General features: G+C 29.8%; 88 protein-coding genes, 1 tRNA gene and 1 pseudogene (1 of these 90 running past the window's edge). 60 read left to right on the top strand and 30 right to left on the bottom strand.

Annotated features, from left to right (window positions below; translation table 11 throughout):
* The 3 genes in view from CRV02_RS00440 to CRV02_RS00430 are tightly spaced (each overlapping or abutting the next) and all read right to left on the bottom strand, a layout consistent with a single transcriptional unit that may run on beyond the window.
* Positions 1-1256 carry the 5' portion of an ABC transporter permease gene (locus CRV02_RS00440; RefSeq protein ID WP_129088678.1) on the bottom strand. Its footprint begins 1213 nt before the window's first position, so the window shows 1256 of its 2469 coding nt (coding positions 1-1256); the start codon lies at positions 1254-1256; its stop codon lies off the left edge, out of view.
* Positions 1250-1912 (bottom strand): ABC transporter ATP-binding protein, encoded by a 663-nt coding sequence (locus CRV02_RS00435; protein ID WP_258239194.1) that lies wholly within the window; start codon positions 1910-1912, stop codon positions 1250-1252. The genes CRV02_RS00440 and CRV02_RS00435 overlap by 7 nt, the downstream gene beginning before the upstream one ends.
* Positions 1912-2520, bottom strand: a complete 609-nt coding sequence (locus tag CRV02_RS00430; RefSeq protein WP_129088676.1) for an arylesterase — start codon at positions 2518-2520, stop codon at positions 1912-1914. The genes CRV02_RS00435 and CRV02_RS00430 overlap by 1 nt, the downstream gene beginning before the upstream one ends.
* An 88-nt stretch (positions 2521-2608) precedes the next feature.
* On the opposite strand from CRV02_RS00430, the gene CRV02_RS00425 reads away from it, so the two are divergent.
* Together CRV02_RS00425 and CRV02_RS00420 are read left to right on the top strand one after the other, a co-directional pair.
* Positions 2609-3418 carry a DnaJ domain-containing protein gene (locus CRV02_RS00425; protein WP_129088675.1) on the top strand — a complete coding sequence of 270 codons (810 nt, stop codon included), beginning with the start codon at positions 2609-2611 and terminating at the stop codon, positions 3416-3418.
* Between the two features lie 9 nt (positions 3419-3427).
* On the top strand, positions 3428-4030 hold the full coding sequence (locus CRV02_RS00420; protein ID WP_129088674.1) for an RraA family protein: 603 nt from the start codon (positions 3428-3430) through the stop codon (positions 4028-4030).
* A 36-nt stretch (positions 4031-4066) separates the two neighbouring features.
* On the opposite strand, the gene CRV02_RS00415 is transcribed toward CRV02_RS00420, so the two are convergent.
* The gene (locus CRV02_RS00415) at positions 4067-6334 is read right to left on the bottom strand and encodes a glutamine--tRNA ligase/YqeY domain fusion protein (protein WP_129088673.1); all 2268 of its coding nucleotides are present in this window, start codon (positions 6332-6334) and stop codon (positions 4067-4069) included.
* Between the two features lie 186 nt (positions 6335-6520).
* Here CRV02_RS00415 and CRV02_RS00410 point away from each other — a divergent pair, with 186 nt between their 5' ends.
* Both CRV02_RS00410 and CRV02_RS00405 read left to right on the top strand, forming a co-directional pair.
* Positions 6521-7015 (top strand): protein disulfide oxidoreductase, encoded by a 495-nt coding sequence (locus CRV02_RS00410; protein WP_129088672.1) that lies wholly within the window; start codon positions 6521-6523, stop codon positions 7013-7015.
* A 132-nt stretch (positions 7016-7147) separates the two neighbouring features.
* Positions 7148-9700 carry a methyl-accepting chemotaxis protein gene (locus tag CRV02_RS00405; RefSeq protein WP_129088671.1) on the top strand — a complete coding sequence of 851 codons (2553 nt, stop codon included), beginning with the start codon at positions 7148-7150 and terminating at the stop codon, positions 9698-9700.
* 23 nt (positions 9701-9723) lie between these two features.
* On the opposite strand, the gene CRV02_RS00400 is transcribed toward CRV02_RS00405, so the two are convergent.
* Positions 9724-13092, bottom strand: a complete 3369-nt coding sequence (locus CRV02_RS00400; RefSeq protein ID WP_129088670.1) for a diguanylate cyclase — start codon at positions 13090-13092, stop codon at positions 9724-9726.
* 158 nt (positions 13093-13250) lie between these two features.
* Between CRV02_RS00400 and CRV02_RS00395 the strand changes: the two genes are divergently transcribed.
* A complete protein-coding gene (locus tag CRV02_RS00395) occupies positions 13251-14039 on the top strand; it encodes an ABC transporter substrate-binding protein (RefSeq protein ID WP_129088669.1) in 789 nt (262 codons plus the stop codon).
* A 13-nt stretch (positions 14040-14052) separates the two neighbouring features.
* The gene (locus CRV02_RS00390; protein WP_129088668.1) at positions 14053-16488 is read left to right on the top strand and encodes a PAS domain-containing sensor histidine kinase; all 2436 of its coding nucleotides are present in this window, start codon (positions 14053-14055) and stop codon (positions 16486-16488) included.
* A 2-nt stretch (positions 16489-16490) separates the two neighbouring features.
* Here CRV02_RS00390 and CRV02_RS00385 read toward each other — a convergent pair whose 3' ends face one another.
* Positions 16491-17066, bottom strand: a complete 576-nt coding sequence (locus CRV02_RS00385) for a methyltransferase domain-containing protein (protein ID WP_129088667.1) — start codon at positions 17064-17066, stop codon at positions 16491-16493.
* A gap of 143 nt (positions 17067-17209) precedes the next feature.
* Here CRV02_RS00385 and CRV02_RS00380 point away from each other — a divergent pair, with 143 nt between their 5' ends.
* Entirely contained in the window at positions 17210-20029 is a 2820-nt protein-coding gene (locus CRV02_RS00380) for a PAS domain S-box protein (RefSeq protein ID WP_129088666.1), read from the top strand.
* A gap of 89 nt (positions 20030-20118) precedes the next feature.
* The gene (locus CRV02_RS00375; protein ID WP_129088665.1) at positions 20119-20475 is read left to right on the top strand and encodes a hypothetical protein; all 357 of its coding nucleotides are present in this window, start codon (positions 20119-20121) and stop codon (positions 20473-20475) included.
* Between the two features lie 18 nt (positions 20476-20493).
* On the opposite strand, the gene CRV02_RS00370 is transcribed toward CRV02_RS00375, so the two are convergent.
* From CRV02_RS00370 to CRV02_RS00340, 7 genes are all read right to left on the bottom strand, one after another.
* Positions 20494-22338 carry a GGDEF domain-containing protein gene (locus tag CRV02_RS00370; RefSeq protein WP_129088664.1) on the bottom strand — a complete coding sequence of 615 codons (1845 nt, stop codon included), beginning with the start codon at positions 22336-22338 and terminating at the stop codon, positions 20494-20496.
* Between the two features lie 121 nt (positions 22339-22459).
* Complete coding sequence (locus CRV02_RS00365) at positions 22460-23761, bottom strand: murein hydrolase activator EnvC (protein ID WP_129088663.1); 1302 nt, start codon at positions 23759-23761, stop codon at positions 22460-22462.
* Positions 23754-24572, bottom strand: coding sequence for a cell division protein FtsX (locus CRV02_RS00360; RefSeq protein ID WP_129083660.1), 819 nt, complete (start codon positions 24570-24572; stop codon positions 23754-23756). The genes CRV02_RS00365 and CRV02_RS00360 overlap by 8 nt, the downstream gene beginning before the upstream one ends.
* Positions 24559-25221, bottom strand: a complete 663-nt coding sequence (locus CRV02_RS00355; protein ID WP_129083659.1) for a cell division ATP-binding protein FtsE — start codon at positions 25219-25221, stop codon at positions 24559-24561. The genes CRV02_RS00360 and CRV02_RS00355 overlap by 14 nt, the downstream gene beginning before the upstream one ends.
* A complete protein-coding gene (gene trmB / locus CRV02_RS00350) occupies positions 25221-26414 on the bottom strand; it encodes a tRNA (guanosine(46)-N7)-methyltransferase TrmB (protein WP_129088662.1) in 1194 nt (397 codons plus the stop codon). Before trmB ends, CRV02_RS00355 begins: the two co-directional genes overlap by 1 nt.
* 4 nt (positions 26415-26418) lie before the next feature.
* Positions 26419-27693, bottom strand: a complete 1275-nt coding sequence (locus tag CRV02_RS00345) for a fibronectin type III domain-containing protein (RefSeq protein ID WP_129088661.1) — start codon at positions 27691-27693, stop codon at positions 26419-26421.
* Positions 27641-28627, bottom strand: coding sequence for an RluA family pseudouridine synthase (locus CRV02_RS00340; protein ID WP_129088660.1), 987 nt, complete (start codon positions 28625-28627; stop codon positions 27641-27643). The genes CRV02_RS00345 and CRV02_RS00340 overlap by 53 nt, the downstream gene beginning before the upstream one ends.
* 19 nt (positions 28628-28646) lie before the next feature.
* Here CRV02_RS00340 and CRV02_RS00335 point away from each other — a divergent pair, with 19 nt between their 5' ends.
* Positions 28647-29753: an FtsW/RodA/SpoVE family cell cycle protein gene (locus CRV02_RS00335; protein ID WP_129083655.1), complete on the top strand. Its 1107-nt coding sequence runs from the start codon at positions 28647-28649 to the stop codon at positions 29751-29753.
* Position 29754: 1 nt separating this feature from the next.
* Entirely contained in the window at positions 29755-30606 is an 852-nt protein-coding gene (speB, locus tag CRV02_RS00330) for an agmatinase (protein WP_129088659.1), read from the top strand.
* A 14-nt stretch (positions 30607-30620) separates the two neighbouring features.
* On the opposite strand, the gene CRV02_RS00325 is transcribed toward speB, so the two are convergent.
* Genes CRV02_RS00325 through CRV02_RS00315 form a run of 3 tightly spaced genes read right to left on the bottom strand, consistent with a single transcriptional unit; the run spans position 30621 to position 33115 of the window.
* Positions 30621-31307, bottom strand: coding sequence for an SOS response-associated peptidase (locus tag CRV02_RS00325; protein WP_129088658.1), 687 nt, complete (start codon positions 31305-31307; stop codon positions 30621-30623).
* Between the two features lie 42 nt (positions 31308-31349).
* Positions 31350-32273: a methylenetetrahydrofolate reductase gene (locus CRV02_RS00320; RefSeq protein ID WP_129088657.1), complete on the bottom strand. Its 924-nt coding sequence runs from the start codon at positions 32271-32273 to the stop codon at positions 31350-31352.
* 50 nt (positions 32274-32323) lie between these two features.
* Complete coding sequence (locus CRV02_RS00315; protein ID WP_129088656.1) at positions 32324-33115, bottom strand: energy transducer TonB; 792 nt, start codon at positions 33113-33115, stop codon at positions 32324-32326.
* 61 nt (positions 33116-33176) lie between these two features.
* Here CRV02_RS00315 and hemL point away from each other — a divergent pair, with 61 nt between their 5' ends.
* From hemL to CRV02_RS00295, 4 genes are read left to right on the top strand one after another with little or no spacing between them, the layout of a single operon-like run.
* A complete protein-coding gene (gene hemL / locus CRV02_RS00310) occupies positions 33177-34460 on the top strand; it encodes a glutamate-1-semialdehyde 2,1-aminomutase (protein ID WP_129088655.1) in 1284 nt (427 codons plus the stop codon).
* A 14-nt stretch (positions 34461-34474) separates the two neighbouring features.
* The gene (locus CRV02_RS00305) at positions 34475-34789 is read left to right on the top strand and encodes a pyrimidine/purine nucleoside phosphorylase (protein WP_129088654.1); all 315 of its coding nucleotides are present in this window, start codon (positions 34475-34477) and stop codon (positions 34787-34789) included.
* Between the two features lie 8 nt (positions 34790-34797).
* Positions 34798-35109: an AtpZ/AtpI family protein gene (locus CRV02_RS00300; protein WP_129083648.1), complete on the top strand. Its 312-nt coding sequence runs from the start codon at positions 34798-34800 to the stop codon at positions 35107-35109.
* Positions 35099-35665, top strand: coding sequence for a hypothetical protein (locus CRV02_RS00295; RefSeq protein ID WP_129088653.1), 567 nt, complete (start codon positions 35099-35101; stop codon positions 35663-35665). Before CRV02_RS00300 ends, CRV02_RS00295 begins: the two co-directional genes overlap by 11 nt.
* Positions 35666-35679: 14 nt before the next feature.
* Here the strand turns inward: CRV02_RS00295 and CRV02_RS00290 are convergent, their stop codons facing one another.
* Positions 35680-36366: a hypothetical protein gene (locus tag CRV02_RS00290; RefSeq protein WP_129083646.1), complete on the bottom strand. Its 687-nt coding sequence runs from the start codon at positions 36364-36366 to the stop codon at positions 35680-35682.
* Between the two features lie 4 nt (positions 36367-36370).
* Positions 36371-38227: an RNA polymerase sigma factor RpoD gene (gene rpoD, locus CRV02_RS00285; RefSeq protein ID WP_129088652.1), complete on the bottom strand. Its 1857-nt coding sequence runs from the start codon at positions 38225-38227 to the stop codon at positions 36371-36373.
* Positions 38228-38408: 181 nt separating this feature from the next.
* Here rpoD and CRV02_RS00280 point away from each other — a divergent pair, with 181 nt between their 5' ends.
* The 3 genes from CRV02_RS00280 to CRV02_RS00270 are packed head-to-tail and all read left to right on the top strand — an operon-like array spanning position 38409 to position 40918.
* Positions 38409-38909 (top strand): 3-isopropylmalate dehydratase small subunit, encoded by a 501-nt coding sequence (locus CRV02_RS00280; protein WP_129088651.1) that lies wholly within the window; start codon positions 38409-38411, stop codon positions 38907-38909.
* The gene (gene leuB / locus CRV02_RS00275) at positions 38909-39973 is read left to right on the top strand and encodes a 3-isopropylmalate dehydrogenase (protein WP_129088650.1); all 1065 of its coding nucleotides are present in this window, start codon (positions 38909-38911) and stop codon (positions 39971-39973) included. The genes CRV02_RS00280 and leuB overlap by 1 nt, the downstream gene beginning before the upstream one ends.
* An 18-nt stretch (positions 39974-39991) precedes the next feature.
* A complete protein-coding gene (locus CRV02_RS00270; protein WP_258239193.1) occupies positions 39992-40918 on the top strand; it encodes a DHHA1 domain-containing protein in 927 nt (308 codons plus the stop codon).
* A 34-nt stretch (positions 40919-40952) separates the two neighbouring features.
* On the opposite strand, the gene CRV02_RS00265 is transcribed toward CRV02_RS00270, so the two are convergent.
* Both CRV02_RS00265 and CRV02_RS00260 read right to left on the bottom strand, forming a co-directional pair.
* Positions 40953-43004, bottom strand: a complete 2052-nt coding sequence (locus CRV02_RS00265; protein WP_129088648.1) for a BCCT family transporter — start codon at positions 43002-43004, stop codon at positions 40953-40955.
* Between the two features lie 46 nt (positions 43005-43050).
* Entirely contained in the window at positions 43051-43413 is a 363-nt protein-coding gene (locus CRV02_RS00260; protein ID WP_129088647.1) for an HIT family protein, read from the bottom strand.
* Between the two features lie 342 nt (positions 43414-43755).
* Here CRV02_RS00260 and rpmJ point away from each other — a divergent pair, with 342 nt between their 5' ends.
* The 11 genes from rpmJ to CRV02_RS00205 all read left to right on the top strand — a co-directional run bounded on the left by rpmJ (position 43756) and on the right by CRV02_RS00205 (position 51445).
* Complete coding sequence (gene rpmJ / locus CRV02_RS00255) at positions 43756-43869, top strand: 50S ribosomal protein L36 (RefSeq protein WP_114838802.1); 114 nt, start codon at positions 43756-43758, stop codon at positions 43867-43869.
* Between the two features lie 3 nt (positions 43870-43872).
* Complete coding sequence (rpsM, locus tag CRV02_RS00250) at positions 43873-44241, top strand: 30S ribosomal protein S13 (protein ID WP_129088646.1); 369 nt, start codon at positions 43873-43875, stop codon at positions 44239-44241.
* Between the two features lie 9 nt (positions 44242-44250).
* A complete protein-coding gene (gene rpsK, locus CRV02_RS00245; RefSeq protein ID WP_129088645.1) occupies positions 44251-44643 on the top strand; it encodes a 30S ribosomal protein S11 in 393 nt (130 codons plus the stop codon).
* An 11-nt stretch (positions 44644-44654) separates the two neighbouring features.
* Positions 44655-45281 carry a 30S ribosomal protein S4 gene (rpsD, locus tag CRV02_RS00240; protein ID WP_129088644.1) on the top strand — a complete coding sequence of 209 codons (627 nt, stop codon included), beginning with the start codon at positions 44655-44657 and terminating at the stop codon, positions 45279-45281.
* 15 nt (positions 45282-45296) lie between these two features.
* Positions 45297-46295 (top strand): DNA-directed RNA polymerase subunit alpha, encoded by a 999-nt coding sequence (locus CRV02_RS00235; protein WP_129007297.1) that lies wholly within the window; start codon positions 45297-45299, stop codon positions 46293-46295.
* A 14-nt stretch (positions 46296-46309) separates the two neighbouring features.
* Positions 46310-46660 carry a 50S ribosomal protein L17 gene (gene rplQ / locus CRV02_RS00230; RefSeq protein WP_129083638.1) on the top strand — a complete coding sequence of 117 codons (351 nt, stop codon included), beginning with the start codon at positions 46310-46312 and terminating at the stop codon, positions 46658-46660.
* Between the two features lie 174 nt (positions 46661-46834).
* Complete coding sequence (gatA, locus tag CRV02_RS00225; protein ID WP_164968940.1) at positions 46835-48196, top strand: Asp-tRNA(Asn)/Glu-tRNA(Gln) amidotransferase subunit GatA; 1362 nt, start codon at positions 46835-46837, stop codon at positions 48194-48196.
* A gap of 21 nt (positions 48197-48217) precedes the next feature.
* Entirely contained in the window at positions 48218-49663 is a 1446-nt protein-coding gene (guaB, locus tag CRV02_RS00220; protein WP_129083637.1) for an IMP dehydrogenase, read from the top strand.
* 252 nt (positions 49664-49915) lie between these two features.
* Positions 49916-50290, top strand: a complete 375-nt coding sequence (locus CRV02_RS00215) for a hypothetical protein (RefSeq protein ID WP_129088643.1) — start codon at positions 49916-49918, stop codon at positions 50288-50290.
* A gap of 185 nt (positions 50291-50475) precedes the next feature.
* Positions 50476-50823 carry a rhodanese-like domain-containing protein gene (locus tag CRV02_RS00210; protein WP_129088642.1) on the top strand — a complete coding sequence of 116 codons (348 nt, stop codon included), beginning with the start codon at positions 50476-50478 and terminating at the stop codon, positions 50821-50823.
* A 10-nt stretch (positions 50824-50833) separates the two neighbouring features.
* Entirely contained in the window at positions 50834-51445 is a 612-nt protein-coding gene (locus CRV02_RS00205) for a DsbA family protein (RefSeq protein ID WP_258239192.1), read from the top strand.
* Here the strand turns inward: CRV02_RS00205 and CRV02_RS00200 are convergent.
* Positions 51428-51715: a DUF3144 domain-containing protein gene (locus tag CRV02_RS00200; protein ID WP_129088641.1), complete on the bottom strand. Its 288-nt coding sequence runs from the start codon at positions 51713-51715 to the stop codon at positions 51428-51430. The two genes, CRV02_RS00205 and CRV02_RS00200, sit on opposite strands and share 18 nt — an antisense overlap.
* A gap of 145 nt (positions 51716-51860) precedes the next feature.
* On the opposite strand from CRV02_RS00200, the gene CRV02_RS00195 reads away from it, so the two are divergent.
* Positions 51861-52067, top strand: a complete 207-nt coding sequence (locus tag CRV02_RS00195) for a hypothetical protein (RefSeq protein WP_129088640.1) — start codon at positions 51861-51863, stop codon at positions 52065-52067.
* Positions 52068-52079: 12 nt separating this feature from the next.
* On the opposite strand, the gene CRV02_RS00190 is transcribed toward CRV02_RS00195, so the two are convergent.
* A complete protein-coding gene (locus CRV02_RS00190) occupies positions 52080-52391 on the bottom strand; it encodes a hypothetical protein (RefSeq protein ID WP_129088639.1) in 312 nt (103 codons plus the stop codon).
* 143 nt (positions 52392-52534) lie between these two features.
* On the opposite strand from CRV02_RS00190, the gene CRV02_RS00185 reads away from it, so the two are divergent.
* The 4 genes from CRV02_RS00185 to CRV02_RS00170 all read left to right on the top strand — a co-directional run bounded on the left by CRV02_RS00185 (position 52535) and on the right by CRV02_RS00170 (position 54423).
* Positions 52535-52960: a hypothetical protein gene (locus tag CRV02_RS00185; protein WP_129088638.1), complete on the top strand. Its 426-nt coding sequence runs from the start codon at positions 52535-52537 to the stop codon at positions 52958-52960.
* A gap of 109 nt (positions 52961-53069) precedes the next feature.
* Positions 53070-53399 carry a hypothetical protein gene (locus tag CRV02_RS00180; RefSeq protein WP_129088637.1) on the top strand — a complete coding sequence of 110 codons (330 nt, stop codon included), beginning with the start codon at positions 53070-53072 and terminating at the stop codon, positions 53397-53399.
* A 29-nt stretch (positions 53400-53428) separates the two neighbouring features.
* A complete protein-coding gene (locus CRV02_RS00175; protein WP_129088636.1) occupies positions 53429-53677 on the top strand; it encodes a GIY-YIG nuclease family protein in 249 nt (82 codons plus the stop codon).
* A gap of 101 nt (positions 53678-53778) precedes the next feature.
* Positions 53779-54423 (top strand): adenylate kinase, encoded by a 645-nt coding sequence (locus tag CRV02_RS00170; RefSeq protein ID WP_129088635.1) that lies wholly within the window; start codon positions 53779-53781, stop codon positions 54421-54423.
* A 25-nt stretch (positions 54424-54448) separates the two neighbouring features.
* Here CRV02_RS00170 and CRV02_RS00165 read toward each other — a convergent pair whose 3' ends face one another.
* Positions 54449-54829 (bottom strand): hypothetical protein, encoded by a 381-nt coding sequence (locus CRV02_RS00165; protein WP_129088634.1) that lies wholly within the window; start codon positions 54827-54829, stop codon positions 54449-54451.
* Between the two features lie 99 nt (positions 54830-54928).
* Between CRV02_RS00165 and CRV02_RS15000 the strand changes: the two genes are divergently transcribed.
* Positions 54929-55051: a hypothetical protein gene (locus CRV02_RS15000; protein WP_258238987.1), complete on the top strand. Its 123-nt coding sequence runs from the start codon at positions 54929-54931 to the stop codon at positions 55049-55051.
* A gap of 45 nt (positions 55052-55096) precedes the next feature.
* Here CRV02_RS15000 and CRV02_RS14780 read toward each other — a convergent pair whose 3' ends face one another.
* The gene (locus tag CRV02_RS14780; protein ID WP_164968939.1) at positions 55097-55543 is read right to left on the bottom strand and encodes a hypothetical protein; all 447 of its coding nucleotides are present in this window, start codon (positions 55541-55543) and stop codon (positions 55097-55099) included.
* Between the two features lie 82 nt (positions 55544-55625).
* Here CRV02_RS14780 and CRV02_RS00155 point away from each other — a divergent pair, with 82 nt between their 5' ends.
* A complete protein-coding gene (locus CRV02_RS00155; protein WP_129088633.1) occupies positions 55626-55943 on the top strand; it encodes a cupin domain-containing protein in 318 nt (105 codons plus the stop codon).
* A 40-nt stretch (positions 55944-55983) separates the two neighbouring features.
* Here CRV02_RS00155 and CRV02_RS00150 read toward each other — a convergent pair whose 3' ends face one another.
* Positions 55984-56403: a peptidylprolyl isomerase gene (locus CRV02_RS00150; protein WP_129083621.1), complete on the bottom strand. Its 420-nt coding sequence runs from the start codon at positions 56401-56403 to the stop codon at positions 55984-55986.
* A gap of 148 nt (positions 56404-56551) precedes the next feature.
* Between CRV02_RS00150 and CRV02_RS00145 the strand changes: the two genes are divergently transcribed.
* Entirely contained in the window at positions 56552-57112 is a 561-nt protein-coding gene (locus CRV02_RS00145) for a TIGR00730 family Rossman fold protein (protein ID WP_129083620.1), read from the top strand.
* Between the two features lie 14 nt (positions 57113-57126).
* Here the strand turns inward: CRV02_RS00145 and CRV02_RS00140 are convergent, their stop codons facing one another.
* Both CRV02_RS00140 and CRV02_RS00135 read right to left on the bottom strand, forming a co-directional pair.
* Complete coding sequence (locus CRV02_RS00140) at positions 57127-57621, bottom strand: flavodoxin (protein ID WP_129083619.1); 495 nt, start codon at positions 57619-57621, stop codon at positions 57127-57129.
* Positions 57622-57694: 73 nt separating this feature from the next.
* Positions 57695-58306, bottom strand: coding sequence for an ACP phosphodiesterase (locus tag CRV02_RS00135; protein WP_129088632.1), 612 nt, complete (start codon positions 58304-58306; stop codon positions 57695-57697).
* A gap of 48 nt (positions 58307-58354) precedes the next feature.
* On the opposite strand from CRV02_RS00135, the gene CRV02_RS00130 reads away from it, so the two are divergent.
* Positions 58355-58711 (top strand): DCC1-like thiol-disulfide oxidoreductase family protein, encoded by a 357-nt coding sequence (locus CRV02_RS00130; protein WP_129083617.1) that lies wholly within the window; start codon positions 58355-58357, stop codon positions 58709-58711.
* Between the two features lie 28 nt (positions 58712-58739).
* On the opposite strand, the gene CRV02_RS00125 is transcribed toward CRV02_RS00130, so the two are convergent.
* The 3 genes from CRV02_RS00125 to CRV02_RS00115 all read right to left on the bottom strand — a co-directional run bounded on the left by CRV02_RS00125 (position 58740) and on the right by CRV02_RS00115 (position 60740).
* Positions 58740-59162, bottom strand: coding sequence for a peptidylprolyl isomerase (locus tag CRV02_RS00125; RefSeq protein WP_129088631.1), 423 nt, complete (start codon positions 59160-59162; stop codon positions 58740-58742).
* Positions 59163-59258: 96 nt separating this feature from the next.
* Positions 59259-60350, bottom strand: coding sequence for a YeeE/YedE family protein (locus CRV02_RS00120; protein ID WP_129088630.1), 1092 nt, complete (start codon positions 60348-60350; stop codon positions 59259-59261).
* Between the two features lie 129 nt (positions 60351-60479).
* Positions 60480-60740 (bottom strand): hypothetical protein, encoded by a 261-nt coding sequence (locus CRV02_RS00115; protein ID WP_129083614.1) that lies wholly within the window; start codon positions 60738-60740, stop codon positions 60480-60482.
* Between the two features lie 97 nt (positions 60741-60837).
* Here CRV02_RS00115 and CRV02_RS00110 point away from each other — a divergent pair, with 97 nt between their 5' ends.
* The 23 genes and pseudogenes from CRV02_RS00110 to CRV02_RS00005 form a co-directional block, all read left to right on the top strand.
* Positions 60838-61854 (top strand): adenosine deaminase, encoded by a 1017-nt coding sequence (locus tag CRV02_RS00110; protein ID WP_129088629.1) that lies wholly within the window; start codon positions 60838-60840, stop codon positions 61852-61854.
* Complete coding sequence (locus CRV02_RS00105; protein ID WP_129088628.1) at positions 61847-62296, top strand: protein tyrosine phosphatase family protein; 450 nt, start codon at positions 61847-61849, stop codon at positions 62294-62296. The genes CRV02_RS00110 and CRV02_RS00105 overlap by 8 nt, the downstream gene beginning before the upstream one ends.
* A 74-nt stretch (positions 62297-62370) precedes the next feature.
* Positions 62371-63477, top strand: coding sequence for a homoserine O-acetyltransferase (locus CRV02_RS00100; RefSeq protein WP_129088627.1), 1107 nt, complete (start codon positions 62371-62373; stop codon positions 63475-63477).
* The gene (gene xseB, locus CRV02_RS00095) at positions 63477-63698 is read left to right on the top strand and encodes an exodeoxyribonuclease VII small subunit (protein WP_129088626.1); all 222 of its coding nucleotides are present in this window, start codon (positions 63477-63479) and stop codon (positions 63696-63698) included. Before CRV02_RS00100 ends, xseB begins: the two co-directional genes overlap by 1 nt.
* 141 nt (positions 63699-63839) lie before the next feature.
* Entirely contained in the window at positions 63840-64520 is a 681-nt protein-coding gene (locus CRV02_RS00090) for a ThiF family adenylyltransferase (protein ID WP_258239190.1), read from the top strand.
* Between the two features lie 96 nt (positions 64521-64616).
* Entirely contained in the window at positions 64617-67856 is a 3240-nt protein-coding gene (gene carB, locus CRV02_RS00085) for a carbamoyl-phosphate synthase large subunit (RefSeq protein ID WP_129088625.1), read from the top strand.
* The gene (locus CRV02_RS00080; RefSeq protein ID WP_129088624.1) at positions 67856-68299 is read left to right on the top strand and encodes a Sua5 YciO YrdC YwlC family protein; all 444 of its coding nucleotides are present in this window, start codon (positions 67856-67858) and stop codon (positions 68297-68299) included. Before carB ends, CRV02_RS00080 begins: the two co-directional genes overlap by 1 nt.
* Before the next feature lie 3 nt (positions 68300-68302).
* Positions 68303-69616, top strand: coding sequence for an ATP-binding protein (locus CRV02_RS00075; protein ID WP_129088623.1), 1314 nt, complete (start codon positions 68303-68305; stop codon positions 69614-69616).
* A 175-nt stretch (positions 69617-69791) separates the two neighbouring features.
* Positions 69792-96887, top strand: a complete 27096-nt coding sequence (locus CRV02_RS00070; protein WP_129088622.1) for a calcium-binding protein — start codon at positions 69792-69794, stop codon at positions 96885-96887.
* 11 nt (positions 96888-96898) lie between these two features.
* On the top strand, positions 96899-98695 hold the full coding sequence (locus CRV02_RS00065; RefSeq protein WP_129088621.1) for a tetratricopeptide repeat protein: 1797 nt from the start codon (positions 96899-96901) through the stop codon (positions 98693-98695).
* A 12-nt stretch (positions 98696-98707) separates the two neighbouring features.
* Positions 98708-100795: a type I secretion system permease/ATPase gene (locus CRV02_RS00060; RefSeq protein ID WP_129088620.1), complete on the top strand. Its 2088-nt coding sequence runs from the start codon at positions 98708-98710 to the stop codon at positions 100793-100795.
* A 3-nt stretch (positions 100796-100798) separates the two neighbouring features.
* Positions 100799-102073, top strand: a complete 1275-nt coding sequence (locus tag CRV02_RS00055) for an HlyD family type I secretion periplasmic adaptor subunit (protein ID WP_129088619.1) — start codon at positions 100799-100801, stop codon at positions 102071-102073.
* A 125-nt stretch (positions 102074-102198) separates the two neighbouring features.
* A complete protein-coding gene (locus CRV02_RS00050; protein ID WP_129088618.1) occupies positions 102199-103152 on the top strand; it encodes a hypothetical protein in 954 nt (317 codons plus the stop codon).
* A 13-nt stretch (positions 103153-103165) separates the two neighbouring features.
* The gene (locus CRV02_RS00045) at positions 103166-104311 is read left to right on the top strand and encodes a hypothetical protein (protein ID WP_129088617.1); all 1146 of its coding nucleotides are present in this window, start codon (positions 103166-103168) and stop codon (positions 104309-104311) included.
* Positions 104312-104326: 15 nt separating this feature from the next.
* Entirely contained in the window at positions 104327-105061 is a 735-nt protein-coding gene (locus CRV02_RS00040) for a hypothetical protein (protein WP_129088616.1), read from the top strand.
* Positions 105061-108708, top strand: coding sequence for a TolC family protein (locus tag CRV02_RS00035; protein WP_129088615.1), 3648 nt, complete (start codon positions 105061-105063; stop codon positions 108706-108708). The genes CRV02_RS00040 and CRV02_RS00035 overlap by 1 nt, the downstream gene beginning before the upstream one ends.
* Complete coding sequence (locus CRV02_RS00030) at positions 108705-110924, top strand: EAL domain-containing protein (protein ID WP_129088614.1); 2220 nt, start codon at positions 108705-108707, stop codon at positions 110922-110924. Before CRV02_RS00035 ends, CRV02_RS00030 begins: the two co-directional genes overlap by 4 nt.
* A gap of 8 nt (positions 110925-110932) precedes the next feature.
* Positions 110933-111733 carry a hypothetical protein gene (locus CRV02_RS00025; protein WP_129088613.1) on the top strand — a complete coding sequence of 267 codons (801 nt, stop codon included), beginning with the start codon at positions 110933-110935 and terminating at the stop codon, positions 111731-111733.
* Positions 111717-112658, top strand: coding sequence for an SEL1-like repeat protein (locus CRV02_RS00020; RefSeq protein ID WP_129088612.1), 942 nt, complete (start codon positions 111717-111719; stop codon positions 112656-112658). Before CRV02_RS00025 ends, CRV02_RS00020 begins: the two co-directional genes overlap by 17 nt.
* A 46-nt stretch (positions 112659-112704) precedes the next feature.
* A tRNA-Glu gene (locus tag CRV02_RS14775) sits at positions 112705-112780 on the top strand.
* A 241-nt stretch (positions 112781-113021) separates the two neighbouring features.
* Positions 113022-113615, top strand: coding sequence for an FmdE family protein (locus CRV02_RS00015; protein WP_129088611.1), 594 nt, complete (start codon positions 113022-113024; stop codon positions 113613-113615).
* Positions 113616-113657: 42 nt separating this feature from the next.
* Complete coding sequence (locus tag CRV02_RS00010) at positions 113658-115067, top strand: methyl-accepting chemotaxis protein (RefSeq protein ID WP_129088610.1); 1410 nt, start codon at positions 113658-113660, stop codon at positions 115065-115067.
* A gap of 82 nt (positions 115068-115149) precedes the next feature.
* Positions 115150-115343 (top strand): annotated as a pseudogene (locus CRV02_RS00005) (cytochrome C oxidase Cbb3); the annotation flags it as partial.

The raw sequence follows: 115343 nt of genomic DNA, 5'->3' as shown, positions 1-115343 counted from the left end.
ACACTAAGAGCAAAGAAAAAACCTATATATTTAGAAGGCGTAACAAAGTGTGAAAGTACAAGTAAAAAGCCTACAAAGGGAAGAAAACTCAAAATAACTTTTGAAAGTTTTCTTTTTTGTCTTTGAACTAATGGCAAGATTAGAGGAAGTCCAATAGATAAACTCAATACAAAAAGTACAATAGCAGATTTTACAAAGAACATATAATCTAAAGAAAAATCAAAACTAAAGTCAATATACTTTTGAATAAGTGGTCCTATAAACTGAGATGATGCAGTTATAAAAGTAAATACTAAAACTGTAGCGATACTTATAAGCACAAAAAGATGAAGTAAATAAGTCATAATAAGATTTCTCTTGCTAACTCCAATATCATTTAATACATAAATATCATCTTGATGTTTTCGTAAAAAACCTGAGTAAAGATATATAAGTCCAACAAGACCTAAGAAAAATGAGATTAAAGATACAAGAGACAAGAAGTTTGTCAAGAAGTTTAATACTGCTATTAGTCTATCTCTTCCATCATTTGGTGATAAAACCCTAAGTGTTCTATCTAGTTGTGATTCTATTTGCTCTTCTAATACTTCTAGTTTTTCATTACTTAGGTTTTCTTCAAAGAGGTAGTTTAATTTATATCTTGCAGTTGAGCCAAACTTTAGAAGCTCACTTCTTTTTAAAGCTTCAGGGCTTAAATAGATTTTTGGCATAAAACCACTAAAGCTAATATTCTTTAAGCTATCTTCTTTAATAACTTTTCCTATAGTATAGTTTTTACTTCCTATTTTTAAAGTATCATTTGCTTTTAGTTCAAGTAGGTCTAAAACCTCTTGATATACCCAAACTTCATTCTCTTTTGGTAAGGTTTGTTCTTTTGGATAAGTTGAATTATCATTAAAGGTTAAACCACCATAATATGGAAAACCTTCGTTTATTTGAACAAGTTCCATTAGTCTTGCTCTTTTGGAAGAAGCGACCATACTTACTGTTGATATACCTTCATCATAAGCTTTGATTTGAGGAAGTTTGTTTTTTATTTGCTCTTTTTGTATGTCACTGATTGGAAATCTTGAAGATACAACTAAATCAGCTCCAAGTAGACTTTTTGCTTTTTCATCAAGGGATGTATCTATACTTGTTTTAAAAAACTGTAAATAAGACAGCGATGCAATAGCTAAACAAAAGTTTAGTATAAATATAAAACTAAAAGATTTAGACCTTTTTAAAGCCTTTGAAACTAGTTCAACAACTAACATCTTTTTAGGTTTCCTGCAATTAACTCATAAGTCTCTTCACATCTTGCAGCTACATCTTTAGAGTGAGTTACTAAAACCAAAGTAGTATTATTCTTTTTGATTAGTTCAAAAAGTTTATCCATAACAGCTATTCCTGTCTCTTCATCTAAGTTTCCACTTGGTTCGTCTGCAAGTATTACCTTTGGATTGTGGATTAAAGCTCTAGCTATAGCAACACGCTGTTTTTCTCCACCACTTAACTGTGATGGTAAGTGGTCAACTCTATGACCTAAGCCTACACTTTCTAATAATTCAATAGCTTTTTCTTTTGCATTTTTTATTCCACAAACCTTTGCAGGAAGCATTACATTTTCTAGGGCATTTAAGTATGAAACTAAATGAAAGTTTTGAAAAACAAAACCTATATTTGTTGCTCTAAAATCATTTATATCTTCTTCTTTCATATTTTTATATGAAACATTATCAAGTAAAATATCTCCATCATTTGGTTTGATAATACCAGAGATTAGTGAAAGCAAGGTTGATTTACCACTTCCAGATTTTCCCATGATAGCAACTCTTTGTGCCTTTTTTACATGGAAGTTTAAATTATCATATATCTTAACTTCTTGTGCTCCTTGAGTATATGATTTTTTTAGTGCTTTAATTTGTAACATTATAGTTCTTCCTTTAGAAACTTGAATACTTCTTTTGCCATGATTTCATGACCTTTTGCATTTGGATGTATTCCATCTGCTTGATTTAGTCCTTGAACTCCTGCTACATCTTTTAATAAAAATGGCATAAATTTAAGCTTGTACTTCTCTTTTAGTTTTAAATACATATTTGCAAACTCTTTTGAATAAGCAGGTCCATAGTTTGGTGGAATAAGCATACCAGCTAATAATACTTTTGCATTTGCTTTTTTTGCATGGGAGATTATTTCTTCTAGGTTTTGTTGACTTTGTGTAAGGTTTAAGCCTCTAAGTCCATCATTTGCTCCAAGGGCAATAAAAACAATATCAGGCTTTCTTTTTAGATACCATTTTAGCTTAGATAGAGCATCACTAGTAGTAGAACCGCTTACTCCACCATTTATAGCTTTGATATTTTTATTTAGATTAGTTTTTGCTAATTCTTGTACTAAACTTGGATAAGCTTCACTTTTTGATACTCCCAAGCCTTCTGTTAATGAGTCTCCTAAAAACAAAATTGTTTTAGTACTATTATTTGCAAATAAAACTTGTAGCGTAATTATAAATAGGATAAAAATTGTCTTTTTCATGCTGAATACTAGCAAAAGATAATGGGCAAGTCAATTAAGTTTAAGTAGATATAATTTCTTTTCAATTAACTATAATAAAGGTATCTCTTTGAATATAAAATTAAAAAAATGGATTTTTATAGCACTGTTACTTGTGATATTGTATTACACTTTTATAGTAAATACATTTTTAACTCTATCAGTTATTTTTGGTTTAATTGTTGCCGTTAAACTTTATAAACTTTATTCAAAAAAGAAATTAAATAAATTAGTAGCTTCTAAAGAGCTTTTTAGAGAAAGCTATTTAGGTCACTTTATTGCTCTAGTTGCAAAGGTAGCAAAAGCAGATGGAAGAGTAGATGAATTAGAAGCTCAACTTATTGGAATGATGTTTGATGATATCACAAAAGTTTTTGATGAAAAAGACAAAGCTAGAAGTATCATGAAAGAGATTTTCAATAAAGAAAAAGAAACAATAGCTGATACACAACAAATAGCAAACTCTTTAAATAAACTTCTTGGAAAAAGTATTTTAAAAAGAAGACAATTTATTAGCTTTTTAATTCAACTTGCCTTTATAGACAATGGCATTAGTAGTGATGAAGATAAGATTTTAAGAGTTATTGCAAAAGAGTTACAAATCTCAGATGAGGTATATAACTCTATAGTTAGTACTTTAGAGCAAAAAATGCAAAACAACAAAGACTCTATGACTCCTAATAAAGCTTATGAGATTTTAGGTGTGAAAGAGAGTGATGATATGAATACTATTAAAAAAGCCTACAGAAAACTTGTAAGAGAGTATCACCCTGATATTATTAGTTCACAAGATAAAGATGAGTCATATATGGAAGAAGCAACAGCTAAAACCCAAGAGATAAATCAGGCTTATCAAGTTATTAAAAATTTACGTTCTTAAGGAGTATTAATGGATTATGAAAAGTTTGCCCAGTTTAGCCCTTGTGATTATGCAGGACCAATAAAAAGAGAAAGTTTTATGGATGCTGGTATGAAGCAACTTTGGTTAGATATACCAAGAATTTCAGGACCTGCATTTACTGTAAATATGGTTCCAGGAGATAACTTAGCACTTCACAGAGCTATTTATGAAGCACCAAAGGGCTCAATTATTGTAGCTCAAACTAACTCAATGGATTATGCAGTTTCTGGTGGAAATGTTTGTGCTATTGCTCAAGGCCTTGGAATAAAAGGTTTTGTAATTGATGGTGTGGTTAGAGATATAGGAGAAGTAAAAGAGATTAAGTTTCCTATTTTTGGTAGGGGAGTTCATCCTATGCCTGGAACTAAAAAAGCTGTTTTACCCCTAAATACTCCAATCGTAGCTGGTGGCATTGCTGTAAATCCTGGTGATATTATAGTTGCTGATGAAGAAGGAATTGCTGTTATTCCTAAAGAAAAAGCTGAAGAAGTTTATAATCAAACTAAGAAAAATGTAGAAGCTGAAAAAGAGATGGGCTTTGAAAAATGGGCAGAAAATCATAGAAAGAAGATTGACTCTTTTTATGAGTAAGATTTATTTAAAGGCTAGTTTTTAACTAGCCTTTTTTTATGCATTTAAAGCTTTTGCTACAAGTTCATTTACAACTTTAGGATTTGCTTTTCCACCTGTTGCTTTTAATACTTGTCCTACAAAGAAACCTGATAGTTTTGTATTTCCATTTTTAAACTTCACTAGGTTATCTGGATTTTTTGCAATAACTTCATCAATGATAGGTGAAATTACAGCAGGGTCACTGATTTGAATTAAACCTTTGTCTTCAACTATTTGTTTTGGACTTTCTCCTGATTCACTCATTTCTTCAAATACTTGTTTTGCAATCTTTGTTGAGATAGTTTCATCATCAACCATTTTAATAAGCTCAGCGATATCTGAAGCATTAAATTTAAGTTCTAAAATAGATTTCTCTTTTAATTGTTTAGCTACATCATTTGCAACAATATTAGCTAAAGCTACAGGACTATCTAAATGTTTTAGAGTCTCTTCATAAAAAGAAGAAAGCTTTTCATCTCTACATAAAATATTTGATACTTCTGAGTTTAGTTTTAACTCTTTAGTATACTTTTCAAATAATGCTTCTTGCTCTTTTGTTAAAGGAGTTGCTTCCCCATCTATTTGAACTTTTTTAGGTTCTTGTTTTTGAGTAGGTTTTGGTTTATCATCTTCTTTTTTACTCTTTTTAGCCCAAGAGTCTTTTAATGATACAATCTTATTAAATACAGGAGCTTCATCTGTATAATCAATTGGATCTTTGTAGAAATAACCTTGTCTCTCAAACTGGAATCTTTCATCTACATCATCTTCAATTACAGCAGGTTCTACAAGTGCATCTTTGATAATAGAAAGAGAATTAGGGTTTAAATCCTCTAATCCTTCTGGAGCTTCATTTTTGTAAAGTCTATCATAAAGTCTAACTTCTATGTTTTTAGCTTTACTTGCATTTACCCATTGAATAGCACTTTTTACTTTGATACCACTTGTATCGCTTCCACTTTTTGAGTCTTTATAGTATTGCGCTTTAATTTCAATGATTTTCCCATTTTCATCTTTAATAACTTCTTTACAAGAAATGATATAACCATGTCTTAATCTTACAGGTTGAGTAGGAGTAAGTCTATAATATCCTTTTGGAGGATTTTCATTAAAGTCTTCTCTTTCTATGAAAAGCTCTTTTGTAAATGGTATTTTTCTAGAACCTTCTTTAGGAACATCATGGGGATAATATGAAGCATCAATCTCTTCCCCTTCACCCTCGTAGTTTTCTATAGTTACTTTAAGTGGGTCTAACACACACATAACTCTTGGAACTTTTTGGTTTAAATCATTTCTAATACAATACTCTAATTGTGCAACATCAACCATAGAGTTTGCTTTTGCAATACCAATTTGGTCACAGAAATTTAAAATAGACTCAGGTGTATATCCTCTTCTTTTATATCCTGCAATAGTTGGCATTCTTGGGTCATCCCAACCACTTACATAGTTTCCTTCAACTAGCTCAAGAAGTTTTCTTTTACTCATAACTGTATAGTTGATTCCAAGTCTTGCAAACTCATGTTGATATGGTCTTGGTGGTTGTAACTCTAAAGTGTCTAAAACCCAGTCATAGATATCTCTATTGTTTTCAAACTCTAAAGTACAAATAGAGTGCGTAACACCTTCAATATAATCAGATAAACAGTGAGCAAAATCATACATAGGGTAAATACACCATTTATCACCAGCTCTAAAGTGGTGGGCATGTCTAATTCTGTATAAAAGAGGATCTCTCATTTTCATATTAGCTGCGCTCATGTCAATCTTTGCTCTTAATACATGTTCACCATCTTTGAACTCACCATTTTTCATCTTTTCAAATAGTTCAAGGTTTTCTTCTACTGTTCTATTTGCATATTGGCTTCTTTTACCAGCTTGTGTAACAGTACCTCTTAGTTCTCTCATCTCTTCTTCGTTTATACTATCAACATATGCTTTTTCTTTTTTGATAAGTTCTACAGCATAGTCGTATAGTTTTTGGAAATAATCAGATGTAAAATATACTTCTTCACCCCAGTCAAAACCAAGCCATTGAACAGCATCTTTTAAGGCTTCTACATATTTTGTATCTTCTTTTGTAGGGTTTGTATCATCCATTCTAAGGTTACAGTGACCATTATAATCACGTGCAATACCAAAATTTATACAGATAGATTTAGCGTGTCCAATATGAGGAAAACCGTTTGGTTCAGGAGGGAATCTTGTAATTACCTCATTATATTTGTTTGATTTTAGGTCTTCTTCTACTATAACACGTAAAAAATCTTTGCTTTCATTCATTATTATTAAACCTTTGATTTTGTAACTTTTAAGGTAGATATTTTATCTAATTAGTGCTTATATATGATTATATTGAAGTTTGTTTTACTAAATAGAATAAATGTAATGAGAATATGAAGACTTTTTCTCTATATATTAAGTACACAAAAAAACTGTATAATCTTTTTAAAACGAATAAGGCAACTAATGAAAGAAAAATTAAAAAAATATTTAAAAGAGATTATTGTTTTTGTTGTTGTGTTAACTATTGCTGCAAATGCTTTTAGTTATTATCGTTCACAAGATTTAAATAAAGAAAAATTAGATTTACAAACTGTTACATTATTAGATGGAAGCCTATATACTCTTCCTAGTGATAAACCTGTACTTCTTCACTTTTGGGCAACTTGGTGTCCAACTTGTAAATTTGAAGCTTCAAATATAGAAAAAATGTCAAAAGATTATGAAGTAATCACAGTAGCTGTTCAGTCTGGAACAAAAGAGCAAATACAAAATTATTTAGATGAGTATAAACTTAGCTTTAAAGTTATCAATGATGAAGATGGCTTTTATTCAAGAAAATTTAATATTCAAGCTTTTCCTACAACCTTTATATATGATAGTAAAAAGAGTCTAAAGTTTAGTGAAGTAGGTTATACATCAACCTTTGGATTATATGCAAGAATGGCACTTCTTAAATAAGTTGTATAATTATCCCTTAATATAATTATTACCTATAATTATAACATGAAAGTAAGATTATAATTACTTATATAATTTAAATCTAAAATAAACATTATTGTCCTATAATACGCCCACGCAAGGAGAATAATAATGTTTAAAAATATGAGTATACAAAAGAAATTTTCTTTTGTGACTGTTCTTATAATATTTGTTGCATTAGTAATTAGTTTTTTGGTTTTTAATTACTATAAAAATATTACAGAAGAGGAAGTTTATCAAAGTACATTAGATGAGTTAACTACTCATGTCACAGAGAATGTACAAGCAAAAAAAGATGTTGGTATTTCAAATGCTCTATCAATAGCAAATGATGGAAGAATAAAAAAAGCATTAAGAGAAAACAATAGAGAGTTAGCAATTCTTAGTTTAAAGTCAATCTCAAAAGAGATGAAAGACCATACACCTTTTAAAAACATCAAAGTTCATGTGCATACAAAAGATAATAAATCTTTTTTAAGGGCATGGAAAGCAGAAAAATATGGTGATGATTTAAGCTCATTTAGACATAGTGTTGTAAAAGTAAATAGTTCAAATGAACCAGTTAATACAATGGAACTAGGAAAAGCTGGGCTTAGTTTAAGAACAGTAGTTCCTATTAAAGATGACAATGGAGAGCATTTAGGTTCTTTAGAGTTTATTCAAGGTTTAAACTCCGTTGCAAAGAAGTTTGATAAAGACAAAGATGCTTTTTTACTTCTTATGGACTTAAATGTAAAAAAAGTTGAACTATTTAATGATACAAATAAGTTAAAAAACTATCTTATTTCTCAAAAGTTTATAAATAAAGATTTCTTAGCAGATGCAAGAACTATTGACTTAGAGTTTTTAAAAGCAAATGGTTCTTATAGAAGTGATAAATACTTTTACACAAGTAGTGAGGTAAAAGATTTTAGAGGTGAAACTTTAGGAATCTATCTTGTAGCTAGACCTTTAGCAATAGTTGAAAGTGCTATTATTAGTGCTGAAAAGTTTATTAATACTGCTATTATGATTTTAGTAATCTTTGGTTTAGTTGTTTTAGTTGCAATCTTATCTAATCTAAAAAATACTGTTATTAATCCATTAAGTATTTTATCTGATGCAATTGTTGATTTAACAAAAAGTAATGACCCAAGCCAAAAAATCAAGCTAGATAGAAATGATGAATTAGGGCTTTTAGCAAATAACTTTAATAAATATCTTTCAAATATAGAAGAGGGTTTAAAACAAGATGCAAAAGTTATTGATGAAGCAATTGATATTGTAGAAAAAGCTAAAGATGGATTCTATACATATAAGATTGATTCAACGGCATCAAATAAACAAGTTGAATTACTAAAAGAGAATATTAACCAAATGTTAGAAGTGACAAGGGATAATATTGTTATGGTAATTAACGCACTAATTGAGTTTGGAAATGCCCACTATGATTATAAAATTTCTAGTGATAAAAGTGGTAATATAGGTTCTTTAGTAAAAGGAGCAAATGCTTTAGGTGACTCTATTTCAGAGGTTTTATCTATGATTGATAAAACAGGAAGAAGCTTATCTATAAACTCAAATGAACTTGCAGCTACATCAGAACAATTATCTGCTTCTGCAACTGAACAAGCAGCTAGTTTAGAAGAGACAGCAGCAGCAGTTGAAGAGATTACTTCAACTATTATTTCAACTGGACAAAGAGCAAAAGAGATGTCTACAATTGCAGAAGATTTAAAAGTTACAAGTGCAAAAGATGATAAGTTAGCTCATAAAACTGGTAAATCAATGGAAGAGATTAATACTGCAACAAATGATATTGTTGAAGCTATTACTGTAATTGACCAAATTGCTTTCCAAACAAATATCCTTTCACTTAATGCAGCAGTAGAAGCAGCAACTGCTGGTGAAGCAGGAAAAGGTTTTGCTGTTGTTGCAGGGGAAGTTAGAAATTTAGCAAATAGATCTGCTGAAGCTGCAAAAGAGATTAAAGATTTAGTAATTTATGCTCAAGAAAAAACAAAAGAGGGTAAAGAAACAGCAGACCAAATGGTTGAAAGTTTTAAATACTTAAATGAAAAAGTTTCTCAAGTTACAACAAATGTAAATGAAGTAAGTTCTGCTACAAATGAGCAAACAAGAGCAATGGAGCAAATCAACTCTGTAATCACTCAGTTAGATAAAGCAACACAAGAGAATGCAAATGCTTCAGAGATAGTTTCTCAAAAAGCAATGACTTTAAGTGAGATTGCTTCAAATTTAATGTCAGTAATTAGTAGAACACAATTTGATACTTCAAAATCAAACCAAGTATGTGATGTGGATTTAGTATTTGATACAACAAAATTAAAACTTGACCATATCTCATTTAAAGAGACAAACTTTAAAGAGCTTGGAAATGGTAAAACAGCAAAAGTTAAAACTCATACAGAGTGTGCTTTAGGTAAGTGGATAGAGCAACATTCAAATGAGTCATATACTAATAACAAAGATTGGGATGAGTTTTTAATTGCCCATGAAAAAGTTCATAGCAATGTTCAAAAGTATATAGATATTGATGCAAAAGATAAGACTGATAAACAATTATTTTCTTTAGCAAGAGATATTGAAGATAACACAACTAAAGTATTTAATTATATTGATAAAATTAAAGAACATAGGTGTGAAGATTTAAAAAACTCATAAAAAGTAAAAGGACCTAGTTCCTTTTACTTCTTTTCATATAAAACAAACTTGTTTCTACCACTCTCTTTTGCTTTGTATAGAGCATCATCTGTATGATTATAAATAGATTCTGCATCTTCTATTTTGTCCCCATTTTCACTATATAAACCAATTGAAACTGTTATGTAATTACTAGCTTTATTAAATTCATGTTCTATTTGTAAGTTCTGAATTCCTTCTCTTATCATCTCTGCAAAATTGACAGCTGTTTCTTTAACATGTGGAGTAAAGATTATTGCAAACTCTTCACCACCAATTCTAAAGGCATAATCAGAAGATCTTTTTGCTAAAGTTTTAATAACTCTACCAATCTCTTTTAGTACAATATCTCCTTTAGGGTGACCATAGTTATCATTGTATTGTTTGAAGCAGTCTACATCAAAAATTATTAGTGCTAAGTTATTGTCATCTCTTTTTGCTCTATTTATTTCTTTTTCAAAAACTTTATTAAAATGTCTTCTATTATAAAGCCCTGTTAACTCATCTGTTATTGATAATTCTTCAACTCTTTTTTTATCAGTTATATCATGTCTTATCGATGTATATCCTGTTATCTGCTTTTTTTCATTAAAAATAGGAGAAATATTTGCTTCTACCCAATAGAAGTTTCCATCTTTTGTTTTGTTTTTAATTTCACCTTTCCAAGTTTGACCTTTAGAAATAGTTTTCCACATTTGCTTAAAAATCTCTTTTGGCATTTCTTCATGTCTTATAATATTGTGGTTTTGCCCTAATAGTTCTTTTTTATCATAGCCACTTATTTTACAAAATGCTTTTGAAGCTTGAGTTATAATACCTTTTTTATTAGTTGATGAAGTAAGTACATGTTCATCAATAATCTTGATATATTTTTTCATATTTTGATTTAGAATATTGATTTGCCTATTTTTATATATAACAATCCCAATAACGATTAAAAAGAAAGATATAAGATAAAAAATTTTCTTTAAATCAATACTTTCTTCATAGGTAACAGAACTGTATTTATTAAATAAAGATTCTTTCTTTTTTTCAGAAATTGAGTCTAGAACTTTTTTCATAATATTAGTTAATAGTTCATTGTCTTTTTTTATAGCTAGAGAAAGGGGCCAATCATCTTGTACCTCTCCTGCTATTTTTAAGCTATTAGAAAAATTTTTTTGTATTTGATATCCAATTGTAGGAAGTAAGCCTATGTGAGCATATACTTGATTTTTTTGTACCATATTTAGTCCTTCATGTATTGAAGATACTTCAATAAAATCTATTAGAGGATAACTATCTTTTAATACTTCTTCATAAGCATAATCTTTTACATATGAGACTTTTCTTTTTCTTAAGGTTTTTAAATCTCCAATAAAAGGTTCTTTCATTTTAGTTGCAACAACTAAAGGAAAAGATAAATATGCTTTAGAAATATTTAATATATTTTCACGTTCTTTTGTTTTATATATGAAGGGTATAAGCTCACAGTTTTCATTTTTTATACTTTCTAGTGAACTAGTCCAATTATTTGTTTTTATCAGGTTGAAAGTTACTCCAAGTTTTTCTTCAAATATTTTTATATACTCAGAACTTAAACCAATATGTTTATTTTCTTCTATTTTATCTAAAGGCATCCAGTTTGGGTCAATACAATAGTTTATATTTTTTTTACTTCTTAAATATTCGTACTCATTTTTATTAAGATTTACATGCTCACCTAGATTTTTGATAAGCCACTCTGATTTTAATTTTGTTACTTCATTTGGTTTTACATAGGCATTTGCTTTTTCTAATATTGATTTTAAATACTTATTGCCTTTTTTTACTCCCATATAAAGAGGAATATTTACTAATAGTCCACTATCTTTATTTAGTTTTATTGTCTTTAAGTTACTTAACCAGTAGTTGTTTATATGATACTCTAATGTGGATAGATTTTCTATTGTTGCATGTGCTGTTCCATTTGATACGGCATCAATTGCTTCTTTAACTGTTTTTGTTGTCAAGAGTCTTATTTTTGGATACTTTTTTCTGATAATTTCTTCAAAAAAAGTATTATCTAGTATTGATAGTGTTTTTCCATTTAAATCTTCTAAAGAATTAATCTTAGAACTTTTATTAACTGCAAGTGCAATTGAAAAATTAATGTGCGTAAAATTTGTATAATCAATATATTTTTTTCTTTCCTCATTTATAGCAATGTGTGGAATGATATCAAGGCTACCTTCTTTTATCATATCTAAAGACTTAGCCCAAGACTCAATTGTTTTAAACTCTAGTTTTATATTAAGAATATTTGCTAAAAGTTTCATATACTCTATTGAATAGCCCTTTGCTTGATTAGAAATATTAAAGTTATAAGGAGCAAAAGCTTTCATATTTAATACAGATATTGTAGGATTATCAACTAAATACTGTTTTTCTTCATTTGTTAGATTAATTCCTTTACTATTTACGTACTCTTCAAAAATAAAGTCATTTATATCAAGTTTTGAATTCATAAGACCATATTTAATATATAGATTATTTATATATTGAACTCGACCTTTATCTATACTTCCTAAGGGAATTAAATCTTTAGAAATTAGACTTTCTATTGCTTTTGCTTCATATTTTAGGTGCTCAATTGATTTTTTACTATTATATTTTTCAAGAATTAATTGGATTGTTTCTTCTTTATTCTCTAAAGCATATTTCCAGCCTTTTAAAGAAGCTTCTTTAAAATTTTTTACTCTATTAGGGTAATTTAATGCTTCATTTTTATTTGTAAAAAGCATATCTCCATAAATATCTAAACCATAATTCATAGGGTTTATAATATCGATGTCAACACCAGCTTCTTTAAAAAGAAAAGGTTCATTTGTTAAATAGGCAGGCATTAAGTCAGCTTGTTTATTTATAATCTTTTTGTAGTCACCTTTTTCTCTGTTTCTTATTAATTCGGCATCTACATTGAATTTTTTTAATAAAGCTAAAAGAGAAAAACCATCGGCATCATTTGGATAAAATATCACTTTTTTATTATTTAGGTCTTCAATAGTTTGAATATTTTTATCTTTTCTACTTATTAATATGTTTGCAGAATGTTGAAAAATAGGAGCAATTGTAATTATAGGTTCATTTCTAGCTTTGTAAAGAAAAAGTACTGAATCTGCTACTCCATATTGGGCTTTATTATTGATTACTTCTTCAATATTATTGTATTTTAAATCTCTTTCTTTGATAGTTACATCAAGACCTACATCTTTATAATAACCTTTTTCTTTAGCAACATAATATCCAGCAAATTGAAATTGGTGAAACCATTTTAATTGTAAAGTAACCTTTTGAATTGCAAAAGAGTTTATTGCTGTTAGTAGAATAATTATTGATAAAAAGATTTTATTCATATTATACCTTCCAGTAATATTTATTTACTTTGTATTATTGTATCACACTTGTATTACTTTATTGAAAACAAACTTATTTTATAATAAATATTAAAAATTATGATAATATAAAAAGTATAGACTGATAGTAATTTATAATATTATTTTAGGGAAACGATATGTATAAAAAACTTAAGATTTTAATAATCTTTATATTTCTAGCAACTTATTTACATGCACAAGAAAGTAGGCTAGATAAAATTTTAGAAACAAAGCAATTAAGAGTTTGTATTTGGCCTCAGTATTACAGTATTACTTATATTGACCCAAGAACACAAGAGTTAACAGGTATAGATAGTGATTTATCTAAAGAGTTAGCAAAAGATTTGGGAGTTGAATTAAAACTAGTTAAAAGTTCTTTTCCTACATTAATCAAAGATGTAACATCTAATAAGTGTGATATTGCAATGTTTGGAATTGGAAAAACTAAAAAAAGAATGGAAAAACTTAGATTTACAACTCCTCATCTTAAAAGTGATATTTATGCTATAACAACTAAATCAAATAAAAAAATACAAAACTTGGAAGATATAGATAAAAGAGGTGTTGTAGTTGCTGTTGCTAAGGGAACTTATCATGAACCAATTATGAAAAAAAAACTTAAACATGCAAAGCTTGTTGTAATAAAAGGGTTTAAACAAAGAGAAGATGAAGTTCAATCAGGTAGGGCAGATGTTTTTATAACTGATTATCCTTATGGTAAAAAAATGTTAGAAAAAACTCAATGGGCAAGACTTGTTTCTCCCAAAGAAGAGTATTTTTTAACTTCTTATGCTTGGGTAACTGCTTATGGAGATAATAAGTTCTATGATGAAGTTGAAAAGTTTATAGAGAATATTAAAAAAGATGGAAGATTAAAAAAATTAGCAAAGAAAAATGCTTTAGAACCAATTATCAATTTAAAATAAATAGAGTTTAATTATGACTAATAGTTTAAAATTAGTAGTTGGATTGTTTTTTGCTTTCTTTATTATTATTTTTAGTATTATGACATCCTTGTCAATATTAAAAGATGAAGCAGTTGATAATTATCTTACTATCTCAAAATTAAATGCAAAATCTTTTTCAAAAGAATTAAATCAAGATTTATCTAATATGGAGCAAACTATATTAAATCTTGAAAACTTTTTAAAAATTACTAAAGAGTATAATATAGAGAATAAACTCTTTGAGATAATTCAAAATTATCCTCAAATTAGATCTATAAATATTTTAAATAATAATAGAATAATCTATAGTTCAAATAACTATAACTCAGGTTTATATCTTCCTAATCAAAACTTTTATCCAAAACCTATATTTGATGATAATATTTTAAAAGTATCAACACCTTGGGTAGGAAAAGATTTTGTTTCAGGAAGTGATGTTTATGAAAATGAAGAGAAAATAAAACCTAATGAACAATCTTTTATTCCAATTTCTAAAAACATAGAAATAGATAATAAAGTGCATCAAGTTATCATAAATCTAAATACTGATTACTTTAAAGATAGATTTTTTAGTAATATTACTTCTGGTGAGATTATCTTTGAAATTCTAAGATTAGATGGTATTTTACTTTTGTCTACAAATGAAAATCATAAAATTGGAAAAAGAATAAAAAAGAGTGATTTACTCAAAGCAGCAATAGAAAAAAATCAATATACAGGTATAGAAATAATAGATAATAATAAGTATATTGTAACTTATATTTTGACAAATGACTATCCTATAAGTCTACTTGTAAAACTTGATTATGAAAAGAGTTTATCAAGTTGGAATAAAAGACAATATAACTTTTTTGTAGTAACTACAATTATTGTTGTACTAAGTATTTTAATTGCGCTATTTTTCTTCTATTTATATACTAGAAAAAAAGAAGAAGAGATTAAGCAGGGAAGAGTACAGGTTCAAGAGCAAGAGAAGTTTAAACTACTTTTTCAAGATTCACATTTCTTAGCAATGGTTATTGATAGTAATGGACGGATTTTAGAGGTGAATAATATTGCTTTAGGCTTTCTAGGGGAAAATGTAAAGAGTATTCATAAGAAAAAATTTTGGGATTTGAAGTGTTGGATAGATTCTGATAAAAGTGCAATTAAAAATAAAATAAAAAACTTCACTGAGAGAAAGTACCAAGATGAACTTATTGTTTTAAATAAAGATAAAGAAGAGAGAGTTATAGAGTTTACTCTTTCTTCAATAAACAATGCAGAAGAAACACTTTTAGTTGCAATTGGTTTAGATATAACCTTGAAAAAAGAGAAAGAAAATAAACTAAAACAAGCATATACAGTATTTAGTAATACAAGAGATGGAATTATGATTACAAATAGTGATACTGTTATTTTAGATGTTAATAGAGCTTTTGAAAAGATTACAGGATATAAGAAAGAGGATATTTTAAATAAAAAAGTAAATGTATTAAAATCAAATACCCACACAAATGAGTTTTACTCAAAAATGTGGGAAAGTATTTTAGCTAAAGGCTTCTGGGAAGGTGAGATAACAAATAAAAAAAGTGATGGAACAAACTTTATTGAGTGGCTGACAATAAATGCAATTAGAAATGAAAACAATAAAGTAGTAAATTATATTGGTGTATTTAGTGATATCACAGAACAAAAGCTTAGGGAAAAACTTTTAAAAGAGAAAGACTACGCACTCTTCCAGCAATCTAAAATGGCTGCAATGGGTGAAATGATAGGAAATATTGCCCACCAATGGAGACAACCACTATCTGTAATCTCAACTGCAGCAACTGGAATAATGTTGCAAAAGAATATTGGTGTCAGTGTAGAAGAAGATGAAATTAAATCTTTAAATGCAATTAATGATTCAGCTCAATTTTTATCTCAAACAATTGAAGACTTTAGAAGTTTTTTAAAGCTTGATAAAGAGGTTCAATTATTTAATATAAATAAAACAATCCATGATGCTCTAGATTTATCAAGTATAAATAGAAAAAATAAGAGTATATCAATTGTTTGTGAGATAGAAGAAAACTTGGAAGTTTATGGTGTTAAAAATGAGTTTATTCAAGTTATGATGAATATCTTAAAAAATGCAGTAGATGCCTTAGATAAGCAAGAGTCTGAAAAGTTAATTTTAATTAACTCTTATTTAGATGGACAAAATGTGATTATCAAGATTATGGATAATGCAGGGGGAATTGATTCTAAGATTATATCTCGAATATTTGAACCATATTTTACAACTAAACATCAGTCTCAAGGAACAGGAATAGGTCTTTATATGAGCCAAGAGATTATAAGAAACCATATGAAAGGTAAACTATATGTTGAAAACTATTCATATACTTATAAAGATACAAGTTATGTAGGAGCTTGTTTTATAATAGAGTTACCTTTTAAGTAACTCTATTTTTTTCTTATTGCAATTGCTTGTTTTCTCATCTTGTATCGTTCAAAGCTTTCATTAAAAAACTCATCATACTCTAAAATCTCTACTTCTTTTTCATCAAAGAAAGATTTTAGTTCCCCTTCTTTTAATAAAAAATCAGGGTTTGAAGGTGGTTTTTCGTTCTCTTGGTGGAACATATAGGTTTCTATAAATAAAACACCTTCTTTTTTTAAAGCTTTAACTAGTTTAGGAATAGCTTTCCTATCTAAGAAATTTGTCATTATTATTAAATCATATCTATTTTCATCAAATTTATGTGTATCTAAATCTACAAGTTGTGTTTTTATCTTTGGATTGTTTTTTTCATTTAAAGAATTAAGTGCAATCTCTGAAATATCAACTGAAGTTACATTAAAACCACTATTTGCAAGAAAAATTGAATTTCTACCTGAGCCACAAGCTACATCAAGTGCATCTAAACCCTTTGAATAGTTTATTATATTTGATAGTTTATAACTTTGGGGTCTACTTGCTAAAAGTTCAGGTGTATTTTTATACTTTTTATTCCATTTTTCTTTATCTTCTATTGCCATATTAACTCTTTTGTTTTTTTCATTATACAAATTTTTAATTAAAATATTAAATCTAATAAAAAAAAGTTAAAGTAAAAGTAAAGGTATTTTTAAAATAATAGATTTGTTATAATTGCAAAAATCTGTAAAGATGAGGTTGCGTTATGGTTGAGTCTATATTAAAATTAGCCTGTTCAGAGGAAAAGTTTAAAATATTATTTGAGCTTTCTCCTATTGGAATAGCAATGATTGAACAAGAAACAGGAAAGTTTATAGAGGTTAACCAAGCTTTATTGGATTATACAGGTTATTCAAAAAATGAATTTTTATCTTTATCTTTTTGGGACATTACTCCAAAAGGTTATGAAGAGCAAGAAAAAAAGCAGTTTGAAGATTTGGATAAGTATAAGCGGTTTGGACCAAATGAAAAAGAGTATATAAAAAAAGATGGAACGAGATTTCCTATTAGAATCAGTGGTTTTAGTTTAGAAGATAACAACGGTAAAAAAGTTGTTTGGGGATTAGTTGAAGATATAACCACAACAAAACACTATGAAATTATTTATAAAGATAATAAAGAGTTGTTAGAGTATGTAGCAATAGAAACTTCCCTTGAAAAGATTTTAGAAAGAATTATACTTCTTGCTGAAAAAAGATGTTATCCTTTAAAGTGTTCAATTCTTTTATTAGATGAATCAAAAAATAGATTAATTAAAGGTTTTGCTCCTTCTTTACCAAAATTTTATAATGATGCAATTGAAGGTATAGAAATTGGGGAAAAAATAGGTTCTTGTGGTGCAGCTGCTTTTTTAAAAGAAAGAGTTATTGTAGAAAATATAAATAATCATGAAAACTGGCAAAACTTTGTAGAACTTACGCAAAAAGCAAATCTTCATTCTTGTTGGTCTGAACCTATTGTTTCTTCAAGTAATGAGGTTTTAGGTACTTTTGCAATATATAATGAAAAGCCATCTTCCCCAAATGTATATGATTTAAAATATATAGAGACATATGCAAATATTGCTGCAAAAGCTATCGAAAAACATGAATATACTGCAACTTTAAAAAATAGAGAAAAGAATTTAAAACTTTTATTTGATAACTCTCACTCAGGAATTGTTTATGTTTCAAAAGAGGGTGAAATACTTAATGCAAACTATAGGTTTGCACAAATAATGGGCTATGAGTCTGCAAAAGAGTTTATAGGACTTCATACTACAATATTTCATATAAGTGAAAAAAAGAGGAAAGATTTTTATAAAAAGTCTCATCCTAGTTTAATAGAAGATAGAACTTTTGATATAGAGTATAAACTAAAGCGAAAAGATAATGTTTCTGTGTGGTGTAGAATGTCAGGAAAGGCTTTAGATGAAAATAGACCAGCAGATTTGTCTAAGGGTATTTTATGGACAATAAATGATATCTCTTTAAGAAAAAAATATGAAGAACAGTTAAATCAAAAACAAATATTACTTAAAAATATTTTACTTACAATTCCTGATATGGTATGGCTAAAAGATCAAGATGGTGTGTATTTAGCTTGTAATTCAGAATTTGAAAAATTCTTTGGTGATAAAGAGGGAAATATAGTTGGTAAAACTGATTATGACTATGTCGATAAACCACTTGCTGACTTTTTTAGAATGAATGATAAAAAAGCAATGAAAGCAAAGGGTGTAAATAAAAATGAAGAAAAAGTAACCTATGCTTCAGATGGAAGAGAGGTTTTATTACATACTTCAAAAAAGGCAATGAAAGATAAAGATGATAATATCATTGGAGTTTTAGGAATAGGACATGATATAACAGAATTAAAAAGAAGAGAAGACGAACTAAAAGAGTTAAATATACTTGCTAACTCTTTAACAAAGTCTCAACAAATATTATTATCCTTATTTGATAAAGGTGATTCCGTATTACTAAAATGGAAAAATGATGAGATTTGGACTATTGAATATGCTTCATTAAGTATTAAAAAACTTTTAGGGTACTCAAAAAAAGAGTTTTTAAACAATGAAATTGACTACTTTAATTGTATTCACAAAGATGATTTAATAAGAGTAAAAAGTGAATATAAAAAATCATTAAATAAGAAGAAAGACTATTTTAAACATGAACCTTATCGAATAATCACAAAAAGTGGTCAAGAAAAGTGGGTACTTGATTATACTGCAACTGAAATAGATAATGAAAATTGTGTTGTGAATTTTATTGGATATATCATTGATATAACAGAGCAAATAAAAAATCAAGAGATGATGTATCAGCAATCAAAAATTGCATCTTTAGGAGAGATGTTAGGTAATATCTCACATCAATGGAGACAACCTTTATCTGTAATTGCAAGTGTAGCAACTGGTACAAAACTAAAAAAAGAGATGGGAATATTAGAAGATGAGGAGTTAATGCTAAATTTAGATAATATCAATAAATATGCCCAATATCTTTCATCTACAATTGATGATTTTAGAAACTTCTTTCTTTCTGATTCTCAAATTAAAAAGAGTATTAATTTAAAAGAGGCTATTTTTAAAGTAATTGCATTAGTAAAGGATTCATACAAAACAAAAGATATAACTTTAATACTAAATCTTGAAGATGATTTATTTTTTGAATGCAATGAGAATCTATTTATTCAAGCTTTAATCAATCTATTAAATAATGCAAATGATGCTTTAAGTAATCTTGACGATAGTGAATTTAACAGATATGTATTTATTGATTTATTTAAGAAAAAAGAGAATTTTATAATCACCATAAAAGACAATGCAATGGGAATAAAAAAAGAGTATGTTAATAAAATTTTTGAACCGTATTTTACAACTAAACATCAGTCACAGGGTACAGGAATAGGTCTTTATATGACAAATCAAATTGTTACTAAACATTTAGGTGGGGAAATTTCTGTGGCAAATCATGAGTATTCATATTTAGACCAAGAGTATAAAGGTGCAGAGTTTACTATAAAACTTTTGCGGAAGTAATCTTAATTTAAGTAATTAATTTTTTTATTACTTTTATTATTAAGAGTGCTAGTTATAGAATTAATTATATAATAATTAAGGAGTTTATTATGAAACTTCAAGGAATTACAATCGACTTTTACGATAAGCGAACATGTGGCCTTTTACCAGACCTTTGTGCCCAATGGGATATTCGTTATGATGAGTTAGAAGATAACGAAGAGTTAATCTCTTATTGGGAAGAGAGTCTTAAAAATGTTTTATCTAAAACTGATAAGGTAGTTAGCGGAAATGTAGAAGGTAAATCTATTTTGTATTCTGCTGATGAAGAGGCTATAAAAATAATACAAGATGAGTTTAAAGAGTTAGAATTATCAACTATTAATTATGATGATATTATTCGATGTGAACACTGTATTAAACATGATTATATAGCTGATGAGAATCAACTAGTAGAAGCTAATTAATTTTAATTAGCTTCTATATTAAAACAAGTCAACACTAGATACTTGTTCTTCTTTAAACCTAACAACCTTATCTCTACCACTATTTTTTGCTTCATATAAAGCAATATCAGCATTTTTGATAACAGTTTCAAATGATGTAGAGTCTTCTGGATACATAGAAAGACCTAAGCTAACAGTTTTCTTTAGTTTATTCCCTGCATAAACATCAATTTCATTTTCTCTAACTTTGTCACCAATTTTTCTTGCTACACTTAAGGCATCCTCATCACTGTTTACACCCATAAGTAAAATCATAAACTCTTCACCACCATATCTAATGATGATATCTGACTCTCTTACTGTCTCATTTAAAATTCTAGCAAGCTCTTTAAGTACTTTATCACCAATATCATGACCATACTCATCATTTACAGCTTTGAAGTGGTCCATATCAAGCATTAGAAGTGCAATATTAGTTCCATCTCTTTTTACTTGAGGAAGCATTTTCTTAGTATACTCTTCTAGGAATTTTCTATTATAAAGACCAGTTAATCCATCTGTAAATGCAGACTCTTGTAAGGCATTCATAAGAAGTTTAACTTCAATAGAAGGTACAGACTCTTTTAGATAACTTTTGATAAATACAGTCTTCTCTTTTAGTTCTTCAAGCTCTTCTTGTGTATCGCAAACACAGTTAATGATTAAATATAAACTTTGAGTAATATCTACATTGAAACAGTAGTATAGTTTATCACTTTCAAAGTGTGGGCAAGTGTTATGGAACTGAACTGACATTACATCACTTTTTGTTCTTGCTGCTCTACAAACTTCTGGGTTGTTTTTTAAAGTTTCATCACAATATAAAGATTCCCCACACTGTTTCATTGTAGTCATTTTATGTTTTTTCATATCGATTTCTACAAATGAAAAATTCTTTAGGTTAAACTTATTTCTTAATACTTCTGCTAATCTATCGTAGATTTCTTCTTTTGTATTATCTAACTCAATTTGTTTTTTAAATTGGTATAGATTTGATAGATTATCAATAATCTCTTTTGAGTCTTTAAGTGGATTTCTATTTTTATTTGAAGCTTTAAACCCAACAAACCCTTGAAGTTTTTTATCAATATCAACAGCAGTGTCTTTAAATGATTGAATTAAGTTATTATAATCTTCTGTAATGTGAATCATCTCAGCAGATAATCCACTTGGTGGAACAATTCCTTTAAATCTACCATGTGTTGCTTGATTGATATTTATTTTAAACTTGTCAAATAGTCTTAAATATGGACTTATTAATCTTCTACTAACTAAGATAAATAAAATAATTGTTGTTAAAATCAAAACAGTAATTACATAAATAGATTCAATACCTATTTCTTTGATAGTACTAATATCTAAGACAATAGAAACAGCACCTAAAGTTGTGCCTTGTTCTACTTGGTGACATTTTAAACAGTCAATTCCTTTTTCGGCAACTGCATTGTATGGAATAGTAACCCTTACTGTTGTACTTGTAATCTCTTCTTCAATTTTATATTGCATTTTTCCTGTTGCAAGTGCTTTTTTATCAAAGTCATCTCTAGGAGGGTTTTTTAAGTGAGAGGAAGCAAACTGTTCATTAACAAATTTACTTCTTACTAGCCATAATTGTTCTACGTTTTTAATATTAGATGCAGAGTTTATGAATGTATCAACGTCTTGCATATTACCATTAATCATATGTGCAGTTAGTCCACTTTTAACAACCTCTGAAATAGATTGTGCATTGTGAATTGCAGATTTAATCCCAGTTTTTCTTAGATTATAAAGACTGAATATGGAAATAGTAACTGAAAGCATAATAATCATAACTATTGTATAAAGCGTAATATTTTTTCTCATTGCATACCTTTTATTAAGGTAGCTATTCTATAAAAAATAGGCTTAATATATTAAAAAAATATAAGAAAAAATATATAAAAGTTTAATTTTATTTTTATTTAATAATTTATAATGATTTTTATTATATTTTGAAAAGATCTTTAGGATTTATGTGCATCTCATTCTTGGTAGCTTGGAAGGTAAGGGTGTTATTAACTCTTCCAACAACATAACCTTTTTTTATCCATCTTCCTACTTTTAAAGATGGTGAAATCTGGTCTAAGTGAGAATATATTGTGTGTAAACCATTTCTATGTTGTATAATTACAACATTTTCAAGCATACCTGCATCTTTCTTTGCATAAACAATCTTTCCATTAAAAATTGATTTTACTTTTGCTTGAGGTTTTTTTGTTTTTAGTACAATTGATTCATTAAATAGTTTGATTTTATAAACTGGATCATAATATTTTCCAAACTTTTTTACAACCTGAAATGAATCAAGGGGAGCAATAGTTTTTCTTCCTCTATATTTTGAAATCTTAATTCCAGAAGTAGAAGAACCAATCATTCTAACATCTATATCAAGATTTTTTGCATAGCTGTTATTTCTATCTTCATCACTAACTTCATACTTAGTTGATTTTTCTTGTGTTTTTCTTCTTTTCTTTTGTGCTGCAAGTCTTTTGGCTTTTGCAATTGCAGCTTTTCTTTGTTTTTCTATCTCTTCTTTTTTAAGAATATTTAGTTTTCCAAGAAGTTGTTTTAAAGAGTCTTGCTTTTGTACAGTCTTTTTTAACTCTACTTGATACTCTTTGTGTTTTCTTTCAAGTGATATTAAAGATTTAGAGTGAGTCTTTTTTAGAATATTTAACTCTTTTTTCTTTTTAATTCTATCTTCAATATAGGTACTAATTTGGTTGATTTTTCTTTTATTCTCTTTTCTATTTTGAGTTAATAGTTCATAGCTATTGTTTATTTTGATAATCTCATCTTTAGAGCTTTGAGAAAGTAGGGTATAAACTTCTGAGTCAATAAGTTCTTGAAGACTTCTTTCTCCTGCAAGTTTTAATGCAATAGAAGATGAAAACTCATTTATGATTGTATCAACAATCTTTTCTTCACTATCTTTTTTTTCTTTTATTAAATCACTTGAATCTTTCTGTAGACTCTTAAGTGCTTTTTTTGCATCAACTAATTGACCTTGATGTTTTTTAATATCAGCATTAATAATAGTAATTGCTTTTTCTAATCTTCTTAGTTCACTATTTTGATTATTGATTTGTTTTGCAAGAATTTTGATTTGTAAATCTTTTTGTTCTTGGGCTTTTTTATTTTTTTGTAAAATTAGTTTATTGTTTTGAATTTTTTTATCAATACTTTTAGTAGAGGCTCCAAATAAAGTGATTGATACTAAAAATAGTAAAGCTAATCTTTTAATCATATTTTATTTTATACTTTAATAATACACCAATAATTGTTAGTATTGAAATACCAAATGATAAAAGAAAAATCTTAGAAAGTGACTCATTTAAAGATAGAGTTACTTGTACAATATTCTCTAAGTCATTAGGTAATAATACACCAATATTATCTACTAAGTAAATAAACATTGCAGATACAATAAAGAATGAAATAAATGAACTTATAATTGCATATTTTAAAATAGTTGAAGAACTATATAAAATAGATGCCCCGTGTAGTTTTAAAATAGTGATTTTTTCATGGTGTTCGTAGAACCATATTCTAATCTGTTTAGAAATCATAATTATTGCAAATATTGTAATGATACTAAAAAGTATAAAAGATATTTGACTAAGTAAAAGCATCAATAGATATACACTATTATGATTTTTAGAAAAAATTTCTACTTTTCTAACATTTTTATTTGCATATAGCTTATCTTTTATAGTTTGTAGTTGGCTAGTTGTAGGAAATGCCTCTAGATTTATTTTATAAAAGTGTGGCAATTTCTTTTTTAATAAATTAATAGAAGAGCTTGATAGGTCCGATTTAATATTATCAATAATAGACTTTTTTTCTAAAGTAATTATCTTCTCAACATTGATACCAGCAAGTTCTGTAATCTCTTCTTTTATTAAAGGTGTATTTGTAATAACTACAATAGAGTAATCATTTGCTATTTTTATTTTATAGTTCTCTAAAATATTAGAAGAAAATAGATAGATAATAAAAGATATTAACATTGCTGTTAATGGAATAACAAAAGCAAATGTATTTTTAAGAAACTTCATAAATTATCCCATCTTCAATAGATAACTGTCTAAATCTAATACCAAAGTTCTTTGGAACTCTGTGTGTTACAACAACAACTGTAATACCTAGTTGTTCATTTGCACCTTTTAAAAGATTCCATACAACTTCAGCTGAGTAATCATCAAGGTTACCTGTTGGTTCATCTGCGATGATTATTTTAGGATTATGTGCAAGTGCACGTGCCACTGCAACTCTTTGTTGCTCACCACCACTTAACTCATTTGGATAATACCCAGCTCTATGTGATAGCTTTACATGATTTAAAAGTTTTGTTGCTTGTTCCCTTGAAATATCATTTGAGTAACCATTAATTTTAAGAGGAATCATAATATTCTCTTCAATAGTCCACTCTTCAATTAGTTTATAGTCTTGAAAGATAATTCCAATATCTTTTCTAAGACTTCTTAGGGATTTTCCCTTTATTCCAAAAACATTTTGACCTGCAATCTTTAGTTCTCCATGTTTTAAAGGAATCTCACCATAAAATGATTTTAGTAAAGTAGATTTTCCACTACCACTAGTTCCACCAATAAATATAAACTCTTTCTCTTTTATAGAGAAGTTACCTTTTTTGATAACATACTTGTTTTCATCATAAGAAAGATATATATTTTTGGCTTGTATCATTATTTTAATATCTCTTTTATTTTATTGTGTGCTTTTATATTTGAGCTTGTAGGAAGAGGTAAGTCTTGAAAATATGAAGCTTTACCATCTTTTACAATAATATATTTACTTAATGGTCTATCAAAATTACCAAAGGTAACTTGAAGAAGTCCAGAATTAGTCTCATTTTCTATAACAAAAACATCTTCTACATGTACGAAATAGTCTTTTTCAACTAAAGTTTTAGTAGGGATATTTTTAATAGTTTCTTCAAAGTTAATTTCATCATTGAAGTTGAAATCAAAGTCATGGTTTATCTCTTCATCTTCTTGCTCACATAATAAAACTACATCATAGATATGTTTACCTTGTTTTTTCCATCTATCTTCATATTTACTTGATACAGGAAGGTCTTTATTTATATCTATTGTAATTTTACCCTTTGGAAGGTTTGTAAGTAACTCTGTACAGTAGTCAAAATATTTTCTACTATCTGTTCTTAACTCTAAAGTACCGTTTACTTTTAATACTCTTAATGCTTCATTGATAAAATCAGTTGAATAAACTCTTCTGTGAGGTTTTTTATCCCAAGGAACAGGGAAGTGAACAAAGATTCTACCAACTTTGTTAGATCTAATAAATTCCATAAAAAGTCTAGCATCGTAGTTTACAACTAAGATATTATCTAATTCTTGGATTTTCACTTGTTTTAAAAGTTGCTCAATAGAAGGAGTATGAATCTCTAATCCAATAAATTGAACGTCTGGGTTCTCTTTCGCTTGATGTAAAAGATGTCTTCCACTACCAAAACCAATCTCAATTTGAATCTCTTTATCTGTATCAAAATCATTTAAAAAATAGTTAATATCTTTTAAATACTCTTGTGTTGGTTCAATTTTTTGATTTACATTTTGTGTATTTGCAAAAAGAATTTCTGACTCAGTAATTTTTGCATAAGAGTTTAAAGAGTCTTTGATTAATTGAACAGGACTTACTCTAGTAACCTTATCTGGCTTTAGAAGTAAATTATCGTCTTTTTGTCTTAATGTTAATAAAAACTCTTTATTATCTCTTGTTGTAGAGATTTTATACTCTGTTTTTCTAGGTTTGTCTGTAAAATTATATGATTTTGCAACAAAGTTAAAGTTTGTACCATCAATTGTTGATGGTACCTTTAACTCTTTATTTGATTTATTAAATACTATGTGAGGCATTTATTTACTTCATCTCCACTAACTTCGGTAAAATAAGCTCTGTTTCTTTTGTAATCTCAGAGTGAATTCCATTTTTATCAACTGCTTGAATAGCATAGCTATACTGCACACCTCTTACAATATCTTTATCTTCAAATCTAAGTGCTGTAATATCTTGGTATTTGATAGTTTTATCTTTGAAGAAACCTTCTTTAATAGTTTTATAAACAGTATATGAAACTGCTCTATCATCACCTGCTTGCCAGTTTAAAATAGCTTTAGCACCTTGAATTTGAGCAAGAGTCATTACAGGTTTTCTTAATTTATTTAAAGTAACACCCATTACAGAATTAACATTTAAATTACTTTCTAAACCATCTTTATCAATAGAGCTTACTTTGTAGAAATATACTTTTCCATCTTCATTAACAAAATCTTCATAGTTTAAAGTTTTAGCATTAACTGTTTTTATAACATCAAAACCTCTTTGGTCATCTGTACTTCTGTAAACATTATATTTAACTACATCATTAGATTTTGAAGGTTCCCAAGTTAAAGCAATCTTTCTTGGAAGGTTCGTTGTTGCTTTTAAACTTAAAATCCCTGCTGGTAAAGGTTTTGTTTGAGCTTTTACTAAAGCACTTGGCATAGTCTCTAAACCATCAAATGTTTTACCAATAACTCTATAGTGATAAACAACATTATCTTCTAAATTTAAATCAATGTATTCAGCTTGTAATCTACCATCTAAAGTCTCAATCTCTTCCCACTTGCTTGTTGCAGGAGTTTTTCTTTGAACTTCATAACTTTCAATTCTTTCACTACTATGAGGTCTCCATACAATTTTAATCTGTCTTGGAAGATTTGAAATAGCTTGGATAAAACTTACTCCTTCCATAAGTGGAAGAGTTGAAACCACATAGTCATTTGTAGTTCTTGATTCAAACTCTGTAGCAGTTGCAGAAGAAATTTTATAAACATATTTTGTACTAGGTTCTACATTTTCATCTACATAGTGAGTTGTATATCTATTTTCAACTGTATCAATTAGTGTTAGTTTTGCGCCATCTTTTTGAAGATTCGCTCTATAAAAGTGGTATCCAGTAACTCTAGGATCATCAACCTTTCTCCATTCAAAAGCAATAGCATTTATATCAGGAAGAGTTCTAATAGAAGCAGAGTCAACTACCTCAAGAGTCTCATTTATTTTTGGTTTTGTATTATCAAAGTTTTTTAAACTACATCCACTAAGAAGTAAAATTAAAGCACTTAATGATGTTAGCTTCATCAATTTTGTCATTTACAAGCTCCATATTAAAATTGTTTGTTAAAAAGTCATGCATATCGTCTGAAAGTTTTGCAGTAAAACTCATTTTTTCTTTTGTAATTGGATGAATTAAGTAAAGATTGTATGCATGCAAATAAAATCTATTTATTTTATTTAATTCGCCCTTAAATCCATATAAATTATCACCTAAGATATGCCTATTCATAGAGCCCAAGTGTACCCTTATCTGGTGTGTTCTACCTGTGAAAAGTTTACACGCTATTAAATCATATTTGTCATTATTTGAAGTACATAGTTTACTAAAAGCAGATTTTGCATTTTTACCATTTTCTTCAATTGACATTTTAAGTCTATTATTTGGGTTTCTAGCTATTGGTTTTTCTATAATTACATCATCTTTTAGGGGTAAATCAATGATTGCCAAATAGTATCTTCCCATACTTTTATCTTCAAGTTGTTTTGAAAGTCCTGTATGAGCCTCATTTGTTTTAGCAATAACCATTACACCACTGGTACCCTTATCTAATCTATGAACAATACCATGTCTTTCTTCTCCACTTATAGTTGAAAGTGAGAAGTTATTTAGTTTTAACCAATCAACTAGTGTGGCATCTTTTACACTTGGAGCATCATGAACTGTTAAGTTATAGGGTTTATTTACTACTAAGATATACTCATCTTCATAGATTATTTCAATATTTTTACCCTCTAAAGATTCCTTTACAAAGCTTTCATCTTTTACGGGATTTATTTCTGCCTCAGGGAAGTGAACTTCTACTTCTTGATTCTGCTTTAATTTTAAACCTCTTTTTGTACAGGTTTTACCATCTACTTTTACGTACTCTTTATTTACAAGCTGTTCTATTTGATTTCTTGAAGCATCAATTTTAGAACTTAAAAATTTATCCAATCTATTTGTCTCTTGAACAATAAAAAATTTATCCATATTTGGGTACTCTTTCACTATGCGTTTATTTGATAAAAGAATTATTTCACATTTTGATTATTTAATAGTTATATTTGTATTGCCGTTAATATTGTTATCGTACAATCTTATAAGTGAAACAAATCGTATATTAGCGAATAAACAATTAATTTATTTTACGATTTCATTAATTGTTTTCTTTATAATATTTATCTTGCCAATTAGAAGAAATATTAGACTAATTCCTATTTTGTATTGGCTTGGGATATTTTTGCTTTTAGCGGTTGAGTTTTGGGGTGTTACAAAATTAGGTGCAAAAAGATGGCTTAGTTTACCATTTTTAAATATGACAATTCAGCCAAGTGAGTTGTTTAAACCTGTATTTATACTTATGCTTGGACATTTAATACATAGTAAGCCACCAGAAGATAGAGGATATAGTTTTAAAGACTTTATATATTTCTCTTTTTATATTTTACTTCCTTTTGTTTTAATAGCAAAAGAGCCTGATTTGGGGACTGCTTTAGTATTATTATTAGTTGGTTATGGAATTTTATTTATAGTTGGAGTAAACTGGAAAATATGGGCTACTATTTTTGTAACCATTGCTTTAGCTTCACCTTTTATTTATACTAATTTGATTAAAGATTATCAGAAAAAAAGGATTAAAGATTTCCTTTCTGAGAAGCCTAGTTATCAAGTACAACAATCTATTATTGCAATTGGAAATGGTGGTTTAGTTGGAAAAGAAGCCGAAGAAGCTACACAAACACAATTAAAGTTTTTACCTATTGCAACAAGTGATTTTATTTTTGCATATTTTGTAGAAAGATATGGATTTTTAGGGGCTATTGGACTTATATTTATTTATGGTTTATTGATTTATCATCTACTGTCCTTTAATTACTATTTCCATGATGATTATGTAATTCGTTCCTTCGCCTCCGGACTTGGACTTCTCATATTTTTAAATATGAGTATTAATATTTTGATGGTTATTGGTTATGCACCTGTTGTTGGACTTCCTTTACCTCTATTTTCATATGGTGGGAGTTCCTTTATTAACTTTATTGCACTATTTGCTATATTAGAAAATCTATTAGCATTTAGGTATATGGATATGTATAATTTTGAAAGGCGATTATAAAATGGAAGCACAAAGCTCTACTTTTATAGGATTTGAAGACTCTTTTGAAGAGTCAAAGGCAGTATTATTTGGAGTTCCCTTTGATGGAACAACATCTTTTAAACCAGGAACAAGATTTGCACCAAGTGCAATGAGAGAAGACTCTTGGGGACTAGAAAGTTATAGTCCATATTTAGACAAAGATTTAGAAGATTTAAAACTTTTTGACTATGGAAATTTAGAAGTTCCTTTTGGAGATAAAAAAACTGCTCTTAGAATGATTCAAGAGAAGACTCAAGAAATCATAGATGCTGACAAGATTCCAGTTATGATTGGTGGAGAACATTTAGTATCTCTTGGACCTGTAAAAGCATTATCAAAAAAGTATGAAGATTTACATATTATTCATTTTGATGCTCACACAGATTTAAGAAATGATTATTTAGGTGAAGCTTTAAGTCATGCAACTGTTCTTAGAAGAATTTATGACCAAATTGGTGATGGTAGATTAAATCAGTTCTGTATTAGAAGTGGGTTAAAAGAAGAGTTTGAGTGGGCAAAAGAGCACTCTCACTTAGAAAAGTTTACTTACAATACTTTAGAAGAAAGAGTTGAGCTTTTAGTTAATAAACCAGTTTATATCACTATTGACTTAGATGTTTTAGACCCTTCAGTATTTCCTGGAACTGGAACACCAGAACCAGGTGGAATTGATTTCCATGATATGATGAAAATTATTTCTATTCTTTCAAGACTTGAAAATGTAGTAGGGCTTGATGTAGTAGAACTTAGTCCTAAGTTTGATGCAAGTGGTGTTTCAACTGCTGTGGCATGTAAGACTTTAAGAGAGTTAGTTCTAGCAACTATAAAATAAGTTTTAAAAAGAATCTAAAAAAGAGAAAGTTGACCAAGTTTATCTTGTTCAACTTTTTTTATACATGAACTTTCATCAAATAAAACTTTGTTTACATTTGAAGAGACTTCATAAAGTTCTAGTTTTTCATTTTCATAGATATTAAATAAAGAGTTTATCTCTTTTAAGTTTTGGCTATAAAGCCATCTTTGAAAATCTTTTTTCTCTAAAACTACTGGCATACGGTGATGAATTTCTCCTAGTTTTTCATTTGCATCACAAGTAATTAATGCAACAGTTACTATTTTCATATTTAACTCAATATCAAAATATTCATCCCAAATACCTGCAAGAGCTAAATAGTCATTTTTTATATCTTTTACAAAATAGGGTGTTTTCTCTTTATCTTCTATTTTCCACTCATAAAAACCATTTATAGGAATAATACATCTTCTAAATCTAAATGAATCTCTAAATGTCTGTTTTTCAAAGATAGATTCACTTCTTGCATTTATATTCATTCCTTTTTTATCTTTTGCCCAAGAAGGCAAATATCCAAAGTGAGTATATAAATAGTTTCCATTGTTTAAAAGTGCAGGTATGGGAAGGGTTGGAGGAAGGTTATATCTTGGATTCAAGGTTTGAATCATATCATTTTTTATAAGAAGCTTTGCATCTTCTTTAAAAGATATATCATCATAAATAGCTAAACGACCAGGCATGAATTTTCTTAAGAAAGAGGTAGTAAAACTACCTTTTATTTCTTATTTATTATCTTTAATTATTTGTCTAATTTCTTCTAGTAGCTCAACTGAAGCATCAATTTCAGCTTTTCTAATAGCTACACTCTCAATATTACAACCAACTGGAATACCTCTTTTTTTACCATATTTAAATAGGTCTTCAAAGATATCCCTTGAAAGTTTTACTGAGTCAGATAAAATATCACCAGACTCTTTTAAATCCTCTTCTAAATAGTTTGGAATATTGATTCCTAACCACTTCATAAAATCAAGTGTTTTAGAACTACCACAAGGAGTTAAAGTAAAAATAATTGGCACAGGCTCAATATTATTTTCTTTTGCATATTTTGCATAGTCTGTTAAAAATGTTTTTGCAGCATGTACATCATAAACACACTGAGTAATAAAATACTCACACGAACTATTTTGTTTAGAAAATACTCTTAAGTGTTCATCATGTTTTTTCATATGTCTTTCTGGAATTGCAATTCCACCAAGGCAAAGATTATCATTTACCTCTTTTTTTATACCATATGCTTCTTTTAATGTGATATTTGTTTGTTGCTCATGACTTGCTGCTCCAACAAATACAGAGTGTACTTGAGTTGCCTTTGTACTTTCAAGCCAAGTTGCAAACTGCTTTGCTGTATAATTTCCAACTGCTCTATAAACAATTCTTGGAGTTTTTAAATCTTGTAAATAGTTTTTTGAGTACTCACAAGGATTAATTGTTTTAATAAAAGGAAAAGGTCTTTTTTCATCTGTTCTATCTGATTCATCTTGAATATCATAAAGAACTAAACCATCAACATTTAGACTTGAAATTCTTTCAACATGTTTTTTAGCAATCTCTTTTATCTCTTCTTCTGTATGTTTTACTTTTGGCGGTGTAATTCCGTATAATAATATTCCATTCTCTTTATTTCTAATCTTATCTGTAAGCATTTAAAACCTTGATTTTAATTATATAAATTATAAATTTTTCGTATTATACATTAATACAACTTGTAGTAAACGTATATTTTTATTTTTGTAGCTGTTTTTGGTCTTGGATAATCTTTGTATGCATACTCAATTGTTTCCACCGTATTTTCATCTAAACTTGAGTACCCAGAAGTATTGCTAATTCTTAAATCCGTAATATCACCATTTGGATGAAGAGTAAACTCAACTATATTCATTCCTTGTTGACCAGTACGCACTGCAATATGTGGATACCTTAAGTAGCTTTGAGTAATTCTTCCTATATCTTTAAGATTTTTTTGTAAAAATACTTTTTGAACCTTTGTAAAAGAGTTGTACTCTTCCCCATAAAGATTGATGTAGCTTTTAGTTATATCATCAAGCATCTCTTTATCTAAAGGAACTGGTTCTGCAAGTAAAAAGTTCTCTAATGACCTTTTTTCTATATCTTTTTCCCTTTGTGTTTTTTTAGGAATATCCTTTGTAAATGTAGGTTTTGCCTCTACCTTTGGTCTTGGTCTTTTTTGAACCTTTTTTGGTTGTTTTACAACCTCTCTTTTAGTTATTTCTTTTTTAGGTAGTTTTACTTCTTTATATTTTTTTGGTCTATCTTGTTTTTTAGGTTCTACTTTCTCTTGTTTTGGTTTTGTTTGTTTTTTAGGCTGCGCTTTTGGTTGTAGTTTTACAAAGTGCACAGAAGATTTATCAATTTTTTTTGAGCTTGCTGGTTTGTCAGACATCTGCTCTTTAGGTGTTTCGATTTTAGTCAAAAATAAAAAGTGAAGAGTTATTGATAAAATAAACGCTAGTATAATAAGTTTCATAACGCAATTATAGTAGAATGTTGCTTTTAATTATAAAAAATAATGATAAATAGGATACATAATGTTTGAAAAATCAATTGAAGCTTATGAAGAAGCTTGCCAAGTAATCCCTGGGGGTGTTGACTCACCAGTTAGAGCTTTTAAAAGCGTAGGGGGAACACCACCATTTATTGAAAAAGGTGAGGGTGCTTATTTAGTAGATGTAGATGGTAACAAATACTTAGACTTTGTTCAAAGTTGGGGACCACTAATATTCGGACATTGTGATGAAGAGATTGAAGAAGCAGTAATTGAAACAGTTAAAAAAGGTCTTTCTTTTGGTGCACCAACAATTTTAGAAACTGAATTAGCAAGTGAAATTGTTGAAATGTATGAGAATATTGACAAAGTAAGATTTGTAAGTTCTGGTACTGAAGCTACTATGTCTGCAATTAGATTAGCAAGAGGTGTAACGGGAAGAAATGATATTGTTAAATTTGAGGGGTGTTACCATGGACACTCTGATTCTTTATTAGTTCAAGCAGGTTCAGGTATGGCTACATTTGGAAGCCCAAGCTCTCCTGGAGTTCCAGCAGATTTAACAAAACATACACTTCTTTGTGAATATAACAACATCGAAAGCTTAAGAAAATGTTTTGAAGAATCAAGTGATATTGCTTGTATTATTATTGAACCAATTGCAGGAAACATGGGATTAGTTCCAGCAAGTGAAGAGTTTTTAATTGAGTGTAGAGCACTTTGTGATAAACATGGAGCTTTACTGATTTTTGATGAAGTTATGACTGGATTTAGAGCTTCATTAACAGGGGCTAGTGGAATAGTTGAACCTGATGCTGATATTATTACTTTCGGTAAAGTAATTGGAGCAGGTATGCCTGTTGGTGCATTTGCTGCTTCTAAAGAAATCATGGGACATTTAAGTCCAGATGGTGCAGTTTACCAAGCAGGAACTTTAAGTGGAAACCCAGTTGCTATGGCAGCAGGACTTACAAGTTTAAGAAAATTAAAATCAATTCCAAACTTACATACAGAGTTAAATAGAAAAGCTGTTAAGTTAGTAGAGGGTTTAAAAGAAGTAGCAAGTAAAAACAATATTGGTCTTCAAGTTGATACAAGAGGTTCAATGTTTGGATTCTTCTTTGCTGATAAAATGCCAACAAACTTTAAAGAAGTAAGTGCACTTTGTGATTTTGAAAGATTTGGTAAGTTCCACCATGAGATGATTAAAAAAGGTTTCTATTTTGCTTGTTCTCAATATGAAGCTGGATTTATCTCAACTGTAATGTCTGATTCTATGATTGATGAGTGTATTGCTGCAGCTGATGAAGTAATGCAAAACTTATAAAAAGGAAAATATAAATGTCAACTTTTAAAAATGTTGAATTAACAAAAAAAGCAAATGTATATTTCGATGGAAATGTTACAAGTAGATCATTTATTGATGAAAATGGTGAAAGTAAATCTTTAGGTATTATGATGCCTGGAGAGTATACATTTGGTACAAATCAAGCAGAGCTAATGGAAATTCTTGCTGGAGAAGTAGAAGTTAAATTAAAAGATTCTGATACATGGAATACATATATAGCTGATACTTCTTTTGATGTTCCTGCAAACTCAAGCTTTGATATTAAAGTAAAAACAATAACTGATTATTGTTGTTCATATATTAAATAGGTAAATAAATGGAAAATAATAAAAATGTTGAAGAAACACCAAAACACCAAAATAAACTTAGAGCTTTAGATAATCTATCTTTAGGTATTTCACTTGTTGCAGCAGTTGCAATAGGTTTTGGTATTGGATATGGTCTTAAAACTTGGACAGGTTATGAATGGACTTTATGGCTAGGTATTTTTTGGGGTATAGCAGCAGCTGGACTTAATATTCAAAAAGCATACAAAAGAGCTAAAAAAGAGTATGAAGGTTTAGAAAATGACCCTAGATATGCTCACAGAGCAAAATATGGCGATAAATCAGAAGTAGATGACAAATAATAAATATATAATCAATTTTGCAAAGGTATTTTTAGTACTTGATGCAATATTAATAATTTACTCTTTAATCTTTCAAAGTGCAACTTGGGCTTTAAATACTCAAGTTGCTTTTTTAGGTTCTTTATTTGTAACACTTGCCTCATTTCTAGCTTATAGAAGAAATGTAAACAATCGACTATCAACATTTGAAGAAAAAAGTGAACATCAATCTTTAGAAGATAGAGACAAAGTAGATGAAATAGATGATCCCTTTGATTTATACTCTGAGTATGAAGAGATTCCAGAAGAGGAATTAACAACAGAGAAAATTAAAGAGATAATTAAAGATGAAAAATCAAAGGTAAAAAAGCACTCTATAAAAAATGCATTTACATCAGCAGGTGGTTTTGTATCTATATATAGAATACTTGGTTATGGTTCTTTGATTTTTGGTTTCTTTGCATTAAATAACAATGGTATTTTTCTAGCAGTTCCATTTTTAATTGGACTTGGTGTTGTCCCTTTAGGAACATTACTTTCAAAGCTTGTTTTTAAAAATAAGTTAGAAGAAGAGTAAAAAGTTTCTTGACCTTACTTTATAATTAAAGGAAGGTCAATAGAAACTTTATCTTGTAGTTTTGTAACTATAAATGAGGCTTGTTCATCTTCATAGTTAAATGAGTCTAAGTCTATATTGTTACTAGAACTTATCTCAACACTTATAATTGAGTATTTCTTTCCATCAATTTTAATATATTCACCAATCTTTAAAATTACAGATGTAGTTACTATTTCACTCTCATCAAATGCATCATATATAAGATTAAGTGTTTTAATAAACTCTTTTGCATTGATTTTAAACTCTGGAATAGAAGGGTCATAGTTTTTGATAAACTTACTAGCAGATTTTATTTTTTTACTTGAAATAGCTAAATCTACAAGTGTAAATATGTTTGTGATATTAGTATTTTTTGTACTTAATTGAGAGTCTTTTTTCACCATAGCACTTTTATAAAGTTTCATATGGATTTCATCTTCATTATCATACTTAACAGTAATAGCATAAAAAGTGTAGTTTTCTATACTTAAATCTATATATGTAGTTTCTACACCAAAAGTCTTAGGTGCATATTTTAAAGTTAAATCAAAAAGCTCTTTTTGTTTAATTCTATTAAACAAAAATTGAGCTTCATGATTAGAAAACAGAAGTTTTCCACTTGAGGAAAAGGAAATAACCGGATTTAAATCTAGTTCAACCCATTCTTCAAAAAAATTCATTTTATTAGCTTTCTACGTAGTTTTTAAGGTTTTTACCTACTTTTGGATGCTTAAGCTTTTTAATAGCACTTGATTCAATTTGTCTAACTCTTTCTCTTGTTACAGAAAGTTCTTTTCCAATCTCTTCTAGTGTTCTATCACTCGCATCTTCCATAAGTCCAAATCTCATTCTAACAACTGCTTGTTCTCTTTCATTCAGTTGTGCTAATATTTGATCAATTTGACCTTGTAAGTCATCTTTCATAATATTATCAATTGGAGTTGGAGCTTTTTCATCAGGTACGAAGTCCCCAAATTTACCATCATCATCAGATCCAATAGGAGCTTCAAGTGATACAGGTTCTTTAGTGATTTTAATTACTTGTTTTACTTTATCAACAGGTAATCCTACTTCTTTTGAGATTTCCTCTACATCTGGCTCTTTACCATTTTCTTGAATACCTTTTCTGATGATTTTATTAATTCTATTAATAGTTTCAATCATATGAATTGGAATTCTAATAGTTCTAGCTTGGTCAGCAATTGCTCTTGAAATTGCTTGTCTAATCCACCAAGTTGCATAAGTAGAAAATTTATAACCTTTTTTATATTCAAACTTATCAACTGCTTTCATAAGACCAATATTTCCTTCTTGGATTAAGTCTAAGAAAGGTAAACCTCTATTTGTATATCTTTTTGCAATAGATACAACAAGTCTAAGATTTGATTTTGCCATTCTAGTTTTAGCTTGGTCAGTAATCTTCTTACCTCTTTTGATTTGTTCTAATACATCCACAAGTTCTTCAGGCTCTAAATCAAATCCACCTTTAGAAGCTTCTGCTGTTTGGAACAGTTTTTTGATTTCCATATAAGTAGAAACCATAGTTGCTTCAGGAACCATAGAAGTAATTTGTGCTTTTGATAAATTAATAATATTATCTAAAATCTTTTGGTGGTTTTTTAATAAAATATCATTGAATAGAGGTAATTTATACTCTAATTTTTTTAATTCTGTTTCAAAACCAGTATCTGATTTAAGTGCTGTTTCCATTGCTTTTACAATCTCAGAAATAAGCTTAGAAGTAGGTCCTAAGTCAGTAAGAGCATCTTTTACAACTCTCTTTTTAAATGCAGCAGCAAGATTAAATTGCATTTGATCTTGTTCTGTATCTGATTTTGCTTCTTCTTTAGTTTGGAATTTAAGCCAATCTTTTTTTGCTTTTTCTAAAACTTTAAATGCTGCAATAATTGTTTCAGCTCTTTTATCAAGTTTTTTAGTTTTTTTAGAAGATTTTTCATCTTCAGTTTCTTCTTCAGTCTCTTCAACTTCTTCCGTTTCTGAAGAGTCATCAGAGTCTTCATCATCAAAGTTTCTGAATAATTCTTTTACTTTTCTTTCTCTGTTTACTAAAGGCTCTTTATATTCTAAGATGAAATCAATTAAGTAAGGAACATAACAGATTGCATCAAGAATGATATCTTCACCCATTTCAATCTTTTTAGAAATTTCAATTTCTTCTTCTTTTGTAAGAAGTGGAATTTGACCCATTTCTCTTAAATACATTCTAACCGGTGAATCTGATCTTGACCACTCTAAAAGCTCTTTGTTTTTAAGTAAGTCGAAAACATCTTCATCGTTTTCTTTCATTTTGTTTCTTAGGTCTTCTTTCTTTTTTGCCTCTTCAGCATTCATTCTTTTTGCTTGTTCTTGTGAACTAATAAGTGTTACGTTATATAGTTGCGTGAAAGCTAAAAGTTTTTTAACGTTTGCAGCTGAAGGAGCTTTTGGAAAGATTTTAATAAGTTTCTCATACGTTAGAACAGATTCTTTGTATTCTTTTACCGTCTGTTCAATCTCTTTATTTAAATCTTTTGCGCTCATAAATGGAAATTCCTCATTTGTTTTAAAGATAAGGTATATATTATACCGAAACTATTTGAAATTACCTTTAATTTTATTTACTTAATCTATTATTTTTTAATTTTTAGATAAAATAACGGACTTTATAAAAATATCCAAGAAGTTTTGAGATAAAAATTTATGGTAAGTAAGGAAGTTTAAAATGAGTAAAATAACGGGAAAAGTTTGGAATTTTGGGGCAAATATTGATACAGATGTTATCATTGCTGCTAGATATTTAAATAGCTCTGATCCAGAACATTTAGCTAAGTATGTAATGGAAGATGCAGATCCTGATTTTCCAAAGAAATTACAAAAAGGTGATATTATTGTTGCTGGAGAAAACTTTGGTTGTGGTTCTTCAAGAGAGCATGCACCAATCGCTTTAAAAGCTGCTGGAGTTGCAGCAGTTGTTGCTCCATCATTTGCAAGAATCTTTTATAGAAATGCATTTAATATGGGATTACCAATTTTTGAACTACCTGAATCATTAGAGATCAAAGAGGGTGAAGAAATTTCAATTGATTTAGATGCAGGTGAAATTACAAATAATACTACAGATAAAACATATAAATTTATACCAATCCCAGAGTTTATGCAAGAGCTAATCTCTACTGGTGGTTTAATTAATTTTGCAAAAGCTGAAATGGGAGTTGAAAAATAATGAAAAAATATAATATTTCAATTATTAAAGGTGACGGTATTGGTCCAGAGATTGTTGATGAAGCAATTAAAGTTTTAGATGCAGTTTCTTATTCTTGTGGGTTCTCTTTAGAGTACAAAGAATATTTAATGGGTGGTATTGCTATTGATGTTACAGGTGATCCATTACCAGCTGAGACTGTTACTGGAGTATTAAACTCTGATGCTTGTTTATTTGGAGCAATTGGTGGAGAGAAATGGGATACTTTACCAAGGGATAAAAGACCAGAAACTGGACTTTTAAAATTCAGAGAAGCAATGGAAGTTTATGCAAACTTAAGACCAGCAATTATTTATGATGAGTTGGTAAATGCTTCAACACTTAAGCCTGAAGTTATTGAAGGTGTTGACATTATGATCGTAAGAGAGCTAATTGGTGGAATCTATTTTGGTCAACCAAGAGAAAATGATGGTTTTAAAGCTTACAATACTATGGTTTATACTAAACCAGAAATTGAAAGAATTGGTAAACAAGCATTTGAATTAGCAATGAAAAGAGATAAAAGAGTTTGTTCTGTTGATAAAGCTAATGTTCTTGAAGTTTCTCAATTATGGAGAGACACTATGGAAGAGATTGCAAAAGATTATCCAGAAGTTGAATTATCTCATATGTATGTTGACAATGCTGCAATGCAGCTTGTAAGAAACCCAAGACAATTTGATGTTATCGTAACTGGAAATATCTTTGGTGATATTTTATCTGATACAGCTTCTATGGTTGTTGGTTCTATTGGATTATTACCATCAGCTTCAACTGGAGACAAAACAGCAATCTATGAGCCAATTCATGGTTCAGCTCCTGATATTGCAGGACAAGGTATTGCTAACCCAATTGCAACAATTGAAAGTGCTGGAATGATGTTAAGATACTCTTTAGGAGAAATTGAAGCAGCAGACAAAATTGATGCAGCAATTAAAAAAGCATTAAAAGATGGTTATAGAACTGGTGATTTAGCTGCTTATGATGCTAAAGAAGTTGTTTCTACTGCAGAAATGGGTGATGTTATTGCAAATAATATAAAATAAATTTAGGAGTTTATGGTTATGTCTAAAAAGTATAGATTAGTTACAAGAAGTGATATGGATGGTTTAGTGTGTGGAACACTAATGAAATACCTAGGTATTATTGATGAAATAACTTTTGTTCACCCAAAAGATATGCAAGATGGAAAAATTGAAATAACGCAAAACGATATTACAACTAACTTGCCATATGTGGATGGTGTTTATCTAGCTTTTGACCATCACTTTTCAGAAACACTAAGAAATGAAAAAAGAGATAACCATATAATTGAAGCAGATGCACCAAGTGCTGCTGAAGTTGTATACCAATACTATGGAGGAGATGAAAAGTTTCCTGCAAGTTTTAGACCTATGATGGATGCAGCAAACAAAGCAGATAGTGCAGCTTTTACAAAAGAAGACATACTAAATCCTCAAGGATGGGAGTTATTAAGTTTCTTAATGGACTCAAGAACTGGGCTTGGAAGATTTAGAGAGTTTACTGTTTCAAATTATCAATTAATGATGGATTTAATTGACTATTGTAAAGACCATACAATTGAAGATATTTTAAAACTATCAGATGTAAAAGAGAGAGTTGATTTATACTTCAAATATGAAAAAGAGTTTGAAGAACAACTAAAAAGATGTACAACTATAAAAAGTAATCTTGCAATTATTGATTATAGAGATGAAGAGACTATTTTCCCTGGAAATAGATTCTTAGTATATGCTTTACATCCTGAAATTAATATCTCTATGCATGTAGTATGGGGAAGAGAAAAGCAGAATGTTGTATTCTCTCCTGGTAAATCAATTATTAATAAAACTTCAAAAACAAATGTTGGTGAGTTAATGCTTAAATATGGTGGTGGTGGTCACAAAGCTGCTGGTGGTTGTCAAATTGACCATGATAAAGCAGAGCAAGTATTAGAAGAGTTAATTACTCAAATTAACGCTGACGGTTAATCTTTAACCTTTTATAAATAAATAGGATAAAATCCTATTTATTTGTTTCACTTTCATTATCTAATAAATCATCATGTTCATCCATATCCCAAGGGAGTGTTGCTGGTGTAGTATGAATGAATCTTAAATATCTTTCAAATTGAGTAATAATATCATTGATAATTGTATGTTCTTCATATCCGTATAAATCATAATGTAATGCTCCTCTTTTTAAGAAAGCTTCAGCATTATAATAATACTTTTGTTTTTTATTTGCATCTTCTAAGTGAGCGAAATCAGGCATTTCATACTCTCTTAGTCTTACTTCATATGTAAACTTAATATTTTCATCTTTATAGATTGAGATAATAGCTCTTACAAACTCTTCATCATATTCAATATCACAATCCCATTCAGATTCATTAAGCTCTTTTTTTATTTTGTTCATACTATTTAGTACATCTTTTTTTATAAAGTTCTCAACAACATTTTTCTTAGGAAAGTTAATTAATTCTTGTAATCTTCCTTTCCAGAAATCTTCATTATCAATACTTGGATGTTGAAAATTCATATTTACATTGTGTTGTAAACTATCTTCTCTGTGGTTTTCAATAATTAGTGCTCTCCACATTCCAATAGCTGCTATTATCATAATAATAGCAAAGGGTAGGGCACTAACAATGGATGCTGTTTGTAAAGCTCCCAAGCCACCTGCAACTAAAAGTACAGATGCTACAAGACCTTCTAAGATTACCCAGAATGATCTTTGCCAAACAGGAGTATGAATAACACCACCTGAAGCTAAAGAGTCAATTACAAGTGAACCTGAGTCAGAAGAGGTTACAAAGAAAGTGATAATTAAAAATACAGCTATAAATGATAAAACATCAGTTAAAGGTAGTCTTTCAAAAAGTTTGAAAAGTGCAATTGCTTTGTCATTTTGAACTTCTGTAATAAGTGAATCATAACCTTGAATCATAACCATATGTAAAGCAGTATCACCAAACACAGAGAACCAAAGGAAAGTAAAGACTGTAGGAACTAACATAACACCTACTACAAACTGTCTTATTGTTCTACCTTTACTAATTTTTGCAATAAACAAACCTACAAAAGGTGCCCAAGCAATTGTCCAACCAAAAATAAATAGTGTCCAGTTTCCAATCCAATCATTTGAAACATAAGCTTGCAGACTAAAAGTTCTTTCTACAATATTACTTAAATAACTTCCCGTATTTTCTAAAAAAGTATTTAATATAAATATCGTAGGACCTACAACAAATACAAAAGTCATTAATGCAATAGCTAAATAGATATTTAATAATGACAATCTTTTTACACCCTTATCCATACCTGCAAGTACAGAAAAAAGGGCTAATCCTGTAATTATAACAATGGTAATAATTTGAGTAGTGATACTCACTTCTATACTAGGCCACAAGTAGTTTAATCCTGCATTTATTTGTGATACAGATAAGCCTAAAGTTGTAGCAATACCAAATAATGTTCCTAAGATTGCAAAAGTATCAACAGTATGACCTGCTGGACCATGGATTTTTTCACCAATAAGCGGATATAAAGTTGACCTCATTGATAATGGTAAACCATGTCTAAATGCAAAGTAAGCAAGTGATAAACCAACTAAACCATAAATAGCCCAAATATGGAAACCCCAGTGAAAATATGCAATTTGCATTGCTTGTTTTGCTGCTTCAACTGTTTGTGCTTCTCCAGAAGGAGGTTCTGCATAGTGTAAAATAGGTTCTGCCACACCAAAGAAAAGCAAGGCTATACCATAACCTGCTGAAAACAACATAGCAAACCATGAAGAAAAACTATATTCTGGTTCAGAATGATTAGGGCCAAGTTTTATATCTCCCCAGCCTGACAAGGCAATTGATACAATAAAAATTAGAAATAATGCAACAGCTAACATATAAAACCAACCAAAGTCATTTGTTATATATGTTAATGTTGATGAAAACACTTCACCCATAAGTTTAGGGTTACTTATAGTTCCAACAACTAATAGAAATATAACTATTACAGCTGGAATAAAAACCGGAAGAAGAATAGTAGAATTTGATTTTTTTAACTTCTCTAACATAGATTATCCTTTATTTTAGGAGTTAATCTATGTTAACGAAATAATCTTAAGAAGCTAATTTCGTTAGAAGAGATGATACAAATTTATCAATAGAAGGCAAGTTTAAATCTGTTTCTCTTTGCTTTTTACCCCACATAGGTTCAGGAAAATATGAATCCTCTTTAAATCTAGCCATTACATGAAAATGAACATGGGGAACATAGTTTCCAAATGAAGCAATATTAATCTTTTCTGGGTTGTAGTATTCGAGCATATGTTTTTCAATAATATCAAGGCATCTAAGTATTTCCATTTTTGTTTCATTATTACATTGTGAAAATTCTTTTATATTTTTATTTGTGAAAATAATTAGCCATGGAATTTCACTTGTCTCTACTTTTATATTTATTAAGTCATTTTTATATATCATTATATCTCTTATTATTAAATTTATATTTGTATCTTACCACAGCACTAATTAAACTACATTTAAGCAAGAATTAATTATAATCCGAATCCATTTTTCCAACCATAGAGGAATTTTTTATAAAATTTTTGTGTTTTATAAAGGGTTGGGCAGAACCAGAAAAAAGCAAATAACCCTTGTCTCAAATGAGATACAATGGTTGTTTTGTCTTGGCTAGGCCGATTTTTATTGCAATGCAATATTAAAAAATCGGGGCGAACTACGAAAAAGCAAAGCAGTTTGCTTTTTTCAATAGTAGTTCTTCCCTGTTGGAATGTGGTAATAAACACAAAAGAGGAATGACTGATGAAAGTTAGAGCTTCAGTAAAAAAAATGTGTGATAAATGTAAAGTTATCAAAAGAAAAGGTATCGTTAGAGTAATCTGCGAAAACAAAAAACATAAACAGAGACAAGGATAATCGATGGCAAGAATTGCAGGTGTTGATTTACCAAATAAAAAAAGAATGGAATATGCATTAACGTATATTTACGGAATTGGTTTACATAACTCTAGATTAATCCTAGACGCTACTGGTATCTCTTATGATAAAAGAGCACACGAACTAACAGAAGACGAAGCAGCAGCAATTAGACAAGAAATCCAAAAGAACTACATGGTTGAGGGAGATCTTAGAAAGAAAATTGCAATGGATATTAAAGCTTTAATGGACTTAGGTTCATACAGAGGTTTAAGACACAGAAAAGGTTTACCTTGTAGAGGGCAAAAGACTAAAACTAATGCTAGAACAAGAAAAGGTAAAAAGAAAACTGTTGGTGCAGCAACAAAGTAAGGATAACTGATGGCAAAAAGAAAAGTAACTAGAAAAAAAATAGTAAAAAAGAATATTGCTGACGGTATCGTACATATTGCAGCTTCATTCAACAATACAATGGTAACAGTAACTGACTCTGCTGGTAATGCAATCGCATGGTCAAGTGCAGGAAACTTAGGATTCAAAGGTTCTAAAAAATCTACTCCATTCGCAGCTCAAGCAGCAGTAGAAGATGCAATGACTAAAGCTATGGAACATGGTATCAAAAATGTAGGTATTAAAATCCAAGGACCAGGTTCAGGTAGAGATACAGCAGTTAAATCTGTTGGAGCTATAGAAGGTATTTCTGTTAAGTGGTTTAAAGATGTAACACCTTTACCACACAATGGTTGTAGACCTCCTAAAAGAAGAAGAGTGTAAGGAGTATAGGTATGGCAAGATATAGAGGACCAAGAGAAAAGATTGAGAGAAGATTAGATGCAGACCTTGGATTAAAAGGTGAAAGAAGACTTAACGGTAAATCTGCATTAGAGAAAAGACCATATGCTCCAGGACAACATGGACAAAGAAGAACTAAGATTTCTGAGTATGGTTTACAACTAAGAGAAAAGCAAAAAGCTAAATACCTTTACGGTGTATCTGAAAAACAATTCAGAAAATACTTTAAAGAAGCTGCAAGAAGAGATGGAAACACAGGTGCAAACCTTATTTCATTAATCGAGCAAAGATTAGATAACGTTGTATTTAGAATGGGATTCGCTACAACTAGAGCGAGTGCAAGACAATTTACAACTCATGGACATATCCTTGTTGATGGTAAGAAAGTTGATATTCCTTCTTACGTTGTTAAACCAGGACAAAAAATTGAGATTAAAGAAAAATCTAAATCTAACCCACAAATCGTTAGAGCATTAGAATTAACTAACCAAACTGGTATGGTTGAATGGGTAGATGTAGATAAAGATAAAGTATTCGGAATTTTTACAAGAATCCCAACAAGAGAAGAAGTTGTTATTCCTGTTGAAGAAAGATTAATCGTAGAGTTATATTCTAAATAATAAATAAGGTTAGCTATGAAAAAATTTGCAGACACACCGTTTTTACCAACAGAAGTTGAGATAGAAGCTATCAGTGATAATGAGGCTAAAATATCAGCATATCCATTTGAAAGTGGTTTTGCAATTACTTTAGCACACCCTTTAAGAAGACTTCTTCTTTCTAGCTCGGTTGGATACGCTCCAATCGCAGTTAAAATCGAAGGAGCTTCGCATGAGTTTGACTCATTAAGAGGAATGCTTGAAGATATAGCTATTTTTATAATTAATCTAAAAAATATTAAGTTTAAAATCAATGGTGATGAAGATCAAGTTGTAGTTGAGTACTCTTTTGATGGACCAAAAGAAATCAAAGGTGAAGACTTAGTAAACTCTGATGTAGAAGTTGTTTCTCCAGATGTTCACTTAGCAACTATTAACTCTGATTGTAACTTAACTTTCTCTGTAATTATCCAAAGAGGTATTGGTTATATGCCTTCTGAAGATATCAGAGAGATCGTAGGATCAGATTATATTCCAATTGACGCTTTCTTTACACCAGTAAAAAAAGTTGTTTACGATATTGAAAAAATGTTAGTTGAAGATAATCCTAACTTTGAAAAAGCTGTATTTAATGTACAAACTAATGGACAAATTACTCCAATCGCTGCATTCAAAGAAGCAGTATCAGTTATGTACTCTCAAATGTCAGTATTTAACAAAGTATTTGATTTATCAGAAGTAACTGTTAGCGATGCTGGTGAAGAGCCAGTAGAGTTAAAAGATTTAATTGTAAAAATTGATGATTTAAATCTAAGTGCTAGATCATTCAACTCTTTAGATAGAGCTGGATTAAAATTCTTAGGTGAACTAGTACTTATGAGTGAAGTAGAAGTAAAAAATATTAAGAATCTTGGAAAAAAATCTTTTGATGAAATCTCAGAGAAATTAGAATCTTTAGGTTTCCCAATTGAAAATACACTTCCAGAAAATGTTGCATCGGCTTTAAGAAGAAAGCTTGAGCAACTTAAAGCATAATTTAAGGGTTTGATATGAGACATAAGCACGGATATAGAAGATTAAACAGAACATCTTCTCATAGAAAAGCATTACTAAAAAACTTAGCAATCGCTATCATTGAGAGAGAGAAGATTGAAACAACTGTACCAAAAGCAAAAGAGTTAAGAAGATATATTGAGAGATTAGTAACTACTGCTAGAAATGCTGATTTTAACACTCACAGAGCTGTTTTCAAAGCATTACAAGATAAAGAAGCTACTAAAAAATTAATTAATGAAATTGCACCAAAATACGAAGGTAGAAATGGTGGATATACTTCAATAATTAAAACTAGAATCAGAAGAGGTGATGCTACTCAAATGGCATTCATTTCTTTCGTATAATCTACAATAGTTATTATACACTCTTCAAAAGGCAGAAGTCATTGACTTTTGCCTTTTTTTATTTCTAAAAAATTACACTTTTTAAATATCAAAATTTCATTTACCAGATTTTAATCATTTTTTTTGTATAATGGCGCGTTATACTATATATTTGTAAAACTCTAGGAGAAACATTTGATAACTCTAAAAGAAGCACTAAAATTAAATAGTGATGAATTAAAGAAGCTTAAAGAAGATTTGGCTTCTAAAGCAAAAGAGAGTAATATTGGTGCTTACGTGGAACAGCTAACAAATACTGATATAACAGATTCAAGCAATGGTGTTCCAATTGCTATAAAAGATAATATAAACGTAAAAAATTGGGAGATTACTTGTTCAAGTAATATTCTAAAGGGATATAAATCACCATACAATGCTACTGTAATCAATAAGCTTGAAGAGGCTGGATTATGTGCATTTGGTAGAACAAACATGGATGAGTTTGCTATGGGAAGTTCTACAGAGTCATCTTGTTATGGAAAGACTTTAAATCCTGTTGATAATACAAAAGTTCCTGGTGGAAGTTCGGGTGGTTCTGCAGCAGCTGTTGCTGGTGGAATTGCTATTGCAGCTTTAGGAACAGATACTGGTGGAAGTATTAGACAACCTGCAGCTTATTGTGGTGTTGTTGGTATGAAACCAACTTATGGAAGAGTTTCAAGATATGGTATTACTGCATACTCTTCATCTCTAGATCAATGTGGTCCAATCACTCAAAACGTAGAAGATGCTGCTATTTTATATGATATTATTTCAGGAAATGATCCAATGGATTCAACTTCTGCAAATGTTGAGTATGAAGCAGTTGCTCCAAAACTTGATGGAGATAGAAAATTAACAATTGCAGTTATTGATAGTTTTGTAGAACAAGCAAGTCCAGCTATCCAAGAAGGATACAAAAAAGCTATAAAAGCTTTTGAAGATGCAGGACATACAATTGTTCACAAAAATATGTTAGATACAAGTAAAATCCTTTCATCTTATTATATTGTTGCTACAGCAGAAGCTAGTGCAAACCTTTCTAGATTTGATGGTGTAAGATATGGAAATAGAAAAGGTGATGGTGGATTAAAAGATATGTATACTCAAACAAAATCACAAGGATTTGGTGAAGAGGTACAAAAAAGAATCATGCTTGGTTCTTTCGTTTTAAGTTCTGGTTATTATGATGCATATTATATTAAAGCTCAAAAAGTTAGACATTTAATTAAAGATGAATATGAAGCAATTTTCAACGATGCTGACTTAATCCTTTCTCCAGTAGCTCCAACTACTGCTCCTGAGTTTGGAAGCTTTAAAACATCACTTGAAATGTATTTAAGTGATATATATACTATTTCTGTAAACCTTGCTGGCTTACCTGCAATTTCATTACCTGTTTCAAAAGATGAAGATGGTATGCCCGTTGGATTACAGTTAATTGGAAAAGCTTATGATGAGCAAACTGTGTTTGATGGTGCTTTAGCGTTAGAAAAAGCTGTAAATTATACAAAATAGATATTCAATAGGGGTTATATTATGAGAATTAAAAAAAGAGCGTTAACATTTGAGGATGTGTTATTAGTACCAGCAAAATCTGAAGTACTACCAAAAGAAGTTTGTATCAAAACAAAATTAACAAAAAAAATTGAATTGAATATTCCTTTTGTATCTGCTGCAATGGATACAGTAACTGAATACCAAGCTGCAATTGCTATGGCTAGACTTGGTGGTATTGGAATTATTCACAAAAATATGGATATTGAGTCTCAAGTATTACAATGTAAAAAAGTTAAAAAGTCTGAGTCTGGAATGATTATTGACCCTGTAACAATTACTCCAAATCAAACTTTACAAGATGCAGAAGATATCATGGCATCTTATAAAATCTCTGGTGTTCCAGTTGTAGATGAAAATAATAAATTATTAGGTATTTTAACAAACAGAGATATGAGATTTACTAAAGACTTCAGTGAATTAGTAATTGACAAAATGACTAATATGCCTTTAATCACTGGAAAAGAAGGTACTACATTAGAAGAAGCTGCTGATGTAATGCACCAAAATAAGATTGAAAAGTTACCAATTATTGATGAGAATGGTTTCTTAAAAGGTCTTATTACAATTAAAGATATCAACAAAAAAAGAGAATATCCAAATGCAAACAAAGATGAGTTTGGAAGATTAAGAGTTGGTGCTGCAATTGGTGTAGGTCAAATGGATAGAGCAACTGCATTAGTTGAAGCTGGTGTTGATGTTTTAGTTCTTGATTCAGCTCACGGACACTCAAAGGGTATCTTAGATAGCGTTAAAGCTATTAAAGAAGCTTTAGACGTAGAAGTTATCGCTGGAAATGTTGCAACAGCTGAAGCAACTGCTGATTTAATCGCAGTTGGTGCTGACGCAGTTAAAGTAGGTATAGGACCTGGTTCTATTTGTACTACTAGAATCGTTGCTGGTGTTGGTGTTCCTCAGATTTCTGCTATTGATGAGTGTGCTGCTGAAGGAGCTAAACATGGTGTTCCAGTTATCGCTGATGGTGGTATTAAATACTCTGGTGATGTTGCGAAAGCTCTTGCTGTTGGTGCATCTGCTTGTATGATGGGTTCTGCTTTAGCAGGTACAGATGAATCTCCAGGTGAAGTTGTATTATTCCAAGGAAGAAAATTCAAAACTTATAGAGGAATGGGTTCTATTGGAGCTATGACTAAAGGGAGTAATGATAGATATTTCCAAGAAGGAACTGCTGCTGATAAACTAGTACCAGAAGGAATTGAAGGTAGAGTAGCTTACAGAGGAAGTGTTCAAGATATTATTCATCAAATGGTAGGTGGACTTAGAGCTTCTATGGGTTACTTAGGTTCTAAAGATATTCCTACATTCCAAGAGAAAGCTGAATTTGTAGAGATTACATCTGCTGGTTTAAAAGAAAGCCACGTACACGACGTAACGATTACTAACGAAGCTCCTAACTACCACGTATAATATAAAAGTTTTATAACTTTAAATATTCTACGTTCAACTACATTTTTAGAGACAGTCACTTACTACTTGTAAGCTCCTGCCTCTAAAAACTTGTCTGCCTTGACTTTTTAAATTCTAAAACTTTCTATAATTAGAAAACATAAAGTTATATAAACTTTTAATTAAAATAATCTTTTAACCTTTAATAATTTTCTATTATGTTATTTTATATGTTATTTAAATATAATGTATTATTAATGAAAAAGAGGTTGTATGACGAGAACGATATTTGAGTTTGTAAGATATCTAACATATTTCATTTGGTGCATTATTGGTCTGATTTTTTGGCTTCCATTTTTGATTAGAATGATTGCCTTTTTTGTTGGCTCTATTCTTGTATCAGTAAGTGGAAAAGCTGATATGACAGTAGCTCAAGAAGGTCTTGATAGAGCAGTAAGGTTTTATCCAGATGGATTTGTTCATATTAGGGAATCAATTAATAATCTAATAAATGAAAAGGTAATAGAAAATAAAAACTATGACTCTAAGATAGATTTTTGGATGCCATTATTGGAGCATTTTATTTTCGCCTTTATGTTTTGGGGACTTAGTTTATTAATGTTTGTAAAAATTTTACAGGTTAATTAGTGTTTTTATTGAATGGAGTCTTATCTTATAACGGATTATAGATGAAAGTATAATTGCTCGTTCAGAATAATTTTTTTATTTTCCCCTTTATTCCTATTTCTAATTTATATATACAGATAATAGACCATTTTTAAACTCGAATAGATATAATCACTTTCCAAAATTTTAATTAGGAAAAATAATCTATGAATGAAACGTTAATCTATCCAATTCTTATAATAATAGCTTTCATACTTTATAAAAAATATACTCAATACAAGATATTAAAACTTGTGCCATCTTTTTTAGAAGAGGGTGGACAGATTATTGATGTGCGAACAAAAGGTGAGTTTACACAAGGCAATAAAGAAGGAAGTATCAATATTCCGCTAGACTCTTTAAAAACAAGAATAGATGAGTTAGACAATAGTAAACCTATAATTGTTTGTTGTGCAAGTGGTAGTAGAAGTGCTTTAGCTAGACGACTTCTTATCACAAAGGGCTTTGAAAATGTACATAATGCTGGCATTTGGAAGTCTCTTTTAAAGTTTTAAAAGTGTGGAAATGATGAAACTAATATATGTAATGGACCCAATGTGTGCTTGGTGTTATGCTTTTAGCCTAGAGTTAGAAGAGTTTTTGCAAAAGCATCCATCTTTTGAAGTAGAGTACATCATGGGAGGATTAGCTCCTGATAATGATACACCTATGGATGAAAGTATGAAAAAAACTATCTCCTCATACTGGCATGATATAGAAAAGAAAACAAAGGTAACTTTCAATCATGATTATTGGAAAGAAAATTCTCCTTATCGTTCTACTTATCCAGCTTGTAGAGCTGTAATTGCAGCTGAAACTTTACAAGCTAAAAGCTCTGCCAAGATGGTAAAGGCTATTCAATCAGCTTATTACAAAGAATCAAAGAATCCCTCTATAAAAGATATATTAGTGCAGTGTGCTATTTCAATTGGATTAGATGAAACAAAATTTCTACAAACTTTTGAGTCAAAGAAGATAGAAGAAAAATTGCAAGAACATTTAAGTATCACTCACCAATTACAAGTAAGAGGTTTCCCTGCACTTTTTTATATAAATGACAAGAATGAAGCTTATCCTTTAACTTTAGGATTTACAATAGCTTCAAACTTAGAAAATCAGTTACTGAGGATTTTGTGAAAAGTCGTGAGTAACTGCAAAGTTGTTTAAGTGCTCTTCTAAGGCTAACTTATACTCATTTACAAAGTACTCCATTATCTTCTCTTTTTCAGCTAACATTTCTTCTGCATTGTCAAATGATGTACACGTCATATAAGTAGTGAATCTAGCTGAACCATACATAAGTGAAGCACTTACTTCTCCTAGTGTTAATCCTCTTTCTAACTGTTTATTTGCAACTTCAATATGTTCATCTGCTCTTTGTAAAAATTCGTTTGTTTTTTCGCTCATAAATTTTCCTGTTTTTATTTGAATTATAGTGAAAGAATATTTATAAAAAAGAATTTAGGTAAAATATTTTTTACCTATAACTATTGAAGTAACTTTTATTAACTTTTCACTACAATACCAAACTCAAAAATCTAAGGGTTAACAAATGGCAAAAAGTCAAAATAATAACAGTGTAAAAAATTCTAAAGTTGATTTAATAAAATTAGGTAGTAACTCTACTCCAAAAGCTTTTTTAAAAGATACAACAGTAAAAGAACAAGTAGTAAATGCAAGAAAAGCTGCTAGTCAAAATAAAGCTAAAGCTAAAAAGAAAGCTAAAATGGCAAAGGCTTCTAGAAAAAAAGCTAGATAATAAAAAGTCTTTCTAGCCTAAATCTATAGGCATGAAATTTTTTTGAAGCTCTATACTTGTAAAAAGTTCATTTTCCTCTTCTAAAACTTTCTTTACTTTTTCTTCAATAGCATCAAGAAACTCTTCTTTAGTATTATAGTTTAGCGTGTCTGCTTCTATATCATTAGCTTTTTCTTTGATAGTTTCTAAACTTTCATTTTCTAAATCATTTTTTACTTTTAAAGCTAAAACATCTTTTATACAGTCTTTGTCATAACCACAATCTTCAATATTAGCTCCAATTTTCTTGGCTTTTTCTTGTAATATTTCAAAATAGGTATCCATAATAGTCCTTTAGAAAGAAGTAATTATAAAACAATAGTATAAAGAGTTTGTAAATAGCAATATAAGTGAATTTTTTAATAAAATTAATAAAGCTTTTATTAAATTAGAAAACTCGCTATAATGCCTAAAATACAAGGACATATATGCCAAAAGGTAAAAAAACAGTTATTAAAGAAATTAAATTATTAGGGGACAATGAAATCCTAATAAATGGAAGAGAATACATTATTCTTGAAACTACAGAAAATATTGAAACTGCAAAGACTATGAAAGTATCTTCAAATGGAAATAGAATTCTAAGATTTGAAGACGAAACTAAAAAAGCTAGAATTGATTTAAAAAGGTCAATTGATATTATCAAAATAATTTTCAAAGATGAACAAAGAGCAAAAAAGTTCTTTAAAACAAAAGACAAAAAACTAATCTTACCTGCAGATACAAAAGAGATTATTGCAACGGCTAATTCATTTATTCAAGCACGTTCTATTGTTTCTGATTATCAAGATAAAAAGAGTAAAAATTATGATAGTCAAATAGGTGTTAATACTTTCTATTTATTTGAAGAGTAGGTTTAATCTAAATTCAAATTGCAGTTTGTAATATTTTTAACTATTCACTTTTTTTTCTTATATACTTCATAAAATAAAATAGAGGTTTTACCTTATGAAGGAAAAAATAGTGAATGGAAATATAGAAGTTACATACAAAATAGTAAATGATAAAGATTTAAATCTAACTCTAAGCCTAGCCGAGCTTTTAAAAAATGAGAAGATAGTAAAAACTATCAAATCAGAGTTTGCAAAAGGCTATAGGAATATTGATATTAAAACTGACCAAGAGTTAAGTGATAAGTTTAAATTAGAGACTATAAAAGAGCACCATAGTTTAGTTGTATCAAAAGATGATTTTGCAGATATTGTAACTTTTGCAGAAGATGATGCTACTACAAAAAAACTTCTAAAAAAAGACTCTTTTGTAGAACTTGTAGATATAAAGACTATAGAGTAAATTTAGAAAAAACACTTAGGAGTATATTGATGTCTTATTTTGTATATATCTTAGAGTGTAGTGATAAGAGCTTGTATACAGGTATTACAACTGATGTAAAAAAGCGTTTAGATGAACATAACACTTCAGAAAAAGGTGCAAAATATACAAAAGCTAGACGTCCTGTTAAACTTATATATTTTGAGGAATCACAAGATAGAAGTAGTGCTTCAAAAAGAGAGTATGAAATAAAAAAGTTATCACGCTCAAAGAAACTTCAACTTATACAAGGATATTAGATTTAATAACTTTTTAAAGCATATAAATAGTCTCGTATTAGCTGTTCTTAACGACTTTTTTTATACAATCACAACAACGAAACACACTAAGGAAATTGACTATGAATTTAATGGTATTTGGTGCACCTGGTGCAGGAAAAGGTACACAAGCTAAATTTTTAATTGAAAAGTATGATATCCCACAAATCTCTACAGGTGATATTTTAAGAGCAGCAATTGCTGATAAAACTGAAATGGGTATGGAAGCTAAGAAGTTTATGGATGAGGGGAAATTAGTTCCTGATTCAACAATCATTGGTATTATCAAAGATAGACTTGCAGAAGAAGACTGTAAAAAAGGTTTCATTCTTGATGGTTTCCCAAGAACTTTAGCTCAAGCAGAAGCTTTAAAAGAGTTAATGGCAAACATGAATATCTCTTTAGATAAAGTTATTTCATTAAACGTTCCAGATGAGCTAATTGTAGGAAGAATCACTGGAAGAAGAGTTTGTCCAGACTGTGGAGCTTCATTCCACGTTGACTTTAACCCATCAAAAGAAGAGGGTAAATGTGACTACTGTGGTGGAGAATTAGTTATTAGAAAAGATGACAATGCTGAAACTGTAAAAAGTAGACTTGGTGCATACCATGAGCAAACTGCACCATTAATCAAATTCTATACTGACATGGGTGTTATGGTAGAACTTGATGGTACAAAAGATGTATCCGAAGTAACTGCTGATATGTTCGCATCTATCGAAGGATAATTCTTCATATAAAAGAAGTTGATTTTCAACTTCTTTTATAAATCTCACTTAACTCAAAGTTAGTTTTTTTCTCTAACTCTTCTATTTTTTTGATAAGCTCTTCTTGAGTCTCGAATTCACATTTTTGACAAATAGCTTCTATCAAAGCATATTTTGTTTGTGGTGTTTCATCTAGTTTTAGTTTTGATTTTTCTTGTTCTTTTTGTATCTCATTTCTTTTAGTAATAACTTTTTTAAGATACAAGTCAACTGCTTTTAAATCAAGTACTCCATCAACCATAAACATATCTACACCGTTTAATATCAATGCAACTTTTTGTTTTAAAGTATCAAAGTTATAAAGTGTCTTATCTTTAATTAACTCATCTATTTTTTTATCAATTACTACAATATCATCGGTGTACATATATTTCCTTATTTATTTTATCTTAAATGTTTATCATAAAAAAACTGAAATTTAAGAAAAAATCCTTATAATAAATCAATTTCATTTTAGGGAAAGACAATGAAAAACATTTTGATTATAGGTATGATTGTAGTTGCAATTGCTTATATGTTTGTTATTATGAAAGATAAGTATGACAATATACAAGAGACAAATGCTAAAATAGCTCAGCAAAAGAGTTAAAAACTAGGATTAAAAGAGAGTTTCCTCTCTTTTGATTTTATATATTTATTTTGAAGCTTTATAGTTTTGAATTGCATAATAGATATTTGCAATAAGTGTAATAATCCATCCAACAACTGGAATAAAAAATAAAATACTACATACAAAGTGAATTAAAGTTGGTGTTAGTTTTCCAAACTCTTCTTCTTTTTCTTCTTCCATTAATGCAAATCTTGTTACAGCTGTTCCAATAAAACCAAAAAATAATGTTATAAGAAGAGCTATTATTGCTTTAGGAGTATTATCTTGAGTTTGTTCAAGTACGGGTTTTGTTATGTTAAATACTTCAATTGCTTTATTGTCTTCAGAGATATTAAAATCTATAGATTGTCCTACATATGGAGTTTCTTCACTTTGCCATTCACTTTTAACAAATGTGTATCTTTCTCCATTTTGGGCTCTTATGGTAAACAAATTACCATTTTTATCAACACCAAGAATTTTACCTTCCATTTAAGACCTTTATAATAAAATAGGACATTATATAAAAAATAACATTATTAAGGTATAAAGTAAACTTATAAAAGGTATATATATGTTAAGTAATATTTTCAAAGATATAAAAATTGATAACGAAAATGAACAATTCATTGATTTACTAAAACATGAAAATGTCAGAATAGAAAGAATAGTTTCAAATGGACAATGTTCACCTATAGATTTTTGGTATGAACAAGAAGAAAATGAGTTTGTTCTTTTATTAAAAGGAGAAGCTATTTTGGAGTTTGAAAATAAAGAAGTTATTCTAAAAGAAGGGGATTTTATAAATATTCCCTCAAAACAAAAACATAGAGTAAAGTATACTTCAAAAGAAGCTCCTACTATTTGGTTGGCAGTTTTTTATAAAGATTAAAAAAATATTGATTAAATATTCCCATAAAGGGAATATTTGTTTATAGTACTGAGTGAATAGTTACTTTAAAGTCTAAATCACAACCTGCAAGAGGATGGTTATAATCAATTGTAACTTCATCTTTAGTTACTTCTGTAACAGTTGCTTTAATGATTTCACCTTTTTCTCCATCAGCTTCAAGAACTAATCCTATTTCTAAATCAATTCCTTCAAAGTCAGCTATCGGTAAAGTCTCAGTCAATTTTGGGTCATGCTCACCATAAGCATCAATTGCAGCTACTTTAATATCTTTTGTTTCTCCTGCTTCCATTCCTACAATACCTTTTTCAAGTCCTGCAATAATTTCACCAGTTCCATGGATAAATTTAATAGGCTCATTGTCTTTATTGCTATCAATTACTTCGTCATTTAATCTTACTTCATAAGACATAGATACAACACTATTTTTACTTATTCCCATAATAATCCTTGTAAGAGTTTTCTAAAAACTAACTATACCCTAATAGACTAATTATAAGGTAAAATAAAAAGTGACTATAAAACGTTTATTACATTTTAAACTACTTTATATATAATCAGTGTTTATATCTTTTGAAGGACAAAATAATATGAAAGTTGCAGTATATTGTGGCTCAAGTAGTGGTGAATGTTCTATGTATGTAGAAGAGACTAAAGCCCTAGGTGAATTTTTAGCACAAAATAATATTGATGTTGTTTATGGTGGTGGAAAAGTTGGATTAATGGGAATCATAGCAGATACTATTATGTTAAATGGTGGAAATGTATATGGTGTTATTCCTGAGAAACTAAAGGAAAAAGAGTTAGCTCATACAGGAATTACAGAGTTAACAATTGTAAAAGATATGCATGAAAGAAAAGCCAAGATGGCTGAAATGGCAGATGCTTTTATAACACTTCCTGGTGGAGCAGGGACTTTAGAAGAGATTTTTGAAGCATGGACATGGGCACAACTTGGTTATCACAATAAGCCTTGTGCTTTTTATAACATAGGTGGTTTCTATGATGATTTATTTAATATGATAGAAAAGATGACAAAAACAGGGTTTTTAAAAGAAGAGTATTTAGATATGCTTATTAATACTTCAGATTTAAAAAGCTTAATTGAGTCAATTAAAAACTACGAAGCCCCTAATGAAAAATGGGACTAAATAAGAAGGTTCAATTAAAATGAACCTTCAATATCTTTTACCCAAGCTTCAATTCTCTCATCTGTTAACTCATCTTGGTTAACATCATCAATTGCTAAACCAACAAACTCGCCATCAATTACAGATTCACTCTCATCATAATGATATCCATCTGTTGAAGTTTTTCCTACTACATTACCAGCTTTTACATGAGCATATAGATGTGATAATGAGTTACAAAAAGTGTCTGAATAACTCTCTTGGTCACCAAGTCCTACTAATGCAATAGTTTTAGAAGAGAAATCTATCTCTTGTAGATTGTTTTCAAAGTCTTCCCAGTCTGCTTGTAAATCACCACTTCCCCAAGTAGGTGAAGCTAGAATTAACTTATCGTATTTTTCAATATCTTCTTTTGATGAATCAGCAATATTATGTACTTCTATCTCTTTTGAAAAAGCATTTTTAATTTTTTCAACAATATCTTCAGTGGTCCCAGTGTCGCTACCATAAAATAATCCAATTGTTTCCATGATAATATCCTTGTTAATTTATTTATACTAAAAATATAACATGATTATATTAAAATAGTATAAAATTGTTTTATTATTTCCAATGAGTTAGAGACTCTTTATTTGTATTTCTTTCTACTTCAATGCAAAGTTGTGGGAAAAACTCTAAAAAGTCTTTTTCTATTTTATCTATATTTTCACAAACTCTTTCATAGTAGAATGAAGCCTTATCTCTAGTGGCTAACCTTGGTGATAATCTTTTATCTACTCTTAGAAAAGCTTCATTTAACTGCTCTAAACTTTGATATTTATTTAGTAAATCAAAATCAATCATTCTTTTTAAAGGAAGTGCTGCATGAGTAGGTAAAGATGGAAGAATTTTATGTGAATTTATATAGAACTTATTTAAAAACTCATCTAAGGGTATTTTAGAAAATCTATTCCAATTTTTAGTAAGTAAATAATCATATGTTAGGTCAATAACAACTGCTTTTAAAAGCCCTTTTTTTCCAAGTCTATTTTTACTCTTTTTAAAAAGTATATGAGCATCTGTATATGAGTCTATAAGTTTGTGGATTTTCATTCCATTTTTAATATGAATACTTGAATTGTCCCAAGCTTTACCCTTAAGTGGGTCTGCAAGATAGTTTGCCACTTGAAACTCAATATTATATTCTGATAAAAAAATATGTGCTAACCAATTCATTGTTTATTTTACCATATTTGATATAATAGTAGTAGCAAAGGAATAGTTATGAAAATAGATATCTATTATGATAAAGAGTGTCCTTTTTGTAATAAATATACACAGATACTAAATCTTCGTAAAGAACATGATGTAAGTATAAATAATGCTAGGGATGACTTAGAAAAGCTTAGATATTTTTACTCTTATGGTTATGATATAAATAATGGAATAATCGTACAAATAGATGAGAAAATATATCAAGGTAGTGATGCAATAATAGCTATTGATAATCTAAGTGAAAATAGCTCATTTTTTTATAAAACAAAGATATTTCAGAACTTTTTATATCCAGTTTTAAAGATTATAAGAAAGATTGTTTTATTTATATTAGGTAGAAACTCTAATATAAAGTTTGAAGAGTAAACCTAAGCTAAAAAGCTTAGGTCTTTTATTAGTTAATACTATTAATAGTAATTGAGAAGTTTAATTCTTTTCCTGCTAATGGGTGGTTGAAATCTACTTCAACAGAACCATCTTCTTTAATATCAGTTACGATTACTTGGATAGGTTGACCATTTTCACCTTGACCTTGTAAAGGCATACCAACTTGAAGTTCTAAGTCTCCAAATTGCTCTTTTGGTAAAACTTGTTTTGCTTCTTCGTTGTACTCACCATATGCTTCTGCTGCTGGTACAGTAATATCTTTTGAGTCACCTTCGTTTAATTCTACGATTCTTGACTCTAAACCTGGAATAATTTGTCCAGTTCCATATGTGAACTCTAAAGGATCTTTGCCAATATTGCTATCAACTACCTCTCCATCTACTTTTAATTCATACATCATTGCTACAACTTGATTGCTTTCTATAGCCATATTGACGCTCCTTTATTTGTTTTTTAAACTAAAACTCTATCGAAATAAAATAACACAGAGGTAAAATATGACTATATCAGAAATAAATCTTAAAATTTAGATTTGATAGTCTAAGTTTGAACCTTTTGAGTCTTTGTCATTCCACTCAAAGATGAAACACATTGGTAATTCATTTCTTTTATTTAAGTAGATTGCAGATACTAGTCCACCTACGAAAATAGATACAATAGCTACAGCTGAACCGAAGGCTAAAGTAGAAAGTCCAGTTAAGCCTTGTCCTACTGTACAACCAATTGATAAAACACCACCTGTTCCCATAAGTGCTCCACCAATCATGTTATTTCTAACTCTATTTTCACCCTTTGCAGCAGTACAACCAAAGCTATATCTTCTATTGAACTTAGACATTGTAAATGCTCCAATAAGAACACCAAGAATAAGAGAAATAGAGAATGTTAATTCATTTACTTGATAAAGCATAAATAGTTCTATTGTCTTTCCAGTTGGATATACAAAACTGATACCTTCAAAACTTATTAGTCTTTCAATGCTCTCTTCTCCTAAAACTCCTGTTACAGTCCAAGCAGCAGCTACAAGAAGCCCAACTAATACTCCATCCCAAAGTGAAAATACTCTTTTTATCTTTTTTGTTAATGCAAATAAAATTACAAGTAAAATACCTACAACAACATAGATATTCATAGTTTTTTCTTCAATAAAAGCTGACCACTCGATTAAAGTAGGGTTATTTGTAATAGGATTTAAATATCCACTTAGAAAACCTCTTGCAGTAGCAAAGGCAAAAATTCCAATAAATACAATACTAATTAAAGAGTTTTTATCCCCTTGTGCAAACTTGATAAGATGTCTATTGCTACATCCATCTGCAAGCATCATTCCTACACCAAACATTAAACCACCAAGAATGATTACAAAATAGTTAATATTTTCTTTATAATATGGTGTATCTGAAAAATCTAGCTCATAGTGTGAAGAGATAAGTGCTGTTGAAACAATAGCAACAATCATTGCCATTACAACAGATGCGCCTCTCATTGTGGATTTTGTTAACATATAATCTTTAATTGACCCACTAAAACAAAATTGTCTTTTTTGAGCAATCATCCCAAAAATAGCACCTATAGCAAAGCCTAGAATATTTACTATTTGAAAGATTTCTAAATCCATTTAAATCCTTAGTTAATTAATATAGTTTAAATTAATCAAATATTATCTATAAATATTTAAATACTATATTAATGAGACTTTTTAATAAAATAATTAAGTAAAAATAAATCTTTACTAAAAAAGTAAAGATTATACTTCTTGGTTTTCAGCTCTCATATCTTCAAGACCTTCGATAATATCTAAAGCCTCTTCTTGAGAGATTGTGTTGTTTGCAATGTCAGCTAATACTTCATCAAAGTATTGTTTAATTTGTTTCATATACTCTAACTCTTCTTTTAAGTCATTTGTACTTTTTTTAGATAATTCAGCTCTAATTTCTCTAATGTTTTCATTTACTTCAACTAAAACATCTTCTTTTACTAACTCTTCTAATTGTTTAATATAATCCATAATTTACCTTTGTTGTCTTGATTAATTCTAATATTATATCTAGTTGATTTAAAGAATTAGATATAATGACGTTAAAATACAGTTATTTAGGTTTATTATGAAAGATATTAAAGAGTTTATAAAAAAGCTTCCTAAAGCAGAATTACACTTACATATAGAAGGTTCCCTTGAACCAGAGCTAATGTTTAAATTAGCAAAAAGAAATGGTATTGAAATTCCATACAAAACAGTTGAAGAAGTAAAAGAAGCATATAATTTTACAAATCTACAAAGTTTTTTGGATATTTATTATGCTGGAGCAAAGGTACTTATAGAAAAGCAAGATTTCTATGACATGACTTGGGATTATATTTTAAAATGTAAAGAAGACAATATCATACATACTGAAATATTTTTTGACACTCAAACTCATACTCAAAGAGGAATCTCTTTTGAAACAGTTATCTTAGGAATAAAAGAAGCCTTAGATGATGCAAAAAAAAAGTTAGGAATAAGTTCAAAGATAATCATGTGTTTTTTAAGACACTTAAGTGAAGAAGAGGCTTTTGAAACATTAGAGCAATCATTGCCTTATAAAGATTATATTATAGGAGTGGGATTAGACTCTTCAGAGTTAGGAAATCCTCCTAAAAAGTTTGAAAAAGTATTTAATAAAGCAAAAGCACATGGATATAAATTAGTTGCTCATGCAGGAGAAGAGGGTGATATTTCTTATATTGAAGATGCTTTAGATTTACTTCAAATTGAGAGAATAGACCATGGTGTTCAAGCAATAAACTCAAGAACTTTGATGAAAAGATTAAAAGAAGAGCAAATACCTCTTACAGTTTGTCCAAACTCAAATATAGAGTTAAAGGTATTTGAAAACTATAAACAACACAATATAAAACAACTTTTAGATTATGGATTAAATGTTACAGTAAACTCAGATGACCCTGCATATTTTAAAGGGTATATGAATCAAAACTTTTTTAATCTAGTTGATAATATAACCCTAACAAAAGAAGATATTGTTAAACTAGTAAAAAACTCTTTTAACTCATCTTTTATTGATGAAAAGTTAAAACAAGAGTATATAAAAAGAGTTGATGAGGTTGTAGAAAAGTATGAATAGTATTTTAAACTATATAAAAATAAATGAAAATATCTCAACAGCAGGGCAACCTAATGTTGAGCAGTTTCAACAAATCAAAAATGAAAACTTTGATGTAGTTATAAACTTAGCTTTAAGTAGTGCAACAAATGCTTTAGAAAATGAAGATAAAGTAGTAAGTGAACTTGGAATGACTTATATTCATATTCCAGTAGATTTTGAAGAACCAAAATTAAGTGACTTGAACCTATTTTTACGAATAATGAGTGGTATTAAAGATAAAAAAGTATTTATTCATTGTGCTAAAAACTATAGAGTAACAGCTTTTATGTATATATATCATAAGCATGTATTAAATACTCCTTTTGAAAATATTGATGTCTCTATATTTGAAGAGTGGTCACCCTCTCAAAACTGGCAAAATATTATGAAAACAGATTTCCAAAAGTTAGAATTGTTTTAGGAAAGTACCCATTAAATCATCTTCTTAGATATTTTTTGTTAGTATAAAGCGATATTATAATAAATGGATTAAGTTTGAAAATAGAAACAAAAGTTGCAAAATTTGATGAACCATTATATTTAGAGAGTGGTAGGATTTTAGAGTCTTATGAACTTATATATGAAACTTATGGTGAACTAAATGAAGATAAATCAAATGTTATTGTAGTTTGCCATGCTCTTGCAGGAAGTCATCATGCTGCTGGAAGATATGCCGATGAAGCAAAGCCTGGTTGGTGGGATAAGCTTATTGGTGATGGAAAAGCAATAGATACTACAAAATACTTTGTGATTTGCTCTAACAATATAGGAAGTACTTTTGGTTCAACAAATGCACTAAGCATAGACCCAAGTACAAATAAAGAGTATAGATTAAAATTTCCTATACTTACAATTTCTGATATTGTAAAAGCACAAATAAATCTTTATAAAAGTCTAGGAATAGAAAAAGCTAAAGCCGTAGTTGGTGGAAGTATGGGTGGAATGCAAGCCCTTTGTTACTCAATAGAGTTTCCAGATTTTGCAGAGCAAGTATTTGCATTAGCAACAACAGCATATACAAGACCATGGGCAATAGCAATAAATAAAATTGCAATAGAATCAATAAGACATGACCCAGTTTTTAAAGATGGCTTTTATGATAAAGATGATTTAGAAGCACAAGGTTTACCAGGTCTTGCTATTGGTAGAATGGCAGGATTAATTGCATACTTAAGTCCAAATCTATTTAATAAAAAGTTTGGAAGAGACTATGCTAGAACTGATGGTTTATATGAACTTTTTGGAAGATTTGAGGTTGAAAGATATTTAGAGTATAACGCTTACTCTTTTCCAAAAATATTTGACCCACTTTCATATCTTTATATTTGTAAAACAATGAATATTTTTGATGCAGGAAGAAATGAAGATACTTTAGAAAACTCTTTTCAAAAGGTTAATTGTAAACTACACTTAATCTCTTTTTCTGATGATATGCTATTTTTCCCAGATGAGATGGAAGAGATAAGAGATATCATGGAAAAGATTGGAAAAGGTGACCAAGTAACATATAAAATGATTGAGAGTGAATCAGGACATGATTCATTTTTAGTTGAAGTAGAAAAATTTGATGAATATATTATAGATTTATTGGAGAATAAATAATGAGTGAAATAGAAGAAAAAGAAGAATTAGTTTTTGAAAAGAAGATTGAGAAAGCAAAAGAGCTTTTAGAAAAACTTTCAAACCCAGATATAACACTAAGTGATTCACTTGATGTTTATAAAAATGGAATAAAAGAGCTAGAAGAAGCTCAAAAACTTTTAGATGAAGCAAAACTTGTATTTACACAAGAAGAAAAAACTAGCAAAGAAGAACCTTTTTAATATTGAAGCTATACTTTAGCTTCAATCTGTACTAAAAAACTCAAGATACTAATTGATAAAAGTCAATCTAATTTAAACTATTTGTGCTATCATTATATTTAATATTAAAAATAAACCATACTTAAATACTTAGGATTAACAATGAGTGAGATTCATGAATATTTTAACAGACAAATAAAACTTTGGGGTGAAGAGGTACAAGATTCACTACAAGATAAAAAAGTAGCTATCATCGGAAGTGGTGGTTTAGGTTGTACTTTAGGTATTGCTCTTGGAGCTTCAGGAATTGGAGAGTTTGCTCTTGTAGATTTCGATGAGGTTGGAGTTCACAATATTCACAGACAAATTGGATTTAAAGTTGGTGATGATGGGAAATACAAAGCTGAGGTTCTAAAAGAGCTTATGGAATCAAGATGTCCATATACTAAAGCAACTGCATATGTAGAGAGTTTTGATGAGTTTGCAAAAAGAAATTTAGAGTTTGATTTAATCATTGATGCAACTGATAACTTACCAAGTAGGGCAGCTATAAATAAATATTGTATTGAAAAAAAGCAACCTTGGATTTATGGTACAGTTGAAGAGTTCCATGGACAAGTATGTTTCTTCGAAGAAGCATCATATGAAGCAGTATTTAAAATAAATGATAGAAAGCCAAATGGAATTGCTTGTCCAATTGTTATGCATATTGGTTCACTTCAAGCAAATTTAGCAATTAGATATTTAACAGGATTCCCTGTACAAAAAGATGTATTATACTATTTATCATTTGATGAAAATGGTGTTTTACAAAACCAAAAATTCAATCTTCCTAAAAACTAAAATCTAGTACCTATGAAGGTACTAGGTCGCCTAACAAAATTTTAAGCACTTCTTAGATATACTATCCAAATTTTTAACTACACTACGGGGAACTTTATGCCAAAAAGAGAAGATATTAAATCTATTTTACTTATAGGTTCTGGACCTATTATTATTGGACAAGCGTGTGAGTTTGATTACTCAGGAACTCAAGCTACGAAAACGTTGAAAGAATTAGGATATAGAGTTGTACTGATTAACTCAAACCCAGCCACAATTATGACTGATCCTGAATTCGCTGATAAGACTTACATTGAACCTATTACAGAAGAAGTTGTTGCAAAGATTATTGAAAAAGAGAATATTGATGCTATTTTACCAACTATGGGTGGTCAAACTGCATTAAACGTAGCAACTACTATGTATGAAAAAGGTATGTTAGAGGGAGTAAAATTCCTTGGAGCTCATCCTGATGCAATTAAAAAAGGTGAAGATAGACACTTATTCAACGAAGCTATGATTAAAATTGGTATGGATTTACCAAAATCTGCAAATGCTTATACTGTTGAAGAAGCTATCAAAGTTGCAAAAGAGATTGGATTCCCAGTTATTTCAAGAGCATCATTTACTCTAGCAGGTGGTGGTTCTGGTGTTGCTTATAATATGGAAGAATTCAAAGCCCTAGCAGAAGCTGGTATTGAAGCATCTCCAATCAATGAGATTGAGATTATGGAATCAATGCTTGGTTGGAAAGAGTACGAAATGGAGGTTATCAGAGACAAAAAAGATAACTGTATTATCGTATGTTCTATTGAGAACTTAGACCCAATGGGTGTACACACAGGAGATTCAACTACTATTGCTCCTGCATTAACTCTTACAGATAAAGAGTACCAAGATATGAGAAATGCGTCTTTTGCAATTCTTAGAGAAATTGGTGTAGATACTGGTGGTTCAAACGTTCAGTTCTCAATTTGTCCTAATACTGGAAGAATGATTGTTATTGAAATGAACCCAAGAGTTTCTAGATCTTCTGCTCTTGCTTCTAAAGCTACTGGTTATCCAATCGCTAAAGTTGCAACACTACTTGCAGTTGGATTTACTCTTGATGAAATCACAAATGACATTACAGGAACTGCTGCATCATTTGAGCCAGTTATTGATTATGTTGTTACAAAGATTCCAAGATTTACTTTTGAAAAATTCCCTAAAGCTAACTCAACACTTACAACTGGTATGAAATCAGTTGGTGAAGTTATGGCTATTGGTAGAACATTTAATGAGTCTATTCAAAAAGCACTTTGCTCTATGGAGACTGGAATTCATGGGTTTGACCCAATCAGTGATGATTTAGAAAAAATCAAAGCAGAGATAAGAAGACCAAACGCAGATAGATTAAGATACTTAATGGACGGATATAGACAAGGTCTTACAAACGAAGAGATTTTTGAGTTATGTAATATTGACCCATGGTTCTTATCTAAATTTAGAGAAATCTATAATATTGAAACTTCAATGAGCCAAGCTATCTTAACAAATGAAGAAGCTATGAGAGAAGCAAAAACAAATGGATTCTCTGACAAGATGATTGGACTTCTTATTGGTAAAACTGAAGAAGAAGTTTATCTTGCTAGAAAAGCTTTAGATATTGATTTTGAATACAATGAAGTTGATACTTGTGCTGCTGAGTTTAAAGCTTTAACTCCATATCTTTATTCAAGTACAAATATTACAAAACTACCAAAGGTAGAAAAAACTTCTGATGAGAAGAAAGTTCTAATTATTGGTGGTGGACCAAACAGAATTGGTCAAGGTATTGAGTTTGATTATTGTTGTGTTCATGCATCATTTGCATTAAATGAAATTGGTGTAAAAACTATCATGTATAACTGTAACCCAGAAACTGTGTCAACTGACTATGATACTTCTGATATTTTATACTTTGAACCAATTGATTTTGAACATGTAAGATCTGTAATTGAGCAAGAAAATCCAGATGGAATCATCGTACACTTTGGTGGACAAACTCCACTTAAACTTGCAAATGCTATTACTGAAGCTGGTGGAAAAATCATTGGTACAACTGCTGAAGTTATTGATTTAGCAGAAGATAGAGAAAAATTCTCAACTTTTGTTGAAAAAGTAGGATTATTACAACCAGATAATGGAACTGCTGTATTAGTTGAAGAAGCAATTGAAATTGCTGAAAGAATTGGATATCCAGTACTTGTTAGACCATCATTTGTACTTGGTGGTAGAGGTATGAGAATTGTTTACTCTACAGATGAGTTAAAACAATATATGGACGAAGCAGTTTCAGTATCAAATGATGCACCTGTACTTATTGACAAATTCTTAGATAGAGCAATTGAGCTAGATGTTGATTGTATTTGTGATGGAAAAGAAGTATATATTGGTGGAATCATGCAACATATCGAAGAAGCGGGTGTTCACTCTGGGGATTCAGCTTGTTCATTACCTCCTGTTTCAATTCCAGAAGAGCTAATCAAAGAATTAGAAGAGAAAACAAAAGCTATGGCACTAGGACTTGGTGTTGTAGGTCTTATGAATACACAATATGCTATTCATAAAGGTAAAATCTTCTTAATCGAAGTTAACCCAAGAGCATCTAGAACAGTTCCATTTGTATCTAAAGCTACTGGTATGCCTTTAGCAAAAGTTGCTACAAGAGTTATGTGGGGTGAATCATTAAGATCTGCACTTGATACTTATAATTCTGAGATTGTTTATGAAGATAATGGTGTATTAAAACCAATCTTAAAAGGTCATATTGCAGTTAAAGAAGCAGTATTCCCATTCAATAAACTATCTGGTTCTGACCCAATCTTAACACCTGAAATGAAATCAACTGGTGAAGTTATGGGTATTGCTGATAACTTTGGTGAAGCATATGCAAAAGCACAAAGTGCAGCTAAAAATGGACTTCCAACAGAAGGTAAAGTATTTATCTCATTATGTGATTTAGATAAAGAGTTTGCACCTAAAATTGCACAAGGACTAGTTGACAATGGATTTACAGTAGTTGCAACTGGTGGAACACACAAAGCTATCACAGAAGCTGGAATTGAGTGTGAAAAAGTACTTAAGATTTCAGAAGGAAGACCAAATATTACAGATGCTATTACAAATGGTGAAATTGCCTTAGCATTTAACACAAGTGATGGAAAAGAGTCATCAAAATCAGATGGTCAAGATATTAGAAGAGCAGTTCTAAAAGAAAATGTTCCATATGGTACAACAGCAGCAACAGCACTTGCTTGTATTGAAGCTATGAAAGCTTTAAGAAAGAAAGATGGATTAGGTATTAAATCTATCCAAGAATTTTTAAATGACTAATGGATACTAATTTAATATATTTAGTACAAACTGACACTACAGTAGGTTTTTCATCAGCAAATGATGAAAAACTTGCTACTGTAAAAAGAAGACCCAAATCACAAAAAATATTACAAACACTTGACTCTTTTACTACTTTAAAAAAGTTTACAAGAGTTCCTAAAAATCATAGAAAAAGAGTTAGAAACTCTAAAAAATCTACTTTTATTTATCCTAATATGAATTCATACAGAGTTGTTGATAGAAATGATAAGTTTTACTCTTTTATTAAGAAGTTTAAAGCACATTATTCTACATCTGCAAATCATACAAAAAAGAGTTTTGAAAAGGATTTTGCATTAGCAAATAGTGATGTAATAGTTTCTTCAAAAGAAGGTTTTAGTGAAAAAGTATCTTCTTCTATTTATCTTTTAAAGAAAAATAAAATAAAGAAAATAAGATAAAAAATGTTTATACATAGAGAAGCAGAACTTGAAAAGTTAAATAACAGTTATTCGAGTATTAACTCTGCTTTAGACATTATTTATGGAGCTAAAAATATTGGTAAAACTGCTTTAGTAAATGAGTTCTCAAAAAACAAATCATTTATTTATTTTTCAAGCTATGAGATGATATCTAGTCATTTCTTTACTAATATGGCTAATACAATTTCAAAACACTTTTATGGTGTTAATACTGTAGGAAAACCTTTTAACTCTTTTGAGGAAGTATTATTATTTTTATTAGAACAAGATATAAAAGAAAAGCTTATTCTTATATTAGATGATTTTCAAGCTATTTTAAAGACAGATAAACAAGCACTTGATGTTTTATGTAAATATTGGAAGAAAGAGCTTAAAAAGAGAAATATTCATATTATAATAACCAGTTCTTTACAGTTTTTAGAGTTTCAAGCTAAAAATGAAATAGAAGCCTTTGCAAATAATATTATAAAATTAGAATACCTAGAATTTTTTGCAATAAAAGAGTTTTTCCCAAGTTTAAACAAACTTGACCAGTTATATATCTATTCATTATTAGGAACTACACCTGCTAATTTAAAATATTATAATCCTAAAATAGACTTTACTGAAAATATTGTAAATCTTTTTATCTCTCCCAATGCATATCTTTTTGAATATGGAGTAAGGTTTTTAAAAAATGAAATTACAGAGGTAGGTACATACTCTTCCATCTTACATGCAATTGCAAAGGGTAATAAAAAAATAGGAGATATTGCAAAATATCTAGATGTAAAATCAACTTATCTTACTAGATACCTATTAAAACTTTCTGATATGATGGTCATTAAAAAAGTGATTCCTTTAGGTGAAGAAAAAAATAAAAACTCAAAGTATGGAAGATATGAGATATCTGATAACACTTTAATATTTTGGTTTTTATATATCTATCCAAATCTTTTATTACTTCAACAAAATAAACTAGAAGAAGTAAGTCAGATTATACAAGAAGAGTTTATTAAAAAAACAGTCTTTCAAAGCTATAAGAAGTGTATCAAAGAGATTATTTTTAGTAAGCAAGAAACTATTTTAGGTTATCTTCCTAAAGCAATTGGTTCTTGGTGGGATAATAGTGATAACAATATTGATATAGTCGCACATAATAATAAGGTTATAACCTTTATTCAAATTTTATGGGAAGACAAAGATATTGCAAAAATTGCTTATGGGAAATTAAAAAGTACTTCAGATAAGTTTGAAACTTCACTTGAAAAGAAATATATAATAGTAACAAAAAATACATTTTTTAATATGAAATAAACAATTATATTTAAATATAAGTAAAATAAATTTTTCTCTAATATTCCCTTTATAATGCAGATTTTAATAATTATATGTTTTTAAACATAATTAAAATAAATTAATATAAAAAAACTTAAATTACATATGAGTTTTTAGCTATAATTTATCTAATTTAATACTTCAAGGGTAAATTATGGCAACTACAGATAACAAGTATGTTAAGTATCAAGAAAAAAGCGTAAAAATTATTGATAAACCAAAGGTAAATGAAAATGTTTCGGTTTATGTAAGACCTGGAGATTTAGTTGATTTTAAAATACCAGGAATTAATCTAGAAGATTTAGAATATGAACTTGTAGGGGGAGATATTGTAATTGATATTCCAGGAAATGGTACTTTTACTTTCGTATCTATGGCTCTTATGGGATATAACGATACGCCACCAAAGTTTGCTAGTAACTCTGGAAAAGAATTAAGCCTTGGAGATATTTTATCTGAAGTTGAAGAAATCAATTCGTTGCCTATTGATTCTTTAGTTTCAAATATTGATGTAAATATCCCTGATAACACTGCCAAAGAGAATGAAGAAGGAAAAGAAACACAACAAAATTCTCAACAAAACCCTCAAATAATTATCCAAGAAGTTGAAGTAACAGAAGAACAAGAAGCTCAAGAAGATAGCGTAAATGACAATGAGTTTGAAATTCCACCAGTTGAGGCTCCTGAAATTATTGTAGAAAACGACTTTACAAGTTATGAAGAAGCAAGTGATACAAGCTCAAAAAAAGAAGAAGAACAATCTGTAACAGAAGGAACTAAACCTTTACTTACTTTTGATATAGATATTCAGCATTTAGACTCTAGTGATAGTTTATCTGGAACTGTTTTAACTGTAGAAGGTGGAGGAGGTACTACCTATGATAACATCCACCCTGGAACAAATGCAAATGCAGATAGAGCTGGAATTGTACGACAAACTAATGCAGAGATAATAGACTATAGACATGTATCTAGTACAGATGCAAGTAGTTTAGTAATAAATGGTGATGATTCAAACTATTTTAATGCAAATACTATTTCACGGACAATTAAACTTTCTCCTAATCAGCCAATAGGTTTTGCTATTGAGAGTATTACAATTTCAAGTGCAGATTTTCCAGCAGGATTTAGTATTTTAAATGCAACTCAAAATGGAGATTCTTGGACAATTACAAAGGATGACCCTGATACACCTGCTATTGAAGGTTTTACACTTGATGAAAATGGAAATATTGAAATAAAAGTTTCAATGGATAAAAATCAAGAAACAAACTTTGAGATGAAAATAGAAGCTACTTCAGAGTTTAATATAGAAAATATTTCAGAAGAATTAAGAGAAGGTGTAGAAACACCTGTGGAAACTACCCTTGATTATTTTCAACTTTATGGTGTAAATGTTAAAGAAATTAATGACTTAAGTGATCCAAATGAGTATCTTTTTGAACAATTCCTTGATGGAGCTGGACAAACTATTGAGTCAGGATTTGTTATTTCTACAAATATCAATGATAATATTATCTATGGTTCTCAAAAAGAGAATGTTTCAAATACAATAACAGGTGGTTTAGCAAATGATACTATAACTACTGGTATTGAAAATGACATAGTAGATGGAAATGATGGAAATGACACTTTAGACTATTCGACTTATAATAATATAGATAACGAATTAGGGGTTATAGCAGACTTAAGTGCAGGAAGTGTAACTAAAAAATATGCTTCAAATAATACAGATACTATTTCAAATGTTGAAAATGTTACTGGTACACAAGATAATGATACTATCACAGGAAATGCAGAAACAAATACATTATTAGGTCTTGATGGAAATGATACTTTAAAAGGTATGGCAGGAAGTGATACCTTAGATGGTGGATTAGGAAACGATATCTTAGAAGGTGGAGCTGATGCAGATATTATAAAAGGTGGTTCAGGAAATGATACTACAAGTTATGAAAATGCAAGTGGTTCAGTAAATGTTGATTTAGATGATGGCAATGGTAAAGGTATAGTTTCAGGTGCAGATGGAAATGATACTTTATTTGATATAGAAAATGTAAGAGGTTCTGCCCATGATGATACTATCACAGGGGATAATAATAGTAACATTTTAGAAGGTCTAGATGGAGATGATACTTTCTTTGTAAGTGGTGGTAGTGATACTATTTATGGTGGAAGTGGAAATGAAACCAATGGTGATACTTTAAATGCTTCAAATTCTGATGTAGCTCATAGAATTGATTTAGAAGGTGGTCAAGTTATTGGAGAAGGGACTTCTCAAGCTTATGGTATAGAGAATGTTGTTGGTTCAAATGGTAATGATTTTATTTCAGGAAGTAGTGTAAAGAATACATTACAAGGTGGAAAAGGTGATGATACTATAAAAGGTCTTGGTGGAGATGACTTTTTATATGGAAATGAAGGAAATGACACAATAAGTGGTGGAGCTGGAAATGATTTCATTGATGGTGGAAATGACGCTTTAGAAACTACAGGAGATTTCGTAGATTATTCTGATGTAACTGCTGGTGGAGTTAGAGTTGACTTATCTATTCAAGATGGAACTACTTCTCAAAATACAATCAATGCTGGTGAAGATACATTAGTAAATATTGAAAATGTAATTGGTACAAATAGTACTGATATGATAATTGATGATGGGGCAACTTCAAATACTATTTTAGCTTCAGGTGGAGATGATTACATCCTTGTAAAAGGTGGAGATGATGAAATCAATGGTGGAGTTGGAAATGATACTTTAAGTTTTGAAGAGTTTGATAACTCAGTAACTTTTGATTTATCTTTAGGAAGTGAGCAGTCAACAGATAATGGAAATATTAAAATTTCAAGTATTGAAAATGTAAAGGGAAGTATATTTAGTGATAATTTAACTGGTTCTTCTCAAAAAAATGAACTTTTTGGAAATTTTGGTGATGATGTTCTAGATGGAAAAGAAAATGATGATACTTTATATGGTGGAGCAGGTAACGATACACTAATTGGTGGTACAGGAAATGATACTTTAGATGGTGGAAAGAATAGTGATTATTCTAGATTAAGTGGTATTTCTGTTTCTCCTTTAACAATTGTTATTGCAGGATTAACCCTTACAGCTACTGGTGCAAATGCAAGTGAATTAATAGCAAACTTTTTAAAAGAGTTTAAAGAAGCAAATGCCACTAGAATTTTAAATGGACAAGAACCTTTAGGTGATATCTATACTGATGATACTAATATTTTTATTGATAGTTCTGAAACTATCACTTCTTCTACAAATGTAACTATTAATAATAACTTCACTTTTATAGATACAGCTGATTATTCAAATATTGGTTCTGAATCAATTGAAGTAAATATGAAAGATGTAGGTGATTCTACAGTTGATGTAAGTGATGGTTCAACAGACATTTTAATAGATATTGAAAGAGTAGTTGGTTCTTCATCAAATGATATTATGAATGGAAATAGTGATGATAATATCTTTGTAGGTGGAAAAGGTGATGATACTTTCTTTGGAGGAGCAGGAGCTGATACCATTTATGGTGGAGATGATAATGATGTTATAAATGGTGGAACAGGTGTTGATATCTTAGATGGTGGAAAAGGTAATGATACTTTTATTGCTTCTTTAAATGATGGAATAGATACAGTTGATGGTGGTGAAGGAAGTGATACTTTAAACTATTCATCATATACAAGTGTTGATGGAGATATTTCAGTTTCTTTAAATGGTGCATCTGAAAGTAGAGTAAAAATTGGTGGAACAGATGAAGACCATATAAAAAATATAGAAAATGTAACTACTGGTGCAGGAAATGACACATTAAAAGGTGATGATAATAACAATACCTTTATATCAAACGCAGGAAATGACACTTTATCAGGTGGAAAAGGTGATGATTATTTAAACGGTGGAGCTGATATAGATACTGCTGACTATACTTATATTGATGGTGTAGGAACAAATACAAAAGGTGTAGTTGTTGATTTAGCTAATAATACAGCAACAGATATGAGTGGAAGTCTTGAAAACCTTGTTGGTACCGATACTTTAATAGATATTGAAAATGCAAAGGGTTCTAAACATGATGATTCATTACTTGGAGATAGTAATGTAAATACACTTTTTGGTGAAGCAGGAAATGATTTTATCTCAGGTGGGGCTGGAAACGATACTTTAAATGGTGGAATTGGTAATGATATCTTAAAAGGTGGAACTGGTGATGATGAATTAAATGGTGGAGATGGCATAGATACTGCTGATTTCTCTGATGCAAATGATAAGATTAATGTAGATTTATCAAATAGTGGTTCAGTTGATATTGGAGCAGGTCTAGGAAGTGATACTTTTAACTCTATTGAGGGTGCTATTGGTGGTAACTATGACGATACACTAAAAGGAACTGCTGATGCAAATACTCTTATTGGTGGAGCAGGAAATGATACATTATTAGGAAATGGAACTGACTCTTTAACAACTGCAGGAACATATGATTATCTTGATGGTGGGGCAGGAGAAGAAGATTTTGTAAGTTTTGAAGGAGTTACTGGTGATGTAACTGTTAATTTAGGACTTAACTACTCAAATGACTCTTCAGATGGTCACTTATATAATGATAGTGATAATTCAGTTTACAACTATCAAGATGGTGGTGCTGCTGGAAATCTTCAAATTAAGAATGTAGAAAATCTTCAAGGTGGAGATGGAAATGATACTTTTATAGGAAATAGTTCTTCAAATACTTTAGCAGGTGGAGCAGGTGACGATTGGTTAATAGGTAAATCTAACAATAACCTTTTAGATGGTGGAGCTGATATAGATACTGCTGATTATTCAGGTATTACTTCTGGTGTTGGTATTAAAGCTGATATGAATGCTGGAATAGATGGTGCAAATGAGTTTGGTGAAGTAGAATATAATGCAGAGTTTGTAGATACATTAAAAGATATAGAAAATATAAGAGCTTCAAAAAATGATGACCAAATTATTGGTGATACTGATGATAATATAGATAACCTATTTGAAGGAATGGGTGGAGCTGATACAATAAGTGGTGGAGCTGGTAATGACACTATTTATGGTAATAATAAAACAAATGATAATTCAAATGATGATTCAGCAGATGTTCTTTCTGGTGGAATAGGTAATGACACTATTTACGGTCAAGCAGGAAATGATACTTTAAGTGGAGATGAAGGAACTGACACTCTTTATGGTGGAGCTGGAAATGATAGTGTAAATCTTTCATATCTAAATACCACGGCAAATGGTGCAACGGTAGATTTCACTACTTCTACTACAAATGATGGAACTGATACAGATACTTTAGATTCTATTGAAAGTGCAATTGGAAGTGATAATAATGATACCTTTATTATGGATAGTTCTAAAACTACTGATACGAATACAATAGATGGAAAAGATGGCGTTGATGTATTAGATTATTCAAATTACACTTCAAATGGTATTACTGTAGATTTAGGAAATGAAAATGAACAAACTATAGTATCAGCTACATCTGATAAAGATACTATAAAAAATGTAGAGAATCTAATTGGTGGAACAAAAAATGACACAATAACTGGTTCAAATGCAAACAACAGCCTTGATGGAAATGAAGGTAGTGATAGATTCTACGGTTCTAATGGAACTGATATTATCAACGGTGGAGTTGATGGCGATGGTACAAATGATACTGATATAGCTGATTACTCTAATATGACTGCAAAAGTAGTTGTAACAGGAAGTGGAAATAATTATTCAGTATTAAAACCAGATGGAAATAGTGATACTTTAACAAACATAGAAGAAGTTCAAGGTAGTGACTTTAAAGACACTATGATTGGAGATGCTTCATCTTCAAAAGATGATATTTTTAGAGGTGGAGATAATTCAGATTTACTTGTAGGTAACTTAGGAGCTGACTCTTTATATGGAGAAAGTGGAGATGATACTTTAAGAGGTGGAGCTGGAGACGATTATTTACATGGAGGAATAGGTGGTAGTGATACTGCTGATTTCTCAGATGCTACAGGAAGTGGTATAGATGTAGATTTATCTCAAACTGGAAGCCAAAATATTGGTGGAAACTTAGGAAGTGATACTCTTGTTGATATAGAAAATGTTGTTGGTTCTGATTTTGCAGATACAATTACAGGTAATGATAGTGATAATATTATCCATGCAGGAGATGAAGACGATACTTTATCAGGTGGACTTGGAGCTGATGATTTATATGGCGAAGCAGGAAATGATACTTTCAATTTCTCAAATGCAGTTGGTGAATCAACAGGAGATTATATAAATGGTGGAGCAGGAGTTGATACTGCTGATTATAGTAACTTAACATCAAATATAAAAGTAGATTTAAATGAAGAGAATAATGGTTCTACTTATGTACAAGTTGGTTCAAATACAATCGACCATCAAATTGAAAATGTAGAAAATATTAAAGGAACTTCACAAAATGATGATATTTCTGGGAATAGTAGCCAAAATATCATTGATGGTGGAGCAGGAGATGATATCTTAGATGGAGAAGGTGGAGTAGATGCTTCAAATCTAGATACACTTATTGGTGGATTAGGAAATGATACTTTCATTGTAAATGATAGAGGATATACTATATATGATGGAAGTACAAATGAAGGTGTAAACTTTATTGATACAGTAGATTTCTCTCAAGTGGCAAATCAATCTTCTGATAAAGTTAATGTTAATTTGCAAGATGGAACATTTACTTTAAATGGAAATAATATAAATGAGACTACTTTTAGTGGTATCGAAGGTGCCATTGGTGGAGCAGGTGATGATACTATTATTGGTACTACTGAAGCGAATACTTTAATTGGTGGAGAAGGAGATGATACTCTTTTAGGAAATGGTGCTTCTAATGGAATTGATTATATTGATGGTGGAAATGGAAATGAAACTAATGGAGATTTTGTAAGTTTTAATTATCTTGATAATAGCTCTACAAATGGTGTAACAGTAGACTTATCAGATGCTTCTGCACAGGATATAGATGGTAATAATGATGATGATTTAATAATCAAAAACATTGAAAATCTTGAAGGAAGTGTAAGAAATGATAATTTAACAGGTAATTCATCAAACAATACTTTAAAAGGTTTAGATGGAGATGATACTTTCCTTTCAAGTTCAGGAAGTGACACTATTTATGGTGGAAATGAATCAACAGATAGTAATACTTACACTGATACAGTAGATTATTCAAGTGGCTCAAAAATAGATGTAGATTTAGAAAAAGTTAATAATCAAGTAGTAAAAACGAGTGGTTCTGATACTTTATATGGTATTGAAAAAATCATTGGTTCTTCTGAAAATGATGTTATGAAAGGTGATGCTAATAACAATACCTTTGAAGGTGGTGCAGGAAATGATACTTTAGAAGGTAGAGCAGGTGATGATACTTTAGATGGTGGAGCAGATGATGATACTTTAAGAGGTGGAATAGGAAATGATGAATTAATTGGTGGTGATAATGGTTCTAATGGAGATACTGCTGATTACTCACAAAGAAGTGAAGCTATTTATGCAGACCTTTCAAATGCCTCACCTGAAGTAATTGTTGATACAAATGATGCTGCAAGTGACGGGGATATTTCCCATGAATTTGATAATAGTGTGGATGAAACAGATACTTTATCTGAAATTGAAAATGTTACTGGTGGTTCAAACGATGATACATTTATTGGTAATTCAGATAAGAATACTTTAAAAGGTGAAGCAGGTGATGATACATTTATTGTAAATAATACATCAAATGTATTAAATGACTTTATTGATGGTGGAAGTGAATCAAATGGTGCTAGAGGAAGTGATACTGTTGATTATAGCACACTAGGGACAAGTGAGAGTATAAATGTAAGTTTAAATGATACTGCAATTACAAATGTTACTCTTTCAGGTACTGGAAATCATCATCAACTAACTGATATTGAAAATATTATAGGAACAAAAGGTAGTGATACTATCCAAGGTGACAGTGCAAACAATATTTTAGATGGACATGATGGTGAGGATACTTTATCTTATTCTAACTCTTCAAATGGTGTTTATGTAAACTTAAGTGATTCTCAAATTACAACAGATATTTCTGGTGATAATGTAAATGATGAGATTAATCAAAATACAGCACAAGGTGTAGTAGATAATAGTGAAATAGGTGTTGATACTGTTACAAACTTTGAAAATGTTCTTGGTGGTATAGGAGCTGATACTATTATTGGAAATAGTGGAGCTAATACTCTTACTGGTGGAAATGGAGATGACTTACTTCTAGGTCTTGATGGGGCTGATAGATTAGAAGGTGGTATTGGAAATGATACTGTTTCATACTTACTAGATACTGCAGGAGTAAATGCAAGTTTAAGAACTGCAACAGCAACTGATGGATGGGGTAAAACAGATACTTTTGATAGTATAGAGAATATTATTGGTTCTAATCAAAATGATACTATCGAAGGTGATGCAGGAAATAATACTCTTGATGGAGCTGGTGGAAATAATACTTTAACTTATGAAAATGTAACTGTTGGTGGAGTAACTGTAAACTTATCACAAGAAGTAAATAATACAGGTAGTGATGGGATAGATACAATTAAAAACTTCCAAAACTTAATAGGATCTTCTACTCAATCAGACAACCTTACTGGTAATGATGAAGTAAATACTATCAAAGGTCTTGGTGGAAATGACACAATTGATGGTGGAACAGAAAATGATTTCCTTTATGGTGGTGCAGGAAACGATACTTTCAAAGTAAATCTTGGTGATGGAAATGACACAATTGATGGTTTTGATGAAACAGCTTCTGATGACATAAACGATATTTCAAACAAAGATACAATAGATTTTAGCTCAATTGATTCAGGTTACCATGTTGAAGTTGATTTACAAACTACAAATCAGGCAGTAGTTACAAATGGAACAAATACAGACCAAACTGATACTTTATCAAATATTGAAAATGTAATTGGAACTTCACAAAATGATATTATCATTGGAAATGATGAAGTTAATGTAATAGATGCTGGTGCTGGAAACGATACAATCACTGGAAATCTTGGAGCTGATACTTTAAAAGGTGGTACTGGTGAAGACACTTTTAAAGGTGATAACTTTACTGGGGATATTATAGATGGTGGAACTGGACTTGATGGTAATGGCGACACTATTGATTATACAAACTTAAATAATAAAGTAACAGTAACTTTAGCTGAAAGTGGTTCTTATACTGATGTTCAAGTAGGGACTGATTTATCTGACCATAAAATAGCAAATATTGAAAATGTGATTGGTTCAAATACACAAGATGATACTATCACTGGAAATAGTGAAAACAATACTATTTTAGGTCTTGGTGGTAATGACACAATAGATGGTGGACACGGTGATGACTCTTTAGATGGAGGAACTGGAACAAATACTTTATCATATGCAAGTATTAGTTCAGGTGTAAATGTAAACTTATCTACTGGAAATGCTATTTCAAATGTAGATACAGATGGAAATGGTACAAATGATACAGATAGTGTTTCAAACTTTGATAACCTTATTGGTTCAGGTGGAGTTGATACTTTAACTGGTAACAACAATGCAAATGTTATTAAAGGTGGAGCAGAAGGCGATACAATAAATGGTTTAGGTGGAAATGACACTTTAGAAGGTGAAGCTGGAAATGATCTATTTATTATGGGAGCAGATGATGGAGCTGATAGTGTTGATGGAGGAAGTGGAAGTAGTGATACTATCTCTTATGAAAATTTAGCTTCAAATCAAGGTATTACAATAACTCTAGACCAAGATACTAGTAATCAAGTAGTTATTGAAAATGGTACAAATGATACTGGTGTTAAAAATGTAGAAAATGTAATTGGTGGAGCTGGAAATGACACGATTACAGGAGATGCTTTAAAAAATAAACTAGAAGGTAATGCCGGAGTTGATATTATAGATGGTGGTGCTTCTGATGATACTATTTTAGGTGGAGCAGGTGATGATATCATTAAAGGTGGAGCTGATGATGACATCCTTTATGGAGGAAGCCAAGAACATGATGAAAACACTACAGAATCTGGAACTGGAAATGATGATATTAAAGGTGAAGCAGGTGTTGATATTATCTATGGTAGAGATGGCGATGACACTTTAGATGGTGGAGCTGACGATGATACTTTATTTGGTGGACTAGGAAGTGATAATCTAAGTGGTGGTGATGGAAATGACACTATAGATGGTGGAGAAGGAGAAGAAGAAAACGGTGGAGATACTGTTGATTACTCTTCTAAAGTAGGTGATTACTTAGATGTAAACCTAAATGCCACTACAAATGGATATGCAGATGCTGTTATTGGTGCTGAAACAGATAGATTAAAAGATATTGAGAATATTAAAGGAACAGTTAAAAATGATAATATCTCTGGAGATAATGATTCAAATCTTTTAGATGGTTTCCAAGGCGATGATACATTAGTAGGTGCAGCAGGAAGTGATACATTACTTGGTGGTGACGGTGATGATACTTTCAAAGCAGGACTTGATGATAATGGTGATGGCATCTTAGAAAATGGAGACGATGGAGTTGATTATATAATTGGTGGAGAAGTAGACGAAAACAATGGTGGTGATACTGTTGATTACTCAGCTTTAGATTCAGCTATTAATGTGGATTTATCTAATATTGATACTTCAAATGATAATTATGTAACAGTAAATGTAGATAGCTCTTCAAATGATTATATAAAAGAGATAGAAAATATTACAGGTTCATCACAAGATGATACTATCAAAGGTGATGCAAATGCAAATACACTTAAAGGTGATGCAGGTAATGATACATTAAGTGGTGGTGCTGGAGCTGATACTTTAGATGGTGGAAGTGGTACAAATAGAGCAGACTATTCAAATGCAGCTGGAAAAATTGTAGTTGATATGGAAAATGCCATAGAGGTTTCAAATGATGGAGATGGTTCATCTGATGATTTAATCTCAATTCAAGAAGTAGTAGGAAGTGATTCAGGGGACACTATTTATGGTTCAGATAGTGAAAATGAACTGTTTATTGGTGGTGATGCTTCTGATACTTTTATGGGTAGAGGTGGAGATGATACTATTTATGGTGGAAGTGAAGATAGAACTGATAATTTCTCTGATTTAGTAACATACGAATATTTATCAGATGGAACTAACCATGTTGTTGTAGATTTAGAAAATGAAAATGCAAAAGTATATGATGGAAGTTCAAATCTTTTAGAAACAGATACTCTTTATGATGTTGAAAATATTAAAGGTGGAGAAGGTAACGATACTTTTATTACTAAGTTTGATGAAATAAATGTAATCAATGGTGCAAATGGAAGTGATACTTTAGACTATTCAAGTTTAGATACAAACCATTCAATAAATGTTAATTTAGAAGATAATGGAGCTACTACAACAATAGATGTAAGTGATACTATAAATGATGACACTATCTCAAATATTGAAAATATCTCTGGTTCAAATTTAGCAGATACTATTTCAGGGAATAATTTAGCAAATACTTTAAAAGGTAATGCTGGAGATGACATCTTAGAAGGTGAAGGTGGAAATGATATCCTTGATGGTGGAACTGGAAGTGATACAGCAAGTTATGAAAACTCAAGTGATGGAGTTACTGTTGACTTAGGATTATCTTCATCTCAATTTATCTCAACTTCTCAAGGAAATGATACTTTAATTGATATTGAAAATGTTAAAGGGTCTTCTTTAGATGATACATTCTATTCAGACCATACAAAAGCAAACAACTTTAATGGTTTAAGCCATGGAACAAATGGTGATACAGTTGATTATACTAACTTACAAAATGATAAAGCTGGTTCAAACTATACAGGAACTGAAAATGTAGATTATATTATTGCTGATTTATCAGGTGCAAACGATACTGTAACCATTAAAGGTTCAGGAGCTGATGTAGTAGATACTTTAGAAAATATTGAAAATATTACTGGAAGTCATGGTAACGATACTATCACAGGTGATGGAAATAAAAATACACTAAAAGGACAAGAGGGAGATGATATCATAGCAGGTGGTGCAGGAGATGATATCATTGATGGTGGAACAGATACAAATGGAGATACAGTAAATTATTCTGATGCAATAAGTGGGGTAACAGTTGATTTAGGTATTGATGGAGTCTCTCAAAATGTTGGTGGAGGTCAAGGAAATGATACTTTAACTGATATTGAAAATGTAATTGGTTCAGCTTATGCTGATATGTTTAAAGGTAATAATAGTGAATCAAATACTTTTAATGGTGGTATTACAAATTTAGCTAATCCAAACTCTGAACATGTAAATGATGAAAATGATACTGTTGATTATTCATCTTTAACGGGAGCAAATGACAGTATCATAGTTGATTTATCAAATACTTCAAGTGCAAATGTAGATGTAACTTTATCAAGTGTAGCACAAGGAAGTGATACTTTAATAAATATAGAAAATGTAATTGGTACAGCAGGAGATGATACTTTTACTGGTAACTCTGATAGTAACTCTTTCCAAGGTGGAGATGGAAATGACACTTTCTTTGTAAAAGAAGCAGCAGTAGGTAGTGAAGCGGATATTATCGTTGGAGGAAGTAACTCAAGTCTTGGAGATACAGTTGATTTTAGTTTAGTTAGTGATAATACTTTATATGTAGATGTTGATTTAAGTTCTCAGAGTTTACTTCTTAAAAACTCTTCAGACTCAACTGTTAGAAATGATAGCGTTTCAGGAATTGAAAATATAGTTGGAACTCAAAATGAAGATACCATTACTGGAGATAGTTCGAATAATACTTTAAAAGGTGAAGCTGGAACGGATACTATTAAAGGTGAAGCAGGGGATGATGTAATCCACGGTGGAGATAATACTGATAATAACACTAGCTCTACACAATATGAATATTTAGATGGTGGAGAAGGAGCTGATACTATTTATGGTGGAGCTGGAAATGACTCTATCTTAGGTGGAATTGGTGATGGGAAAGATACTCTTTATGGAGAAGCTGGAAACGATACTATTTATGCAGGTGCCGGAGTAGATAGAGTTTATGGTGGAGCTGATGATGATTCTATTTTAGGAGAAGCTGGAGAAGACTTACTTGTAGGTGGACTAGGTAATGATGAAATCAAAGGTGGAAGTGAATCAGATACTATTTATGGAGATGATGAAGCTAGAACTGATGTAAATGGTGGAGATGATATTCTTTATGGAGGAGATGGTTCAGATACTATTTATGCAGGATATGGAGATGATACATTATTAGGTGGAGCAAATGATGATATCCTTCATGGTGATGCGGGAGTTGATACAGTTGATTATTCAAATGCAACAAATGGTGTAACTGTTGATTTTGTAAATAACCAAGGTACTGGTGAAGGTGTAGATGAACTTCATAATATAGAAAATGCAATTGGTTCTAAATATGATGATACTTTTGTTTCAAAACTTGATGTTTCAAATAGATTTGATGGAAATGATGATGAATCAGGTGAAACAAATGGAGATAGTATCTCTTATGAGGGAATCACAGTAAATGATGCAACACAAGATAAAGTTGTAATTGATTTATCAAGTGGAGCAGATGCAGATGGATACTATAGTGCTGATATTTATCAAGGTGGTTCATCAACAGTTACTGATTATTTAAAAGATATGGAAAATATCACAGGAAGTAATGGTAATGATACTATTACTGGTGATGACGATGTAAATACTTTAAGAGGTCTAGATGGTGATGATTTAATCAGTGGAAAAGGTGGAAATGATTATATAGATGGTGGAGAAGGAAGTGATACTGTTGATTATAGTGATGAAACTCTTTCTGTAACTGTAGATTTTAAAAATAACCAAGCTTCTACAAATGCCCCTGAAGTTGATACTATTATCAGTATAGAAAATGCGATTGGTGGAACTTCAAATGATATGTTCATTATGAATGAAGACCAAAAAACAAATACTATAAATGGTGGAATGGGTGCAGGAGATTTAAATGATACAATCTCTTATGAAAACTATACAAACTCTATAAATGTAAATCTAGGAACGACAGACTCTCAAACTGTTTCAACTTCTGATACAGATACAATCTTAAACATTGAACATTTAATTGGTTCACAAAATGATGATACAGTTATTGGTTCAACTGCAAATAATAGCATTGAAGGTGGAAAAGGTGATGATACTTTCATTGCTGGGGCATATGATGATACAAATGATACTTTAACTGGTGCAGAAGATGGAGCTGATTATTTTGATGGTGGAATTGGTACAAACGATACAATTGATTATTCTGCTATAGATAGTGCAGCTGCAAATGCTCAAGGTATAACAGTAACACTTGATGGTGCAAACGAAAAAACAGTAACAGTTCATAGTCATTCAAACAATGATGAAATTTTAAATGTAGAAAATGTTGTTGGAACACAAGATGATGACTATATTAAAGGTGATGTTCAAAATAATACTTTCTTTGGACAAGATGGAAATGACCAACTATTTGGAGAAGATGGAGCTGATGACTTAAGAGGTGAAGCAGGAAATGACACAATAGATGGTGGAAGTGGAGATGATACTTTACGAGGTGGAAGTGGAGATGATACTCTAACTGGTGGAGTTGGAGATGATACTATTTATGGTGGAAATGAAACAACAGATACTGGAAATGATACAGTTGATTATTCAAATGCAATTGAATCTTTAATCATTGATTTAGATGTGTCTTTAGCTGGTGGAATCTCTGGAACTGAAACTTATGGAAAATCAGATGGAAATAACTCTGAACAAGGTCAGGGTGATGATATTTTATATGGAATAGAAAATGTTATTGGTTCAAATGATGAAGTAAGATCAGACTCTATTTACGGAAGTAATAGTAATAATATTATCAATGCTCAAAGAGGTGATGATTATATCGAAGCTAGAGATGGAGCAGATACTGTTCTTGCAGGAGAAGGTAATGACACTGTAAAAGCAACTAGTGCAAATGACGGAGCTGATTCATATGATGGAGCAGCTGGAAATAGTGATACTTTAGATTACTCAAATTTAAGTGAAAATATCTCTGTAAATATTGGTCAAAATGCAACACATGAATTTGAAAGTGGAAGTGGTACTAATGATGCTTGGCAAGTAGAGGTTGCAAGTGGTGATAATGATATTATCAAAGGATTTGAAAATATTATTGGTGGAAGTGGAGATGATACAATCTATGCTGACTTAAATGATAACTCAATCTTTGGTGGAGCAGGTGCAGATACACTTTTAGGTGGAGCAGGAGCTGATACAATTAATGGTTCAACGGGTAATGATACTATTAGTTATGAGTATTTAGATAGTTCAAAAGATTTAAGACTAGACTTATTAAATGATAGCTCAACAGTTCTTGGAGACTCACTTGATGATGATACTATTTATAGTATAGAAAATGCAATTGGTGGAGCTGGAAATGACAGTATGCAAGGTACAAATGATGCAAACATCTTACAAGGTGGAAATGCGGGAGATGATACGTTTGTAGGTCTTGGTGGAGATGATACTATTTATGGTGGTTCATATAATGGAGCAACTCATACAGATAGTGGTAGTGATACAGTTGATTATACAAATCAAAATAAAATCTCTGTAACTTTAGAAGATAATGAAAATACAGTTTCAACAGTAACTATTGATAATGATGGTGATGGAAGTTTTACAACAGGAAGTGAAGAACAAGATTCATTATATGGAATTGAAAATATTATAGGTTCTGATTCAGCTATAAATGGAGCTGATACAATTACTGGAAATAGTGCTTCAAATACTATTTATGGGCAAAGAGGTGATGATACTTTATCTGGTATGGCTGGAAGTGATGAACTTCATGGTGGAGATGGAGCTGATACTATTATTGGTGGTGCTGATGCAGATTACTTATATGGTGATGCAGGAAATGATAGCTTCAATGTAGGCTCTACAGATATTTCAGATTATAGTGGTGATGTAATTGATGGTGGAAGTGAGATAGATACTATTGATTATAGCACTATAGATACATCAGGATTTTCTACTGATAGAGGTGTTGATATTGTACTTCAAGCAGGAAGTCCTGCAAATGTTTATGTTGATGGTGATACAACAAACGTACATCATACAATTACAAATGTAGAAAATGTAATTGGTACAAACTTAAAAGATAATATCACAGGTGATAATCAAGCAAATACTATTTCAGGTATGGCAGGAGATGATACTTTAAGAGGAAATGCATTAAGTGATACTTTATATGGTGGAGCTGATAATGATGAACTTTGGGGTGAAGAAGGAAGTGACCTTTTAGAAGGTGGAACAGGTGATGACATCATAAGAGGTGGTTCAGGTTTTGATATTTTAAAAGGTGATGCTGGAGCTGATAGTATTTATGGTGGAGCCGATGCTGACCAAATTTATGGTGGAGCTGATGATGATTATATTGAAGGTGGAGATGATGCTGATACAATTATTGGTGAAGCTGGAAATGATACTATAAGAGGTGATAAAGGCGATGATATTATTGCTGGTGGAACTGTTACTATAAGTGGAGGAAAAGTTACAGCAAGTGTTGATGATGGAGAGTCTGATACAGTTGATTACAGTGGTGCTCTTACAAGTATGACTGTTGATTTAGAAACTGATGATACTACAGATTTAGCTTCAAAAGGTGGAGCTTATAGTTCAAACTTAAATGATCAAGGAACAGATGAACTTTATGATATAGAAAATGTAATTGGTTCAGAAGAGAATGACACTATTAAAGGAAGTAGCGAAAATAATATCTTAGAGGGTAGAAGTGGCGATGATACAATCTGGGGTGAAGCAGGAAATGATACTTTATTAGGTGGAAATGACAATGATACTTTATACGGTGGAACTGGTACAGATAATATCTCAGGTGATGAAGGAAATGACAATATCTATGGTGGAGCAGATGCTGATACTCTAAGTGGTGGAACTGGAAACGATACATTCTTTGCAACAGCACAAGATGATGGAGCTGATACTATTGATGGTGGAACAAATGCAAATGATAGTGATACTATTGATTATAGTGCATTAACTAATTCAAATAATAAAATTGTAGCAACTTTAGCAGAAACTACAGATACTGATTCAAGTGTTCAAGTCTATGATGACGCTGGAAACTTACAACACACAGATACTATTAGAAATATTGAAAATATAACTGGAACTAGTGGGGATGATACTTTTACTGGAAATACAAGTGCAAATATTTTAAATGGTGGAACTGGAACTGATAAAGCAAACTATAATTATGCTGCTTTAACTGCTGGTGTTACAGTAAATTTACATGCAGGAACAGCAAGTGATGGAGATACATTAAGCTCTATTGAACATATAGTTGGTTCAGATTACGATGATACTTTTGTAACTGCTTCAGGGGTAAATAATACTATAGAAGGGGGAAGTGAAACTTCAGAAGTTGCAGGAGATTGGATTGATTATAGTTCTAACTCTTCTTCAGATTTAGTATTAGATTTAAGTACCCTTGATGGTAATAACTTTGCCACAGCACAAGTAAGTGGAAACTCTAAACAAGACTTATTAAAAGATATAGAAAATGTAATTGGTACTTCTGGAAACGATACGATTACAGGAAATGCAGAAGTTAACACAATCCTTGGAAATGATGGGGCAGATACAATTAATTCTGGTGCTAGTGCTGATAGTGTAGAAGGTGGAGCTGGAAACGATATCATTGATGGTGGAAGTGGAGCTGATATTTTAAAAGGTAATGAAGGTGATGACACTTTTGTAGGAACTGACTTTGATGGTGATAATATTGATGGTGGAACTAATACAAGTGCAGGAGATACAGTTGATTATTCACAAGTTCTTACTCATGGTGTAACTGTTGACTTAACAGACATTGATGGAGATAATGTATCAATAAATGGAAATACTCACACTGTAAGTAATATTGAAAATATTAAAGGAACTGAACAAGCTGATGATATTACAGGAAATAATCAAAATAATATCTTAGAAGGTAATGCTGGTAATGATACAATCTCTGGTTTAGATGGTGAAGATACTTTAAAAGGTGGAATTGGAGAAGACATTTTAAAAGGTGGAGCTGGTAACGATAGACTTGAAGGTGGAGATGATGATGATACTTTAGAGGGTGGAACTGGTGATGATGACCTTTATGGTGGTGAAGGTTCAGATACAGCTGATTATTCTAATGCTACATCAACTATAGAAACAGATGGAAACTTCATTTTTGTAGGAACAGAAAGAGATTACAGAAATAGTATAGAAAACATTATTGGTTCTAATATTAGTGGAAGTGGTGATATTATTGTTGATATTGACTCAAATGCAACTTCAAATGCTTTCTATGGTTTAGCTGGTGATGATACTATTACTGAAGGAGCAGGTTCTGATATTGTAGAAGGTGGAGCTGGAAATGACTATATCTATGCAGGAACTGGTGATGATATCATTGATGGTGATGATAGTGATGCTGGAACGCCAAATGGTGCATCAGATACTTTAGACTTTACAAAAGTATTAATCAATGATGATACAGGTGATACAAGAGTTGTATCTGCAGAAACTTATAATGGTGGTGACTTTACTGGTATAGAGATTGACCTTTCAGATACTTCTTCTCAAAGAATCCATGAACAGTTTGGGACAGATACAATTTCAAATATAGAAAATGTAATTGGTACTGGAAAAGCAGACTATATAAAAGGTAATGATTCTGATAACTTAATAGAAGGTAGAAGCGGAAATGATTATCTTATAGGTTTAGATGGTGCAGATACTTTTAAAGGTGGTGATGGACAAGATACTATTGATTTCTCAGATGGTAGTCAGAATGTTGTAGTTGATATGACAAAAGAACAAACTATAGGAGATGATGCTTCTTATAGAGTTCAAAATGATGGTTATGGAAATAAAGAGTATATTGATGGAGTTGAGCATATTATAACAGGAAGTGGAAATGACACAGTTTATGGTGATGCCCAAGGGAACTCTTTAATTACAGCAGCAGGTGATGATATTATTAGAGGTGGAGCAGGAAGTGATTATATTGATGGTGGAAGTGAAGGTGCAAATGGAGATACAGTTGATTTCTCTGATTTAAACTCTTCTGTTACTGTAACACTAAATGGTACAGGCACTGGTTCTGCAATCTCAGGTGTTGATACTGATACTTTAGTAAATATAGAGAATGTAATTGGTACTTCTAAAGATGATATTATCACTGCAGATAATAGAAACAATACAATTATTGCAGGTGATGGTAATGATACTATCAAAGGTCTTGATGGAAAAGATTATATTGATGGTGGAGCAGGACTTGATGATACAGTTGACTTTTCAGATGGTACACAAGAAATTAATATTGATTTAACACAAGTAGATCCAAATAACAGAGTTGTTAATGATGGGTTTGGACATAGTGAATATCTTGATGGAGTTGAGAATATCATTGGAACAAACTCTGCTGATACAATTATTGGTGATGGTGCTGATAATGAGTTCTTTGGTGGACAATCTGATGATATTCTTTATGGAAATGCAGGAGATGATACTTTAGTAGGTGGAACAGGAGCTGATACATTTAGAGCTGGTTCTGGAAATGATATTATCTATGGAAACGAGCAAAATAGCTCAAGTTTTGATGCGTCAAGGGATGTAATAGATTATTCTGATGTAAATGTTGATATGACTATTAACCTTGAAAATAACCAAGCAAATGGAGTAGGTCAAGGTGTAGATACTCTTTATGATATTCAAGATGTATTAGGTTCAAGTGCAAATGATACTATAACTGGAAAAACAGGTGAAGCAAACTCATTATTAGGTCTTGATGGAAATGATACTTTCCATGCAACATTAGATGGTGATTTCATTTATGGTGGAAATGTAAATACGGGAACTCATACTGATAGTGGGAATGATACTGTTGATTATAGTGCAATTGATTCAAATGATGGTAGGGCTATAAATGTAGACTTATCAAGGGATGATAATGATGCTACAACTAATAATGAACAAGAAGTTCAACTAGTAGGTGATAATACTAAATTTGATAATTTAGAAGGAATTGAGAATATCATTGGTACTCAAAATGATGATATTATCAAAGGAAGTGATATTGCAACAGAAATAAACACTTTAGATGGAGATAAAGGTGATGATACATTCTACTCTTCAAATGGAAAAGATAGCTTCATCGGTGGAGAAGGAGTTGATACTTTAGATTTCTCTACAAATGGAAATGTAAGTGTAAATGTTGATTTAGACCAAGATAAAACTATAGATGATGGATTTGGTTACGAAGATTATATTGCAAATGATATTGAAGTAATAATTGGTAGTACAAATGATGATAATATAAAAGGTGATAGTGCAAACAATACACTTCTAGGAAATGATGGTGCAGATACAATCTTAGGTGGAAGTGGTAATGATAGTATTGAAGGTGGAGTAGGAGCTGATACTTTAAAAGGTGATGAAGGGGCTGATACTATTTTAGGTGGTGCTGATGGTGACTTCATTTATGGTGGAGAAGGTAACGACATCTTAGATGGTGAAGCCGGAGATGATACTATCTATTTTGATAAAGGTGATGATAATATCACAGGTGGAAGTGGAGCTGATACTTTAACATATGAAGAACAAATAATCACAAGTTCAGGAATTGTAGTAAATAGAACGGATACTGGGGCAACAGTAGATGTAGGTACTGATGGAACAGATACTTTAGCTGACCATATTGAAACAATTATTGGAACAGGATTAAATGATAGATTTAATGGTTATGTAGGTACAGATAATGGAAATGACTATAAAGATACATTCTTTGGACTTTCAGGAGATGATATCTTTGATGGTGGTAGAGGTGATGACTATATTGATGGTGGAACTCACTCTTCTGGAGATACTATTACATTTGAAACAGTTTCTACAGATGTTGGTGTAGATATAAATTTAGATAGAGATCAAACTGATACAGCTGGGAAAACAGATTTTGCAGTACAAGAAGATGGGTTTGGTGGAAAAGACTATGTTACAAATGTAGAGCATATAATTGGTTCTAAAAATAATGATAAGTTAGCAGGAAGAGATGACTCTGATAATACTATCCAAGGTGGAGATGGAGATGATACTCTATATTATACTGATGGAAATGATAGATTATATGGTGGGACAACTACAGCAGCTTCAGGAAATGATTGGCTAAGCTTTGAAAATAGTAATATAGGTTCAACATATGTAAATCTTGATGAAGGTGGAACTGTAGGGAGTACAAGAGTTTATGGAATTGATAATATTATAGATTCAACTACTAATACTGGAAGTAGAAACTTCTTTGGTAACAGTAATGCTAATAGCTTTATTACCTATGGTGGAAATGATAGAGTTAGAGGTGAAGCTGGAGATGATATCTATGATTTAGGGGCTGGTGATGATAGAATTGAATCCGCTTATGGTAATGATACTATTATTGGTGGAAGTGGAACAAATACTATTGACTATAGAGAATATGAAGGAACTACTGGAATTATTTTTGATGCAAATGTTACTCAAACAATAGATGTTGATGTAAATAAAGATGGAGTAAATGACTATACAGGTGTTACGTTCCAAGAAATACAGAATGATGGAACAGGAAATACAGATTTAGTATATCAAGTACAAAATATTTATACTGCTGATCATAATAGTAGAGTAGATATTATTAAATTTGATGACCAAAATAATGAGATAAGAACATATGGTGGAAATGACACCATTGATGGTAGAGGTGGTGATGACCTGATTTATGGTGGAAATGGAAATGACCTTATTAATGGTGGAGATGATAATGATGAAATCCATGCTGGAAATAATAATGATACAGTTTATGGTGATGATGGAGACGATGAAATATATGGTGATGCTGGAGATGACTATATAGAAGGTGGAATTGGTTCTGATAACATAAATGCAGGTAGTGGTGATGATATTATCTTAAATGATGAGGGAACAGAGACTATTAATGGTAGTACTCATGATGCTGATGGTGATACTATGCTATTTAAAGCAAATGGTTCAAATGGTGTTGTTGTTAACTTAAGTGGTACAACTTTAAATTATGACGCTACATCAATTGCAGGAAATAGAACAATAGATACATTTGGTAATACTGAAACAGTAACAAATATTGAAAATGTTACGGGAACAGCGAATAAAGACATTGTTCAAGGAAATAGTTCTTCTAATAGTTTAGTTATGGGAAGTGGTGATGATACAATTTATGGTTCATTAGGTAATGACTTCCTTAATGGTGAAGCAGGAATAGACCTTTTAGATTATACTAATTTAACTGGTGGAAATGGAGTAACCTTACAATTAGGAGATAATGCAACAATTGGTTTAAATAATCAAACTGTAAGAAATATTGAAAATGCAAAGGGAAGTCAATATGAAGATGATATCACAGGTGATAATGGAGTAAATACTCTTTGGGGTGGAGACTCAAATGATATTATTGACGGTGGAGACAATAACGATACACTTTATGGAGAATCAGGAGATGATACTTTAATAGGTGGAGCAGGCTCAGATGTTTTAGATGGTGGAGCAAATGGAACTGGTGTAGGTACAGGAGATACAGCAGACTATACTGATATTGGAGCAAAGGTTGTAATTAACTTAAATGATTCTGGTAATGCAACAGCATATGTAACAGGTGATGGTAATGATACTTTAATAGATATTGAAAACTTAACAGGAAGTGCTGTTGGAGATGAACTTTCTGGAAATAGTAGTCAAAATACAATTTTTGGAAATGCTGGAGAAGACATAATAGATGGTGAAGCTGGAAATGACTATATTGATGGTGGAGCAGATAATGATACTATTATTGGAGGCGTAGGAGACGATACATTAAAAGGTAGTACTGGAAATGATGTATTTGTTGCTTCAACAAATGATGGAGATGATAATATTGATGGTGGAGATGATATTGATATTATCGATTATAGCAGTGTAAATGGACCTTTAGATGTAACTTTAAATGCTTCAGGTGGTACAGATAGTGTTATTACAATTGCAGGGAATGATACTATTACAAATATTGAAGGATTTATTGGAACTTCATCAAATGATACTATGGTTGGTAATGATGAAAATAATGTATTTGAAGGAAGAGATGGTTCAGATACTTTAATTGGTAATGCAGGAGATGACACTTTACTTGGTGGAGAAGGTGATGATACTTTAATTGGTGGCTCAGGAAATGACATTATTGATGGTGGAAACGATGGCGTAAATGGTGACTGGGTAGATTATTCAGGAAGTACAAATGCTATTAATATCAATCTTAGAGCTGATGCTGATCATGCAACAGGTGATGGAGTAGACCAAGTAAGATATATAGAAAATATTGATGTATCAAATAATGAAAATGGAAACATTGTTCAAGGTGATGCAAATGATAATATCTTTAAAGCAGGAACTGGTGAAGATACATTATCTTACGATGGTTCTAGTACAGGAATCACTTTAGATTATGATGCAGGAACAGTAAGTGGTGATGGAGAAGATAGTTTTACAGACTTTGAAAACTTTATTGGTACAAATCAAAATGATGTTTTAATAAATGATTCTGTAAAAGATGATACTAACTTTAAATCATTTGATGGTAAAGGTGGTATTGATACAGCTGATTATTCTGCTTCAACTCAAAATATAACAGTTGATGTAAATGGTAATACTCAATCAGTATTAACTATTGGTGGAACTACAACTGATGAATTAAATAATGTAGAGATTTTAAAAACTGGTTCAGGAAATGATACTTTTGTTGTAACATCAACAAGTGGACTTGATACTTTAGATGCCGGAAATGGATCAGATACTTTACAATTAAGTGGTAACTTAGATTTATCTTCTGTAACACTTTTAAACTTTGAAAATATAGTAGTAGCAAATGGCGATACTTTAACATTAAGTGCAACAGATTTAGATAATGAGACTTTAAATATTGAACTTCAAGGAAATGCAAACTTAATCATTGAAGGTACTTCAAACAGTGCAGATTTTGACTTTGATAATATAACAATAAATAAAACTGGAACTGCAAATGGTCTTGTTACTTTAGAATTAGATAATACAATTGATTTAACATCAAAAAATATAAATGGTACAAATAATATTTTAGATGTAATCTCAGTTAATAATGGAACTACTACTATTTTAGAATCACAAGCTACAACTTTAGATGAGGTAAATGGAAATGGAAGTGTAGTTGTAGAAGTAAGTAGTAATAGTTCAAGTGATTTTGGAGCTATTTTAAATTTAACTAACTCAGCAAATGAAACTATCAAATTTACTGGAAGTTCTACTTTCACAGGAAGTTTTGGTGATTCTACAGTTGAAGTTGGTTCAGGGTTTACATTAACAACAGCAATTGATAAACTTGACTCAGTAGATGTTTCAGGTGCTGGAAATATAGCATCAACTGGTAACTCTTCTACTGTTGATTTAAGTGCAGTTCAAAATGATATCTCTTTTGATGGAACAGTAACTTTAGGGAATAATAAAGTAAGTCAAGGAGATATTGCTTTAGGAAACAGTGCAGTACTTACAATTGAAGATGCTTTAGATATTAGTTCTAAAGTTATTACTGGAACAGGAACATTAAACTTACAAGGTGGTGGAACAGTTGATTTATCAAATGTAAATGTATCTACATTAAATGGTAATTTTACAACTGCAACAACATTAAATGGTTTAGGAGTTGATATTGATGCTTCAGCTTCAAGTGCAAATATTACAATAAATGCTCAAAATAGTGTATCATCTATTCAAACAGGAAATGGTAATGATATTATCAATACTGCAAATGGAGCAACAGATATTGATGGTAGAACTGGAAATGATACTGTAGTTTATACTGCAAATACTACTTTATCAGGAACTTTAACTTCTATTGAAACAATTACTATTAATGGAAGTAATTTAACTTCAAATGTTTCAAATGTTTCAGGTGCTACAGTAAATGGAACGGGAACATTAACTATTAATTCAACTGGAATATTAGATGCAAGTAATATCTCAAACAATTTAATTCTTGATTCAAGTATTACTTTAAGTGATGCAGGAACAGGTATTATTACTGTAAGTAATGGGCAAATATTAACAGCAGATGCAAGTGTGTTAGATGGTCTTACAATTAATGGTTCTGGAAATGTAGTTGTAACAGGGACATCAACGACTGTTGATTTAAGTAGAATATCAAATGATATAACAGTATCAGGTACAGTGACGTTAGAAGATAGTAAAGTAAACCAAGGTGATATTACAGTAAATGGTTCTTTAACTGTATCAGATGCAACAGATATAAGTGGCAAAACAATTGATGGTACAGGAACATTAAACTTACAAGGTTCTGGAACAATTGACTTAGCTAATGTAACAGTTAATACTTTAACGGGTGACTTTGATTCTTCTTCTACAGTTTTACAAAATTTAGGGGTAGATTTAGATGCTTCAGCTTCATCTGCAAATCTTCAAGTGCAAACTGATGATGGTAGTTTAGATATTTCAACGGGAAGTGGAAATGATACTGTTGTTTATACTTCAAATACTACTTTAACTGGTACTTTAACAAATGTAGAAAATATTTCATTAAATAATGCAGTTGTATTAACAACAACAATTGCAGCTTTAGGAACTATGGCAGTAGCTGAAACTGGAACAGCAACAGTTCAAATAACTGATGCCAATGGAACTTTAGACTTAAGTAATATTTCTACAAATATAATCCTAGATGGAACTGTGACTGTAAGTTCTTTAAATGCTTCTGTTGGAACTATTACAACAACTGCAACAAAAACAATAAGTGTTGATGCAGATGTTATTTCAAGTAAAACTGTACTTGGAAATGGAATTGTTGATATTACTAGTGGTTCCGCATCTTTAATTGATTTATCAAATATTTCAAATGATATAAAAGTAAGTAGTGATTTTGAAATTAGTTCTGTAAATAATGGTTCAAACTCTATAGAAATTTCAGCTTCAAATACCTTAAGTGCTGATGCAACTATAATTAGTGGACATACTATAAATGGTACTGGTACATTAGCTTTAGATGGAAGTGGTGGAGTAATTGATATGTCAAATATCAGTTCTGTAGATTTAACAGCTAATATGACTGGAAATACTACTTTCAACAATTTATCAGTAGATATTAATGCTTCTTCTTCAACTGGAAATATCACTATAAATGAAACAGCAGGTAATAATTTATCTATAATTACAGGAAGTGGTAATGATGAAGTTAATTTAAGTAATGGAAATGATACTGTTGAATTAGGTGAAGGAAGTGACACTATTAATGTTTCTCATAATAATATTGATGTAAACGATAATATTTCAGATAGTGGAACAATAGGAACAGATAGTTTAAATATAACAAGCTCTGGGAATATTGATTCAGCAAATTTAATTGATGTAAGTGGTTTTGAAAATCTAAATCTTTCTAATGGAGATGATAATATCTCTTTTGATGATACAACTGAGTTTAATAACTTTATTAATGAGTTTACAAATATCTCTGATTCAGGAGGAAATGATACTTTATCATTTGGAACTAATTCTGTTTCAGGAGATTTAGACTTTAGTAAATTAGGAGATTTTGAAAACTTAAATCTTTCATCAAATGATGATAATATTACTTTAAGTGGAGATGAACCTTCAAATATAAATGGTGGAGCTGGAGATGATAACTTCACTTTAGATTTTGCAAATATTGATGACTTTGTTATTGATGGTGGAAGTGATACAAATGCTGATAAAATTACTTTAACCGGAACAACACAAAGTATTTCAACAGACACAGTATTTGGACATGCAAACTCATTTACAAATATGGAAGAAATAGACTTTACTAATTTAAATTTAGATAATGGTGGAACTGGTTCAGAGTTTGAATTAACAGCAGATTTACTTAACTCTTGGGCAGGTGATAGTTCATCTAACTTAAAACTTATTTTAGATGCAGATGCAGCTTCTAAATTAGAATTTACAGCTAAAGACGGTACTAAATACGGTGGTAATGATGGAGATACTACAGCATTAACTAATGGTGGTTCTTATACTCTTAATGATAATGGAGTAGATGTAACACTTGATATTGTAATTCAATAAATAGGAATATTATGAGCAAAAATGAAAATATAAAAGAATTATTAAAAAAAGCATATGAGGCTTACTCTAAAAGTGATTTAGAATCTTCTAAAAATCACTATTTAGAGGTTTTAACACTTGATGAAAAAAATAGTGAAGCATTAGGAAATTTAGGTGTAATTTTTAAAGCTTTAGGCGATAATAAAAAAGCCTATGATTTTTATATTAAAGCAATAAATACAAACCCTAAAAACTCTATGACTTATAATAATCTAGGAAATCTTTTAAAAGATACTAAAAACTATAAGGCTGCTTTAAAAGTTTATGCAGATGGTATAAAAGTAAATCCAAAAAACTATCACGCATACAATAATATTGGAATGGTTTTTGAAAATCTAAATGACAATAACAAAGCAATACAAGCTTATAAAGATGCAGTAAGAGTAAATCCAAACTTTGATAAAGCTGTAAATAATATTGGAGTAGTTTTATACAAACAAAAAAAATATAAAGAAGCAATAGAAATCTTTAAAATAGCCCTAAATATAAATCCAGACTATGTAGAACTATTTGCAAATATTGGAGCTTGTTATAACAAACTAAAAATGTATGATAAAGCTATTGAGAATTTAGATAAATCAATTGAACTAAATCCTAAAAATGCAGGAGCATATACAAACTTAGGAAATGTATACAACAAATTAAAAGATTATAAAAAAGCTGCAAAACTTCATGAAAAATCCATTGAACTAGACCCAAAAGGAGCAAATGCTTATAGTAATGTAGGTACTTCATATAAATATTTAGGTCAGGCTTCTAAAGCAATTGATTCTTATAAAAAAGCAATCGAACTAAATCCTACTTTTGAAAATGCCCACTTTGATTTAGCAACAATTCTTCTTGCAAAGGGTGACTTAAAAGAAGGCTTCAAAGAGTATGAGTGGAGATTTAGAAAAGATGAGATGAAAGGTCATATTCTAAATAACAAAGATATTTTTTCAAAGCTAATGTTTAAAGGAGATGAAGATGTAAGGGGTAAAACTATCTTACTTCACTCCGAACAAGGTTTTGGTGATTCAATTCAATTTATTAGATTCTTGCCTCAATTTAAAGAGAGATTTGGATGTAAAATAGCTGTTAAGTGTAGAGATGAGTTAAAAGAGTTATTTAAATGTATAGATGAGATTGATATTTTAACACATAGAAGTGAGCCATCACCAGCTTTTGATTATCATCTATCAATTATGAGTATGCCTTATATTTTAGGAATTTCTTCAAATAAAGAGCTTATAACAAATACTCCATATCTTTTTGCAACAAAAGATAAAGATTTAGAAGTAAAAGAAGAAAAAGGGAAAATCAATATTGGTATTTGTTGGTCTGCTTCAACTACTTCAGAGAGCTATGAAGAAAGAGTATTAGAACTTGAAAAGTTTTTACCTATAATAAATAGTGATAAAATCAATGTTTATAACCTTCAATTGGGTGAAGATAAAAAACAAATTGAAGAATTAGGTTTAACAAATAAGGTTATTGATTTAAGTGATAAATTAACAGATTTCTCAAAAACAGCATCATTAGTAAAAGAGCTTGATTTAGTTATCTCTTCTGATACTTCAGTTGTACATCTTTGTGGTGCACTTGATGTTCCAACTTGGGTTTTAGTTCCAAAAGTTCCAGATTTTAGATGGCAAAATAAAGGTGTGAATTCAGCTTGGTATAAAAGTGTAAAAATCTTTAGACAAAAGAGTTTAGGGGTTTGGGATAACGTATTTCAGTCTGTTTATGATAAACTATTTTCAAATTTTAAGATTAAAATAAAAAAATAGGTTAGGAATTTTTTGGAAGAGACTATTAGTAGAGACGAATACCCTTTAATATATTCATTAAAATATGTATTAGACTTTTATTTTGGGGATATTTCATTAGAGACAATATTAAATATTAGTGCATCTTCAAGGGAAGGTTTTACCAAAGAGTTAGCAATTGATGTTGCAAATGAAGTTGGACTTACAGCTGTTTCAAAAAATATAGAAGCAGGAGATATTCCTGCTCATTTTTTTCCTTGTGTTATTTTTGATAGAGAGGATAAGCCTTTTATCCTTTTAAAAAAAGATAGAGATGTTTATTTATATGACCCAGTAACAAATAAAGAAGTAAAAGAAAATAAAAGCTTTTTAGGAAATTTCAAAAAAGCTATCTTGATTTTTAGAGACCCTAAAAAAGAGAAACTAATAGAATCAAGTAGAACAAAAGATTGGTTTTGGTCTCCTGTAAAAACTTTTTGGCGTTCATATATTGAAGTTGGTTTCTTAACACTTTTTATAAATATGTTTGCCCTTGCCGTACCTCTTTTTACAATGAGTGTATATGATAGAGTTGTTCCAAATAATGCAACAGAAACTCTTTTTGTACTTGCAAGTGGAGTAGTTATAATACTTCTTTTTGATGTTTACTTTAAAAGTGTTAGAAATCATATTATAGAAAATGTAGGTAAAAAATTAGGCGTTTATTTAGAAGAAGAGTTGATGAAAAGAATGCTTAAAATCAAATCTGAGTATGATAATATGCTAGTTGGTTCAAAGGCAAACCTTTTTAGAGAACTTCATCAAATAAAAGACTTTTTTGCAACAAAGTCTATTTTGCAAGTTATTGATTTACCATTTTTCTTTATAGCTTTACTTGTAATATTTCTTATATCACCAGCAGTTGCAGCTGTACCTTTTATAGTTGCTATACTTATTGTACTTTTTAATTATTTTATGCAAAAGCCTATTGAAAATCTTAGTAAAAAGAATGTAGAAAATGTACAAGCAAAAAACTCTTATTTAGTAGAGACAATTCAAGGTAGTGAAATAATCAAACTTACAAATGCCTCTTCTACAAAACTATTTAACTGGAGAAACTTAGTTGCCAAAACTGACTCTATAGGACAAAGAATACAATCATTAAATGTATTTTCAATGAACCTTTCTCAAACAGTAGTGCAATTTGTGACGATGATGGTTATAGTTGTTGGAGTATTTGAAATTGCTTCAAATAATTTAACAGTTGGGGGACTTATTGCTGTAACTATTTTATCAAGTAGGGCAATGGTTCCTGTAATTCAAACTTCTATGATGGTTATTAGATTTAAAGAGATAAAAGAGTCTTTAAATAATATAAATGAATTCTGGCATTTACCCCTTGAAAATGATAATAATATGGAAATAGGTGTTGGAAAAATAAAAGGTGATATAGAGTTTTCTAATGTTGAGTTCTTTTATAAAAATAGTAAATATCCTTCTTTAAAAGATTGTAACTTAAAAATTAAACCAGGAGAGAAAGTAGGTATTATTGGACAAACTGGTGCTGGTAAAACTACTTTTTTAAGGTTGCTTTCTGGACTTGATAGTGCTACAAGTGGAAATATATATTTAGATGGACATGAGATTTCTACTATGCATCCTGTTGAAATTAGACAAAATATTGGTGTTATGACTCAAGAGCCATTTTTGTTTTCTGGAACATTAAAAGAGAATATAGAGTTATCAAATCCTATTAGTAAAGAAAGAATGATGGAACTTATTAAACTAACTGGTTTAGAAGAGTTAGTTAAAAAAAGTGGTCAAGGTGATGCTTTACAAGTAGGGGAAAGAGGAAGTAATTTATCAGTAGGGCAAAGACATTTAGTTGCTCTTGCAAGAGCAATATTAAATGACCCTCCAGTTCTACTTTTAGATGAGCCTACAACTGGACTTGATGTTGGATTAGAAAAAAAATTAATTATGCACTTAAAAGAGCTAATGAAAGATAAAACTCTATTTGTAATTACTCATAGGTTTGCAGCTTTAGATTTAGTTGATAGAGTAATTGTTTTAAATAACGGTCAAATAGTTGCAGATGGACCCAAAGATAAAGTGTTAGCTGCACTTCAAGGAAAGAGATAACAGATGAATAATAAGTTTTTTGAAGAGACTAAATGGAATTATTATGTATCTGTAGTTCCTATTATGCTATTTTTTATAGCTTTTATTACTTGGTCTTTTTTTAGTGAAATAGATGAAGTTGTAAGAGGTGCTGGAAAGGTAGTTCCTTCTTCTCAAACAAAAGTATTACAAAACCTTGAAGGTGGAATAATTTCAAGCATTAAAGTTAATGAAGGACAAAAAGTTGCTAAAGGTGATGTTATTTATACTCTTTCAAATAAGTTCTTTAAAGCTGATTTAAAATCAAAAGAGATAGACCTTTTAACTTACAGAGCCAATCTTATTAGACTTGAGGCATTAATTGATGAAAAATCATCTGTAGAGTTTCCTACAGAGCTTTTAGAAAAAATTCCAGATATCGTAGAAAATGAAAGAAGAATTTTCTATGAAGATTTCAATAACTCAATTACTAAGATTGAAATAGCAAGAGATCAATTAAAACAAAAGCAATACAAACTGAAAGAAGCAGAAAGCAAGTTTGAAAATTTAAGCTTAGAATTAAATCTTGCACAAGCAAATATGAAAATTTTAGAGTCTTTATATAAAAAGAAAGTTGTTTCTAAAAAAGAGTATTTAGGAGAGTTATCAAAAAAGCAAAACATTGTTACTAAACTTTCTGATACAAGAAACTCTATACCTATTATTAATGAAGAGATCCAGGAAGCTAAAAAAAGAATTCAAACAGTAAAATCTGAAATAAGAACAAAACATCTTCAAAAGTATTCAGCCCTAAAAGCAGAAATAAGTAAGTTAACTGAAAAAAACAAAGCAAATGCAGATAGAGAGCTAAGAAAAGAGGTTATTTCTCCTGTAAATGGAATTATTAATAAACTATACTTTTATACTATAGGAGGAATAGTTAAGCCTGGTGATAAGATGGCTGAAATAACACCTTTAGATGATTCTTTAACAATTGAAGCAAGAGTTAATACTTCTGATAGAGCACAGATTTGGGAAGGACAAGATGTTTCAGTAGAAATTACAGCTTATGATTTTTCTAAATTTGGATTGTTAAAAGGGAAGTTAATATCTATTTCACCTGATTCATTTGAGGATAGAAATGGCAACATATTTTATCTAGTAAAAGTAAAGGCTAATCATGACCAATTTGCTCCAGATTTACCTATTTTACCGGGAATGATTGCAAATATTAATATTTTAACTGGAAAGAAAACAGTTCTTCAATATATAATAAAACCTTTAAAAGATGTAAGTAAAAATGCATTAAGTGAACAATAAACTAGAAATAGTTAAAAAATAAATAATTTTCTAACTATTATTATGTAATTTTCAATTATTTAAAAGCATAAATTAACTATTATATAGCGTTTTATTAATTAATTATATATTTTAAGGGCTAGTTAATGTTTAGTTTTTTTAAGTTCCTACAAAAGTTTTTTAAAGATTTAAAGAGTAATAAAGGTTTATGGTTTACAACTTTAGCTGTAATGTCTGTTACAGGTATTTTTTTATGTTTGTATATTTTAACAAATATGACAGAATCAGTTTCAAAAGAAGTATATGAAAATATTTCAAAGAATTATAATAAGAATTATAAAAATAGAGTTCTAAAAAAAGAAGAGAGTTTACAGAAGATTATACTTTCTTTAAAGTCAAATGAAGAACTAATAACTAACATTGAAAATAACAACCTTGTAACTGTTGGTGAAGAAATTGCATTATTTAATGACACTTTTAAAAAAACAGGATTTACAAAGACTCAACTAAGCTTCTATCCAGTGATTAATCAAATCAATCAATATCGAAACAGTGTAAATACAGTAATAAATTCAAAAAATAGGATTTTTGGTTTAGAAGTATTATTAGATGGTATTTTTTATGTTTACATTGAACCAGTTATAAAAGATGATAGATTAATTGGTATTTTAGAACTGAAAGAAGAAGTTCATAGTTTTAAATCTGAATATTTGAAAGATGATCTGATTTATACATTCTTACTTGAAGAAAGAATGTTAAATAAACTATCTATTCAAACAAGAGGAGATAACTACAGAGAAGTTATTGAAACTGTTTATGTTGAAGAATCAAAGTACGATGGTCAGTTTAGCGCAAAAATTATAGAAGCTGGAAAAGATGAGTATAACCTAATGTTAGAAAGAGGTTATTCTGTTGATGATACTTATTTCCGTTCTGCTCAAAAGGTATCTGATATAAATGGTAATATCATTGGTGTAGTTTTAATTGGTGAAACAGTTGAGGGAAGTGGAGCTTTTGTTAATATTGTTGATAATATGACTAAAACTGTTACAACTGTTGCTCTTGGTTTAGTAATCTCAATTTTACTATTTATGTTTTAAGCAAAGGTAGTAAATGAGACGTATTAAAATATTAAAGATTTATTTCATCTTTATACTATTCCTAGTATTTTTAGTTTTTTCAAATATTCAATTAATTACAACATTCTTTATGGCAACACTGACATTCAATATTGCTATTTTAACAATCTTTTCAATTGGACTATTGATTCTTTATCAAGCAGCAGTAAAACTTACTATGCTTTCTGGTACTTTTGGTATTTTAGCTTATAAAAAAGGTAAAGCTTTAGAGTTTTATTTACATGGTATTACTGGAGTTTTTCCTGCAACTATTGCTCATATGTTTAATAAAAGAGCAAAAAAAGGTGTTTTATATTTTACTCAAAATGAAGCAAAAGATGTAAGTGAATGGTTAGGGGAACAATTCTTTAATCAAAAAGGATATACAAACTTCTTTGTGGGTACATCATTAATGCTTGGACTTTTTGGTACATTTACAGGACTTTTAGTTGCAATTGATGAAATGGGAGCAATTATTTTATCTTTTGGTGGAGATGATATTGATATTGGTGAAGTAATGACTAAGTTTTCAGGTCCATTAGGTGGTATGTCTATTGGATTTGCCTCTTCTTTATTTGGTGTTGCTTCAGCAGTTATTTTAAATGTAATGCAATATATCCTTACAAGAAATCAAGCTGCTTTTATGCATGACGTTGAAGATTGGATGAAAGGTAAAATTATTGAGTCTCAAAGTTCAGATATGCTTGAAAGTTTACAAGGTTCTGAAATCGCAGGATTAAGAAGTACTTCTCAATCAGGATCTGAGCAAAGTTTATTAAGTGCAGGCTTCTTAGATGTTTTTGTTGACACAATGGGTGACTTTACTGAGAAGCTAGATAAGTCAAATAAAGCATCAGAAGATTTACATAAACTTATTAGTCAAAATATAGCTCAATCAAGTAGAACTTCTGAAAAAGAGTCTGTATTGCTTGAAAGTATTGTAAATAACTTAAGAGAATTAAATGTAAATCAGTTCTCAAATGCTTCTATGATGGAAGAGTCATTACAAGAGATTTCAAATGTTATTTTGGCAGAACATAGGTCTGTTAAAAAGAATTTATCTTTACAAGAAGAGAATAATAAATTATTAAAAGAGTTAATCAATAGAATTGAGAGACTTGAGTCAAGTGAAAATAAGTAGTTAGGTTTAGTTTAAATGGCAAAAAGATGTGAAGACGAGTTTAACCCATGGCCATCATTTGTTGATATTTTTTCATCGGTTATTCTTGTAATGCTTTTATTTTTATTAGTTGTATTAGTAAACTTAGGGTATTACGCACAATTTAAATATAAAGTATCTTATACTGGAACTATTGCAACAGATGATTTAATAGTTAATGATAATCCAAGTGATGGTACAACAAAGTTATATCAAGAAAGCCAAGCTCAACCTAATAAAAATGTATCAATGATGCAACAAGAGATTATTAGACTTAGAAAAATTGTTGAAGAAAGAGTAGTTAAAGCAGAAGAAAAAGAAGAGTCAAAGATAGAGCATGGTGGAATTGATGTTGCCGACAGAGATGATACAGATAAGCCATCAAAACAGACTTTAATTAACTCAGATGATTATTATATAGTAACCTTTAAAGGCAATGAAATATTCTTTGATACAGCAATTATCAAAGAACTTAAAACTTTTATTGAAGATGTTAAGAAAAAATATGGAAATAACCATAAAATTTTAATTACTGCTGCTGATGTAGTTGGGCAAGCAAGTGCTACTGTTGCAAAACAGATCTCTTTAGCTAGATCAATTGGTGCAAGAAACCTAATTAGAAAATTTGGTTATGAGAAAAAAGACGTAAGGATTGATTTATTGGCAAGTACAGAGATTAAAGAAGAGATTAACAAACAAAATGGTTATCTTGTAATTAGGATTAAAAGATAATGAAAAGTACTGTTGTTAAGTCTCTTATTGCTTTATCGTTTGTTTCTTCATCTTTACTTGCACAAGTTGAAATTGATCCAAAACTATTAGTTACAGATGACAAAAAACTTTTAAAAGAGAATAAACTTAATCAAAAAGAGGGTAAAAAAGACTCTTTAGATGCCATCTCAAAAGATACATTAAATACAGTAACAAGTATTACTCAAAAGAAAAGTAATAAAAAACTTAAAGGTTTAGATACTTCTGTATACACTAAAGTTAAACTTATTGATGCCGTTTTAGAAACAATAGCTCAAAGTGAAATTTTAAAATCATCAAGAGAAAATGTAATTCAGTATGAACTAAAACTTAAAAATGCTATGGCTGAGTACTATCCAACTGTTGACTTTGAATATGTTAGAGGTCGAACACGAAGTAAACCAGGTGATGATGAAGATACTAAGTTCAAGTTTTTTAATGATGAATATTATAAGTTTGTACTTAGACAGAATTTATATTCTGGTGGCTCAACAAACTATATGGTTAAAAGTGTCTCAAAAAAACTTGAGGTAGCAAAAAATCAATATAAAATAAAACTAGATAGTGAAATAAAAAAAGCAATAAAAGCATATTTTGATGTAGTATTTGCAAATCGTTCTGTTATGGTAAATGAACGAAATATGAAAAAGTTAAATAAAATATTAGAGATTGTAACTATTAAATATGATAATGGTGCAGCTTCAATTGGAGATTTAACATCAATAAAAGCTAATGTTGCAAATGCAATGACTAAGCTTGTAAAGGTAAAATCTAAATTTATAGAGTCTCTTCGATACTATGAATATATAGTTGGAACTAGATTTGAAAAAACACTTCCCTTTGAAAAAAACTTTGATATTAAAATTGATGAGTTTGATAAGCTTTATGAAAGAGCTTTAGAAAATAATAAAAACTTGATAAACTACTATAAATCTATACAGTCTGAGAAGTTTAAGCATAAGAGTATTAGAGGTAAGTTTGAACCTAAAGTAGATTTTGAACTTTCTTATAAAGAGTCTATGCAAGGTGAAGAAATTGAAGAAGAGCATGAACAAGACATTAATGGAAAAGTTAGAGTTACATATAATCTATTTAATGCGGGAAGAGATAAAAATAGAGTACTAGAAGTTAATAGTGCTATTAGAGATTTAAATTATAGATTAGAAGAAGAGAAGAAAAAGATGAAGTGGAATTTATCTAAAATTCATACTTCAATTACTTCTGTTAGTGATGCTTTAAAAAGTACAATTGAAGAGGTTGTTGCATCAAGAAAAATGGTATCTTCTTATTGGGAAGCATTTAAGCTAGGTGAACAAGATTTACAAGCTTTACTTCAAGGACAGAAACAATTAAATGCTGCCGAAACAGAAGTAGTAAAATTTGAAAAAAATCAAGTTAATGACTTCTTCTCTATTTTAGAAATTACTGGTGATTTATCTGCATTTTTTGATGTAGACCCTGAAAATCCAAAATTTATAGATTTTTCTAAAAGTGATTATAAAAAAACTGTAGTAGCAAAAGATGGTCAAAAAATCTCTTTAGATTTAGGGAAAAAAGAAGAACCTAAGAAAGAAGAAGTAAAAGAAGAAAAACCTATAGAAGTAGTTATTCCTGAGCTTTCACTTGAAGAGAAAATAGATAATTTTGTTAAAGAGTTTAATAACTTTGATGATGAAAGTTATATGGTAAAAATTGAAAGCTTCAAAAATATTTATGAATCATTTTCTTTTATAAAAGATAAAAAGATAGATAATAACTCTTTCTCTTTTGATATTCTAGATAATCTTAAAATTAAAAATATAGTAGTTCATAATAACTTCAAAGATGAAAAGCTTGGTAAAGAGTATATTTTAAAATTTAAAAAAGAGAACTCTTTAGATAAAGAGGTTTCTCTTATTAAAGTTAAAGAAGTTAAATCATTATATAAAAACTATTTAGCAGGATTGGAAATTAAGAAGCCAAAAGCACAAGTTAAAGTTGTTGAAAAAATTAGACAAGAAAAACAAAAAGAAGAGTTTGTTACAAATGAACTATTTAAAGAGAAGTTTTTTAATTCAAATGATGATTTTTATACTATAAATATTTCATCTTTCGCTACAAAAAAAGAATTAGAAGATTTTGTAGTTTCAAATGATATTTATGAAAACTCATTTTTCTTCAAATATTTTAGTTCTGTTGAGCTATATAAACTAGTTTTAGGTATTTATCCAAGTTATAAAGATATTGAAAATGATATAAATGAATTGGCATTAAAGAATAATGGTATTTTCCCAATTGTAGAAAAAATAGAAAATATAAAAGCACAGTTCAAAGAGAATATTGATTTAAATATTGAAAAAGTAAAATCAAAAGAGTATGAATATATCTCTTTAAAAGATTTAGAAGTACAAAAGAAGAAAGAAGCAGAGAAACGAAAAAAAGAGGAAGAATTAAAAAGTACTATTCTAAATAAAAAAGAAAAAGCTAGATTAGAGGCAGAACAAAAAGCAAAAATAGAAGCTCAAAAGTTAGAAGAACAAAGATTACTTCAAGAAAAATTAGAACAAGAAGAGCTTGAAAGACAAAGAGTTGAACAAGAACTTTTAGAAAAAGAACAAAGACTAGCAAAAGAGAGAAAACTTGCTGAAGAGAAAGCTAGACTTGAAGCAGAAGAAAAAGCTAGATTAGAGGCAGAACAAAAAGCAAAAATAGAAGCTCAAAAGTTAGAAGAACAAAGATTACTTCAAGAAAAATTAGAACAAGAAGAGCTTGAAAGACAAAGAGTTGAACAAGAACTTTTAGAAAAAGAACAAAGACTAGCAAAAGAGAGAAAACTTGCTGAAGAGAAAGCTAGACTTGAAGCAGAAGAAAAAGCTAGATTAGAGGCAGAACAAAAAGCAAAAATAGAAGCTCAAAAGTTAGAAGAACAAAGATTACTTCAAGAAAAATTAGAACAAGAAGAGCTTGAAAGACAAAGAGTTGAACAAGAACTTTTAGAAAAAGAACAAAGACTAGCAAAAGAGAGAAAACTTGAAGAAGAGAAAGCTAGATTAGAGGCTGAACAAAAAGCAAAAATAGAAGCTCAAAAGTTAGAAGAACAGAGATTAGAAAAAGAAAGATTAAAACAAGAAGAACTTGAAAGACAAAGAGTTGAACAAGAACTTTTAGAAAAAGAGCAAAAATTAGCAAAAGAGAGAAAACTTGCAGAAGAGAAAGCAAGACTTGAAGCAGAAGAAAAAGCAAAAGAAGAACAATTAAAACTTGAAGAAATAAAAGATAAAACAGTATTTAAAAATAATATAGAAAATAGCCTACCAATAGAAGAAATTGACTTATCTGGTGAAAAGAAAGAAAAAAGAGAAGTAATTCCTTATAAAAAAAGAATAGAAAATTTCGAAGAAGAGTTTTCTAAAGCAAGTAGTAATAAATATACTTTACACTTAGCAACAATTAAAGCTGAAGAGTTAGCTTGGTATAGAAAAAGGTTTGCTTTAGAGCCATCTCATTTTTCAAAAATTGAAGGAAACAAAGCTAAAATCTATTTTGGTATTTTTGATACAAAAGAAAAAGCTTTAGAAAAAGTTGAATATTTACATCCAAAAATATTTGAATCTAATCCTCGACCTAAAACTATAGGAAGTATTAGATGAAAAAGGTATTAGATAAGTTTGATAAACAAAAAGTTAAGAACTTAAATAAGCTTATTGATACAGGAGCATCTAATACAATTATTATATTAAGCTTTTTTGCTTTTGTTTTTTTTATAACTTCTTTTTTATTTTTTAAAGACCACAAATCAAAACTTTTAGAACAAAAGATTAGCGCATATCATTTAAATATTGAATATTTTAATTCAAAACTTGAAAAAGAGATATTGAACCACAATGTTTCTAAAATAGAGGAAGAACTTCAGAAACTATATAAAACTGGTTTATTTGAATCTATAGTTCTAAATAATAAAAAATATGTGTTTGATAAAAATACCCTAGTTAATAATACATCAGGATTTGATGATAAATCTTGGAACTTAGCTGATGTAATCGTAGATATAAGAAATGGTTCTATACGAAAAATTGAAAATACTTCTTTATATCGATTTTATCCATCTGCTTTATATGATATAGAGCAACCTGTGAAAATAAGATATCAATTGTATAAAGATAGGCAAATAAGAAGTTTTGTTACTGAATTAAATTTTTCTAATTTTGATATTGAAAAAAACTACAAACCTAAAAGTTCTTTTATAAATTTAGATTTCAAGTTACCTATTGGTAATAAAACTTTAAAGCATGAAATAAAAGTTGATAATCAAATAATTGCAATAATAACTTATAAATTTAACTTAAAAGACTTACATCTTGAAATAAAAGATTTCCTTTTTAATCTTATCCTTTTTAATATAGTTATGTTTTTGCCTATTTTATTTGTTATAGGTTTTTATCATAGGTTTTTATTTAAAAAACATGTTACAAATCCAGTTAATAATCTAAATAAATACTTAGACAACATTTTGGATGATAAGTTTTCAATGCTTGATAAAAAAAAGTATGAAGGAACAAAAGAGGTTAAAGAACTTACTTCTAAAGTAGCTAAAATATCTGGAAAAATTGCATCTTTAAAAAATGAATTAAATATGAATAAAGAAACACTAGAGTTAAAAGCTTCTATGGATACTTTAACTGGATTACCAAATAAAAATATTTTTGATTTTGATATTAAAAGTATGTATGTTTCTTCTATTTCAGGATATGTATTTATACTTAGAATAGAGAAGTTAACTCAGATTAGTGAAAAATATGATGCAAGCTATATTAATAATTTTATTCAAAGTTATGTAAGTGTTGTGAAAAGAGTTATGGCAAGTGTTCATAAAACGGATATTTCTTTATATAGGTTTTATGGTTCAAAGTTTGCAATTATTGCAAAAAATATTGACATGGAACAGTCTAAAAAACTATGTGAAAATATAATCGAACAACTTCATGTAAATCTAAAGGATATTTACGAAATACCAGACGATTTAGTTCAAATTTCTGGTACCTTCTTTGATATATACGGAAGTCTTGATTCATTATTAAAATCGACAGATAAAGCCTATGAATTATCAAAGAAAAAAGGTAAAAACTCTTATCATATAATTGCCGAAGAAGAGCTAGAAAAGAACTTTACTGAATTAGATTCAAGTGTCGTTGACATTATTGAAAGAGCAGAGTTTAGTTTAGACTTTGTTTTAGACTCTTATTCATTTGATGAACCTGATAAGGTAGTTATGAATGAAGCTGCTCCTCAGTTATATGATAGAGAAGGAGAAAAACTACCAATAGGTTCATTTATTTCTGTTGCTGAGAAGCTTCAAATAGCTCATAAGTTTGATAAACTTGTTGTTGTTAAAACAATTGCTCATATTAGAGGAAATGATTTACAACATGCAGTAGCAGTAAACCTTTCAATGAGTTCCATAAATGACCCAAGTTTTATGACTTGGTTAGAAACTGTACTTCAAGCAAACAAAGATATTCTTGATAAAATAGTATTTAGTATCACTTCTTATACTGCATATTTAAATAAAGAAAGCTTTGTTATGTTTATTCGAAATATACATGATATAGGTGCAAGTATTATTCTTAAAAGATACAAAACTGATGAATATCCATTAGAAGAGTTAGAAGGTCTACAAATTGATTATATAAGAATGCATCAAGATTATACTTCTAACTTCAGTAATGATATGGTTAAAAAACATAAGGTTAAAAATATTCTGATTTTTGCAGAATTAAATAGTATAAATGTAATTGCAGATAGCGTAAAGCTAGAATCAGATTATGATTTATTAGAGAGACTAGGTACATATGCTACAAGTAGATAGGAAAAATGATGTATAAATATTTATTAGTTTTTATTTTAGTTTTTTTTACTGGATGTTTTAGTGATAAAAACCTTTCATTAAATATAGAAAAATTAGATGATAAGAATAGTACAAAAAGAGTTTATAAAGATATTTCAAAAGATACGATTTTTGAAGCTGCTAAAAGAACATTTATCTTAACAGGAGGTTATGAGTTTAGAATAGATTCATATAGGGATTCCCTAATTGTTTCAAAAACAAAACTTTCTCATTATCCTTTTTATACAAATGTTTCAGAAGATAGATGGCAAATCTCTATTGAAGAGAAAGATAGTTCTTCTTATGTAAAAATTTTAGCAAAAAGAGTAGATAACTTTGATGATAAAAATCCTATTTATTTAAGTACTAGTTTACATGAACTTTTGTTTGAGAGAATAGAGTTTTATTTAGGATTAAAAGATAGTTGGAGTAGTTGTTTAGTAGATTTTTCTTTAGATGATGCTCTTTGTGATATTATTGATTTAAAATTTTATTCAAATCCTACAAAAGAAGATGTTCTTAAAAATATTTATATCTCTCAGCGAAAACCTAGTAAAAAGTTAATTGATACAAAAGATATTTTACTTGAAGATATCTCTTTTACAGTTGATGAACAATCAGAAGATATTTTATCTCAAGAAGATGATATTGATACTAGTTCAGAAACTAGAGAGTTTGATGCAGAGATTTTAGAATTAGATAAAAAAGTTAATAGTAATTTGGATAAAACTTTAGATAAAATAGAAGAAAGTCTTGAAAATAAAGAAGAAATAAATGAGAGTACTAAATAAACTATTACTTTTTTTTATATTTTGCCTTTCTTTAAATGCAAATACACTTGAAGAAGCACAAAAAAGTTTAAATGAAAAAAAATATGCAAAAGCAATAGAGCAGTTTACAGATTTAGCTTTGCATGAAGATAGTGCTAAAGCTCAATATAATCTTGGACTTATGAACTATAAAGGTCTTGGAACAAAAGAGAACAAAGAGTTAGCCTTTTTTTGGTATGAACAAGCCTCAAATAATGGAAATGTAGAAGCTATGAATAACTTAGCTTATATGTACTCTATTGGTGAAGTTGTAGAAAAGAATTTAAAAAAAGCAAGAGAGTTATACGAACAAGCTGCAAATGAAGGTTATGCCCTAGCTCAATTGAATACTGCAATGTTTTATGAGAGAAATCCAACAAAAGAGAATCTAAATAAAGCTTTTATTTATTATGAAAAAGCAGCAAAACAAGGTGTGATTATTGCACAAAATAATCTTGCTTCAATGTATTATTATGGAAAAGGTGTTAAAAAAGATATAGAAAAAGCTTTTCAATGGTATACAAAGGCTTCAAATGCAAATAATGAAATAGCTTCTTATAATCTTGCGATGATGTATTATACTGGTGAGTATGTTCAAAGAGATTATGATATTGCAGTTTCATTATTGGAAAAAGCAGTAGAAAATGATTATAAAACGGCTATATTAAAACTTGCAGATATTTATAGAATAGGGAGTATTGTAAGCCAAGATTATAAAAAGGCTTTTTCTTTATATGAGCAAGCTGCAAAACAAAATAGTCTAAAAGCTATGTATTATCTAGGTCTTTTTTATTATAATGGATATGGTGTTTTAAAAGATAATGGAAAAGCAAAATTATGGATGAAAAGAGCCGCTGATAGCGGACACCAAAGATCAAAAAACTTCCTTGAATTAAATGAGTTATAGTTAAAAGGTTTTTAAAGACTTTTTATATATAATTCCTTTCTTTTTTGACCCCGTCGTCTAGTGGCCAAGGACGTCAGGATTTCCTCCTGAAGACGGATGTTCGAATCATCCTGGGGTCGCCAACTATTTTCAAGTATTTTATTATTTAAATAACTGTATCACTTTAATAATATTAAACAATAACCTATTCATTGATTTAAATCAATAATAATAGATATCAAAACAATTATACTTCCAAATAAAGAAAATCTACCTTTATATTTCAAATAAAAGCTATTTTAAACCTTGGATATTAATTCTTATATTTATAGCATAAAAGTAAAGATAGAAATATTACTAAGATATTAGGCTAAAGGAACATTCATGAAATATCCAATATTTTTTGACACAATTGAAACAATAAAACTACGAGATGATTTATCATCATTTTTAGGCTCATTAGAAGATGGTTTAGTAGAGTTTAGTTATTTAGATATAGTAAAATCAGCTGGTCACTCATGTCCAACTGTTGCAGGAGCTTATATTATGACTTTTGTTGCATTAAAAGAACTATATAGAAATGAAACTCCTAAAAGAGGAGAAGTTTCTGTAAGTTTTAAAGAAGATTCAAGTGAAGGTACAACGGGTGTTATTGCAAATGTAATCACACAAATAATAGGGGCAACTGAAACTTATGGATTTAAAGGGCTAAATGGAAAGTTTAAAAGATATGGACTAATGAAATTTAATGATGATATAAGCACTAGTGTAAAATTCAAAAGACTTGATACAAATAAAATTGTTGAAATAATTTATAATCCTAATCCCATTTCATTTAATCCCAAAGTACCTGTGTTAATGGAGAAACTCCTAAAAGGAATCGCAACAAATTATGAAAAAGAAGAGTTTGGAATTTTATGGCAAGAAAGAGTTAAAAATATTTTTGAGAATATAGACAAAGTAATAAAAACAGTATGATTAAAAATTATTTAAATAATTTAATATTAAAAAGGAAATTAAATGCTTAACTACAAATCATTATATTTAAGAATGACACTTATTCATCTAACAGGAATAATACTTTTACCAATAAATGCAATATTTTTTACAGAAGAGTATTTCTCTCAAGTAGTTCAAATTATAATTGCTATTGCACTTATATTTCATGAGCTAGATGAAAGAAAAAATGGTAATAATTTATCTAAAGAACTTATAAAATTTTTAAAAAATATGGATAAAAAAGATGTAACTTTTAAAATAAATACCTCAATGTCAAGTGAATATTCAAAAATAAAAAATATTATAGAAGAACGTGAAAAAGTATTAATAGAAAAAGAAAAAAAAGAGCATGTATTAATAGAAGAAGCTAAAGAAGTAATGCAAAAAGTTAAAAAAGGAACTTATTCAAATACAATTGTTTCAAAGACTTCAAATATTGCAATTGAAGAATTTAAAAAAACAGTTAACGATATGATAGATAATACTAAAAAAAATTATTCTATAATAAATACTGTCTTAGAAGAATACATTAATTATGATTATAGAAATAAATTAGTATTGAACGGAATAACTGCAGATAGTGAATTAAGCATTTTAGTAAATGCTGTAAATAAATTAAATGAAGCAATAACACAGATGTTATTAGAGAATAAAAGTACTGGTATAAATCTTCAGTCTTCATCTAAAAACTTATTAACAAATGTAGATAAGTTAAATATATCATCTGATGAATCAGTTACTAGTTTACAGAATACTACATCAGTTTTAGAAAAAGTTACAATAAACGTATCAAAGATATCAGAGCAAACTACTTCTATGTCAAAATTAGCTAATACTGTTGTAAAGTCTTCAAAAGATGGACAGGGATTAGCTAATGAAACTAATATTGCAATGGATGAAATTAATACTCAAGTAAAAGCAATAAATGAATCAATATCTATTATTGATGATATTGCATTTCAAACTAATATATTATCACTTAATGCTGCAGTTGAAGCTGCAACTGCAGGAGAAGCAGGGAAAGGTTTTGCCGTAGTAGCTCAAGAAGTAAGAAATTTAGCTAATAGATCGACTGAAGCAGCAAAAGAGATAAAAAACTTAGTAGAGTTAGCTAATAAAAAAGCTAATGAAGGTAAAGTTATTGCAAATAATATGATAGAAGGTTATACTAACTTAAATACAGACATTAGTAAGACAATTGAAATTATAGATAATGTTGCTAATATTTCGGAAGAACAAAGAAATGGTGTTGTAAAAATAAATGAAGCTATATCTATTTTAGAACAACAAATTAAGTCTAATAATGAAGTATCAATAGAAGCAAATAATATAGCTATTAAGACATTGGATATAGCTAATACTATTGTTGAGAAAGCTAATGAAAAAGAATTTGAAGGTAAAGAATCCATTAAGTGTGAAAAGTGTAGCTAAAGATATGATTATAAATAAAATTTTTTCTATACCACTAAGTTGACACTATTTAAAAATATAATCCTTTTAATAAAGGAGAAATATGAAAAGTTATACAAAAATCGAGTATGATTATTCTATTGTAAAACTATTTACAATGACAACGATTTTGTTTGGTATCATAGGTATGACTATTGGTGTTATACTAGCGTTTCAACTTGCATTCCCAGGTTTAAATAACCTAGCAGGTGAATATGGTACTTTCAGTAGATTAAGACCTTTACACACAAATGGTGT

This window comes from Arcobacter sp. CECT 8989 (genome assembly GCF_004116715.1).
Taxonomy (GTDB): domain Bacteria; phylum Campylobacterota; class Campylobacteria; order Campylobacterales; family Arcobacteraceae; genus Halarcobacter.
The sequence above is the reverse complement of the archived record's forward strand: the minus strand, read 5'-3'. Positions and strand labels throughout refer to the sequence as shown.

What these genes read in the sequence shown, in the direction of transcription:
- CRV02_RS14780 (WP_164968939.1), bottom strand. Translation starts at nt 55,543, where the DNA reads ATGGAAGGTAAAATTCTTGGTGTTGATAAAAATGGTAATTTGTTTACC.
- rpoD (WP_129088652.1), bottom strand. Translation starts at nt 38,227, where the DNA reads ATGAGCGCAAAAGATTTAAATAAAGAGATTGAACAGACGGTAAAAGAA.
- CRV02_RS00035 (WP_129088615.1), top strand. Translation starts at nt 105,061, where the DNA reads ATGAAAAGTACTGTTGTTAAGTCTCTTATTGCTTTATCGTTTGTTTCT.
- CRV02_RS00165 (WP_129088634.1), bottom strand. Translation starts at nt 54,829, where the DNA reads ATGTACACCGATGATATTGTAGTAATTGATAAAAAAATAGATGAGTTA.
- CRV02_RS00300 (WP_129083648.1), top strand. Translation starts at nt 34,798, where the DNA reads ATGGAAAATAATAAAAATGTTGAAGAAACACCAAAACACCAAAATAAA.
- xseB (WP_129088626.1), top strand. Translation starts at nt 63,477, where the DNA reads ATGAGTGAAATAGAAGAAAAAGAAGAATTAGTTTTTGAAAAGAAGATT.
- CRV02_RS00115 (WP_129083614.1), bottom strand. Translation starts at nt 60,740, where the DNA reads ATGGATTATATTAAACAATTAGAAGAGTTAGTAAAAGAAGATGTTTTA.
- CRV02_RS00145 (WP_129083620.1), top strand. Translation starts at nt 56,552, where the DNA reads ATGAAAGTTGCAGTATATTGTGGCTCAAGTAGTGGTGAATGTTCTATG.
- CRV02_RS00420 (WP_129088674.1), top strand. Translation starts at nt 3,428, where the DNA reads ATGGATTATGAAAAGTTTGCCCAGTTTAGCCCTTGTGATTATGCAGGA.
- CRV02_RS00125 (WP_129088631.1), bottom strand. Translation starts at nt 59,162, where the DNA reads ATGGCTATAGAAAGCAATCAAGTTGTAGCAATGATGTATGAATTAAAA.
- CRV02_RS00090 (WP_258239190.1), top strand. Translation starts at nt 63,840, where the DNA reads ATGAGTGAGATTCATGAATATTTTAACAGACAAATAAAACTTTGGGGT.
- CRV02_RS00410 (WP_129088672.1), top strand. Translation starts at nt 6,521, where the DNA reads ATGAAAGAAAAATTAAAAAAATATTTAAAAGAGATTATTGTTTTTGTT.
- CRV02_RS00400 (WP_129088670.1), bottom strand. Translation starts at nt 13,092, where the DNA reads ATGAATAAAATCTTTTTATCAATAATTATTCTACTAACAGCAATAAAC.
- CRV02_RS00195 (WP_129088640.1), top strand. Translation starts at nt 51,861, where the DNA reads ATGGCAAAAAGTCAAAATAATAACAGTGTAAAAAATTCTAAAGTTGAT.
- CRV02_RS00215 (WP_129088643.1), top strand. Translation starts at nt 49,916, where the DNA reads ATGACGAGAACGATATTTGAGTTTGTAAGATATCTAACATATTTCATT.
- CRV02_RS00080 (WP_129088624.1), top strand. Translation starts at nt 67,856, where the DNA reads ATGGATACTAATTTAATATATTTAGTACAAACTGACACTACAGTAGGT.
- CRV02_RS00155 (WP_129088633.1), top strand. Translation starts at nt 55,626, where the DNA reads ATGTTAAGTAATATTTTCAAAGATATAAAAATTGATAACGAAAATGAA.
- CRV02_RS00290 (WP_129083646.1), bottom strand. Translation starts at nt 36,366, where the DNA reads ATGAATTTTTTTGAAGAATGGGTTGAACTAGATTTAAATCCGGTTATT.
- CRV02_RS00430 (WP_129088676.1), bottom strand. Translation starts at nt 2,520, where the DNA reads ATGAAAAAGACAATTTTTATCCTATTTATAATTACGCTACAAGTTTTA.
- CRV02_RS00185 (WP_129088638.1), top strand. Translation starts at nt 52,535, where the DNA reads ATGCCAAAAGGTAAAAAAACAGTTATTAAAGAAATTAAATTATTAGGG.
- CRV02_RS00320 (WP_129088657.1), bottom strand. Translation starts at nt 32,273, where the DNA reads ATGCTTACAGATAAGATTAGAAATAAAGAGAATGGAATATTATTATAC.
- CRV02_RS00015 (WP_129088611.1), top strand. Translation starts at nt 113,022, where the DNA reads ATGAAATATCCAATATTTTTTGACACAATTGAAACAATAAAACTACGA.
- CRV02_RS00120 (WP_129088630.1), bottom strand. Translation starts at nt 60,350, where the DNA reads ATGGATTTAGAAATCTTTCAAATAGTAAATATTCTAGGCTTTGCTATA.
- CRV02_RS00210 (WP_129088642.1), top strand. Translation starts at nt 50,476, where the DNA reads ATGAATGAAACGTTAATCTATCCAATTCTTATAATAATAGCTTTCATA.
- CRV02_RS00375 (WP_129088665.1), top strand. Translation starts at nt 20,119, where the DNA reads ATGAAACTTCAAGGAATTACAATCGACTTTTACGATAAGCGAACATGT.
- CRV02_RS00130 (WP_129083617.1), top strand. Translation starts at nt 58,355, where the DNA reads ATGAAAATAGATATCTATTATGATAAAGAGTGTCCTTTTTGTAATAAA.
- CRV02_RS00010 (WP_129088610.1), top strand. Translation starts at nt 113,658, where the DNA reads ATGCTTAACTACAAATCATTATATTTAAGAATGACACTTATTCATCTA.
- hemL (WP_129088655.1), top strand. Translation starts at nt 33,177, where the DNA reads ATGTTTGAAAAATCAATTGAAGCTTATGAAGAAGCTTGCCAAGTAATC.
- CRV02_RS00190 (WP_129088639.1), bottom strand. Translation starts at nt 52,391, where the DNA reads ATGGATACCTATTTTGAAATATTACAAGAAAAAGCCAAGAAAATTGGA.
- guaB (WP_129083637.1), top strand. Translation starts at nt 48,218, where the DNA reads ATGAGAATTAAAAAAAGAGCGTTAACATTTGAGGATGTGTTATTAGTA.
- CRV02_RS00295 (WP_129088653.1), top strand. Translation starts at nt 35,099, where the DNA reads ATGACAAATAATAAATATATAATCAATTTTGCAAAGGTATTTTTAGTA.
- CRV02_RS00260 (WP_129088647.1), bottom strand. Translation starts at nt 43,413, where the DNA reads ATGATATATAAAAATGACTTAATAAATATAAAAGTAGAGACAAGTGAA.
- CRV02_RS00385 (WP_129088667.1), bottom strand. Translation starts at nt 17,066, where the DNA reads ATGGCAATAGAAGATAAAGAAAAATGGAATAAAAAGTATAAAAATACA.
- CRV02_RS00365 (WP_129088663.1), bottom strand. Translation starts at nt 23,761, where the DNA reads ATGATTAAAAGATTAGCTTTACTATTTTTAGTATCAATCACTTTATTT.
- CRV02_RS00380 (WP_129088666.1), top strand. Translation starts at nt 17,210, where the DNA reads ATGGTTGAGTCTATATTAAAATTAGCCTGTTCAGAGGAAAAGTTTAAA.
- CRV02_RS00055 (WP_129088619.1), top strand. Translation starts at nt 100,799, where the DNA reads ATGAATAATAAGTTTTTTGAAGAGACTAAATGGAATTATTATGTATCT.
- CRV02_RS00040 (WP_129088616.1), top strand. Translation starts at nt 104,327, where the DNA reads ATGGCAAAAAGATGTGAAGACGAGTTTAACCCATGGCCATCATTTGTT.
- CRV02_RS00205 (WP_258239192.1), top strand. Translation starts at nt 50,834, where the DNA reads ATGATGAAACTAATATATGTAATGGACCCAATGTGTGCTTGGTGTTAT.
- CRV02_RS00170 (WP_129088635.1), top strand. Translation starts at nt 53,779, where the DNA reads ATGAATTTAATGGTATTTGGTGCACCTGGTGCAGGAAAAGGTACACAA.
- CRV02_RS00070 (WP_129088622.1), top strand. Translation starts at nt 69,792, where the DNA reads ATGGCAACTACAGATAACAAGTATGTTAAGTATCAAGAAAAAAGCGTA.
- carB (WP_129088625.1), top strand. Translation starts at nt 64,617, where the DNA reads ATGCCAAAAAGAGAAGATATTAAATCTATTTTACTTATAGGTTCTGGA.
- CRV02_RS00390 (WP_129088668.1), top strand. Translation starts at nt 14,053, where the DNA reads ATGACTAATAGTTTAAAATTAGTAGTTGGATTGTTTTTTGCTTTCTTT.
- CRV02_RS00150 (WP_129083621.1), bottom strand. Translation starts at nt 56,403, where the DNA reads ATGGGAATAAGTAAAAATAGTGTTGTATCTATGTCTTATGAAGTAAGA.
- CRV02_RS00175 (WP_129088636.1), top strand. Translation starts at nt 53,429, where the DNA reads ATGTCTTATTTTGTATATATCTTAGAGTGTAGTGATAAGAGCTTGTAT.
- CRV02_RS00270 (WP_258239193.1), top strand. Translation starts at nt 39,992, where the DNA reads ATGTCTAAAAAGTATAGATTAGTTACAAGAAGTGATATGGATGGTTTA.
- CRV02_RS00305 (WP_129088654.1), top strand. Translation starts at nt 34,475, where the DNA reads ATGTCAACTTTTAAAAATGTTGAATTAACAAAAAAAGCAAATGTATAT.
- CRV02_RS00075 (WP_129088623.1), top strand. Translation starts at nt 68,303, where the DNA reads ATGTTTATACATAGAGAAGCAGAACTTGAAAAGTTAAATAACAGTTAT.
- CRV02_RS00045 (WP_129088617.1), top strand. Translation starts at nt 103,166, where the DNA reads ATGAGACGTATTAAAATATTAAAGATTTATTTCATCTTTATACTATTC.
- CRV02_RS00405 (WP_129088671.1), top strand. Translation starts at nt 7,148, where the DNA reads ATGTTTAAAAATATGAGTATACAAAAGAAATTTTCTTTTGTGACTGTT.
- CRV02_RS00030 (WP_129088614.1), top strand. Translation starts at nt 108,705, where the DNA reads ATGAAAAAGGTATTAGATAAGTTTGATAAACAAAAAGTTAAGAACTTA.
- CRV02_RS00110 (WP_129088629.1), top strand. Translation starts at nt 60,838, where the DNA reads ATGAAAGATATTAAAGAGTTTATAAAAAAGCTTCCTAAAGCAGAATTA.
- CRV02_RS00345 (WP_129088661.1), bottom strand. Translation starts at nt 27,693, where the DNA reads ATGACAAAATTGATGAAGCTAACATCATTAAGTGCTTTAATTTTACTT.
- rpsM (WP_129088646.1), top strand. Translation starts at nt 43,873, where the DNA reads ATGGCAAGAATTGCAGGTGTTGATTTACCAAATAAAAAAAGAATGGAA.
- CRV02_RS00315 (WP_129088656.1), bottom strand. Translation starts at nt 33,115, where the DNA reads ATGAAACTTATTATACTAGCGTTTATTTTATCAATAACTCTTCACTTT.
- CRV02_RS00395 (WP_129088669.1), top strand. Translation starts at nt 13,251, where the DNA reads ATGTATAAAAAACTTAAGATTTTAATAATCTTTATATTTCTAGCAACT.
- CRV02_RS00360 (WP_129083660.1), bottom strand. Translation starts at nt 24,572, where the DNA reads ATGAAGTTTCTTAAAAATACATTTGCTTTTGTTATTCCATTAACAGCA.
- CRV02_RS00370 (WP_129088664.1), bottom strand. Translation starts at nt 22,338, where the DNA reads ATGAGAAAAAATATTACGCTTTATACAATAGTTATGATTATTATGCTT.
- CRV02_RS00340 (WP_129088660.1), bottom strand. Translation starts at nt 28,627, where the DNA reads ATGGATAAATTTTTTATTGTTCAAGAGACAAATAGATTGGATAAATTT.
- CRV02_RS00025 (WP_129088613.1), top strand. Translation starts at nt 110,933, where the DNA reads ATGTATAAATATTTATTAGTTTTTATTTTAGTTTTTTTTACTGGATGT.
- CRV02_RS00325 (WP_129088658.1), bottom strand. Translation starts at nt 31,307, where the DNA reads ATGCCTGGTCGTTTAGCTATTTATGATGATATATCTTTTAAAGAAGAT.
- CRV02_RS15000 (WP_258238987.1), top strand. Translation starts at nt 54,929, where the DNA reads ATGAAAAACATTTTGATTATAGGTATGATTGTAGTTGCAATTGCTTAT.
- speB (WP_129088659.1), top strand. Translation starts at nt 29,755, where the DNA reads ATGGAAGCACAAAGCTCTACTTTTATAGGATTTGAAGACTCTTTTGAA.
- CRV02_RS00140 (WP_129083619.1), bottom strand. Translation starts at nt 57,621, where the DNA reads ATGGAAACAATTGGATTATTTTATGGTAGCGACACTGGGACCACTGAA.
- leuB (WP_129088650.1), top strand. Translation starts at nt 38,909, where the DNA reads ATGAAAAAATATAATATTTCAATTATTAAAGGTGACGGTATTGGTCCA.
- rpsD (WP_129088644.1), top strand. Translation starts at nt 44,655, where the DNA reads ATGGCAAGATATAGAGGACCAAGAGAAAAGATTGAGAGAAGATTAGAT.
- CRV02_RS00355 (WP_129083659.1), bottom strand. Translation starts at nt 25,221, where the DNA reads ATGATACAAGCCAAAAATATATATCTTTCTTATGATGAAAACAAGTAT.
- CRV02_RS00105 (WP_129088628.1), top strand. Translation starts at nt 61,847, where the DNA reads ATGAATAGTATTTTAAACTATATAAAAATAAATGAAAATATCTCAACA.
- trmB (WP_129088662.1), bottom strand. Translation starts at nt 26,414, where the DNA reads ATGCCTCACATAGTATTTAATAAATCAAATAAAGAGTTAAAGGTACCA.
- CRV02_RS00265 (WP_129088648.1), bottom strand. Translation starts at nt 43,004, where the DNA reads ATGTTAGAGAAGTTAAAAAAATCAAATTCTACTATTCTTCTTCCGGTT.
- CRV02_RS00335 (WP_129083655.1), top strand. Translation starts at nt 28,647, where the DNA reads ATGCGTTTATTTGATAAAAGAATTATTTCACATTTTGATTATTTAATA.
- rplQ (WP_129083638.1), top strand. Translation starts at nt 46,310, where the DNA reads ATGAGACATAAGCACGGATATAGAAGATTAAACAGAACATCTTCTCAT.
- rpsK (WP_129088645.1), top strand. Translation starts at nt 44,251, where the DNA reads ATGGCAAAAAGAAAAGTAACTAGAAAAAAAATAGTAAAAAAGAATATT.
- CRV02_RS00235 (WP_129007297.1), top strand. Translation starts at nt 45,297, where the DNA reads ATGAAAAAATTTGCAGACACACCGTTTTTACCAACAGAAGTTGAGATA.
- rpmJ (WP_114838802.1), top strand. Translation starts at nt 43,756, where the DNA reads ATGAAAGTTAGAGCTTCAGTAAAAAAAATGTGTGATAAATGTAAAGTT.
- CRV02_RS00415 (WP_129088673.1), bottom strand. Translation starts at nt 6,334, where the DNA reads ATGAATGAAAGCAAAGATTTTTTACGTGTTATAGTAGAAGAAGACCTA.
- CRV02_RS00200 (WP_129088641.1), bottom strand. Translation starts at nt 51,715, where the DNA reads ATGAGCGAAAAAACAAACGAATTTTTACAAAGAGCAGATGAACATATT.
- CRV02_RS00050 (WP_129088618.1), top strand. Translation starts at nt 102,199, where the DNA reads ATGTTTAGTTTTTTTAAGTTCCTACAAAAGTTTTTTAAAGATTTAAAG.
- CRV02_RS00435 (WP_258239194.1), bottom strand. Translation starts at nt 1,912, where the DNA reads ATGTTACAAATTAAAGCACTAAAAAAATCATATACTCAAGGAGCACAA.
- CRV02_RS00280 (WP_129088651.1), top strand. Translation starts at nt 38,409, where the DNA reads ATGAGTAAAATAACGGGAAAAGTTTGGAATTTTGGGGCAAATATTGAT.
- CRV02_RS00065 (WP_129088621.1), top strand. Translation starts at nt 96,899, where the DNA reads ATGAGCAAAAATGAAAATATAAAAGAATTATTAAAAAAAGCATATGAG.
- CRV02_RS00135 (WP_129088632.1), bottom strand. Translation starts at nt 58,306, where the DNA reads ATGAATTGGTTAGCACATATTTTTTTATCAGAATATAATATTGAGTTT.
- CRV02_RS00020 (WP_129088612.1), top strand. Translation starts at nt 111,717, where the DNA reads ATGAGAGTACTAAATAAACTATTACTTTTTTTTATATTTTGCCTTTCT.